Genomic DNA, 111154 nt, shown 5'->3' on the forward strand with positions numbered 1-111154 from the left:
TCATTGCTGGCCTTGGCCGTGCATCGGCCGGCCGTGTTCGATTTTGCCGAGGTTGGTCGTACTACCGATCGCCAGATTGCCGTGCTGCTCGAGGGGGAGCAGCTGGTTCCGCCGCCGCCCTTGCCGCCAGAGGCTTTTACGACCCGCGAAGTCGAAATGGTTCGGCCGGATGCGATTCATGCCAGTCGCAACTGGAGCTTGCTCGATGCGGAGTTCACGCAGCGTCTGCTGGTTGTTTACAAGTTGATGAAGGAGCGCCATGGCTACGAGATGGTTCTCATCGAGGGGTATCGGAGCCCGGAGCGCCAGGCCCGACTGTTTGACCAGGGGGCGCATGTGACGCAGGCCGGAGCGAACATGAGTTACCACCAGTACGGTCTGGCGGCCGATTCGGCTTTTTTCAAGGATGGAAAGGTCGTGATTTCCGAGCGAGACCCCTGGGCTATGCGGGGCTATCAGCTGTACGGCGAAATCGCCGCACAGGTGGGCCTGACCTGGGGGGGCAACTGGAAGATGCAGGATTACGGGCACGTCGAACTCCGACGGCCCGGGGTTCTTGGACGGGCAGCGGCGCACTGAGCGCGTTGCCGCGATGGGCATACACGTAAACCGAGAGGTATTTGATGGGCAGACCGTTTATTGTGCTGGGTGACAAGACCGATCATGGCGGCGTGGTCGTTTCGGCTTCCGAAACCAGCGATTGCGACGGCAAGGGGGTGGCGAGAGTTGGCGACAAGGTGACTTGTCCCAAGAAGGGGCACGGAAACGTGACCACCATCGTCACCGGCGATGCGACGGCGTTGATCGACGGCCGCCCGGCGGCCCGGCATGGCGACAAGACTGCCTGCGGGGCGACGCTGATTGCCAGCCAGTCGCTGACGACCGATTGATTCCGGCGGGCGGCAAGATGTGGCCTACGGCATTGAAGCTTCTCGGTGGCAGCCTGCTGACCCTGGCCTTGGTCTGGGCGCTGGTGCTTGGCTGGTGGCAGTCCAACGACCACGAGCCGAGCAAGCTCGATCTCGGCTTGTATCTTGTTGCCTTGCCCCTGGCGCTGGTTGGCGGCTATCTCCTGTTGCGGGGTTTCATCGATCATTTGAAGTCGCCTTCGGCGCCCGCGCAGCCGGCTGCACCCACCGCGCGCGACGACGACCCTTTGGCGCTGACGGCGGCGAAGTCCGAGGCGGCGGAGCGCGGCTTCACGATCGCCATGATTGATGGCTACATCGTCACTTCGGCAGGGGCTTCAGCTGACGAAACGCTGGCCGCCGTCGAGGAGGGCAAGCGCCCTGAACCCAGCTCGCGCTTGACCGACGACTCGGGTTTTCCGGTATTCCTGGCCGAGGTGCCGGATCTGGATGTCGATGCGATGCGCGAGCGCAGCTTGCGTCGCGCGGTCCAGTTGGGCGAGCTGTCGGAGCGCGAGCAGATCGTGCGTTCGTTGTCGCTGCTCGAACGACTGCTCGACATGGTGAACGACAGGTTGCCGGAAGTTCTTGGGCGAGAGGGTGTTTCGCCCACCCTGAGGGTGGTCTGGGTGGTGCCCGCTGCCTGGAAAGGCATCGACCTGACGGTCATGAAGGCCTGGTTGCAGGCCGGCTTGTCGGCATTGCCGGGAGAGAACCCGCCGGATATATCCATGGTGCCGGCGAGCGGCGAGCTTGAGGCCATGCAGGTATTGGATGACATCAACCTGCGCGTCAACCGCGATCCATCAAGCGGGGAATTGATCTTGCTGCTCGGTGTCGTGTCGGGGGTCGATGAACAGGGTGTTGCGCAAGGACTCGGCGGGGGACGGCTGTTTACAGCCGAACACCAGCAGCGGCAGATACCCGGCGAGGGCGGGGTGGCCCTGTTGCTTGCCGGCAAACCCCTGATCGACCGATGCCGGCTGGAAGCTTGCGCCATGATTTCCCGGGTCGGCATGGGTTTTCGCGACAAGGCGGTCGATGCGGGAGGGCGGGTGACCGGCAAGCTGATCGCTCAGCTGACGGCCGGTTTGCTCGACGTGACCGGGGTCGAGCATTCAGCCATCAAAACGGCGGTTCTCGACACCGACCACCGCGCAAACAATCTGACGGAAGCCCTCGAAGGGCTGGGGTCGGATTTCGACCATCTCGATCCGGTCAGGGATTGCCTGGCCGTCGGGGCGAGTACCGGCGACCTGGCGCCCATTGGCGGGCTGGTGGCCCTGGCCTGCGCCAGGGCCAGGGTTATCGCCACCGAGGCGCCGGCGTTGTGCATCAGCAATCAACATCATCTCGGGCGCGCTGTGCTTGTCGCGCTGCCTGTTCCGGCGGAAGCCGATATCAATCCCGGCAGCATTTGAGTAAAGCAAAATCACGATGTCCCAGCTCCGCAACGTACTGACCGACTCCCGGTTCCTTTCCTTCATCGGCGTGGCCGCCGTGGCTGCCTTCTTCTTTCTGGGGGCAACAACGCTCAAGGTGGCGATGATCTGGGCGGCAATCGCCAGCCTGGTGGTTTTGGCTCTGTGGGGCGGCGTCTGGCTCTACCGTCGTCGCAAGTCGCGCCAGGCCGGCGAGGCCATCGGCTCGATGCTCGAGCAGCAGGCCGATGCGGCGGCCAAGCGGGGAGGCGCCGCGGCGGCGGAGATTCAGGCGCTGAAGCAACGCATGCAGGAGGCGGTCAAGACGATCAAGACCTCCAAGCTCGGGCAGATGTCGGGAGCGGAGGCGCTATACGAACTTCCGTGGTACATGACCATTGGCAATCCGGCGGCCGGAAAGAGTACGGCGGTGGTCAATTCCGGTTTGAAGTTCCCCTTCGACGACGGTGGCGATGCCATCATCAAGGGGATCGGGGGGACGCGGAACTGCGACTGGTTTTTCACGACCGAGGGTATCCTGCTCGATACCGCCGGGCGTTATTCCGTGCACGAAGAGGATCGCGAGGAGTGGCTGGGCTTTCTGGGGCTGTTGAAAAAGCACCGGCCGCGGGCGCCGATCAACGGCATCATCGTGACGGTCAGCATCGGCGAACTGATGGGGAATGCGCCGAGCTTTGCGATCAACCTGGCCAAAAACCTGCGCCAGCGGGTTCAGGAGCTGACGGAAAAGCTGGAGGTGTTTGCGCCGGTCTATGTGCTTTTCACCAAGGTCGATCTGATCCCCGGCTTTCACGAGTTTTTCCTCGATCTCGACTGGAACGAGCGCGACCGCGTCTGGGGCGCGACGATTCCCTACGAGCAGGCCGGCGGCAACGAATTGATCGCGCTATTCGACCGGCACTTCGACGAGCTTTACGAGGGGCTGCGCGCCATGAGCGTGGCCCAGATGTCGCGCCTGCAAAGCGAAAACACACCGCCAGGACTGCTGACCTTTCCATCCGAATTCGCCTCGATCAAGCCGGCGCTCAAGGCCTTCATCGCCACGCTGTTCGAAGACAATCCCTTCCAGTTCAAGCCGATTTTCCGCGGCTTCTACATTACCTCGGCGACGCAGACCAACGACATCAAGCCGGTGGCCAACGACCGCATCCTGCGGAAATTCTCGCTGCAGGGCGCCGGCAACGGCCAGGTGCGTACCGCGCTGAGCCACGGGTATTTCCTCAAGGAGCTGTTTTCCAAGGTGATCTTCCCGGATCGCAACCTGGTTCGCCAGCACACCACCCGCAGCAAGGCCCGTCTGCGCCAGTTCGCCGTGCTTGGCGCTCTGTGCTGCCTGGGGCTGGCCCTGGGCGGCTGGAGCTGGTCATATGTCAATAACCGCAACCTGCTCGCCAACGTCGAGCAGGACGTCGCCAAGGCGATCAAGATTCAGGAGGGGCGGATCGACTTGCAATCCCGCCTCGAAGCCCTGGAAATCATCCAGGATCGCCTGGCGCAGCTCGAACAGTTCAACAGCGAACATCCCGTCTCCATCGGACTCGGCATTTACCAAGGAGAGCGGATGGCCGATCACCTGCGCCGCGAGTATTTCTCCGGGGTCGGCAACGTCATGCTGTTGCCGGTGAAGGAAAATCTCGAGGCCTTCCTCAACGAGGTCAATGCCCAGGGCGATCGTCTCAAGCCGCAGGCTGCCGGCGCCGCCAAGCCGGTGCGCAACAGGCAGTACAAGGATGCTTCGCCGGCCGATGTCGAGGATGGCTACAACGCCTTGAAGACCTATCTCATGCTCGCCAGTCGCGACCATGTCGATGTCGGGCATTTGTCCGACCAGGTCACCCGTTTCTGGCGCGGCTGGCTGGAAGCCAATCGCGGCACCATGACGCGCGAGCAGATGATCCGCTCGGCGGGCCGCATTCTGACCTTCCATCTCGAGCATGCAACGCATCCCGAGTGGCCGACCATCGCCAACAACCTGGTGCTCGTCGACGAGGTGCGCGACAAGTTGCGCCAGGTGGTGCGCGGGATGCCCGCCGCCGAACGCGTTTATGCCGAAATCAAGGCGCGTGCATCGACCCGCTTTGCCCCGTTGACGGTCGCCAACATCGTCGGCCCCGAGAATGCGGCATTGGTCGCGGGCGGCCACGTGGTTTCCGGCGCATTTACCGTCGAGGCGTGGCGCGAGTATGTGCAGAACGCGATCAAGGATGCGGCGACCAACGAGCAAAGCAATGCCGACTGGGTGCTGCAGACGTCCACGAAGGACGACCTCACGCTGGAGGGCAGCCCCGAGCAGATTCAGAAGTCCCTGATCGCCATGTACAAGCGCGACTACACCGAGGAGTGGAAGTCGTTCGTGCAAGGCATCAGCGTGGCGTCTTTCGAAACCTTTCCGGAGGCCGTCGCGGCGATGGATCGCCTGGGCGATCCCCAGATGTCGCCGGTAGGCACGTTGATCAAGGTGGTTTTCGAGCAGACGGCGTGGGACAACCCGGCCATGGCCAACCTCGGGCTGGCGCGTGCGCAGAAGGGCTTCGTCGAGTGGTTCAAGCGTTCCATCCTGCAAATGTCGCCGAGTCGCGTTCAACTGGACGTCAACGTCTCGGCCAAGCAGACCGAGATTCCGATGGGGCCGATCGGCAAGGAGTTCGCCGGTTTCGGGCGCCTGGTGATACCGCGCGACAAGGCGGATCCCCTGGTCGATACCTATCTCAAGCAGCTTTCCAGGGTGAGGACGCGCCTGAACCAGCTCAAGAACCAGGGCGACCCGGGGCCGGGGGCGCTGAAGCTGATGCGGGAAACCATCGAGGGCAGTGGATCTGAAATGGCCGAGACGCTGCGCTTTGTCGATGAGCAGATGCTGACCGGTCTTCCCGACAATCAGCGCGCCGTGCTGCGCCCGCTGCTGGTCAGGCCCTTGCTGCAGTCCTACGCAGCGATCGTCAAGCCCGCTTCGGAGGAACTGAACAAGACCTGGGAGGCACAGGTATTCGAGCCTTTCAACCGCAAGCTGGCGATCAAGTATCCCTTTGCCGCGAAATCGAATATCGAGGCGTCGCCGACCGAGATCGCCCAGATGTTCGGTCCGGAAGGGGCGATATCCAAGTATGTCGAATCCTCGATGGGCGCCCTGGTGGTTCGTCGCGGCAACACCATCACGCCGCGCACCTGGGGTGATCTGGGCATCACCCTGCAGCCCGAGTTCATGAACGATTTCGCGCGCTGGGTGTCGCCGCTGGATGGCGGCGCGGCGGCCGATTCCGGCGGAGGCGGCGGCGCAGCCCAGGCGCAGACGGTATTCATGCTCCGACCGCAAGCCGCGCCGGGAACGACCGGGTATGTCATCGAAATCGACGGCCAGAAGCTGAACTACCGCAACGGCGTGGCGCAATGGGCCAATTTCGTGTGGCCGAATGCGGCGGGGGTGCCCGGCGCCAAGATCGTTGCCACCACTTTCGAAGGGCGCATTGTCGAAGTCGTGAATATCCCGGGGCGCTTCGGCCTCGAGAAAATGATCAATTCGGCCAAGCGCACCCGCCTGCCGGACGGTTCGTTCCATCTGACCTGGCTTTCGGAAGGGGTCGAGGTCGGGATCGACCTCAAGGTGGTCAGCAGCGCCCAGGTCCAGTCCGCTGGCGGCGAGGGCGGTTCGGGACAACGCGGTTTGGCGGGCCTGGTGCTGCCGCGGATGGTGGCGGTCGGCAAGGTGGGCAGGCCGGCGGAGCCGGCAGCCGACCCGGCGGGACAGCCGGAAACGGAAAGCCAGCCGGCCCGGGGCGCCGGAGGTGCGCAATGAGCGGCATGGCGAATGCTTCGGCGACCTGCTTTGGCAAGATTCCCTCGCGTGGCGACTTCGTCAAGGGGGCAGGGCAGCACCAGCTGATTAGCGTGCTCGATCGCTGGGTCTCCCAGGGAATGGAGCGCCTGTCGGAAGATCCGCGCTGGAAGATAGCCTACGACCATGCCTGCGCCGTCGATTTCGCCTTTGTCGGCGCGCGCAGCAGGCTCTCGGTCGTCGGCCATTTGCGGCCGAGCATGGACTCGTCGGGGCGCCGCTTTCCGTTCATCGCGGCGGCGGCCATCGAGCGTGACGATGCCTTGATTTTCCGCTGTGCGCCGGTCGGACTGGCCCATTCGTTCGGGGCGCTGGCTGCGATTTCGGAGGCTGGCGTTCGTGGCGGCGAGGTCGCCGGCCTGCTCGGCGAGCTGGATGGCGTCAATTGCGCCGCCGACTTCGAAACGGCCATGCAAAGCGACCCGCTCGGCAATTTTGTCCGGAGAAACAGCCTGGAGTCGCTTGCCGCTCTGATCGGCGCGCCGGACGTTGATCCGGTGCGCCGGATCATCCTGGCCATCGGCTTGTTGATGCGTCCCGCGCTGGGGCAGGGCAATCTTGCCATCGACAAGGAAATCGTTCTTCCCTTGCCGGCGGACGAGCGCAACCGGAACCTGGTGGCCGGTCTGTGGCTTTACCTGCTGACGGCCTTTCTGCGCCGGACGATGGTCGAGTTGCAGGTCATCATCGAGCGGCGCGCCGACAAGCCGAGGCTGATCATCGGCTTCAACGGCTCCTCTCCCGCCACCCTGGTGGCGGCCTTGTCGCCCGATACCTCGGCTGACCGGATCATTGCCCTGTTCGATCCGGAGTGGATCGAGGATCAGGCCGAGGTCGTCAGCGATTACGGCGTTGCCAAGCTGTCCTCCTATCTGGCCCAGCCGCATGTTTCCCTGGAGCAGGCGATTTCCACCTTCCGCGAAGTCTTTCTGGGCGAATGACCATGAAACTCTCTTCTATCCTTATCGCCGGCTGCCTGTTTTGCCACGCGTCGGCCTATGCCCAGGCCACCCCGGCCACGACCAGGCCGACTGAGGAGTCAGGCAAGGTGGTCGCCAGCGGCAGCGTGCCCGACGAAGCGTCGCGGGCGGCGATCCTCGCCCGGCTGCGCGAGCTCTATGGCACGCAGAACGTCGTCGACCGGCTGGAAGTGGGGGGCGTGGTGCCGCCCCCCAACTGGTCGGAGAACATGACCAAGATATTGACGCCGAACCTGAAGCAGGTGCACAAGGGCCAGCTGCAGGTGAGCGGGACGCAGGTCGCGCTCAAGGGCAACGTAGCCAACGAAGCCTTGCGGCAGCAGGTGGTCAGCGAGATCGCTACTTCTCTCAATCCGACCTATGCCATCGATAATGGGCTGCTCGTGGCCGGCGGCGAAGCTCAGGGCGTGCTCGACAAGACCCTGTCGAATCGCGTTGTCGAGTTCGAGAGCGGTGCCGCCACCCTGACCCCCGCGGGGCGGGCCATTCTGGATGAGATGGGAGGCGCCATCAAGCAGATCGGGACGCCAAGGATTCAACTGATTGGTCACACCGACAGCCAGGGTAATCGCCAGGCCAATGTGGCGCTCAGCCTGGCGCGCGCCAACACGGTGCGCAGTTACCTGATCGACAAGGGCATCCCGGCCGACACGCTCAGCGCCTCCGGTTCCGGACCGGATCAGCCCGTTGCCTCGAACGATACCGTCGAAGGCCGGGCAAAAAACCGCCGAATCGAGTTCCGCCTGGCCGGGCGCTAAGGCTTTCCGGCCACAGGCGGTCGCAGCCGGAACGGCATCAGTTCGTTTCGTTCCGGTCGGGTTCGACGCCGAGCAGTTCTTCCATGCGGAGCAGGGCGCCGTCGTCCTTGACGACGGTGCGCAGCCACTCGTGCAGCGGCATCGTGCCCCATTTGGCGGCTTTTTCAGCCAGGTAGGCAACCGGGCTGTGCGGCTCGGTGCGTCGGAAAAAAGCGGCTATTTCCTGCAGTTGGCCAATCGCCTGGGTGCGGGATCGAATCGGCCCGGTATTCGGCTCGGTCGGTTCGCCGATGGTCGGTTCGCGCCGTTCCGTCTGGAAACCGCCGGCGCCGCTCGGTGCGCCCGGCACGGCCTCCGGTGTGGCTGGGGCGCTGCTGCCTGCGTGGCGGCGGTAGAAGTGGGCGAGGTCGTCGAGAACTTCGAAGGTTTGTCCGAAGGCCGGGGCGTATTCACCCATCCGCGTCTCGAGCAGGGCCTGCACATGCCTGACGGCTTCGCGAGTCCTTTCGGTGTTGCGCAAGCCGTCGGCAAACCACGCCTTGGGCGTTTCCTTGACTGCTGCTTCGAACTGTTCGAGCGACACCTGGGCGTTGCGCGCGATCTCGTCGGCCTGGCCCGGGTTGCGCTCCATCTGCTTGGCAGTGGCGCGCGCGGAGTCGTTGTCCAGCAGCGAGAAGCTGCCCTTCGCCGAGCTGGTCAATGCCGTTTCGCGCAAAAGGCGCGGCGTTTGATTGGCCAGCCAGTCGAGCACACCGGTCCTCTGTTCGAGGTCGCCATCTTCCGGTTGCGGGTGAATGTCGTTCCAGAATGCCTCGCAGAGCTGACCAAGCAAGGCATAGCCGCCAGCCAGGCCGCTCAGCCCGGCGATCTTGCAGCGAGCCTCGATCAACCAGCACGCGACGCGCAGATCCTTGGACTTGTTGCTCAGGACATCTTCGCAAACCCGGACAACCCCGGGCCAGTCGGCTTCCTTGACATCGGTAACCCACTCGCCCTGCGATAGCGAAGGGTCGTCGAAGCGACGGGCTTCCTGGATTTGATCGAAGTCGGACGAATAGATGAGGTCTTCTCCGCATGGGCCATGCTTTGACGTCAGGGGAGATGTAATAGATGAATGGTCCATGTTTCGACGATGTATTTGAAAACGGCATAGTTTAATGGCATATCGCTCGAAATACTTCGCCGCGCAGATGGGGCTTTGGATATCTCGCCGGAGCCGGCCGGCAAGCAATCAGAAAATCCAGTGTATTTAATGGGTTCGGCGTCGCTCAGACACGACGACGTGGCCGTCGGTGAATCTCGCCATCATCCTGATTGAATAAATATTCTTTCTGGAATGAATGGTCATCACGTAAAATTGCATGCCATTTGAATTGTTGGCGGCGGTTTTCCGCCCGTGCAACCGAACCGTACAGTCCGAGACCATGGATATCCCTTTCCTCTCCGCGACCCGCCTTTACGAACTCGTCTGGCGCGATGCTGCCGGGCCAGACATGCCGGTCGAAGCCTGGTGGGGCAGGGAAGCGCTATCGTCCGGTTTCGAACTCTGCATCGACCTGCTATCCACCGACGCGCACCTCGAACTCAAGCGTCTGCTCGGCCGTGCCGTCACCCTCAATACCCGTCTCTCCGACGGCAGCCAGGCCGCACGCAGCGGCCTTGTTCGCGCGGCACGGAAACTCGGTTCGGATGGTGGCTTCGCCCGCTACCGCCTCACCGTCGTCCCCTGGATCTGGCTACTCGGCCGCGGCCGGCACAACCGGGTATTTCAAGACAAGACCGTCATCCAGATCGTCGAAACGGTCTTCGCCGACTACGCCGACATTGCCGCCTGGCAATGGACCGACGACGTCGCCCCCTTCCTCGCCGACACCCGTCCGCGCAGCTACTGCGTGCAATACGGCGAAAGCGACTACGCCTTCGTCTCCCGCCTGCTCGCCGAAGAAGGCCTCGGCTGGTGCATCGAAGAAGACCCCGACGCCCCGGCCGGCCACCGCCTGCGCCTCTTCGCCGACAACCTGCGCTTCCCCGAAGATAGCCTTTCCCAGTCAGCCAATGGCGGCCGCGGCCTGCGCTACCACCGCGCCGATTCGCAGGAAGAGCAGGACGCCATCGTCGCCTTCGGCCAACACCGGCGCCTCACCAGCAACCAGATCACGGCGATCAGCTACGACTACAAAGCCAAGAAGAGCGTCGCACTCAGCATCCCCGGCGCCTCGCCAGCGGGCGGCCAGCATGCCCCGCAACTCGAAAGCTACGACGACCCCGGCCTCTACGCCTGGGCCAACGCCGCCGAAGCCGAACGCTACGGCCGGCTCGCCATGGAAGCCCGCGAAGCCCGACAAAGCGCCTGGCTCGCCCGGAGCACCGTGCGCAGCCTGCGTCCCGGCACCTGGTTCGAGCTTATCGGCCTGCCGCTCGACCTGGCGAAACCCAAAGCCGAACAGGCCTTCACGGCCACCGACATCACCCACCTCGGCATCAACAACCTCAACGGCGACACCATCGCCGCCATCGCCCAGCGCCTGGGCGAAGGCAAGCTGACCCGCGACGGCGAAGGGCTCGATACCGGCGACTCCCTCACCCCGCTCAGCGCCCCGACCGACCTCCCCACCGACCTCCTCAAACTCGCCGTCGAACGCGGCTATGGCAATACCTTCGAGGCTCACACCCACAACACCCCGTGGCGCCCCCAACTCGAAGACAGGACAGGCGCCCGTCTCAATCCCCGACCCACCGCCTCCGGCCCGATGAGCGCCCTCGTCGTCGGCCCCGACGGCCAGACCGCCCCCAACGGCCCCGACGAACTCTGGTGCGACGCCCTCGGCCGCGTCAAGATCCGCTTCCACTGGCAACAAGCCGAGACGCCAGATGATAAAGACAGCTGCTGGGTCCGCGTCATCAACCGCCAAGCCGGCCCGGGCATGGGCTGGCAATGGCTTCCCCGCATCGGGCAGGAAGTCCTCGTCGACTTCCTCGGCGGCGACATCGACCGCCCCGTCATCCTCGGCGCCCTCTACAACGGGCAAGGCGAGGGCGGTGTCACCGCCACACCCGGCGGTCAGGGCCAACAATCGGAAAGCGATCCGCTCTTCCAACCTGCCACCGACCACCGCCCCAGCGGCCAAGGCAACACCGCCGGCGGCCACAGCCCCGCCTGGCACGGCGCCGCTACCGACAACCACCGCCAGCCCGCCGCCCTCAGCGGCTTCAAGAGCAAGGAATTCGGCGGCCAGGGCCACACCCAGCTCCTCCTTGACGACACCGACCGGCAACAACGGCTGCAACTCAAGACCACCCAGCACGGCAGCGAACTCAACCTCGGCCACCTCATCCACCAGGCCGACAACTACCGCGGCAGCTTCCGCGGCGCCGGCATCGAACTGCGCACCGACGCCTGGGGGGCGCTACGTGCCGGACAAGGCCTGGTCATCAGCACCTGGCCCATCACCCCCGCCCAACCCGCCGGCGACATGGCGCCCGCCATGGCGCTCCTCAAACAAGCCGACACGCTCGCCAAAACACTCAACCAGGCCGCTGCCACCCACCGCACCGTCCAACTCGCCGCCAGTATCGGCACCCACGGGCAAAATCAATCCACGGCCGATGAACAAGCCACCCCCTTGAACGCCCTGCACAAAATCGCCAGCGGCATGGTCGACCCCAAGGACCAGGACACCGCCAAAGGCGACGCCCAACAAAAGAACGCCCAAACCGCCAACAAACTTCCGCACCTCACCGACCCGGCGATCATCCAAGCCGGCAAGGCCGGCATCACCACCGTCGCCGGGCAGAACCTGCAATTCGCCAACGGCGAAACGCTCACCCTCGAAAGCGGCGAAGACACCAACCTCGCCATCGCCGGCCAAGCCAGAATCCACGCCGGCCAAGCCATCGGACTACTGGCCGGGGCGATCGCGGCAGGCGATGGCAACACCGGCATCAAGCTCATCGCCGCCCAGGACGACATCGACCTGCAGGCGCAAAGCGATGAAATGAAGTTCCTGGCCAAGAAGGACGTCAAACTCGTCTCGGCTACCCAACACATTGATTTCGCGGCGGCGAAGAAGATTCACCTCGCCATCGAAGGTGGGGCGAGCATCACCATCGACGGCGGGATCACCGTGCAGTGCCCGGGGGTGATTACGGTGCATGCGAGCAAGAAGAGTTTTAGTGGGCCGGCGAGGGAAAACGCGAAACTGCCGACCTTTCCCGGAAATGTTTGCGTATCGTGCCTGCTTGCTGCAGCCAAGAGTGGGGCACCTTTCTCACCCAAGGCTTAGCAATGGCTTCATTCTGGTTCGATTTGCCGAGTCCACCTATCCTGCCTGTTGCAGGCACAAGCCATTATTACGCAATGATCGATGGTGCTCAGGTCGAGCGCTTCAGCCAAAGGATCAACGCAAGTGGCACTGCCATATCGGGGCGGGTGGCGCTATTTGGCGAACCGATTGCGCCTGATCGATTTGATGCAACTCCGCACATTTTTGAGATCAGAGACCCCGCTGATTATGCGGTGATCATCCGTCAGCTTTCGCGTGCAGAGACAGGTCACGGTGCTTTGAGCCTTCTGGTATCTCCCTTGGAGTTGCCGGAAATGGCTACCCGCCTGACGCGCCGAATGGATGTAAAACTTCAAGATGATGTCGATTGCGTCAATCGCTTCTTTGACGCTCGGATTACGCCGCACTTGCACGCCTGCCTGAGCGACGAGCAGCGCCCTCCGTTTTTTTCCGTTGCCGAGCAATGGCTGGTGGTTGGACATGACTACGAATGGCTGTCATTGCCCAGCCATTGCGCAGATGAAGATCTTTTTTCAGGGCCGTTGACCCTCAACGCCAAGCAGGAGGCCTACCTCATTGACCACTGTTACCCTTACGCGTTGATGGAACATTTCGAACGGACCGATCCTGAATTACTCGACAACGTCGAGCCGAAGCGGCATTACAAGTTCTTCCAGAAAGCGATTGAAGCCGCGGAACGTTACAACATCGAGGGGGCAAGCGATATTACGCTGTTCTGCACCATGAGCCTCACGCGTGGCGCGGGGTTTCATAAAGAAGCGCCATGGGCCGAGAAACTGGAAGCAGTTCAGGCCGGCACAGCTACGCTTCAACAAATCTTGAAATCAATCCACGACTAGCTGTTGAAAATGAAAGAATGTGAGTCAGAAATGATGACAAGGATCGATCCCATGAAACGCACGCTGCTGAAATTGTTCGGGTTGGCTGCCTTGGGCGGATGTGCTTCGGCCAGAGGCGAAGGGAGATCTGTCAGCGCAGTTGTTATTAACTACACGGATCGCTATATCGCGGATGTTTCCGTAAATGGCAGATGGGCAGGTGCTGCAAATGCCTATGGTGGAGAAGGAAATCGGGTAGAAGGCTTTTTGGCCCCACGAGAAACCGATAAAAAAGTTGTACTGAAGGTTAAGTGGACTGTTGGCTCTTACTACTCTGTTGAGAGCAATTCTTATACGCGTTCTCCTATCCAGGCGCGTTTCGCGGATGTTGAGTTGCCAATGCCATATCCGCCAGAGTCCACCTACCTAATCCTTCATTTTTTTCCGGATGGACACGTGGAAGCTGAATTATCAGCTGACCGTCCTGCTCGCAAAATACCAAAGCCTGCCGGCTATCACCGCTAAACGGGAAACTGTCAAATGAGCGTAAAAGATCCAACCTACGTTCCCAACCAAACTGACCCCGAAGCGGGGCAGATCGAGCCAGTGTCTGGCGCTGGAAATGCCCGCACTGCACGTCGTGCGCCGGGGCAAAGAGCCTTGACGGCCAAGGAAAGAGAACAACGGCAGATTGCCCTTGGAGCAACTGTGCCGTCGAAAAAAGAGGCGATGTGCCAGTGCACCAAGGTAATTCACTATTCCGTCTTTTTTGATGGGACCGGTAACAATCGCGATGTAGAGATGGCTAAGGGCATCGAAAAAAGAGCTTTGTCCAACATTGCAAAACTTTGGGATGCTCACAAGGAAGAGGCTGATGTTGTTCGCAGATACATCCCCGGTGTCGGCACCTCCTACCCAGACATCGGCGACCCCGGCACCTCAGCCGGTATGGCCTATGGCAAAGATGCAGACAAGCGCATCAAGAAAGCGCTCGAACTGCTCGACGAAGAAATTGCTAAGGTACCTGCCCAACAAAAGGTCAGGTTGATCAACGTCACTGTCTTCGGATTTTCACGCGGGGCTGCCGAGGCGCGGGCCTTTGTCCGCGATCTGGCCGCCAAATGCCAGGAGAAGGATGGTGCCTGGCTATACAAGGAACTGCCGTTGCGCGTGGCGTTCGCCGGCCTGTTCGACACGGTATGTTCGGCGTATGGCAACTATGGCAGCGCGGCATTGAGTTTAAACGGCGGTCACAACAACTGGGCGGAAGACATGAAGCTGCCGGCCATGGTCGAGCAAACCGTGCACATGATCGCCGCGCACGAGGCGCGGCGGCGCTTTCCGCTTGACTCGACACGCATTGATGCCGATTACCCGGAAAACACGGTCGAAATCTGGTACCCCGGCGTACACTCGGATGTGGGTGGTGGCTATGCACCGCAAGAGCAGGGCAGGGAAAACACTATTTCCCGCTTTGCCCTGAATCACATGTACGACGTGGCTTTCGCGGCGGGGGTCTTGTTTGAAAAGATGAAGGCACTACCGCCCGAAGTCCAAGACGAATTCAACAAGGACGATGCCAAGCTGCGCGAAGCATTCAACGCTTATCTCGACGCTGTTCCCAAGAAAACGGGGGCGATGGAGGAGGTGCTGGCTTCCCACATGCAGGTCATGCACCGCTGGCTGAAAGAGCGAGTTGCCGGTCAAGGCGAGTCGGCATCCAAGACCCGCCTGATGCAGATGCGTGACGAGGCCAGGAAAAAAGCCAAGACGGCGCGCCAGCAACAGGCGTCCATGTTGACAGCGAGTCAGCATACCTACGGAGGCGAGATGGCTCCTTGGTCAGCGGAACAAGAGGCGCAATTCGAGAGAGCCGCCAAAGAGCGCGAAGCTGCGGACAAGGAATACGACGAAGCAGACGATGCCCTGGGAGACCTGAAGCAAGAAGAGCGCAAGTATCTCTGGGATGTTCAGGACATCTATTTCCGGGAAAGCCAAGGTCAAAAGCTGTCGCTACGCGAACGAACGATCAAGGATGCATGGGAAGACACATCGCCCCTCCCCGATCCGGTGAAGCGCTTCTTTGATTTGTTTTCCCACGATTCGATAGCGCATTTCAACTTTGATACCAGCCGCTTGTCTGACTGGCGGACAGTCTACTTCGGCGCTAGCAAGTTCAAGCCGAACTGAGCGGTCATTCAGATGTGTTGAGAGGGACTCCGGATTAAGGCCCGGATTTCGGGAAAACTACTCAAATAGATTCAGCAGTGAGTCGAGACCGCCGAAATTAATCGCGACATCCGCCTTGGCGCGGGTGGCCGGCTTGGCGTGGAAGGCGACCGAGAGGCCGGATTGGGCCATCATCATCAGGTCGTTGGCGCCATCGCCGCAGGCGATGACCTGTTCTTTCCGGAGGCCGAGTTCGTCGGTCAGGCGGGCGATGTGATGGGCCTTGGCGGCGGCGTCGACGATGTCGCCGACGACCTTGCCGGTCAGCTTGCCGCCGGAAATTTCCAGTTCGTTGGAGGTGGCGAAGTCGAAGCCGAGTTCGATGCGCAGGCGTTCGGTGAAGTAGGTGAAGCCGCCGGACAGGATGGCGGTGCGCAGGCCGGCGTTCTGGCAGGCCTCGAGCAGTTCGCGGGCGCCATGGGAGAGGAGCAGGCGTTCGCCGAAAACACGGGCGAGGACGCGGGCGTCGAGCCCGGCGAGCAGGGCCAGGCGGCGGCGCAGGCTTTCGCGGTAGTCGATCTCGCCGCGCATGGCGGCTTCCGTCACTTCGGAAACCTCGGCTTTCTTGCCGGCGAAATCGGCGAGTTCGTCGATGCATTCGATGGTGATCAGCGTCGAATCCATGTCGAAGCAGATCAGGCCGAAGTCGGAAAGCTTCTTGCCGGGCTGGGCGAAGGCCCAGTCGAGCTTTTCGGCCTCGATGAGCGGGATCAGGGCATCGAATTCAGCGGTGCGGCTGGCGCCTTGCAGGCAGACGACCTGCGGCGGGCGCGGTTCGACGGCCGAGGCGCCGGTGGCGGAGACGATGCGTTCGAGCAGGAAGGTGGGCAGGGCGCCGCCCTGGATGATCAGGTTCATGCGAATGTCAGTGGTCGAGTCGTTGCTGCATGGCCGCCTTGCGTTCGGCGGTATAGGCCCACCAGGGGCGGGCTTCGCCGCCGGCCATGAAGCGGGTGATCGAAATGAAAGTGTCGAGAACGCAGGGGTCTTGCCGTTGCCCGGTGGCCAGGCCCAGTTCCTGGTACAGCACGTAGGGGTCGCGCCCCTTCAGCTGTTCCGGCTTGTCGATGCCGAGCAGCCGCAAGTCCTCGGCCATGGCCCGGCCGATGTTCGGCAAGTCGGTCAAGGCCTTGACGCGCTCGCGGACGACCTTGGCCGGGTTCATGGCTGTCCCGGCTTAGGCCAGGCGTTCCGGCAGCACGTCGCGGAGCAGCACGGCGGCGTCGCGGATCATCTTTTCGGTGGTCTCCCAGCCGACGCAGCCGTCGGTGACCGAGCAGCCGTACTTGAGCTGGCTCAGTTCGGCCGGAATCGGCTGATTGCCGGCTTCGATGTTCGATTCGATCATGGTGCCGACCAGCGATTTGTTGCCGAGGCGAATCTGGTTGACCACGTCGGCCATGACCAGCGGCTGCAGTTCCGGTTTCTTGGAACTGTTGGCGTGCGAGCAGTCGACGACGATGTTGGCCGGCAGCTTGGCCTTGACCATGGCCTGTTCGGCGATGGAGACCGAGACGGTGTCGTAGTTGGGGCGGCCGTCGCCGCCGCGCAGCACGACATGGCCGTAGGCGTTGCCCTTGGTGCGGACGATGGCGACCTTGCCGGTGCCGTTGATGCCGAGGAAGGAGTGCGGGCGCGACGCCGACAGGATGGCGTTGACCGCGACGCTGAGATCGCCGTTGGTGGCGTTCTTGAAACCGACCGGGGTGGACAGGCCGGAGGACATTTCGCGGTGGGTCTGCGATTCGGTGGTGCGGGCGCCGATGGCGGTCCAGGTGATCAGGTCGCCGTAGTATTGCGGCGAGATCGGGTCGAGCGCCTCGGTGCCGGTGGGCAGACCGAGCTCGTTGATCTGGAGCAGGAATTCGCGGGCCTTCTGCATGCCGATGTCGACACGGAAGCTGTCGTCCATGAACGGGTCGTTGATGTAGCCCTTCCAGCCGACGGTGGTGCGCGGTTTTTCGAAATAGACGCGCATGATGATCTGCAGCACGTCGCCGACTTCGTCGGACAAGGCCTTGAGGCGGCGGGCGTAATCCAGGCCGGCGACCGGGTCGTGGATGGAGCAGGGGCCGACCACGACGAAGATGCGCGGGTCCTTGCGCTCGAGAATCTTGCGCAGCAGGTTCCGGCCGTGGGTCACGGTGTGCGCCGCCTTTTCGGAAATCGGCAGGCGGGCGTGGATTTCCTCGGGGGTGGGCATGGCGTCGAAGGCGCCAACGTTCAGGTTCTCGGTATTCTTGGTCGTCATTTGCTCAGCTCGCGAATCATGTCTTTCACCGCCTGCACCTTGTCGTTCAAGGACGGGCAGTGGCGTAAAAGAGAAATTTTATCCTGTCCGGCTAATTTATAGTTCCGGTTGTTCTGGATCAAATGAATTATCTTGATTGGCTCGATAGGCGGGTTTTTGGCGAACTCCGGGCCGAACTGTAGCGTGATCTGGTCGGTCGAGGCATCGAGCTTCTGGATGCACAACGGTTTGGCGACCAGGCGCAGGCGGTGCGTGGCGAGCAGCGACTGGCCCTGCAGCGGCAGCTCGCCGAAGCGGTCGATCAGCTCTTCCTGCATGGCGTCGATGTCTTCGGCGGTTTCGCAGTTGGCCAGGCGCTTGTAGAGCGTCAGGCGCTCATGCACATCCGGGCAGTAGGCGTCGGGCAGCAGGGCGGGCGTGCGCAGGTTGATCTCGGTGCTGATGCCGAGCGGCTGGGTCAGGTCGATGTTGTCGAGGTTCTTGCCCTGCTTGAGGTGGGCGACGGCGCGATTGAGCATGTCGGCGAAGACGTTGAAGCCGACTTCCTGCATTTCGCCCGACTGGTTGTCGCCGAGCACTTCGCCGGCGCCGCGGATCTCCAGATCGTGCATGGCGAGGAAGAAGCCGGCGCCGAGTTCTTCCGACATCTGGATCGCTTCGAGCCGTTGCTTCGCCTGCTTGGTCATCGCCTTCTCGTCTTGGACCAGCAGGTAGGCGTAGGCCTGGTGGTGCGAACGGCCGACGCGGCCGCGCAGCTGGTGTAGCTGGGCGAGGCCGAACTTCTCCGAGCGGTTGATCAGGATGGTGTTGGCGTGCGGATTGTCGATGCCGGTCTCGATGATGGTCGTGCACAGCAGCAGGTTGGCGCGCTGCTGGGTGAAGTCGCGCATCACGCGTTCCAGCTCGCGCTCGTTCATCTGGCCGTGGCCGATGACGATGCGCGCCTCGGGCACCAGCTTTTCCAGCTTCTCCCGCATGTTGGCTATGGTGTCGACCTCGTTGTGCAGGAAATACACCTGGCCGCCGCGCTTCAGTTCGCGCAGCACGGCTTCGCGGATGATGCCGTCGGAGAATTTGGAGACGAAGGTCTTGATCGCCAGGCGTTTCTGCGGCGCCGTGGCGATCACCGAGAAATCGCGCAGGCCTTCCATCGACATGGCCAATGTGCGCGGGATCGGCGTCGCGGTCAGGGTCAGCACATCGACCTCGGCGCGCATGGCCTTCAGCGTTTCCTTCTGGCGCACGCCGAAGCGGTGTTCCTCGTCGATGATGACGAGGCCGAGGCGGTCGAACCTGACCTCCTTGCCGATCAGCTTGTGGGTGCCGATGATGATGTCGATCTTGCCTTCGGCCAGTTCCTTGAGCGCCTGCGCCGATTCCTTGGCGGTCTTGAAGCGCGATATTTCGGCGACCTTGACCGGCCAGTCGGCAAAGCGGTCGACGAAGGTCTGGTAGTGCTGTTCGCAGAGCAGGGTGGTCGGGCACAGCACGGCCACCTGCTTGCCGCCGGCGACGGCGCAGAAGGCGGCGCGCAACGCGACTTCGGTCTTGCCGAAGCCGACGTCGCCGCAGACCAGGCGGTCCATCGGCTTGCCCGACTTCATGTCCTCGATCACCGCGGCGATGGCTTGCGCCTGATCGGCTGTTTCCTCGAAACCGAAACCGTCGGCGAAAAGCTCGTAGTCGTTTTCCTGGAACTCGAAGGCATGGCCCTGGCGGGCGGCGCGGGCGGCGTACAGCGCCAGCAGTTCGGCGGCGGTGTCGCGCGCCTGCTCGGCCGCCTTGCGCTTGGCCTTTTCCCACTGCCCGGAGCCGAGCGTATGCAATGGCGCCGCTTCCGGCTCGGCGCCGGAGTAGCGGGAGATTACATGCAACTGCGCCACCGGCACGAACAGCTTGGCGGCGTTAGCATAGTGCAGTTCGAGGAATTCCTGCTCGCCGGTGCCGAGGTCCATGCGCACCAGCCCCTGGTAGCGGCCGATGCCGTGGCTTTCGTGCACCACCGGGTCGCCGACCTTGAGTTCGGTCAGGTCCTTCAGCCAGTTGTCGAAACTGGCCTTGCGCGCGGCTTCGCGGCGGGTGCGGCGGGGTGCGCCGGCATAGAGTTCGGTTTCCGTGACGAAGGCAAGGCCGGGCAATGCGAAGCCCGCGTGCAGCGGGGCGACGCCCAGGGCCAGCGGCGCATCGCCCGCGACAAAGGCGGCGAAATCGGCGCTCGCCTCGGGCTTGATGCCGTGTTCGCCGAGCATGGCGGCCAGGGTTTCGCGTCGGCCGGCCGATTCGGCGAGCAGCAGCACGCGGCCCGGGAAGCCGGCGAGGTGGTTCTTCAGCTTGTGCAGCGGATCTTCGGCGCGGCGGTCGACGGCGATGTCGGGCAGCGCGGTCGTCGCGGCATCGCCCTTGTTTTCCAGCGCCAGCCGGCCATAGCCCTTGGCGGCGGTGAAGAAGGCTTCATCCGAGAGAAACAGCTCGTCCGGCGGCAGCAGCGGGCGGGCCTTGTCGCCTTGCAGCAAGGCGTAGCGCGAGCGCGTTTCCTTCCAGAAGGCGTCGATCGCTCCCGGCGCGTCGCCATGGGTGACGAAAACGGCATCCTTCGGCAGATAGTCGAAGACGGTGGCCGTTTCCTCGAAGAAGAGCGGCAGGTAGTACTCGATGCCGGCGCTGGCGATGCCCTGCGAGACATCCTTGTAGATGCCCGACTTGGCCGGGTCGCCTTCGAAGGTTTCGCGGAATTTCTGGCGGAAGCGCGTGCGGCCGCGGTCGTCCATCGGGAATTCGCGCGCCGGCAGCAGGCGGACTTCGGGCACCGGGTAGATGGTGCGCTGGGTATCGACGTCGAAGGTCTTGATGCTCTCGATCTCGTCGTCGAACAGGTCGAGCCGGTAGGGCACCGCCGAGCCCATCGGGAAGAGGTCGATCAGCCCGCCGCGAATGGAGTATTCGCCGGGCGAAACCACTTGCGTGACGTTGGCGTAGCCGGCCAGCGTGACCTGGCTGCGGAACTTCTCGGCGTCGATGGTCTCGCCCTTCTGGAAGGCGAAGGTGTAGGCCGCCATGAATTCGGGCGGAACCAGGCGATAGACGGCGGTCGAGGCCGGCACGAGCAGGATGTCCAGCTCGCCCTGCATGGCCGCCCACAAGGTCGCCAGGCGTTCCGAGACAAGATCCTGGTGCGGCGAGAAGCTGTCGTAGGGCAGGGTTTCCCAGTCCGGCAGCAGGCGCACGCGCAGCTTGGGGCCGAACCACGGGATTTCGTCGAGCAGGCGCTGGGCATCGGCAGCGTTGGCGGTGACGACGGCGAGCAGCTTGCCGCTATTGCGGCCGGCGATTTCGGCGAGCGCCAGGGCATCGGACGAGCCGGCCTGCGCGGGCAGGTCGATACGTGCGCCGGGCTTGGGCAGGGCGGGAAAGGTGGGCAGGGAGGATGACGCGGACACTGCGGGGCGGATGGCGTTGCGGGGCTGGGATTATAGCCGCTTCGACAGGTCCGGCCGGATGATGTTCGGCGTTCGCGGCGATGGCTTCCATCGCGCGCCGCAGTCCGCCGGGAACCGCGCGCACGATGGTGGCGGGTGCGCCTCAGCGGGCCGGGGTGCTCCAGACTTCCTTGCAGGTGGCGATTTCCTCGTCGCTCATCACCGGCTTGATCTGGCAGCGAGCCTCCCAGGCCGCCTGGCGCTGCCGGCGCTCGAGCAGGGCGAGTTCGCGATTCTTGAGCGTCGCCGCGGCATCCTTGCGCTTTTGCTCTTCGTCGGCGCGGATCGCGGCCTGCTCCAGCAATTGGCGTCGCTTTTCCTCGTCGGCGGCGATTTGCGCGTTGCGGGCGGCGCTGTTTTCGGCATCCGCCTTGGCGCGGGCGGCATCGCGTTCCTGGCGAATGCGCCGCAGGTTGGCATCGTCCTCGGCGCCGGTCGATCCGCCGGACGCGGCGTTTGCCGTTGCGTTGCCCGATTGGCCCTCGTCGGAGCGGTGGCGGGAGATCGAACTCCTGACCGCGCCGCCGACATGGCTGTCACCGGTGTGGCTGTCGCTGGCATGAGGGTGCGACCCGGATGACGCGTGAGCGTGCGACGAATGCGAGCGCCCCCTGGCCTCGGCATCGAATGGCAGAGAAACCGCAACGGCAAGGATCGCCGGCAAAATCCCCAGTTTTTTCATGCTGCTCCCCTTGAGTCCTGCTTTTTTGAAATGCGGGGGATTTTATATGACGATGCGAAGCGCGGCAGCGGGAATATTTCACATCCGGGCCCGGCCAAGCAGCCCCGGCGGTGTGGCAAATTCGATATGCCATGGCTTGTGCAAGTGGAATAATCTGCGTTGAAGCCTTTCGTCAAATACGTCGATCGAGGGAGGAATCATGTCCGCATTGCACAGCAAGCTGTCGATTTCGCCGCAAGGCGAGTCGTTTTCCCTGCCCGAGCCATCCGAATACGCTGCCGAGTACGAGCGTGTCCGGAATCTCGCCGAAGCGGCGCGGGCGGCCGGCCAGGAAGTCGTTGTCGTCATGGGCGTCGGCTTCGTCGGCGCCGTGATGGCGGCCATCGTGGCCGATTGCGAGGGGGCGGACGGCCAGCCGAGCAAGTTCGTGATCGGCTGCCAACGCCCGTCGACGCGCTCCTACTGGAAGATTCCGCTGCTCAATCGAGGCGTTTCGCCGGTCAAGGCGGAAGACCCGCAGGTCGATGTCCTGATCGGCCGCTGCGTGCGCGACAAAAAGACGTTGAGCGCGACCTATAACAGCCAGGTGCTCGACCTGGCGGATTGTGTGGTCATCGATGTCCAATGCGATTTCCTGAAGCAGGAACTGGGCAACATGAGGACCGGCGAATGCGACATGGCGGCGCTGGAAGCCACCCTGAAAACGGTCGGCCAGCATATTCGGCCGGACTGCCTGGTGCTGATCGAGACGACCGTGGCGCCGGGAACGACGGAGTTCGTCGCCTGGCCCATCCTGAAGAAGGCCTTCGCCAATCGCGGCATCGCGTCGGTGCCGCTGCTGGCGCACTCCTACGAGCGGGTCATGCCCGGGCGCGATTACGTGGCGAGCATTCGCGATTTCTGGCGGGTCTGCGCCGGATGCGACACGGCGGCCAGGGGGCGGGTCGAGAAGTTCCTGCGCGAGGTGCTCAATACCGACCAGTTCCCGCTGACCGTGATGGACCGGCCGATCGAGTCGGAAACTGCCAAGATCGTCGAGAACAGCTACCGGGCGACGATCCTGGCCTATCTGCACGAATGGTCGCTGTTCGCCGAGCGCAACGGGGTCGATCTGATCAAGGTGGTCGATGCCATCAAGATGCGACCGACGCACAGCAACATGATCTTTCCCGGCCCGGGCATCGGCGGCTACTGCCTGCCCAAGGACGGCGGGCTGGGCTACTGGGCGTACAAGCACATCCTCGGCTTCGAGGATGGCGACAAGGTGTTCCGCATCACGCCGGTGGCCGTCGACATCAACGACACGCGGGCGCTGCATGTCGCCGAGCTGACCCGTGACGCGTTGCGCAACATGGATCGCTACATCGCCGCCTCGCGGGTGTTGATCGCCGGCGCGTCGTATCGCCAGGATGTCGGCGACACCCGCTACAGCGGTTCCGAACTGGTTGTCCGCAAGCTCACCGAAATGGGCGCCGAGATGCGGGCCCACGACCCCTATGTCGATCAATGGTGGGAGTTCGCGGAGCAGGACGCCTATCCGTCTTCCGGCTTGTCATGGAAGCGATTTTTCCGCAATCAGGACGAACTGTCGTCACTCGCCGTCGAGCGCGATCTCGAACGGGCATTGCAGGGGGTCGATGCGCTGATACTGGCGGTGCCGCATGACGCCTATCGCCGCTTGACGCCCGAACAGGTGGTGGCGTGGGCCGGCAAGCCGATTGCCGTTGTCGATTGCTTCGGCATGCTCGACGATGCGACGATTGCCCGTTATTTCGAGCTCGGCTGCGAGGTGAAAGGCTTGGGGCGCGGCCATATCCAGCGGATCAAGCAGGCCTGCCGGAGAACCTGAGCGAGCGTGCATGCCGAATGACGAAGCCCCCGGCGACGGGGGCTTGTTTCTGGCGAAACGAAAGATCGCTGCTGGCGCCTACAGGATGGCCAGCACGTTTTCCGGCGGCCGGCCGATGGCGGCCTTCGACCCGTTGATCACGATGGGGCGCTCGATCAGGCGCGGGTGGGCGGCCATCGCCGCAATCAGGGCATCCTGATCCAGCGCCGGGTCGTCGAGGCCCAGTTCGGCGTATTCGGCCTCGTTCCTGCGCATCAGCTGGCGAGCGTCGGCGAACCCCAGGCGGGTGAGCAGGGTTTTCAGCTCGGCCGGCGAGGGCGCTTGCTCAAGATAGGCGACGATGGTCGGCGCGATGCCTTTTTCCTGCAGCAGCGACAGGGTGTCGCGGCTTTTCGAGCAGCGCGGGTTGTGGAAGATGGTGACGGTCATTGCCTGCCTTACATGCCGAGCGACTTGAGAAGGTCGTCGTGGTCGTTGGAGTCCGGCGCGGCGGCAGCCGTTTTCGGCTGTCCATTGACCTGGGCGAGCAGTTCGTCCGGATCGGGGGCTTCGCCGGCTTCGAAATCGTTCATCTTGATGAACTCGGTGCGGTCCATCGCCAGCTCGAGATAGAAAATGTTGTTGCTGCCGGTGTAGAAGGTCACGCGCCGCGATTCGGGCTTGTCCAGGTTGGTGTCGACGCTGAGCATGACCTGCTTGTTCAGGGCGAGCATCTTGGGCTGGTTCTGGGTGATGTGCGTTTGCAGTTCGCGGGCAACCTTGCCGGTGAAGTCGCCGACGATCTGGTTCATCAGTTCGCCCATGACGTTGCCGACCTCATCGGAGGTGTGGGTGGTGGCCAGCCCTTCCTTGTCCATGCCCATGTGCAGCATGTAGCTCGAGTACAGCTCCATGGCCGCCGAAGCCGAAAAATTGATGACCACCAGGCCGGAGAAGCCGCCGTCGAAGAGCACGAAGCATCCGATATCCGGTTTCAGGCAGGTCTTGGAAATGCGCTGCACCATGCCGGAGTAATGAATCTGGCTTTGCGTGGCGATCGAAAGAACCTTGGTGACCGAATTGCACAGGCTTCTGAGAATATCTTCGGTGCCGTAGACGGTGGGGGTGTCGGATGAGTTCATGGTTCCGGATCAGGCCAGTAATTGGATAAATGGCATATATAGCACAGTTATCAGCTTCGATTGCAGGCAGCGCCTGGAAATCTTCGGGGCGGCGGCCTTGGTGTATGCCAATGGGTTTGCGTGCCTGCGCCTGTCCCCTGCTGGCGGGGAAATGAACGATGGATATTTGACGGTGGTAAAATCGTCCGCATCCCGCAGGAAGCGATCCCCGCGGCTTGGATTTGACCCCGCTGAGTGTTGGAAAAGGTAGAAAAATGGATACCAAATTGAACCAGGAGCGGCGCCAGAAGACGCAGCGGCGCCTCTCGGATTTCGGGCCGCCAGAAGGCTTGACGGAGCGCCGGATCAATATCGAGCGGCGTCTCTTCAATCTCGGTATCGACAGCGCAGGCAACTGGGGCGGCGCGGCGAATTCGGGCGGTTCGCGCGGAAACCCCGTTACCTGCTGATCGATCAGTGTTTTGCGGTGCAGGCCTGGACGGCATCGGCCGCGGCCGCATCGCTCAGCCCGCTCTGTTCGGCGAAGTAGCCGTCCAGCGGGCACTTGAAGCCGGGCGGACAGTTGTGTTCCCGGGCGCATTCGGCCTGAGTCTCGTCGGTCAGCACCAGTTCGCGAACTGCCTCGCAACGGGCGAGGGGTGAGTCGAAGTAGGACATTGCGCTTCCTCCCTTGTTGTGTCGTGCTTAATTCTCAGCATAGCCGCCCGCCGGCGAATGTCCATGCCGGGCATTGCGGCGGCCTATGCGGACAGATGTTCCGCGAACCAGGCGCTGACTTCGGCCAGCCCATGATCGCCGGCGGCGAGCGTGCGCAATTGGTGCTTGCCGTTTAGATGCGCTGCGGCGCGCTGGTAGGCGGCCGCTGCCGGCACATCGTCGGGGTCGACCCGCATCAGCAAGGGGGCCGCCAGCAGTTCGAGTGCCTGCAGCCCGGCACGGTCGACCAGTCCGCCGTGGCAGACCAGCGCCCTGACCTGGATGTCGCGTTGCGCGGCGCAGCGGATGGCCGCCGGCGCCGTATCGCTGCGGGCATGGATGCCCAGCGCGAGATCCTGCATGTCGCCGTCGTTGCGGATCAGGTCGAGCACGTCGAGCAATCGCTGGCTCAGGCGCGGGACGTTCTGCGTGGCGTCGGCAAACTGCAGTTCATGGGCAGTCAGCAGATCCATGGCCAGTACGGCGAATCCGCTTGCCGCCAGGGTGGCCAGCATGGCGTCGTCGTCGGGAACGCGGTGCGAGCGGATGAGCAGGATGAGGCCCCGGGGAGTCTCGGGGCGTTCGAACTGGCCGTGAAGCGAGCCGTGCGGGGTGTGCAGGACGATATGGCGGATCATGGGGACAGGCGGACGGGAATGCGCCGGGGGCCGAAGGCTTGGCCATCGCGCCCCAGCATTTTACCGAAGCGGCCGGCGATGGCGGTCTGGCAGTGCGGGCAGCGGCCTTCGGCAGTCAGCTCGTAGCGGCGGATGGCGTACCAGTCGCGGACAATCAGCGCGGCCTTGCATGCGGGGCAGAAGGTCGTGCCGCCCTCCGGGTCGTGCACGTTGCCGGTGAACACGTGGTGCAGGCCGGCATCGAGCGCGATGCGCCGGGCCTGGGTCAATGTTGCAGGAGGCGTGGGCGGCAGCTCGGTCATTTTCCAGTCGGGATGGAAGGCCGAAAAATGCAGCGGAACGTCCGGTCCCAGCTCCTTCGCCACCCAGGCGGCCAGTTCGTTGATTTCGCCGGGGCTGTCGTTTTGTCCGGGAATCAGCAGGGTGGTGATCTCCAGCCAGCAATCGGTTTCGTGATGGATGGTGGTCAGGGTGTCGAGGACCGGCTGCAGGTGGCCGACGCACAGCTTGTGGTAGAAGCTTTCCGTGAAGGCCTTGAGATCGACGTTGGCGGCATCCATCACGGCAAAGAATTCCCGCGCCGCTTGGCGATGGATGTAGCCCGCGGTGACGGCGACATTGCGGATGCCCTGCTCACGGCAGGCCAGCGCGGTGTCGATGGCGTACTCGGCGAAGATGACCGGGTCGTTGTAGGTGTAGGCGACGGCGTCGGCGCCATGGCGCTTGGCGGCGTTGGCGATGGCTTGCGGGCTGGCGCTGTCCATCAGGCGGTCCATGTCCTTCGACTTGGAGATATCCCAGTTCTGGCAGAACCGGCAGGCCAGGTTGCAGCCGGCGGTGCCGAAGGAGAGGATGCTGCTGCCCGGGTAGAAGTGATTCAGTGGTTTCTTCTCGATGGGGTCGATGCAGAAGCCGGACGAGCGCCCGTAGGTGGTCAGCTGCATCTGCCCGTCGACCATCTGGCGGACGAAGCAGGCGCCGCGCTGGCCTTCGTGCAGCTGGCAGTCGCGCGGACAGAGGTCGCACTGGACCCGGCCGTCGGGCAGGGCGTGCCACCAGCGGCCGGGATGCAGCGTGGGGGCTTTGTTCATGGTGCGGCCTCCTGCCATTTGGTCACGCCGTAGCGTTCGAGCCGGACCTCGGGGCTCCAGTAATCGGCGGGCAAGCCGGCCTTCTGCTTGAGATGGGCCATGAACGCGGCCGGTTCGGGGAGTTGCTCCCAGACCTGGGGCAGGAAGGTCGCCCGGCGCCTGCCGCAGGAGAAAACGATGCCGTCCTCGCCGGGCCGCAGTTGGGCCAGCGCATCGGCTTGGTCGGCGAAGGACAGCGCAACGGCCGGCGTCAGCAGGGAAACCTCGACGCGGGTCAGGGGCAGCTCGCCGGCTGCCAAAGGCGCAAAGCGGGGATCGCGGAAGGCGGCGGCCAGCGCGTTTTCCCGGACATCCTGGCCGAGGGGGCGCCAGGCCTCGAGGCTGCCGATGCAGCCGCGCAACTGGCCGCGCTGGGTCAGGGTGACGAAGGTGGCTGCCGGCTCGTGCAAGGCGGGCAGGTCGGCCGTCGGCTGTGTCGCCAGCCCCAACCGGGCGGCAATCGCGTTGCGGGCCAGGGCCAGCAGGGTGGTTCCGAGCTCAGGCATGGGGATCGGGCTCCTCGAACGCGAAGGCCGCGTAGCCGACCACGCGGTCGCGGTCCCCGGCGGTGTCGCCGGAATTGCACAGGCCGAGCAGGGTCGGCTTCAGGCCGCGGCGGGTCGCAGCCAGCAACAGGCCATTGACCGGGTAGGCGCCGCAGGCCTGCTCCGGGCGAATGTGGGTATCGAGTTGCAGGATGTGCCGGCAGGTGTTGCCATCGACCTGTCGGGCCGTGCCGTAGGGCAGGAAATGGGAAAGATCGGAACTGACGACGATCAGGGTTTCCGGCCCTCCCCACAGGATGTTCAGCACCTCGGCCACCGCCTCCGGGGAGGCATGGCCGACCGCCAGCGGGACCAGCGAGAAGCGCGGCAGGACCCGCTGCAAGAAGGGGAGGTGGACTTCGAGCGAATGTTCGAGGGCGTGCGCCTGCTCGCTGAACACCACCTGCGGCAGGTCGGCGATGCCGGCAATGGCCTGGCTGTCGAGTCGGATGCTGCCCAGGGGCGTGGAAAACGTCCCAGACTCGGGTAGCGCCATGCCATTGACGGCCACCCGGTGGGTCGGGCCGAGCAGGATGACGCGATGGATAGCATCGGCCCAGGGCGCCAGGGCGGCGTAGGCTGCGGCCGCCGTCGCGCCGGAATAGACGTAGCCGGCGTGCGGGGCGATCAGCGCCTTGGGCTGTATGGGCATGTCGTGGCGGGCGGCGGCGAGCAGCCGGTCCACGGTGAGCGCAAGCGTCGCCGGATCGCCGGGGTAGAAGGTGCCGGCAACGGCGGCGGGGCGGGTTCCGAGCATGGCGTAGGCCTCAGACGACGAGCAGTCCGGCGGCCATGCCGCCACCGATGGCGAACAGGCCGGGCAGGGCGTGGCGGGCCAGTTTTCTGCCGCCGATGCTGACGACCAGCCCGATCTTGAATGCCAGGTTGGCCAGCAGCGCCAGCGCAACGGCGATCACCGCCTCGGCGCTGGCCACCTTGTCGAGGTTGAACATGCGCAGCGTCGATAGCACGCTGGCGTCGGCATCGGTCAGGCCGGAAACCAGCGCGACGATGTAAAGGCCGCTGTTGCCGGCCCTGTCCTGCAGCCAGGCGGAGGCCAGCAGCACCACGGCGTAGAGCAGGCCGAAGGAAAAGGCGGTTTTCAGTTCGGTCGGGTTCTTCACTTCCGGCATCGGCAGGTTGTCCGCCGCGCTGAGGATCTTCCAGCCGTAGAGCGCCATGGCGACGCCGGGCACGATGCCGCAGGCAAAAACCACGGCAATCGGCTTGGCCAGGTGGGGGGCGACGACGCCGGCGACCAGCCACAGCCGGATCATGACCATGACGTTGGCGATCAGGATGACGATGGACGACATGCGGACGAGGTCGTCGTGTTCGCGGGCGTGGCGCGAAAACATCATGGTCGTCGCAGTCGACGAGGCCAGGCCGCCGAAGATGCCGAGCACGGCGGCGCCGTGGCGGGCGCCAATGATGCGCAGGGCGAGGTAGCCGGCCAGCGCGAGGCCGGAAATCAGTACCACCATCCACCAGATCTGGCGGGGGTTGATGGCGTTGTAGGGGCCGAAATCCTCGCTCGGCAGGATGGGCAGGATGACGAACGACAGGACCGCGAACTGGAGGATGGAATTGATGTCCTTCGGCGTCGTGCGCTGGCTGAGCTGTTTCAGTTCGGCCTTGAAGTAGAGCAGGATGGTGGTGGTGATGGCGAGCATGACGGCCAGCGTGGCGTAGCCCAGCCAGACGGCCGCGCCGAGGCCGTAGGTGATGACGATGGCGGCTTCCGACGTGAAGCCGCGATACTGCTCTTCCTGCTGCGAGGAAAAGTTGGAGGCGATCATCGCGCCGGCCACCACCAGCAGCCCGACCGCGAGCAGCCAGTGGCTGCCGGAGCGCTCGTCGAGCAAGGCGAACAGGCAGCCGAGCATGGCCACCAGCGAGAAGGTGCGCAGGCCGGCGGCGGAATCCGGGCGGCGCTCGCGCTCCATGCCGATCAGCAGGCCGATACCCAGCGCGGTGGCAAAGGCCTTGACCGGTTCGACCAGCTCGGGGACGACGAAACTCATGCCATTCCTCTTTTTCGGGTGTTCTTCAGTAAAATTAAGCCATGCCACGCCATTACGCAATCGTTCCCGCTGCCGGCAGCGGTTCCCGCTTCGGTGCCGAGAAGCCCAAGCAATACCTCGACCTTCTCGGTCGCCCGCTGATCTTTCACACCCTGGCGGCCCTGGTGGCCTGCCCGGACATCGAGCGGGTATGGGTCGTCCTGGCGCCGGACGACCCGTGGTGGCCGCGCTACGACTGGTCCGAACTGGGCGCCAAGCTGGAAACGGTGCGCTGCGGCGGAGAGACGCGCGCCGAAAGCGTGGCCAATGGCCTGCAGGCGGCATCCATGGTCGCCGCCGACGATGACTGGATCCTGGTGCACGATGCTGCGCGACCCTGTCTATCGGCGTCCATGCTCGATGCCCTGTTTGCCGACCTGGCCAGCGATCCCGTCGGCGGCATCCTCGCCGTGCCGGTCGCCGATACCGTGAAGCGGGCGGATGCCGACCAGCGCGTGGCGGCGACCGAGCCGCGCGACGGCCTGTGGCAGGCGCAGACGCCGCAGATGTTCCGCTACGGCTTGCTCGGCGAGGCGTTGGCGAAGTGCCGTGCGGTGACCGACGAGGCGGGCGCCGTCGAGGCGCTTGGCCTCAAGCCGAAACTGGTGCGTGGCGATGCCACCAACCTGAAAGTCACCTATCCGGCCGATCTCGCCTTGGCCGCCATGATCCTGAGGGCTCGCAAATGAATTTCCGCGTCGGACAGGGCTACGACGTCCATCAACTGGTCGAGGGCCGCAAATTGATCCTCGGCGGCGTCGACATTCCCCACGCCACCGGGCTGCTCGGCCATTCCGATGCCGACGCGCTGCTGCACGCGATTACCGACGCCTTGCTCGGCGCGGTGGCGTTGGGCGACATCGGCCGTCACTTTCCCGACACCGATCCGCGCTACAAGGGGGCCGACAGCCGCGTGCTGCTGCGCGGCGCCGTGGCCTTGCTGGCCGGGAAAGGGTGGCGGCCGGTGAACGTCGATGCGACGATCATCGCCCAGCAACCCAAGCTGGCACCGCACGCCGCGGCCATGGTCGCCAATGTCGCCGCCGACCTGGGCATCCCCGTCGATGCGGTGAATATCAAGGGCAAGACCAACGAACGCCTGGGTTACCTCGGGCGGGAGGAAGCCATCGAAGCCCAGGCCGTCGTCCTGGTCGAGCGTGTCGGCTGAGCCGCGACCGACTGATCATGAACGGCCGCTGACGGCCAGGGTCTTTTTTGCCTTGCAGCCGCCCGAGGCCTTGGCCAGGGTGCTGGCCGACGTGGCGCGGCAGGCGGCGGAGCAGCAAGGGGGGCGCCCCACGCGATGCGCCACGATTCACCTGACGCTGGCTTTCCTGGGCGATGTGCCCGTTGCCGATTTGCCCGTGCTTGAAGCCCTGGGCGAGGGGCTCCGCGGCTTGCGTTTTTCGCTGCGGATCGACCGCCTGGGCTATTGGCCAAACAAGCGCCTGCTTTGGGCCGGCCTGTCCGAGGTGCCGGACGGGCTGCGCTACGTGCAGCGGCAATTGCTGGCGGCGCTTGCCGCGGCGGGCTACCGGACCGATCCGGCGGGGCGCGGCTTTGCCCCGCATCTCACGCTGGTGCGCCGCCTGCCGCCGGACGGCGCCGCTGCGCTGGTGGCTGGCGGGCTGCGGCCGCTGGACTGGCCTTGTTCAAGCTTCGCCCTGTTCCGCTCGGACCCCGGGGCGTCCGGTCCGGAGCATATCGTGCTCCGGGAGTTTCCCCTGGCTTGAGCGAGCCGGCCGGGGCTTGCCGAAAAAAAATCGACATGGCTTTGTCCCTAAAGGCTAAAGTTTTTCAGCCACGTGTCGGTAATGCTTAGGTAGGCTGACAAAAGCTTCTATGGGCGGCTCCGGGAGGATCGGAGATGCCGCTCAAGCAAAGGGGGACTTTTTGGGGGTTGTCGGGCGTTCGGAAAATACCGCCGTATTGCGTGTCCTGATTGTCGAGTCGGCTGGCAGGGACGGGCAGCGTTTGCTGGATGCGATCCTGGGTGGCAGCACGTCCATCGAGGGCTGTCTCGTCGCCGATCCGGACACGCTGTCGTCCAGGCTGCAAGCCGGGCGCTGGGATGCCTTCGTGCTTTCCTGCACCATGCCGGAATTGCCCGCCGTCGACGCCATGGCGCTGTTTCGCGAACGGGCGCCCACGATTCCCGTCATTCTCAGTATCGAACGCGGCGCCATGGATTTCCCCTTCGAACTGCTCGAGAACGGCGCTTGCGACTTCGTGTTCAAGAGCAATCCCTCGCGCTTGCCGGCGGTGATCGAGCGCGAGTGCGCGAAGAGCAGCCTTTTGCGGACCGGGCGGGAGGAGGTGGCGGCGACCATCGACGCCCTGCCCGCGGGGGAGGGCATCGCCCGCTTTCAGCAGCTTTCCAGCAATCTTCCCGAATGTTACTGGCTGTCCAATGCCGAGACGCAGGCGATTACCTTCATCAGCGCCGGCTACGAACACATCTGGGGCCGGCATGTCGACGCGCTGTACGCCGATCACCGGGATTGGCTGAGCTATGTCCATGACGAGGATCGGGAGCGCGTTGCCGAAGCCATGAGCGTCCATCGCGCCGGCGGGCTGGATATCCGCTTCCGCGTGTTGCGCCCGGGCGACGGATTGCGCTGGCTGCATGCCCGCAATTTCCCGGTTGGCAACGAGGGCGGCGAGGTCGCGAGTGTCGGCGGGGTGGCGACGGATATCACCGGCCAGCTCGCCTCCAAGTTGAACCTGTCTTACTACACCCATTTCGATGCGCTGACGGCGCTGCCCAACGAGTGGATGTTCTACGACCAGGTGCAGCGCATGATCGCCTTGTCCAAGCGCAGCGGCTTGCCGTTAAGCGTGATGGTCGTGGACATCGACCGTTTCCATGAGGTGAACCAGGCCTTGGGCTACGCCGCCGGCAATGAACTGCTGCGCCAGATGGCGGGCCGGCTTTCGGGTTCCCTGCGCGAATCGGATTATCTGTGCCGCCTGGGGGGCGATGTCTTCGGGATTCTCCTGCCGGAACTGGTCGATGGCCAGCAGGCAGGCATTGTGGCCCGGCGCATCATCGAGACACTGATCATGCCGGTGCGGGTTGCCGGGCAGGATGTATTCGCGACGGCCAGCATCGGCATCGGCTTTTACCCTCAGGACGGCCAGGAAGTCCATGAGCTGCTGAGCAACGCCCAGCTGGCCGGGGAGAACGCCAAGCTGCAGGGGCGCAATAGCTACCAGGCTTATTCCTCGGGCATGCAGGACCAGGTGCGTGAGCGCATGTTCCTCGAAATCGACCTGCGCAATGCCACGCTGAGCAACGAGTTCGTTCTGCATTTCCAGCCCAAGGTCAGCTGTGCCGACGGCCGCATTACCGGGGTCGAGGCCTTGTTGCGCTGGCAGCATCCGCGACGCGGCATTGTTTCTCCCGACCAGTTCATCCCCCTGCTCGAAGAGACCGGCCTCATCGTCCAGGTCGGGCGCTGGGTGCTCGAGGAAGCCTGCCGGCATGCTGTCGAGTGGCAACGGGCGGGACTGAGCATGCCCAGTGTTTCGGTAAACCTTTCGGCGCGGCAGTTGCAGTCGGAAACCTTGCTAGCCGACGTGGCGACGACCCTGGAGGAAACGGGGCTGTCGCCGTCCTGCCTCGACCTGGAGATCACCGAGAGCATGCTGATGCACAATGCCGACACGGCCATTCGCACGCTGTCGGCGCTGAAGAAGATGGGGGTCACGATTTCGCTGGACGATTTCGGCACCGGCTATTCCAGTCTTGCCTACCTGAAGCGTTTTCCGCTCGATGCGGTCAAGGTGGACCGCTCCTTTGTCCAGGATATCGCCGCCGATTCGGACGATGCGTCGATTACCCGGGCGGTGATCACCATGGCCCACCACCTCAAGCTCAAGGTGGTCGCCGAGGGGGTGGAGACGCCCGAGCAGCTGGCCCTGCTGATATCGCACCAGTGCGACGTGATCCAGGGCTATTTTTTCTCGCGGCCCCTGCCGGTCGACGAAATGACCGGCTTGCTGCTGGCCGACCAAAGGCTGCCGAGCAATCACCTCAATACCGGCAGCCGCAAGCCGATGGCGCTGTTCGTCGCGGTCGCCGGGTTCGACGAGGTCGTTTCCCGGCTCGGCCGCGAAGGGCATCGCGTGTGCGTCGTGCCCGACGTGGCCGGCGCAACGCAGTGGCTATCCGGCAACCTCGTCGATGTGCTGGTGTGCGGGGCGCCGCGCAAGGGATTCGATTCGGCGGCGCTGATCCGCCTGGCCGGCGAATTGCAGCCGCGCTGCGAGCGGATACTGCTTGCCGACAGCCGCCAGTGGAGTCGCAAGTCGGTGGCCGAACTGAGCGGTGCCGGCCTGGTGCACCGCGTCATTCACCTGCCGGTCGAGGCGGAGGCTTTCCGCCGCGTTGTCGACGACGCCCTGAACCGGCGGCACATCTCGGAAGAGTACAGCCGCCTGTCGCACGAGGTGGAGGTGGTCGAACGGCAATTGCTGCGGGCTGAAGAGGATCGGCGCCGGCTGTTCGACGAGAACCGGGTTCTCCAGGCCCAGGAGCGGCAGGGTTACCTGATTCTGCAGGAGGTGTTGTCGGCGCTGCCGATCCCGGTGATCGGGGTCGATGCCAGCGGTTTGGTGGCGCTGGTCAACGAGGCTGCCATCCGCCGCTTTGCCGGGCGCGGTATCGCGCCAGGCATCGAGCTTGCAGCGATCATCCCGGAGCTTCTCGAGGTCCCCTCGGGGGGGCGCGTCGTCATCGACGGCGTCTCCTATGGCTGCACCGCTCAGCAGATGGGGGCGCCGGCTGAAGGCCGCCTCTTCCTGCTGAGCGACGCCGGGGGCGAGGCATGAAGGGGGTGATTCTGACCGAGGCGGCGCTTCCCGGCATGTGCCTGAGCGAAGCCGTGCTCGACGATTCCGGGCGTGTGCTGGTGCCGGAAGCCGCGGTGTTGACCGAAGCCCTGATCCACAGCCTGTTGCGTCGCGGCGTGGCGGAGTTGTGCGTGGATCAGGCGGCGGAGGAAGACCCGGCCGAGCGCGAAATCAGGCGCGCCCGGATTTCCAGCTCGGTCGCCGCCTGCTTTCGCCGGGCGGGCGACGGGGTGGGAAGCAAGGCCCTGCGCGAGGCGATACTCGCTTTTCGCATGGGGCGCGGGGAATGAACACGCTTTCCCGGGACGAGATCGTCAGCCGCCTACACCGATTGCCGGCGCTGCCTGTGGTGATCGGCGAGCTGCTCTCGTCGTTTGGCAACGACGAGACGGACATCGGCCTGATCTGCCGGCAGGTGGCCCGCGACCAGTCGCTGACCGCGCGCTTGCTGCGGGTGGCCAACTCCTCCTTCTATGGCTTGCAATGCCGCGTGGCGACGATCAATGAAGCCGTTGTCGTTCTCGGCTTCCGGGCGGTGCGCAGCATGCTGCTGACGCTGAGCGTCAGCAGCGCCTTCGGCAAGCAGGATTGCCCCGGCTTCGAGCCGCGAGCCTATATGCGGCATTGCGTCGGGGTTGGCCTGGCGGCCAGGGCCATTGCCGAAACGACGGGGCGCAACCCCGACCTGGCCTTTGCCGGCGGGGTGTTGCACGACATGGGCCAGTTGGCGCTGGCCAGCGTTTTCAGCGACGCTTACGCCAGGGCGCTGGCCTATCGCCGGGAACACGATTGTCCGCTCGTCGTCGCCGAGCGGGACATCCTCGGTACCGACCACGCCGTCGTTGGCGGGCTGTTGGCCGATACCTGGAATTTTCCCGCCTCCTTGCGTTCGGCCATTGCCGAGCATCATTCGCCTTCGGCGGCGACGGCTGATTCCCTGGCCGACCTGGTTCATGTCGCCGATGCCATCGCCCACGGCCTGGGGCTGGCGGGCGACGACGACCTGGTGATGCCGGTCGATGCCACGGCCTGGCAAAGACTCGGCCTGGATCAGGAGAAGCTGGCCAGGATACTGCCGCGTGTGGTCGACGGCCTGGACGAGGCCAGCCAGGCGTTCAGCGCCTGATCGGCAGCGACAGGCGGGCGAGCAGGCCGCCTCCGGGGTTGGGCAGGAGAGCCAGGCGCCCTTCGTGAAGGCGGGCAACGCGTTCGACGATGGCGAGGCCGAGCCCGGTTCCGGTGGCGTTGCTGCGCGCGGTTTCCAGCCGGGTGAAGGGGCGTTTCAGACGGTCCACTTCGCTCTCCGGCACGCCGGGGCCACGGTCGCCGACGTCGATATGGATTTCCCGCTCATCGGACGAAAGACGGAGGCTGATCTCGCCGCCGGCGTACTTGGCGGCATTGTCGACCAGGTTGGTCACGGCGCGGGCAATGGCTTTCGGGCGCACGCTGACCTCGTTCAGCGCCGGCAGGTCGGTACTGACGTGCCGGCCGACGTGGTTCTGGCGGGCCGCAATCGACGCCAGCAGCGCCGGCAGGTCGGTGGGCGAGGGCGGTTCGCCGGATTCGGCGCGGGCGTAATCCATGAATTGGGAGATCACGCCTTCCATCTGCTCGATGTCCGAGACCACCCCCTGGCGGGCGTTTTCGTCCGCCACGCTGAGTTCCGCTTCCAGGCGCAGGCGGGTCAGCGGGGTACGCAAATCGTGCGAAATGCCGGCGAGCACTTCGGAACGCTCGCGCTCGTTGCGCTGCAGGTCGGCGGCCATGGCGTTGAAGGCGGTAGCCAGGCGTTTCAGTTCGTCGGCGCCATCCTCAGGCAGCGGCTCGGGTATCTGGCCGCGACCGACCGTTTCGGCCGAACTGGCCATCGCCTTGAGCGGCTTGCTGATGCGGGAGGCGATCAGCCAGGCGACGCCGAGCGCCAGCCCGACGGCGAGCAGCCCCCAGGTCAGCCAGTGCCGCGCAAAGCTGCGGGTCGCCCGCTCGCGCGGCAGAACCAGCCAGTACTCCTCGTCGTCGGCATCGTCCAGCCGGAAGCTGACCCAGAAGCCCGGCACGCCATCGACGCTGGCGGCAATCCGGGTGTGATCGCCAAGGCGTTGATTGAGCTCTTTTTGCAGCAGGGTGAAGAAGCGCGAGTCGGGCATGGCCTCGATCTCGTCTCCGGGTTCGGCCGGCAGGAGGCGGATGCCTTCGCGGCTGGAGAACTCGGCAAACAGGCCAAAGCGGCGCTGGGGGGCGGCGGCGAACAGCGACGCCCGGATCAGGTTGACGGCGGAAGCGGCCAGCTGCGCCGTTTCGCGGGCGCGCGGCTCGGCATCCATGTAGCGGAACAGGCTGAGCCAGGCCGCCGTCGTCAGCAGGACCAGGGTGGCAAGCAGCAGAAAGGTACGCGCCAGCAGCGTACGGGGCATCGGGTCAGTCCCGGGGGGCGCCGTCCGGCACGAAGACGTAGCCGAAGCCCCAGACGGTCTGCAGGTAGCGCGGCTGCGCCGGATCGGTTTCGATCAGCTTGCGCAGGCGGGAAACCTGGACATCGATGGCGCGGTCGAAGGGGCCCTGCTCGCGGCCGCGGGCCAGCGTCATCAGCTTGTCGCGCGACAGCGGCTGGCGCGGGTGCTGGAGCAGCACCTTGAGTACCGCGAACTCGCCGGTGGTCAGCGATTGCAGTTCGTCGCCGCGCTTCAGGGTGCGCGCGGCGAGATCGACTTCGATATTGCTGAAGCGTATGGTTTCCGCTTCGCCTTCCGGGGCGCCCGGCGGCCGGCTGCCCTGGCGACGCATGACGGCATGGATGCGGGCGAGCAGCTCGCGCGGGTTGAACGGCTTGGGCAGGTAGTCGTCGGCGCCCATTTCGAGTCCGACGATGCGATCGACCTCGTCGCCCTTGGCGGTCAGCATGATGATCGGCGTCTGGTCGCCCTGGCCGCGCAAGCGGCGGCAGATCGACAGCCCGTCCTCGCCGGGCATCATCAGGTCGAGCACGATCAGGTGGTAGTGTTCCCGGGCGCGCAGCTTGTCCATCTGCTGCCCGTCGGCGGCGGCCTTGACCTCGAAACCCTGTTCGCCCAGATAGCGCGTCAGCAGGTCGCGCAATCGTGAATCGTCATCGACGACGAGAATGTGGTGGTGTTGTTCGCTCATGCTGGCAAGGATAAGGGCTGACGATGAATGAAGCGCATCAAATGGTAACAAGCTTTTGCACCGCCCGGCCGGGAAACATATTCTTACATCTGGACTGGCTTGCCGCGCTTGCACGGAGGGACAATGGTGCCGTCCCCACATCCGGCCGCTACAATTCGCGCCATGAAACGTCTTCTCGCCTGTTCCTTCCTCTTTCTGAGCCTGCTCGGCTCGGCGGGCGGCGTCTGGGCGCAGCAGGGCTACTGGCGCGACTTGCCGCCGGATGAAAGGCGGCAGATGCGCCAGCAGATGCGCGAGCACTGGCAGCAGGAACGGGACATTCGCCGCGACGAACCGCCTCCGCGCTGGCGCGACATCCCGGCGGAGGACAGGCGGCGCCTGCGCGACGACATGCGCGAGCAGCGCGGGCTTCAGGAACCTCACGATTTCCGCGGAGGCGGTGGCGGGCGGGGCTGGCGGCGAGAGTGAATCGCTGAACCCGCGAGGCTCCGGTAAAATGCCGGTCCATGCTGATCCTTGCCCTTGAAACCTCGACCGAACTCGGTTCCTGCGCGCTTTGGCGCGACGGGGCGGTGACCGAACGCCGCTGCCCGGAAAAACGGCCGCATTCCGAAACCCTGTTGCCGCTCGTTCGCGATTTGCTGGCGGAATCCGGCTTGCGGATCGACGCCCTCGATGCGATTGCCTTCGGTGTCGGTCCGGGCGCCTTCACGGGCCTGCGCGTCGCTTGCGGCGCCGCGCAGGGGCTGGCGGTCGTCGCCGGCTTGCCCTTGATCCCGGTGACCAGCCTCGAGACCCTGGCGACGGCGGCGGGTGCCGACCGCGTTCTGACGCTGCTCGATGCGCGCATGGGCGAGGTGTATTCCGCCTGTTACGAGCGGGTGGGGGCGGACTATATCCAGCGCGGGGAGATTCGCGTTTCGGCGCCAGGCGACGTCGCGCTGCCCGCCGGTGCCGGCTGGCTGGCCTGCGGCAACGGATTGACGGCCTATCCCGGGCTGCTCGATCGCGTCCGCGCGGCCGGTCTCGCCGTCGAACCGGGCGGCTTGCCAAGCGCCGCCACGGTGGCCACCATTGCCGCCGCCAAGGCCGCGCTCGGTGCAGGTATCGATGCCGCCGAAGCGGCTCCGCTGTACGTCCGCGACAAGGTGGCGAAGACGGTTGCCGAGCGCATGCGGGAAGGCGGAAAGGCGTGAGCGGCCTGAGCATCGCGGCGGAGTTCTTGCCGATGAACGACAGCGATCTCGCCGCGGTGGCGGCCCTGGAGGCCACGCTGCAGGCTTTTCCCTGGTCGCGCGGCAACTTCGCCGATTCCCTGGCCAGCGGCTACAGCGTCTGGGTGTTGCGCCTGGGCGGCGACCTGATCGGTTTTTCGGTCGTCATGTCGGTGATCGACGAGGCCCATCTGCTCAACATCGGCGTCTGCAAGCGCTATCACGGCCAGGGCTACGGCGCCCGGCTGCTGCGCCATGCCATGGAATGCGCGCGCCTGGGCGGGGCGGCCAGGCTCTTTCTCGAAGTCCGGCCCTCCAACGAGCGGGCCGTCGACTTGTACCGGCATTTCGGATTTCGCCAGATCGGCATGCGCAAGGGCTATTATCCGGCCATCGTCGGTCGCGAGGACGCGCTGATTTTTGACAAGGAACTGGTGGCATGAGCTTGAGCCGGGAACAGATGCTCGTCGAGATGGGCATTTCGCCGATCTGGGTGTTGCGCGATGCACCGGCGGCCGAGCGCGTCGAGGAAAGCCCGGTCCGCGAGGCGGCGCCGTCGGTGCCGATTGCCGAAGCGGCTCCACCTGCCGTTCGGCCGGTCCATCGGGCGAGCGAGCCGCCCGCGGCCGCTGCGCTCGATGTCGGCGCGCTCGACTGGCCGGAGCTGGCCCGCCGGGTGGCCGGGTGCCGGGCCTGTTCGCTGTGCGAGCAGCGCAAGCAGGCCGTGCTCGGCGTTGGCGATACCAGCCCGGATTACCTGTTCATCGGCGAAGGCCCGGGGGCCGAGGAAGACGCCAGGGGGGAACCCTTCGTCGGGCAGGCCGGAAAGTTGCTGGACAGCATGCTGGCCGCGCTCGATATCGCCCGGGGCAATCGTGTTTACATCGCCAATGCCGTCAAATGCCGCCCGCCCGGCAACCGGACGCCGGAAGTGGCCGAAATGGCGGCTTGCTGGCCTTACCTGGAGCGCCAGATCGCGCTGCTCAAGCCAAAGATCATCGTCCTGCTGGGCAAGGCGGCCGTGCATGCCGTCCTGCATGACGACAAGTCGCTGGGCAGCCTGCGCGGCAAGCGTTTCGAGCATGCCGGCATTCCCGTGGTGGTGACTTACCACCCGGCCTATCTGCTGCGCAATCTGCCGGACAAGGCCAAGGCCTGGGAGGATCTGCTGTTCGCCCGCCGTACCTTGCGCGAGCAGCAGGCGCCCGAGCTGCCGTTCTAGCGGCCTGCTTCGTAATTGGCGGAATTTGTTGATTGCGAAGCAGACCGCTAGCCCGCGCGGCGCAGTCCGGCAGCAGCCGGGCAGTCAGTGGTGCGTCGTGTCGTCGAGGTGCCGGACGTCGTCCTGGATCGCCTGGTTGGCGAGATGGCGCTGGCGGATCATGTACATCAGGCCGCTGACGCACAGCCCGAACAGGGTGACGACCCAGTAGATCGACATGTCCATCTTGATCATCAGGTAATACAGGCCGGTCATGACCAGGATGGAAATGTTCTCGTTGAAGTTCTGCACCGCGATCGAGTGCCCGGCACCCATCAGGATATGGCCGCGATGCTGGAGCAGGGCGTTCATCGGCACCACGAAGAAGCCGGACAGCCCGCCGATGAGGACGAGCAGGGGGACGGCCAGCCAGATGCTGTCGACGAAGTTCATGACCAGCACGATCAGGCCCATGGCGATGCCGAGGGGAATGACGCGGACGGATTTGCGCAGGGTGATGTACTTGGCGGCAATGATGGCGCCGGCCGCAACCCCGACGGCGACCACCCCCTGCAGCATGGATGCCTTGGACAGTCCCAGGTTGAGCGCGACTTCCGCCCATTTGATGACGATGAACTGCAGCGTGGCGCCGGCTCCCCAGAACAGCGTGGTGACCGCCAGCGAGATCTGGCCGAGCTTGTCGCGCCAGAGCAGGGCCAGGCAATGGTTGAATTCGTGGATCAGGAACCAGGGGTTCTTCTTGAGCTGCTTGTGGTCGACGCCCGTGTTCGGGACGTAGAGGTTGAACAGGGCGGCCACTATGTAAAGCAGCGCAACGACCGAGAGGGCCATTTCGCCGATGGTGTCGATGCCGGTTTCGAACAGCGGAAAGTCGAAGGACAGCAGGTGCTGGGCGATGTCCGGGCGAATCAGCATGCCGCCGATGAGAACGCCGAGGATGATGGCGCCGACGGTCAGGCCTTCGATCCAGCCGTTGGCGACGACGAGCAGGCGATGCGGCAGGTATTCGGTGAGGATGCCGTATTTGGCCGGCGAGTAGCACGCGGCGCCCAGGCCGACGATGGCGTAGGCGACCAGCGGATGGGCGCCGAAGAACATCATGCTGCAACCGAGGATCTTGATCGTGTTGCTGATGAACATGACGCGACCCTTGGGCATCGAGTCGGCAAAGGCGCCGACGAAGGCGGCGAGGACCACGTAGGAAACGGTGAAGAAGGTCTTGAGCAGCGGCTCGTATTCGGCGGGCGCCTGCATCTCGCGCAAGGCGGCGATGGCAGCGATAAGCAGGGCATTGTCGGCCAGCGCGGAAAAAAACTGCGCCGCCATGATGATGTAGAAGCCGAATGGCACGAAAGTCTTGTCTCTTATATAACTTTGGGCGAGGTTTATACCACGCTCAGGATTGGGCGCAAGGCTTGCGCGTTTATCGCTCTTATGCATGTCCTCGTCGCGCCGGAGAAAATACCCAGTCTGTGTCATGGCGATTACGCATTGATGACGTGCCGGGCTTTCCGCGACCCATCAATATTTTCTTCCGGGCCTCATCCGGTCGCCCGGAACCCCGTTGGAATGTGATGAAATAACGTCCGCACACTATTCGGGAGAATCAACATGGCTGATCGGCGTTTGCAGGTTTTTCATGCCGTAGCCAAGCACCTGAGTTTTACGCGGGCCGCCGATGCCTTGTTCATGACGCAGCCGGCCGTCACCTTCCAGATCAAGCAACTGGAGGAGCAGTACAGCACCCGCCTTTTCGAGCGCCGGCACGGCAGCATTGCGCTGACCCCGGCCGGGGAACTGGTGCTCTCGTACGCCGAGCGCATCCTGGCGCTGTCGGACGAGATGGATACCCGCCTTTCCGAAATGACCGGGGAGATGCGCGGTCCGCTGCTGGTCGGGGCCAGCACGACCATCGCCGAATTCATGCTGCCGCGCGTGCTGGGAGAGTTCAACGCGCTGTACCCGCAGGTCCGGGCGCGGCTCATCGTCGCCAATTCGGAAAGCATCGAGACCCGCGTCGCCGAGCATACGATCGATATCGGACTGATCGAAGCGCCGGCGAAAGTGACCGGGCTGACCAGCCATATTTGCTGCGAGGACGAACTGCGCGTCATCTGTGCGCCGGACTATCCCCTCGCCGACATGAAATCGGTGACCCCCAAGGTGCTGACCGAATACGAATTCATCTCGCGGGAGCCGGGTTCCGGCACGCGGGAAATCACCGATGCCTACTTCCGCAGCCACGGAGTCGCCCCCGACAGCCTCAAGATGCAGATGGAACTGGGCAGCCCCGAGGCGCTGAAGGGCGTGGTATCCACCGGGCTCGGCTATGCGATCGTGTCGCGGGCGGTGGTCGAGAAGGAACTGCAGTTGGGCGACCTGGTCGCGATACCGCTCAAGCCGTCGCTGACGCGCAGCCTTTACCTGGTTTTCCCGCAGGACCGCTTCCAGTCGCGCCTGAGCGCCACCTTTATCGATTTTGCCAAGAGCAAGCTGAAAGAACTGGCTTTATGAAGACCTCTCGCCCAATCCGGGCACGTATCACCCCCGACGCAATCCGCAACAATTACCGGCTGGCCAGGCAACAGGCTCCACACGCCCGGGCCTGGGCCGTCATCAAGGCCAATGCCTACGGCCACGGGCAGTGGCGGGCGGTCGAAGCCCTCCGCGGCGAGGCCGACGGCTTTGCCCTGCTCGAGTGCGAAAACGCCGTGGCCCTGCGCGAAGCCGGGGTCAGCCAGCCCATCCTCCTGCTCGAGGGGGTATTCAGCGCGCGCGATGTGCGCTCGGTGGTCGAGCATCGCCTCACCTGCGTCATCCATTGCCTCGAACAACTCGAGTTGCTGGTCGGCAGCGGACAGTTTGCGGCGCCCGTAGCGGTTTACCTGAAGCTGAATACCGGCATGAATCGTCTCGGCTTCACCGCGGCCACGCTGCCGCGGGCGCTGGAGGTGTTGCGGACGCTGCCGGTCGACATCACGCTGATGACCCATTTCGCCGAAGCCGACGGCGAACGCGGCGTGGCCTGGCAACTGGCCCGCTTCAAGGACATGGCCGGCGACTGGAAGGGCAAGGTCAGCCTCGGCAATTCGGCGGCGATCCTGGCGCACCCGCAGACCCATGGCGACTGGGTGCGCCCCGGCATCATGCTCTACGGCGCCAGCCCCTTTGCCGACCGCGATGCCGCAACGCTCGGCCTGCAGCCCGCGATGGCGCTGGAAAGCGCCATCATCGGCGTGCAGGAGTTGGCGGTCGGCGAGCGGGTCGGCTACGGCGGCACCTTTACCGCCGAGCGGCCGATGCGCATCGGCATCGTGGCTTGCGGCTATGCCGACGGCTACCCGCGCCACGCGCCGAGCGGCACGCCCATCGCCGTGATGGGGCAGCGGACCACGACCGTCGGGCGGGTCTCGATGGACATGCTGGCCTGCGACCTGACCGCCATACCTGAAGCGGGAATCGGTTCCCCGGTCACGCTGTGGGGGAACGGGCTCGCCGGGACGGTGCCGGCGGACGAGGTCGCCGCGGCGGCCGGCACGATCGCCTACGAACTCTTCTGCGCGCTCGCCGCGCGGGTCCCCGTGGTGCTGGCCGACCCGGCGGCAAGCGAAAGGCGCTGAATGGCCAAGCTGAAAACGGTTTATACCTGCACCGAGTGCGGCGCCACCAGCCCCAAGTGGCAGGGACAATGCCCGGGCTGCAACGACTGGAACACGCTGGTCGAGACGGTGGCGGAGAAAGCGCCGACCAACAGCCGCTTCGAGTCCCTGGCGCCGGCGGCCAGGCTGCAGAACCTGTCGGAAATCGAGGCGCGCGAGGCCGAGCGCATTCCGACCGGCATCGGCGAATTCGACCGGGCGCTCGGCGGCGGCCTGGTGGCCGGCGGCGTCGTGCTCATCGGCGGCGATCCGGGCATCGGCAAGAGCACCTTGCTGCTCCAGGCGCTGTCCCATCTGTCGGCGGAGCACAAGGTGCTCTACGTCAGCGGCGAGGAATCCGGCGAACAGGTGGCGCTGAGGGCGCGCCGGCTCGGGCTGGATACCCGGCGCCTGCCGCTGATGGCGGAAATCAACCTGGAGCGCATCCTGGCTACCTTGCAGGCCGAGAAGCCGGTGGTGGCGGTGATCGACTCGATCCAGACCCTGTGGTCGGACCAGCTGTCGAGCGCTCCCGGCTCGGTGGCCCAGGTGCGCGAATGCGCCGCCCAGCTGACGCGCCTGGCCAAGCAGGCCGGCATCACCGTCATCCTGGTCGGGCACGTGACCAAGGAGGGAGCGCTGGCCGGTCCGCGCGTGCTCGAACATATCGTCGATACCGTGCTCTATTTCGAGGGCGATACCCATTCCAGCTTCCGCCTGGTGCGCGCCTTCAAGAACCGTTTCGGGGCGGTGAACGAACTCGGTGTCTTCGCCATGACCGAGAGCGGACTGAAAGGGGTCAGCAACCCGTCGGCGCTGTTCCTGTCGCAGCATGCCCAGGACGTGCCGGGTTCCTGCGTGATGGTCACGCAGGAGGGCACGCGGCCGCTGCTGGTCGAAATCCAGGCCCTGGTCGATACCGCCCACGGCAATCCGCGTCGCCTGACGGTCGGCCTGGAGGCGCAGCGTCTCGCCATGCTGCTGGCCGTCCTGCATCGCCATGCCGGTATCGTCTGCTTCGATCAGGATGTCTTCGTCAATGCGGTGGGCGGCGTCAAGATCACCGAGCCGGCGGCCGACCTGGCGGTGCTGCTGTCGATCGCCTCGTCGCTCAAGAACAAGCCGCTGCCATCGAAACTCATCGTTTTCGGCGAGGTTGGCCTGGCCGGGGAAATCCGCCCGGCACCGCGCGGCCAGGAGCGTCTCAAGGAGGCGGCCAAGCTTGGTTTCAGCCGGGCCCTGATCCCGGAGGCCAATCGACCGAAACAGGGGATAGCCGGCATGGAGGTGATCGCGGTCAGGCGCGTGGAAGAGGCGGTGGCGCGAATACGCGAGATGGAATAAGCTTCCGGAATAATACTTTCGGCTGATATGTTCAACCTGTCACGCTATTTCTCGACGGTCAGCTTCATACTCATCGTGCTCGCCGCCGGTGTTTTGGGGCCGTTGTACCAGAAGCTGTCCCTGCAGCAGATGAAGGATCTGGCCCAGGGGCGGAACGTCGCCATGGCGCAGGTTTTCCAGAACTCGCTGCATGAACCGCTGCTCGGCTTGCTGGCCGAGTCGACCGGGCGCGATGCGAGCGCGCTGGCCGAGTCCGGCAGCCGCGCTCACATTCAGGACAACGCGCATATCCTGATGCACGGAACGTCGGTCATCAAGGTGAAGGTGTACAACCGGGTCGGCAACGTGATTTTCTCGACCGATGCCCGCCAGATCGGCGAAAACAGGCTGGCCAGCCCGGGGTTCAAGGCGGCGATCAACGGTCTGGTCCTCAGCGAGCTGACGCATCGAAACACCCCCGACAGCCTCGAGGGGACGCTCGCCGACATCGACGTGCTGGCCAGCTACATTCCGATCCGCGGCAAGGACAATTCGGTCGAAGGGGTGTTCGAGCTGTATCAGAACGTCACGCCCTTCGTCGAGGAACTGGAGCGCAATCTGTGGTGGGTGACGGCAGGCATCGTGCTGACCTTCGCCTTCCTGTACCTGATGCAGTTCCTGGTGGTCCGCCGGGCACAGGGCATCCTGGAGGACCAGGAAGGGCGGATCAAGGCGGCGCGCGACACCCTGGAAGTGCAGGTGGCGGCGCGCACCGAGGAGCTGAAGCGGACCAACGTGCAGCTCGAAGGCGAAATCTCCGAGCGGCGCCAGGCGCAGAGCAAGCTGAACTACCTGGCCTATCACGACCCGCTGACCGGGCTGGCCAACCGCCGCTGCTTCATCGAGCGCCTCGAGGAAAGCCTGCGCGAAACCGCCCAGCGCGACGAGCGGCTGGCGGTCCTGTTCATCGACCTCGACCAGTTCAAGCAGGTCAACGATTCGCTCGGCCACGGGGTCGGCGACGAATTGCTGGTGGCGGTGGCCTCCCGCCTGGCCGAGCATGTCCGCCTCATCGACATGCTCGCCCGCCTCGGCGGCGACGAGTTCATCTGCCTGATGGAGGCGGTACGCGACGAGCGCGAGGTCGAGGTGCTGGCCCAGGAGATCATCGACGCATTCGAGCAGCCGTTCCAGCTCGGGGACCATGAGCTCTTCCTCACCGCCTCGGTCGGCATCAGCCTTTTCCCGGGCGATGGCGACAGCGTCCTGGCGCTGATGCGCAATGCCGATACGGCCATGTATCGCGCCAAGTTCAGCGGGCGCGGCAACTACCATTTCTACACGCCCGACATGACCCTGCTGGCGCAGGAGCGCATCCAGATGGAAAACCTGCTGCGGCGCGCGCTCGAACACGGCGAATTCAGGGTGCACCTGCAGCCGCAGGTCGATACCCGGAGCACCAGGCTGGTCGGTGCCGAGGCGCTGGTGCGTTGGGAAAGCCCCGAGCTGGGCCTGGTCATGCCGAGCCGTTTCATTCCCATCGCCGAAGATTCGGGCCTGATCGTCGGCCTGGGCAACTGGGTGCTGCGCGAGACCTGCCGGCAATTCATGATCTGGCGGGAGAGCGGTTTCGAACTGCCCCAGGTGTCGGTGAACCTGTCCGTCAAGCAACTCGAGCGCCCCGAGTTCATCGATGTGCTGGACAGCATTCTGGCCGATACCGGCATGAACCCGAGCCATCTCAAGCTGGAGCTGACCGAATCGGTCGTCATGGCGGTCGGCGACTCTTTCGGCTTGCTGGAAAAACTGCGCAGCCTGGGCATCAGCCTGGCGCTCGACGATTTCGGCACCGGCTATTCGTCGCTCAGCTACCTGAAAATGCTGCCCATCCAGCAGCTCAAGATCGATCGCTCGTTTGTCGAAGGCATCGGCAGCAACGGCGGCGACGAGGCGATCATTCGCACCATCATGGAACTGGCCCGCAGCCTGTCCTTCGAAGTGGTGGCCGAGGGCGTCGAAACCGAGGAGCAGGCGGCATTCCTCGCCGAACTCGGCTGCCAGCAGCTGCAAGGCTACCTGCATGGCCGGGCGGTGGCGCCGGCCGAATTCCGCACGCGCTGGTCCAGGGCGACATGATTGCCGCGTTTTCCTGGCGGCTGCTCGGCCGGGAACTGCGCTCCGGCGAACTCAGGCTACTTTTTGCCGCCCTGGTCGTGGCCGTCGCCGCGGTAACCGCCGTCGGCTTCTTCGGCGACCGCGTGCGCCAGGGCTTGCAGCGCGAGGCGCAACAGATGATGGGGGGCGACCTGATCGTCACCTCCGATCATCCCTTGCCGGAACGCTATCGCGAGGAAGCCCGCCGCCATCGCCTGCGACTGGCGGAAACCCTGGTCTTCCCGAGCATGGTGATGGCCGGCGGACAGGCCCAGCTGGCCGATATCAAGGCGGTTTCCGGCAGCTATCCGCTGCGCGGCAGCCTGGGGCGCATTCCTCTCGGCGAAGAGAGCAGCCGCGAGGCGGGGCACGGTCCGGAAGCGGGGTCGGTATGGCTCGACGAACGCCTGGCGTCGGCGCTGACCGTCCATGCCGGCGAAGCGCTCAGGGTCGGCGGGGCGACGCTGCCGGTGGCGGCCATACTGACGCGCGAGCCGGACCGCGGGGTCAATTTCTTCAGCCTCGCGCCGCGCTTGATGATGCATCTGGACGACATCGCCGCCACCGGGCTGGTCCAGTTTGGGGCGCGAATTCGTTACACGCTGATGCTGGCGGGCGACGAGCGCGATGTCGCGGCTTACCGGAAATGGCTGGATGGCCAGCTGGCGCACGGGGAACGCGTCGAGGATGCCGGCAATGCCCGTCCCGAGATACGCAGCATTCTCGACCGTGCGGAGCGCTTTCTCGGCCTTGCCACCTTGCTCACGGTGATCCTCTCGGCCGTGGCGGTGGCCTTGGCAGCGCGTCGCTACATGCAGCGCCACCTCGATGCCTGCGCGGTGATGCGCTGCCTGGGCATGACGCAGGCCGGCCTGCTCGGATTGCACGCCACCCTGTTTCTTTGGCTGTCCCTGCTCGCCGGTTTGCTGGGCAGTGCGCTGGGCTATGCCGCGCATTTCATGCTGATGAAGTGGCTGCGCGACGTGCTCGCGCTCGACTTGCCCGCTGCCGGCGGCTTGCCCTTGGCGGCCGGCAGCGGGGTTTCCGGCGTGCTGTTGTTCGGTTTCGCCTTTCCGCCATTGTTGCAACTGGCGCGCGTGCCGACCTTGCGCGTGCTGCGACGCGAGCTTGGCGCACCGCAGGCATCGCTGCTTGGCGGCTACCTCTTCGGCCTGCTCCTGCTGGCGGCGCTGATCGTCTGGGTCGCCGGCGACCTTCGTCTCGGGCTTGTCGCCGTGGCCGGGTTTGCCGGGGCGCTGGCGACCTTCTGGGCGATTGCCCGGCTGTTCATCGCCGTCGTTTCGCGCTGGCGAGGCGGCGCCGGTTTCGGCTGGCGGCAGGGATTGGCCAGCCTGGGCCGGCATGCCCCGTCGGCGGCGATCCAGGTCGTCGCCTTGGCGGTCGGCTTGATGGCCATGCTCCTGCTCACCGTCATCCGGGGCGATCTGCTGGCGACCTGGCAGGGCTCGATGCCCGCCGATGCGCCGAATCGCTTCATCATCAACATCCAGCCCGAGCAGCGGGAAGCGCTGGCCAGCGAACTGCGTAAACTCGGCATCGGGTCCGAGCTGTTGCCGATGGTGCGCGCGCGGCTCGTGCGCATCGGCGGGCAAACGGTCAGCCCGGCCAGCTACCCGGAGGATGAACGCGCCCAGCGCTTGATCGAGCGCGAGTTCAATCTTTCGTGGCGAGCCGACCTGCCGGACGGCAACCGGCTCGTTGCCGGGCAATGGTTCCGGCCCGAGGAGAGCGGCCAGGGGCTGGCCTCGGTGGAGGAGGGGCTGGCCAAGACCCTCGGCATCCGGATGGGCGACGAACTGGCCTTTGTCGTCGCCGGCGTGGAGAAAACGCTGCGGGTCAGCAGCCTGCGCAAGCTCTCCTGGGATTCGATGCGCGTCAATTTCTTCGTCCTGGCGCCACCGGGAGTCATTGAAGACGCCCCGGCCAGCTACATCACCAGCTTTTACCTGCCGCCGGAGCGGGCTGCGGCCACGGCGGATCTGGTCAGGCGTTTTCCCAACCTGACGCTGATCGATGTCGATGCGGTGCTTCGCCAGTTGCAATCGGTGATCGGGCAAGTCGCCCGGGCCATCCAGTTCGTTTTCGTCTTCACGCTGCTGGCTGGCGGCATCGTGCTGTATTCGGCCATGCTCACGGCCTTCGACGAGCGTCGCTACGAACTGGCCGTGATGCGCGCCCTGGGGGCGCAACGGCAGCAGCTGGTGCGGGCGATGCATGTCGAACTGGCCATCGTCGGCGCGCTCGCCGGGCTGTTTGCCGCAGCGGGCGCCATGGTGCTGGGGGATGTTGTCAGCCGCCAGGCTTTCCAGCTCGAGTTGGCGCCCAATCTCTGGCTTCCCCTGGTTTCGGCGGCGGGCGGGGCCGTATTGACCGTCGCGATCGGCTGGCAGGGATTTCGCCGGCTGTTGCGCGCGCCGCCGCTTCTGGCCCTGCGCAATGGTGCGTAAAGCGCGCTCAGACCAGGATTTCGTAGACGTTCAGGCCGTCCTGCCAGGCGTAATGCACCTCTTGGCTGAGGCCGCGAATCAGCGCGATGCCGAGGCCGCCGATCACGGCTTCGGAGGCCGTTTGCTCCGGCGCGCGGGTGATGTCGTAGGCGGGCGCGGCATCGGTGTAGCACAGCAGGATGCCGGAGGGATGTTGTGCCATCCGGCAGGTCACGGCGGCCTCGCCTTCGCCGCCATGGCCGTGAAGGACGGTGTTGGTGAAGAGCTCCTCGACGATCAGCTGCAGCCGAAGCGCGATTTCCTCCGGAAAGCCGAATTGCCGCGTGCCTTCGGCGAGCGCCAGCATGAGCCTGGGCAGCTCGGACATGCGCGCGCAAACTGAAATATCCGTAGAATTGGCAGCCATCGAATTAACCGGGGAGTAGGGCATGATTAGATCACATTGGGCGCTTGCCGGTGCGGCGGCCGTATCGATCCTTGCTTCTTCACCGTTGTGGGCGGAACAGGCCGGGATGGTCAAGGTCAGCAAGGGGGCCGTCAGTATCGAACGCGAGGGCCGGAAGCTGGCTGCCGGAGTGGGAACGCCGGTGCAGGTGGCGGACCGTGTCCGGACCGGACCGGATGGCTCGGTCGGCGTTACCCTGCGCGACAATACCTTGCTGTCCGCGGGGCCCAATTCGCTGATCGTCATCGACCGCTTCGCTTACGACAGCGTCACGCAGGAAGGAAAGATTTCGGTCGGCGTTCGCAAGGGGACGCTGGCCGTCGCCTCCGGGCGGATCGCCAAGCGCACGCCGGAATCGGTCGATTTCCACACGCCGACTTCCATCCTCGGTGTCCGGGGTACGGAGTTCGTCATCGAAGTGGAGGGCGACGGCGATGAATAAGGCGCTTCTGCTCGGCGTCGCCGCCGTTTTCCTGGGTGCTTGCGCCAGCGAGCGGGTGGTGCTGCTGCCGTCGGGCGACGGCGCGCCCGGGGCGGTGGTCGTTCGCGACCAGGCCGGCGAGATTCGCCTCGACCAGCCCTATGCCGCGCTCAAGCGGACGCTGGACAGCAACCGGGTTTATCAATCCTCGCCCCAGGAAGTGTCGGAGCGCTATGGCCAGGCCCTGGCCGTGCAACCGCCGCGTCCGAGCGCCTACATCCTTCACTTCGAGAGTGGAGGCAACGTGCTGACGGCCGAATCCCAGGCCGCGCTGGAAGTCATCCGCAAGGAAGTGGCCGAACGGCCGGCCTCGGAAGTCCTGGTCATCGGGCATACCGATCGCGTTGGCAGCGCGGATGGCAACGCCAGGCTGTCGCTCAAGCGTGCCGAGTTGATTCGTGACGTATTGGTCGACAGCGGCGTGGATGCGGGCAAGCTGGAAACGGTTGGCCGCGGCGAAAGCGACCCGCTGGTGCCGACCGCCGACGAGGTGGACGAGCCCCGCAACCGGCGCGTCGAGATCAACGTCCGCTAGTCTTGGCCACCTGCCGCGCCGTGCCAGCGTAAAAACAGCAAGGTCAGGTCGTCCGCCGGCGGGTGGCCGGCCTCGAAGCGCCTGACCGCGTCGCGCAGCGACGACGCGCAGTCGTGCACGGGTGTCGCGCCGAAGGCCACGATTGCCGCCCGCAGGCGCACGACGCCGAACATTTCCTGCCCATGCATGGCTTCGGTTACGCCATCCGTAAACAGGCAGAGCAGGTCGCCGGCTTGCAACTGCATGCCGGCCGATTCGAAAGGGTAGCTGCCGGCGGCACAGAGCGGCGGGCCGGCGATGGCCCGGGTGTCGACGGACAGCAATCGTCCGTTGCGAACGATCAACGGGGCATCGTGGCCGGCGCAGACATAGTCGAGGTGTCCGCTCTCGACATCGAGAATGCCGATGAAGGCCGTCACGAAGAGGTATTCCGGATTCTCGCGGTTCAGTTCCGCTTCGATGTCGCGGAAGGCAGAGCCGAGCTCGGCGTGGCGCCGGGTCAGCGTTGCGGTCAGGGTTTTCGAGATGGCCATGAACAGGCTGGCCGGAACGCCCTTGCCGGACACGTCGCCGATCGCAACGCAGAGCCGGCGTTCGTCCAGCATGAAGCAGTCGTAGTAATCGCCGCCGACGGCGCGTGCCGGTTCGAGCAGGGCAGCTACCGAAAAACGCCGTTCATCGGGGAAAAGCCTGGCGGTGTCCGGCAGCAGGCCCATCTGGATGCGCCTGGCCGCATCGAGTTCGCCGTTCATGTGGGCCGCTTCCTCCCGGCTTTGTTGCAACTGGGCCTCGGCGCTGTGTCGCAGGCTGTCCGCGGCGATCAGGGTGTTGCCGAGCAGCGAGATGAATGGCGGGCAGAGCAGGAGCAGCAGGGATGCGCCGTCGAACAGGTAGCGCGCAGAGAAAAAGGCCAGGTAGCCCCCGGCCAGGATGGCGGTGGCGGCCAGCGCGAAGCCCAGAACGGCGTAGCGTGCCCGCAAGCGCGGGATGAAGGCGATGAGCGCCAGGCCGACCCCGAGCAGCGTGGCCATTTCGGCCCATTGCATCCAGTACGGGCGTTGCAGGGCATGGCCGGCGAGCACGCTTTCGATCACCTGGGCGTGAATGTCGACGCCGGGGAGGCTCTCGCCCAGCGGGGTGACGATGCGATCCTGCAGCCCGGTGCTGTTGAAGCCGATGATCACGAAGCGCGAGCGGAAAAGCGCCGGGTCGTGCATTCCCGCCAGGACGTCGGCCGCCGACAGGTAGTAGTGGGAGCTGGAAGCCCCGAAGTGCAGCAGCAGTTCGCCGTTGCGCTGGACCGGCAGGCGGTAGTCGCCGATGCGGATGGCCTGCATCCCGTGCGCTCCGTCTTCCGTCTGCACGCTGCCTGCCTCGCCGAGCGCCACGCGGACCATTTCAAGCGGCAGGGACAGGAAGGGAAGCTCGTTGACGAAGGCCAGTGTCGGCACCCGTCGCAACACGCCGCGCTGGTTGTCGGCTTGACCCAGTTCCGGCGTGGCGTTGATCAGGCCTTCGCCGGCGGCTGCGGCGGCGATGACGGGGCGGCTGGCGAGGGCGCTGACGAAGTGGGGTAGAAAGCGGTCGCGCGATGCGTCCTGGTCGAAGACGGGCAGGGGCTTGGCGGGTTGCCGCCCGCCCGGCAGGGGCTTGCTCAGGCCGACCAGGGCGAGGACGGCAGGCGTCCCTTCCAGGGCGGCTGCCAGCTTCCGGTCGGGGTCCGGCAGCGCGGCCAGGGTGTCGGCTGTCATGCCGGGGATGTGCCGGGCCAGCACTTCCGGGCTGTAGCGGTCGCGTTCGGCGAACACCACGTCGATGCCCAGGGCGAGCGGCCGGCCGGCCTGGATTTTGTCGACCAGGGCGGCGATCAGGTCGCGCGACCAGGGCCATTGCCCCAACTGGACGAGGCTCTGGCTGTCGATGCCGACAATGACCACCGGTTCGCTCTCCCGTTGTCGGGGCAGCACCCGCTGGTAGTGGTCGAATTGCGCCTCGCGGATGCCGAGCAGCGGCTGCGTCTCGGGTTGCGTGAGCAGGCCGGCGGCCAGGAGCAGCAACAGCAACGGAAAGGCCCGCCCGCGTCCGGCACGGATCACGGTGAGGAGCATTGCCGGCAGTCGACTCACAACGTGACGCTGAGTCCGTCGTAGGCGGAAATGATTTCGAGCGGCTGGCGGTTGCCCCGGGTGATCTGCTCGAGGCGGCGGGTTTCGGCGACCAGCCGGGAGAGTTGCTTGTCGTCGTGCATCGGCTCGTGATGAAAGAGCGCCAGGCGCCTGGCAGCGGCGGCCTGGCAGAGCTCGACGCCGACCACGTTGCTGGAATGCCCCCAGTCGGCCTTGACCGAAACGGCTTCGGCAAGGGAGTACATGGCGTCGAAGATGACGAGGTCCGCCTTGGCGAAAAAGCGCACGAAGGCTTCGTATTCGGCCGGGTTGTCGAGCTTGTGTTCGGAGTCGGTCGAATACACGACGGTGCGGTCCAGGCTTTCGAAACGGTAACCGTACGAGTCGCCGGCATGATGCTGCAGCTTCGGGGTGACGTTGAGGCCCGAAATGTAGTGCGGCTTGCCCGGGGTCATCAGGTCGAACTCGATGCGCGCACCGGCCTGGGCGTAATCCACCGGGAAGTTGGGGGCATGCATCTGCTGGCGAAACGACGCTTCCAGGTGCGGGTGGCAGCCGTGGATCACGATCCGGTTGCCGGGGTAGTACATCGGCGCGAAATACGGGAACCCCATCAGGTGGTCCCAGTGCAGGTGGGAAATGAAGATGTGGTAGGTCTGCGGGTTGGGAACGCCGTACTTGGCGATCTTGGCCTGGCCGAGCGCCCGGGCGCCGCTGCCCATGTCGCAGATGAAGTGCGCCGGGCCGTCGCCGACGATTTCGACGCAGGATGAGTTGCCGCCAAAGGTGCCGTTGATCGCGAAAGGCAGCTGGTCGACAAACTCGTCGAGCATGGCGCGGGTCTTGAAGCTCTTGCCGTTGGCGGCCATCAGGGCGCCGGTGATCTTTTCTCGGATGTCGCGGTGGGTCAGGGATACCGGCAGCGAGCCGCGCGTCCCCCAGAAAACGACCTCGTTCATGCGCCGACGACCTTGCAGGCGGCGTCGACCGATGCGTAGCAGGGGACGATCAGGTTGAAGCGGCTGATCGCGAAGACTTCCTGAACCAGCGGCTGCAGGGCGGCGATCGCGAAGATGCCCTGCTGCGCCTTGGCGCGGCGCGAAGCCATCATCAATACGCGCAGCCCGGCGCTGCTGATGTAGTCCACCGCCGAAAAATCGAGGAGCAGCGCTGCCTGGCCTTTTGCGCAGCGTGTCAGCAAGGGTTCCAGTGCCTGCGCGAACTCTTCGCTGGCAATGTGGTCTATGCGGCCGCTGACGGAAACAATCAGGACGCCGGCCTGTTCGCGTGTGGGTAGATTCATGATCGCGCAAGGGTTCGGATACTGCGGAACGGCGAGTATGCCATGCCCGTCGGCTCACTCAGGTAAAATAGTGTATGAATTCGAATCAGCTTTCCTCTTCAATATCGCGTCCGCTTTTCGGTTATCGCAAATTCTGGGCGCATCGCTTCGGGCCGGCGCCATTCCTGCCCATGTCGCGTGGCGAGATGGATGCGCTGGGCTGGGACTCCTGCGACATCATCCTGATTACCGGCGACGCCTACATCGACCATCCCAGTTTCGGCATGGCGCTGATCGGCCGCCTGCTTGAAGCGCAGGGCTTCCGCGTCGGCATCATCAGCCAGCCGGAATGGAACTCGGCCGATGCCTTCCGCCGGTTGGGCAAGCCCAACCTGTTCTATGGCGTCACCGCCGGCAACATGGATTCCATGGTCAATCGCTACACCTCCGACCGCAAGATCCGCTCCGACGACGCCTACACGCCGAACGCCGAGCCGAACAAGCGTCCGGACCGCGCCGTCACCGTGTATGCCCAGCGTTGCCGCGAGGCTTTTCCCGGCACGCCGGTGATCATCGGCTCCATCGAGGCCAGCCTGCGCCGCATCGCGCACTACGACTACTGGTCGGACAAGGTGCGCCGCTCCGTGCTGCCCGACTCCAAGGCCGACCTGCTGGTGTTCGGCAATGCCGAGCGCGCCATCGTTGAAATCGCCCATCGCCTGGCCAAGGGCGAGAAGATTGCCGATATCCGCGACCTGCGCGGCACCGCCTTCATGGTGCCGCCCGGCTGGCTGCCCGGCGAGGACTGGGCGGTCATGGATTCGAGCGAGGTCGATACCCCGGGGCCGCTGGTGCAGCACAAGGACCCGTACGCAATGGACGACAGCGCGTCGAAATCCGACTGCGCGACGGCCGGTAAACCCGGCGAGCAGGCCATCCGCCTGCTGCCGCGCGCCGAACGCCTGGCCGCGCGGCGCGCGGTGCGCGCCCACACCGTCGTCCGCCTGCCGTCCTACGAGCAGGTGCAGGACGACGCGGTGCTATACGCCCACGCCTCGCGGACCTTCCACCTCGAGTCGAATCCGGGCAATGCGAGGGCGCTCGTCCAGGCCCACGGCGAGCGAGACGTGTGGCTGAATCCGCCGCCCTTTCCGCTGTCCACCGAGGAGCTGGACGGCGTCTACGAATCCCCGTACGCCCGCCGCCCGCATCCGAGCTACGGCGATGCCAAGATCCCGGCCTGGGAAATGATCCGCTTCTCGGTCAACATCATGCGCGGCTGCTTTGGCGGCTGCACCTTCTGCTCGATCACCGAGCACGAGGGGCGCATCATGCAGAGCCGTTCGGAGGACTCGGTGATCCGCGAAATCGAGGAAATGCGCGACAAGACGCCGGGCTTCACCGGCGTGGTGTCCGACCTCGGCGGCCCGACCGCCAACATGTACCACCTGAAGTGCAAGGACGAGAAGATCGAATCGGCCTGCCGCCGCCTGTCCTGCGTCTATCCGGACATCTGCGAGAACATGAACACCGATCATGCGCCGCTGATCTCGCTCTACCGCCGGGCGCGCGCCGTCAAGGGCGTCAAGCGCATCACCATCGGCTCCGGCCTGCGCTACGACCTGGCCGTGCGTTCGCCGGAATACATCAAGGAACTGGTCCAGCACCACGTCGGCGGCTACCTGAAGATCGCGCCGGAACACACCGAGGAGGGCGTGCTCTCCAAGATGATGAAGCCGGGCATCGGCACCTACGACCGCTTCAAGCAGCTCTTCGACCGCTTCTCGCGCGAGGCCGGCAAGGAGCAATACCTCATTCCGTACTTCATCGCGGCGCACCCCGGCACGCAGGACGAGGACATGCTCAACCTGGCGCTCTGGCTGAAGAAGAACAACTTCCGCCTCGACCAGGTGCAGACCTTCCTGCCGACGCCGATGGCCCTCGCCACGACCATGTACCACACGGAAAAGAACCCGCTGAGAAAGCTGCAGCGCGAAGGCGGCGAAGTCGTCGGGGCGGTGCGCAACGGCGCCCAGCGCAAGCTGCACAAGGCCTTCCTGCGCTACCACGATCCGGAAAACTGGCCGCTCCTGCGCGAAGCGCTGAAGAAAATGGGCCGCAACGACCTGATCGGCAACGGCAAGAAGCAGCTGATTCCCGCCTGGCAGCCGGCCGGCACCGGCCTCAAGGCGGCCGCCATGGTCGCTCGCCAGGCCAAGGAGGGGCAGCGCTCCCCGGCCGGTGCGTCGGCGCGGCCGGGCAAGAGCGGTACGTCGCCCCATCGTGGCGCCAACCGACCGGCGGCGCGCGGCGCGGCGGGTTGCGGCAAGAGCGGCGGTGCGCCACGCAAGAAACGGACGCCGTGACAATCTCGGAGAGCAAGATGGAAGAACAAACCACAACCACCTACGAAAAGATCGGCGGCGAAATGGCCGTCGGGAAGCTGTGCGACCGTTTTTACGAATTGATGGCGACCGTTCCGCAATTCAAGGAACTGCGCGCCATGCATCCCGACGACCTGCAGGGTTCCCGCGACAAGTTGTTCATGTTTTTGTCCGGCTGGATGGGCGGCCCCGACCTGTTCGTCGAAAAGTTCGGTCACCCCCGCCTGCGCGGTCGCCACATGCCTTTCGCCATCGGCATCCAGGAGCGCGATCAGTGGGTGGCCTGCATGGCGCTGGCCATGGAGGATATCGGCCTGAACGAGGATATCCGCAAGGTTCTGCTCGGCAACTTTTTCCATACCGCCGACTTCATGCGGAATCGAGAAGGCTGACCGCGCGATGGCCGCCCCACTGTTTCGTCCGCATGGCTGTTTCGAGCTGAGGCAGGAGCGGGGCGTTTTCGTGCTGGATGCGGAAGGGCCGTGGAACCGCGAGACCTTCGACGCCTATGTGGCCAGCCTGCAGACAAGAACGGGCAGCAGGCCGGAGCGCTGGGGCGCTTACTGTACGGTGCGCGGCGAAGCCTTGGTGGCGCCGGATCTTGTTCCGCAATGGCGGGACAGCAACGCCATGCTGGCCCGGTCCGGCCTGGTTGCCGTGGCGTATCATTTTGCCGATCCCCGGTTCGCCCGGTTCTACGAGATCGTTTTCCGCGAGGCCATTGGCGAGGCGCCGTTCGAGGTCGTTTTCGTCGATGGCGAGGCACAGGCGATGGCCTGGCTGGCGGAGCGCAAGCTGGTCAGCGATTGACTGGCGCAATCGCGCAGCAGGCAGTTTTTTCGCAGTGCAGCAAAATGGCCGGGCAACGTGGTAGAATCATCGCCTTTTTCAAAGGCTTAGGGTTCCCCCGACATGTCCGCTCGTCCGATTCGCAACATCGCCATCATCGCTCACGTTGACCATGGTAAAACCACCCTGGTCGACCAGCTTCTCCGCCAGTCCGGCACCTTCGCGGCTCACCAGCAACTGGTCGAGTGCGTCATGGACTCCAACGATCTGGAAAAGGAACGTGGCATCACGATTCTGTCCAAGAACACGGCAGTCGAGTACGAAGGCATCCACATCAACATCGTCGACACCCCGGGCCACGCGGACTTCGGCGGTGAAGTCGAACGCGTGCTGGGCATGGTCGATGGCGTGGTCCTGCTGGTCGACGCGGCCGAAGGCCCGATGCCGCAGACCCGTTTCGTGACCAAGAAGGCGCTGGCCCAGGGCCTGCGTCCGATCGTTCTGGTCAACAAGGTCGACCGCGACGGCGCCGATCCCGACAATGCCGTCAACCTGACTTTCGACCTCTTCGACAAGCTGGGCGCCACCGATGAGCAGCTCGACTTCCCCATCGTCTACGCCTCCGGCCTGAACGGCTGGTCGGCCATGGAACTCGATCAGCCGCGCGAGAACATGAAGCCGCTGTTCGATACCATCCTGCGCCACGTGCCGGCTCCGGACGCCGATGTCGACGCGCCGCTGCAACTGCAGATCAGCGCACTCGATTATTCGTCCTACGTCGGCCGCATCGGCGTCGGCAAGATCATCCGCGGCCGCGTCAAGACCGGCCAGAACGTCATGGTCATGTTCGGTACCGAAGAAGAGGCCGCCGAGCACGACCGTTCCCCGATCAAGGCCAAGATCGGCCAGGTGTTCGGCTACAAGGGCCTGAACAAGGTCGAGATGGATGAAGGCCAGGCCGGCGACATCGTCCAGATCACCGGTATCGAGGACCTCGTGCTGGGTTGCACGGTGACCGATCCGGACCAGCCGGAAGCCCTGCCGCTGCTGAAGATCGACGAACCGACCCTGTCCATGCAGTTCATGGTCAACACCAGCCCGCTGGCCGGCACCGAAGGCAAGTTCGTCACCAGCCGCCAGATCCGCGACCGTCTGCACAAAGAGCTGCTGACCAACATGGCGCTGCGCGTGCATGACACCCCGAACGGCGACGTCTTCGACGTGGCTGGCCGTGGCGAGCTGCACCTCGGCATCCTGCTCGAGAACATGCGTCGAGAAGGCTACGAACTGGCCGTCGGCCGTCCGCGCGTCGTCAAGAAGGTCATCGACGGCGTCGAGTGCGAGCCGTACGAGCAGCTGACCGTCGACGTCGAGGAAGACACCCAGGGCGGCGTCATGGAAAGCCTCGGCCTGCGCAAGGGCGAGCTGCAGGACATGGTGCCGGACGGCCGCGGTCGCGTCCGTATCGAGTACCGCATCCCGGCGCGCGGCCTGATCGGCTTCCAGGGCGAATTCATGAACCTGACGCGCGGCAACGGCTTGATGAGCCACGTCTTCGACGACTACGCCCCGGTCAAGGAAGGCAATGTCGCCGAGCGTCGCAACGGCGTGCTGATCTCCCAGGACAACGGCGAAGCCGTGGCCTACGCGCTGTGGAAGCTGCAGGATCGCGGCCGCATGTTCGTCAGCCCGGGCGAGAAGCTGTACGAAGGCATGATCATCGGCATCCACAGCCGCGAGAACGACCTCGTCGTGAACCCGATCAAGGGCAAGCAGCTGACCAACGTGCGCGCTTCCGGTACCGACGAAGCCGTCCGCCTGGTGCCGCCGGTCCAGCTCAGCCTGGAGTCCGCCGTCGAGTTCATCGACGAGGACGAACTGGTCGAACTGACGCCGAAGTCGATTCGCCTGCGCAAGCGCTTCCTGACGGAAATCGAACGCAAGCGCGCCCAGCGCGGCCTGTAATTCGCACATGCATCCCCTTGCGCGTCAGCGTTCGGGGATTAAAAAAGGCGGCCCATCGGGTCGCCTTTTTTTTGCGGCAAACCGGCCGTAGCCCCGCCTATTGCTTGCCGGTCAGGAATTTTTCGGCGAATTCATTCGCTGGCAAAGGCCGGCTGATCAGGTAGCCCTGGATCACGTCGCATCCCAGTTTCTCGAGTTCGCGGTGCTGCAACTGCGTTTCGACGCCTTCGGCGACGACTTCCAGCGACAGGCTCTTGGCCATGGCGATGATCGCCCTGACCATGGGTTCGCTGCCGGGCGTGCCGTCGTCGAGTACCAGGTTGTTGATGAAGGATTTGTCTATCTTCAGCGTGCCGATGGGGAGTCGCTGAAGATAGGAGAGGGAGGAGTAGCCGGTTCCGAAATCGTCGAGGGCGATCATGACGCCGGCGGCATGAAGATGCTGCAGTTCCTCGATGCTGATGTTTTCCGCATCGAGCAGCACCGACTCGGTCACTTCCGCCTTGAAGGCCGAGGTGGGCAGCCCGGCGAGTTCCATCTTTTCCAGCATGAAGTCGGAGACCGAGGATCGCCAGAATTGCCGGGGCGACAGATTGATCGCGACCGGCGGAACGTGCAGGCCGCGGGCACGCCATGCGATGACCTGGGCAATGGCTTGTTCGATCACCCATTCGCCGATCTGGATGATCAGGCCGCTGTCCTCGGCGACCGGGATGAAGTGGTCCGGAGGAATGTAGCGATCGCCGTCATGCCAGCGGAGCAGGGCCTCGGCCCCCGTCAGGCGACCGCTGGCGCAGTCCGTCTGGGGTTGGTAGAAGAGCTCCAGGCGGTTTTCCGCCAGCGCATGGCGCAGTTTCGTTTCAAGGGCCATGCGGAAGGTGATGCGTTCGTTCATCACCGGGGTGTGCGAGCGGATCGTATTGCCGCCCGCCGCCTTGGCCTCGTACATGGCGGTGTCGGCGTGGCGCAGCAAGGTTTCCCCGTCGGCGGCATCTTCCGGGAACAGGCTGATGCCGATGCTGACGGTGGTGAAGAAATCGTTTTCGCCGCCGCTGATCGGCGTGGCGATCAGCTCCTTGAGCAGCATCGCGGTCAGGAAGGCTGCATTGGCGTCGTCGACGGGGTTGAGCAGGACGATGAATTCATCCCCGCCCTGGCGGAATAGGCTGCAGTTCGCGGGCAGTCCCTTGGTCAGGCGCTGGGTGACCAGTTGCAGCAGCTGGTCTCCGGCGCGATGCCCCAGCGTGTCGTTGATGTTCTTGAAGCGGTCGAGATCGATGAACATGACCGCAAGGCGCCGGCTCCTTTCGCGGGCGGACTCGATGGCCATCTGCAGCTTTTCCGCGAACATCAGGCGGTTGGGCAGGCCGGTCAGGCTGTCGTGCTGGGCGAGGAACTCGAGTTCCTCCTGGTGGAGCTTGCGGTCGGTGATATCGGTGACCGAACCGACCATCTGGTAGGCCCAGCCCTTGTGGTCGCGAACCGCCAGTCCGCGGGAGGCTATCCAGCGATAAGCGCCATCGCTGGCCAGCACGCGGTACTCGCAGTAGAAGAATTCGCTTTCTCCCTTGAGGTGGGAGGCAACCGCGCGGTTGTAGGCATCGATGTCCTCGGGGTGGACCAGCTTGAGCCAGGCGTGGGTGTCGGACAGGAAATCTTCCTGGTAACCCAGGATTTCCAGCAGGCGGGTGCCGACGTGCAGCGCCTTGGTGGTCGGGTCCCATTCCCAGAAGCCATCGTGGGCCGCCAGCATCGCCATGTCGTAGGCACGGCGAACGGACTGGAAGGCATGCCAGTCCACGTAGGCTCGCGTGGCGACGCCGGCGAGGGCGGCAGTCATCAGCAGTGCCGTCAAAAAGCCCGGGAAAAGGAGGTAGCTCGCAAAGCTGGCGAACAGGAAGACGACCAGCGTTGTGCTCAGGGGGGATGAATCGAAGCGGCGATGTTGCAGCGAGGAAGATCGGGATAGCTTGGCGAGTCCGAGCCGCTGCACGCTGACCTAGCCCCCGGTCATCGACATGAAGCGAACGACGTGGGGAGCGTCCATCTGCTGCGTGAAGTCGTGGCCGAACGGCTTGATGCCCATGCTGTCGACGATCATCTGGCGCACCGCGTCGTCGTCGCCGGCACGCAGCACGGGGAGGAGGTTGCTGGCGTCGTTCTGGCCGAGGCAGGGGTAGAGTTCGCCCTTGGCGGTGATCCGGACCCGATTGCAGGTGTCGCAGAAATTGTGGCTGTGCGGCGAGATAAAACCGATGCGGGATTCGCTGCCGGGAATGCGCCAGTAGCGCGCCGGGCCGCCGGAGCTCTCGGTCGAGGGAATCAGGTCGAAGTGCCTGGCCAGCAGGGCGCGCGTTTCCTCGGAGGAAATGAAGGTGTTGTTTCGTCCGTTGATGGCCCCGAGCGGCATTTCCTCGATGAAGGACAGGTCCAGCTCGTTGTCGACGGCAAAGCGGACGAGGTCGACGAATTCGTCATCGTTCACGCCGCGCATCATCACGGTGTTCAGTTTTGTGCGGGTGAAACCGGCCTGGCGCGCCGCCTCGATGCCGCTCAGCACCTTGCCCAGGTCGCCAATGCGGGTGATCGATTTGAAGCGGTCCGGACGCAGGGTGTCGAGGCTGATATTGATGCGCTTCACCTTGGCTGCGCGCAGCGGGGCGGCAAACCGGTCGAGTTGCGAACCGTTCGTCGTCAGGACCAGGTTTTCCAGCCCGGGGAGCGCCCCCAGGCGTTCGATCAGCCACATGACTTCCTTGCGAACCAGCGGCTCGCCGCCGGTAATGCGCAGTTTGCTGACGCCAAGCCCGACGAACACCGAGGCAACGCGCAGGCACTCTTCGAGGCTCATGACTTCGTGGCGCGGGAGGAATGTCATTTCCTCGGCCATGCAGTAGGTGCAGCGGAAGTCGCAGCGATCGGTGATCGACAGGCGGACGTAGGTGATACGCCGGCCGTATTTGTCGAGGAGCGTGCCAGCCTGGTGCGTCGTTGCCGACGGTGCGATCACCGGCGAGAAATCGGCCAGTCCGGCTGGGGTGCTTTCTGGTCTGAGTGTTTCGTTGTGCATGGCGGACGTCGGCTTGGCTTGGTTGCCCCGAACAGCGGGGAGTGTCTGGACGCCGATTATCGGTGTGAGACATCTACGAAACAAGTAGAGAGATCAAAATCCGAAAAGTTCGGATGTCTTCCCGATACCCGGCAAAGATGACCTGCGGGTGGCCGGGTTTGGTTGCTCACGCCGACAGCTTTTGCAGCAGGGCGCTCAGTTGCGGGTAGTAAATGCGCCGGCCGATTTCCAGGCGATGGGAGATCTTGAGCGATTCGTAGATATCGCGGGCAGCGGCGGATTGCTCGATCAGCGCGGGAAATGCGTCCTTGGCATCGATCATCGAGAAAATATGAAAAAGCAGCGTTCCGCAGATCTGGTAGTGGGCGGGGTCCAGGCGGGTGTGCCATGCGCCTGTGTCGCAGGCATCCACGTATCCGGCGGCGGTGCTGGCGGTTGCGGCTAGCGATGTCAGGGCTGATCGGCCAAACTTGTAAGTCATTTTGCACTCCCGGAGTGCCATCTCGATTGACGATTCACAAGCTATCGCCGTCGGGGCGACTTGTCAGCCAACTATTTCACGCCCTGGGTGATTGAGATTCGTCGTGAGGGGAGGGTATGCCGCGCTCGCGGGGCCTGAAATGCAAAAAGCCACCCGAATGGATGGCTTTCTACATTTTTCTGTGGCTCCTCGACCTGGGCTCGAACCAGGGACCTACGGATTAACAGTCCGGCGCTCTACCGACTGAGCTATCGAGGAACAGAGGTGCGCATTATAGGAGTAGAATCCCCTTCAGTCAAGCCGTTTGTGCCTTTTTGAACAACAATAATATACGGATATGAACACCAATCTGATCTACGCAAAAACCCCGACCGGCGACGAAGCGGTACGGCAAAGTACGCGCGTTGTCCAAAGAAACCTGCGCATGGTTCTGGTGCAGGTCGATGGAAAGATGAGTGTTCAGGAGCTGTCGGCCAAGATCGGCAACCCCCGCCTTGTCGAAGCCGCGTTGCGCGAGTTGGCGGAGGGGGGCTACATCGTTCCGTTGCAACCGGAAGATCAGGTCTGGATCGAGCGCGCCAGGGCCGTGGAGGGGGCTGGGTACCAGGAGCCGCAGCAGCCGATGTCTCAATTCTCCGTTTTTGGCGCAAAAACCACCACGCCGGCGACGTCGCCAGAGTCGTCAGGCGCGACCAGCAATTTTTCGTCCTTTGGCAAACCGCTTTTGCCGACAGGGGGAACCGGGGCGAGCGGCGGTTTCAAGCCGTCCATGATGCCACCCCCGTTTCAGGCCGAGCGCGAGCCTGTGCCGGATGTCCGGAGATCATCGCCCCTGAATCTCCGCCACCTCGGGCTCGCATTTTTGGCCGTAGGCTTGCTGGGGGCAGGCACGCTTCTGTTTTATCCGTATGAGCGCTTCACGCCCGAGCTTGAGGCGGCGGCAAGCCGGTTTGTCGGCGCGCCGGTAACGGTGGGGCGCGTCGGTCTGGCGGTCTATCCCACGCCGCATCTCAAGCTGGCGGGTGTCAAGGTGGGCCGCGACGGCGAGGGGCGGGTCGATGAAATCCGGATTTCATCGCCGTTGGCGCTGCTCGGGGGGGCTCCGGTGCAGATTTCGCGCATCGATGTGAGCGGCGCGCACCTGTCGCCAAAACAGCTGGCTGCCTTGCCATTCTTCCAGCCTGGCGAGGGGAAGGGGCAGGGGATGCTGGTCCGCAAATTGCGCGTCGAGCATTCCGAGGTCGTTGTGGCGGAGGGGCTCTCGTTTTCCGACCTTTACGGGGACATCAGTTTCCGTGCCGACGGAAGCATGGAGAAGGCGACATTTGAAAGCAACGACCGCAGTTTGCTGATTGAAGCGAAACCCGTGTCGCTCGGAATAGGCTTGAATATCGAAGGTCGTGCCTGGAAGCCGGCGGGTACGTCGGCCGTTTTTGCCTCTCTGCAGGCCAGTGGGGTGCTGCAGGGCGACAAACTGCTCGTTCAGAACATTGATACCACCTTCCTGGGAGGGATACTTCGCGGCAACTGGCTGGTGGACTGGAGCAAGGGTCTGGCCATGGCCGGGGATGGCACGCTGAGCAGAATAGACGTACGCAAGCTGGGTGCGGCGTTTGTTCCATCCTTGAAGATGGAGGGCGAGTTGAGCGGGTCGTTCAGGTTGCGTGCCAATGGTCCCAACTGGGAGGCCCTGTGGCGCAATGTGGAGGCTTCCCTGAGCACCGAAATATCCCGGGGTACGCTGTACGGGGTCGATCTCGGCGAGGCGGCGCGGCGTAACGGCACTTCGGATGTCCGTGGCGGGGCGACCAAGTTTGATTGGTTGCGTTCGACGCTGTCGGTAACGCCGAAGCAGATTGTCTCGAGGGATGTGCGGATGGATGCCGGGGTGGTGACCGCCAGCGGGCAGTTCGTGGCGGAGCGCGACGGACGGCTGGAGGGAAGCATGGCGGTTGTCCTGCAGTCGTCGGTCGCGAGGACGAATGTTCCGCTGCGGGTCTATGGAAGCTTGCCCGATTTGACGGCTGTCGGGCACAAGTAAAAAAGGCGGAACCGAGGTTCCGCCTTTTTCAATCAAGCCGCGTTTTCGCTTCAGGCCTTGGTGACCGCCGCGATCGCCTTGGCGACATAGTCGAGGTTCTTCGTGTTCAGCGCAGCCAGGCAGATACGACCGGTCGACACGGCGTAGATGCCGAATTCCTCGCGCATGACGTCGACCTGGGCAGCCGTCAGGCCGGTATAGGAGAACATGCCGCGCTGCTGGGCAACGAAGGAGAAGTCCTGGGCGCAGCCGGTTGCCTTGATGGCGTCGACCAGGCCGGTGCGCATGGCGCGGATGCGGTCACGCATGCCGGCCAGTTCGGCTTCCCACTGGGCGCGCAGTTCGGCCGAGGCGAGGACGCCGGCAACCAGGGCGCCGCCATGGGTCGGCGGGTTGGAGTAGTTGGTGCGGATGACGCGCTTGACCTGCGACATGACGCGGGCCGATTCGTCCTTGCCGGCGGTGACGATGGACAGGGCGCCGACGCGCTCGCCGTACAGCGAGAAGTTCTTGGAGAACGAGCTGGAGGCGAAGAATTGCAGGCCGGACTTGGAGAAGGCGCGAACCGCAACAGCGTCGGCGTCGATGCCGTCGGCAAAACCCTGGTAGGCCATGTCGAGGAAGGGCACGAGGCCGCGTTCCTGGCAGATGGCGACGACTTCGCCCCACTGGGCGTCGCTCAGGTCGGCGCCGGTCGGGTTGTGGCAGCAGGCGTGCAGGATGATGACGGAACCTGCATCCAGGCCCTTCAGGCAGGCCTTCATGCCGTCGAAGTTGACGCCGCGGGTGGCGGCATCGTAGTACGGGTAGTTTTCGACGACGAAACCGGCGGATTCGAACAGCGCGCGGTGGTTTTCCCAGGACGGGTCGCTGATGTAGACCTTGGCGTTCGGGTTCAGGCGCTTCAGGTAGTCGGCGCCGATCTTCAGGGCGCCGGTGCCGCCGAGAGCCTGGGCGGTGATGACCTGGCCGTTGGCGATGAGTTCGGAGTCCTTGCCGAGCAGCAGGTTCTGCACGGCGGAATTGTAGGCCGGGTTGCCTTCGATCGGCTGGTAGCCGCGCGGCAGGCCGGCCTTGACGCGGGTTTCCTCGGCGGCCTTGACGGCGGCCAGCAGCGGAATCTTGCCGTTGTCGTCGAAATACACGCCAACGCCCAGGTTGACCTTGGTGGTACGGGTATCGGCGTTAAAGGCTTCGTTCAGACCGAGGATAGGATCGCGCGGGGCCATTTCCACCGCAGCGAAGATCGAAGAGGACATAAGAACTCCGTGGAATAATACGAATGATGATCACGTAGCTTGCTTGCCACGCGAGAGAAAACCGAAGAATTTTAGCATGACCGAAACCAACACCTCCACGCCGGTTGTCACGTTCGATAACAGTCCCTACCGGTTGCATCAGCCATTTCCGCCAGCCGGCGATCAGCCGGCGGCAATTTGCCAATTGGTCGAAGGGATTGAGGACGGCCTGTCGTTCCAGACCCTGCTGGGCGTGACCGGCTCCGGGAAAACCTATTCCATGGCCAACGTCATCGCCCGTACGGGGCGGCCGGCGCTGGTCCTGGCGCCCAACAAGACGCTGGCGGCGCAGCTGTATTCGGAGTTCAAGGAGTTTTTCCCCGAAAATGCGGTCGAGTATTTCGTCTCCTACTACGATTACTACCAGCCGGAAGCCTATGTGCCATCGCGTGATCTGTTCATCGAAAAAGACAGTTCGATCAACGATCATATCGAGCAGATGCGCCTGTCGGCCACCAAGAGCCTGATCGAGCGCCGCGACGTGGTGATCGTTGCGACCGTGTCATGCATTTACGGCATCGGCGACCGCGACGAATACCACAACATGATCCTGACCATGCGCGTCGGCGATCGGCTCGACCAGCGGGCCATCGTCAAGCGTCTGACGGATATGCAGTACGAGCGCAACGAGATGGATTTCCATCGCGGGACATTCCGCGTGCGCGGCGACATCATCGACGTATTTCCGGCCGAGCATGCCGAGCACGCCATCCGCATCTCGCTGTTTGACGACGAGGTTGAGGGGCTGCAGTTCTTCGATCCGCTGACCGGCCATCTGCTGCACAAGGCCCTCCGCTTCACGGTCTTCCCCGCGTCGCACTACGTGACGCCGAGGGCGACGGTATTGCGCGCCATCGATGCCATCAAGGAGGAGCTCAGGGAGCGGGTCGGCTGGTTTACGGTCAACAACAAGCTGGTCGAAGCGCAGCGCATTGAGCAACGGACCAAGTTCGATCTCGAGATGCTCGACCAGATCGGATTCTGCAAGGGCATCGAGAACTACTCGCGGCATTTTTCCGGACGCAAGGCAGGCGAGGCGCCGCCCACGCTGATCGACTATCTGCCGTCCGACGCCCTGATGTTCATCGACGAGTCTCATGTTTCCATCGGCCAGGTCGGCGGGATGTACAAGGGCGACCGTTCGCGCAAGGAAAACCTGGTCGACTACGGCTTCCGACTGCCTTCCGCGCTGGATAACCGGCCGTTGCAGTTCAACGAGTTTGAAGCGCACATGCGGCAGACCGTCTTCGTTTCCGCGACGCCGGCCGATTACGAGCAGCAGCACGCGGGGCAGGTCGTCGAGCAGGTGGTCCGGCCGACCGGGCTGATCGATCCCGAGGTCATGGTCAGGCCGGCATCGACCCAGGTCGACGACCTGCTGGTCGAGATCGGCAAACGGGTGGCGGTCGGCGAGCGCGTTCTGGTGACCACGCTGACCAAGCGCATGGCCGAGGACTTGACGGATTTCCTGGGCGACAACGGCATCAAGGTCCGCTACCTGCACTCGGACATCGATACCGTCGAGCGGGTCGAGATCATTCGCGACCTTCGTCTCGGCGAGTTCGACGTCCTGGTCGGCATCAACTTGTTGCGCGAGGGGCTGGATATTCCCGAGGTGTCGCTGGTCGCCATCCTGGATGCCGACAAGGAAGGCTTCCTGCGTTCGGAGCGTTCGCTGATTCAGACCGTTGGGCGTGCCGCGCGTCACATCCATGGCACAGCCATCCTCTATGCTGATAAAGTAACGCAATCCATGCAGCGTGCCATTGCCGAAACGGAACGCCGGCGCGAAAAGCAGATCGGCTTTAATCTGGAACACGGCATCACGCCGCGTGGTGTGTCGAAGAAGATCAAGGACATCATCGACGGTGTCTACGATACGGCCTCGGTCCAGAGCGAGTTGAAGGCTGCTCAGCAGCAAGCGGCCTACGAGGCCATGGATGAAAAAACGGTAGCCAGGGAGATCAAGCGTCTCGAAAAGCAGATGATGGAGTGCGCCAAGAACCTGGAATTCGAAAAGGCGGCGGCGGCCCGCGACGAATTGTTCCTGCTCAAGGAGCGCGTATTCGGTGCGGCACGACACGACGCGGACGGAGATAAATAAAATGACTTACCGCGTGCTTCTGGTGTGCATGGGTAACATATGTCGCTCCCCAACCGCGGAGGGAGTGCTTCGTTATTTCATTAAAATCAATAGCCTTGGCGATAAAGTTGAGGTTGATTCTGCGGGTACGCACGGCTATCACGTCGGCGAGGCGCCGGATTCGCGGACCCAGCGCGCCGCATCGGCAAGGGGTTACAACCTTTCCCAGTTGCGGGCTCGCAAGGTTGCCCGCCAGGATCTTGATTACTTCGACCTGATCCTCGCCATGGACAAGAGCAACCTCGACAATCTCAGGCGCATGGCCTCGCCGGAGCAGCAGGAACGGATCAAGCTGTTCATGGATTACGCCAGGAATTTCGACGACGACGAGGTGCCCGATCCCTACTACGGGTTGGGGCACGGCTTCGACCTGGTGCTGGATATGGTCGAGGATGCATCGCTTGGCTTGATCGAGGATATCCGGAAGCGGCTCGGGCGCTCCTGAACCTCCGCTTGCGACAGACAAAAAAATGGCACCCTCGGGTGCCATTTTCATTGAGGTGAAGGGCGGCTTACTTGGCCGTTTCCACCATGACCATCGGTTCGTCTGCGGCTTGGGCCGCCGATTTCTGCTTGCGCGGACGCCCCAGCTTGATCGGTGCCTCCGCCTGCGCGACGATGATCGGCGTAGCGGTCGTCTGCACCATGACAAGGCCGCTGTCAGCCAGGACGGCATCGAGGTTGGCCGGTGCTGCTGCGGCGACGATAGGCTTTTCCTCGGGGGCAGCTTCGACGACGATAGCGGCGGGGGCCGGCTCGGGAGCTTGCAGTTCCTCTGCGGGCGCCACCACTTCCGGTGCCGCTGCGGGCTGGGCAGCTTCCGGGGCGACAACCGTTTCCACAACGGGTTCAGCGACGGATTCAGCGACAGCTTCCACGGTAGCCGCGGGTTCAATCGCCGGGATCACCACGACAACCGGTTCCTGGCTTGCGGGAGCGGGTTCGGAAACTTCCGGCGCGGAAAGGGTGTCGGCAACAACAGGCGTTGCAGCAGACTCTGCCTCGTTGCGACGCTCGCCACGACCGCGTCCGCCACGACGACCACGACGGCGGCCGCCTTGCTCTTCGCCGTTGTTGGCATCCGGCGTTTCATTGGCATTGACCGGGGCGACAACGGCCGAAGCCTCGGTTGCGACCGCGGCGAGTTTGGTTTCCACGGCCTCCGGCTGCTGGCGTTCGCGGCGCTCCTTGCGCTCGCCGCGCGGACGACGCTCCTGGCGCTCACCGGCATTGCCTGCCGATTCTTCCTGGGCCGGCTTTTCCGCATTGCGTTCGTTGCGGTTGCCGCGATCCTTGTTGCGTTCGCCACGTTCACCGCGTTCTTCATCGCGGCGATTGCCGTTGCGGCCACCGCGACGGCCATCGCGGTCGCGACGGTTTTCCGAACGTCCTTCACGCGGCTTCTTGGCCGGCTCCGGTGCGGCGACGGGTTCTGCCGGCTGCGGCTCCGAGCGGAACCAGGAGAAGATCTTCGAGAACAGGCCGGCTTCCGGCTTCGCGGCAACCGGTGCGGGGGCCGGTGCCTCGGTCTTTTCGGGAACGATGGGCGCCGGCTGTTCCGGCGAGACGCCCTTGATGGCGGCTTCCTGGCGCGGCTTGGCGGCTTCCTGCTGGGTGGCCTGCTTGATCGCATCCTCGAGCGGCATATCGACCATCTTGTAGGACGGTTCGCGCGAATCGTCGTGGTTCAGGTCGTCGTGGCGCAGGCGGGTGATGGTGTGCTGCGGCGTTTCGAGATGAACGTTCGGGATGAGCAGGATGGTGACCTTGTGGCGCAGCTCGATGGCCTGGATGTCCGGGCGCTTCTCGTTGAGCAGGAAGGTGGCGACATCGACCGGGACCTGGACATGCACGGCGCCGGTGTTTTCCTTCATCGCTTCCTCTTCCAGGATGCGCAGGATGTGCAGTGCGGCGGATTCGGTGGAGCGGATGTGGCCGGTTCCGGTACAGCGCGGGCAGGGGATGTAGCTGGTCTCGGCGAGGGCCGGGCGCAGGCGCTGGCGCGACAGTTCCATCAGGCCGAAGCGGCTGATCTTGCCCATCTGCACACGGGCGCGATCGAAACGCAGCGCATCGCGCAGGCGGTTTTCGACTTCGCGCTGGTTCTTGCTGTTTTCCATGTCGATGAAGTCGATCACGATCAGGCCGCCCAGGTCGCGCAGGCGCAACTGGCGGGCCAGTTCTTCCGCGGCTTCGAGGTTGGTCTTGAACGCGGTTTCCTCGATGTCGGAACCCTTGGTGGCACGGCCGGAGTTGACGTCGACGGCGACCAGCGCTTCGGTGTGGTCGATGACGATGGCGCCGCCGGACGGCAGGTTGACCTGGCGGGCGAAGGCGGTCTCGATCTGGTGTTCGATCTGGAAGCGCGAGAACAGCGGCACGTCGTCGCGGTAGCGCTTGACGCGATTGACGTTGCCCGGCATGACGGTGCCCATGAAGGCGCGGGCCTGCTCGTAGACCTCGTCGGTGTCGATGAGGATTTCACCGATGTCCGGCTGGAAGTAGTCGCGGATGGCGCGAATGACCAGGCTGCCTTCGAGGTAGATCAGGAAGGCGCCGGACTGCTGCTGGGCGGCGCCTTCGATGGCGGTCCACAGTTGCAGCAGGTAGTTCAGGTCCCACTGCAGCTCTTCGGCCTGGCGGCCGATGGCGGCGGTGCGGGCGATCAGGCTCATGCCGTTGGGCACTTCGAGCTGATCCATGACTTCGCGCAGTTCGGCGCGCTCGTCACCGTCGACGCGACGGGAAACGCCGCCGCCGCGCGGATTGTTCGGCATCAGGACCAGGTAGCGGCCGGCCAGCGAGACGTAGGTGGTCAGGGCGGCGCCCTTGTTGCCGCGCTCGTCCTTGTCGACCTGGACGATCAGTTCCTGACCTTCCTTGAGCGCCTCGTTGATCTTGGCGCGGCCGACTTCGGTACCCGGCTGGAAATAGGCGCGGGAGACTTCCTTGAACGGCAGGAAGCCGTGGCGATCGGCACCGTAATCGACGAAGCAGGCTTCGAGGGACGGTTCGATCCGGGTGATGACACCCTTGTAGATGTTGCTTTTGCGTTGTTCCTTGGCGGCGGACTCAATGTCGAGGTCAATCAGTTTCTGACCATCGACAATGGCGACACGGAGTTCTTCCGCCTGTGTCGCATTGAAGAGCATGCGTTTCATTATTTTCGGGCTCCGGCGCACAGTGGCACGCGGCAACGAAACGCCTTGGCAGGCAGCGACTATTCTTTATCGGGTTGCGTTCATGTTGGTGATGAGGGCAAAGGCGATTGGAAGGTGCTGATCAACAAACGGCCGCGTGTTTTTTATTGAAATGCGCGACCTGAAAATTCCTGCCACAGGCAATCGTGCGTGCTTACCGTGGGCTTATCCATTAACATCACTACTTTTGGTGAGTGAACTTAACCAGTCGTTTTACGTTGGTCTGGCCTGAGCAATTGGCGCAGGTGAGACTTCGAAGCCTGCCGCTTGGCGGTCGCGCCAGTGGCGCGAGGGCGAACGGTCTGACGGTTCGGCATCTCTTGCAAACCGAGGCGTAAAACGTGGGCAGTATATTAGAAAAATGAATGGCGTAGGTAACAATTCAGTCGCATACGTCGTGATCGGCGACGAAGAGCAGGGCCAGCGCCTCGACAACTTCCTGATCCGCTGCTGCAAGGGGGTTCCCAAAAGCCACATCTACCGGATTTTGCGTAGCGGCGAAGTGCGCGTGAACAGCAAGCGGGTCGATGCCACCTATCGCTTGCGTGCCGGCGACAATCTGCGCATCCCGCCGATCCGCATCGCCGAAAGGCCGCAGAACGAGGTGGATGAGGCGGCGAAGCAACGGGTCGATTTGCCCATCATCTATGAAGACGAGGCCATGCTGGTCATCGACAAGCCCGAGGGCGTGGCGGTGCACGGCGGGAGCGGCGTCAGCTTCGGCGTCATCGAGGCGCTGCGGCGCCAGCGGCCGCAGGCCAAGTTTCTCGAACTGGCGCACCGGCTGGATCGCGAAACCTCGGGCGTGTTGCTGGTCGGCAAGAAGCGCCTGGCCTTGACCGCCCTGCACGACATGTTCCGCGAGCACGGCGCCGGGGCGGACAAGCGCTATCTCGTCCTGGTCAAGGGGCGGTGGATGAACAACACGCAGCACGTGAAGCTGCCGCTGCACAAATACCTGACCGAGGGTGGCGAGCGCCGCGTATCGGTCGATCCGCAGGGCAAGGCGTCGCATACGGTGTTCCGCCTGCTGGCGCGCTGGCCGGAAATGAGCCTGCTCGAGGCGCAGCTGAAAACCGGGCGTACCCACCAGATTCGCGTTCATCTGGCGCATCTGGGCTTTCCGATCCTGGGCGACGAGAAATATGGCGATTTCGCCCACAACAGGCAATTGAAGCGCGACGGGCTGAAACGCATGGCGCTGCACGCCTGGCGCATGGCTTTCCGCCACCCGCTGACCGCGTTGCCGCTGGAATGCCTGGCGCCCCTGCCGAACGGCATTGGCGGCTATATTGCCGCGGTCGATGCGAAACAGGGTCGCGAGTTCACCGCCGAAAACTACGAACAGGTCTTTACTGCATCATGAAATACGAACTGGTTGTCTTCGATTGGGATGGAACCCTGCTCGATTCGGCTGGCGCCATCGTGCGCGCCATTCAGGCGGCTTGCCTGGATCTCGGATTGCCGGTGCCCGACGACAGGCGTGCCCGGCACGTCATCGGCCTCGGTCTTGTCGACGCGATGCGTCACGCCGTTCCGGAACTGCCGGCGGAGCGCTACCAGGCGATGGTCGAGCGCTATCGCTTTCATTACCTTTCCGGCGATCACGAGCTGGCTTTGTTCGACGGTGTTCCCGACATGCTGGCGCGGCTCAAGCGCGACGGCCACATCCTGGCTGTCGCCACGGGCAAGAGCAGGGCGGGGCTGGAGCGTGCCCTCGACCATTCGGGCTTGCGTCCGCTGTTCCAGTCCTCGCGTTGCGCCGATGAATGTCACTCGAAACCGCATCCGCAGATGCTCGAGGAGTTGATGGCGGAGTTCGGCGTGGCGCAGGCGGCGACGGTCATGATCGGCGATACGTCGCACGACCTGCTGATGGCCAGCAATGCCGGCGTCGATGGCCTGGCGGTCACCTACGGCGCGCACCCGCACGATCATCTGCTCGAGCACAAGCCCGTGGCCTGTCTGCATGACGTGGGCGAACTGGATCGATGGCTGAAGCGTTTCGCCTGATCTGCGCCAGTGGCGATGTCGTCGAGGCCGGCAAGGGGTTCCGCTTCACGGTGGCGCGCTATGGCCGAGAGGTTCCGGCGTTCGTCATCCGCTTTCACGGCGTGGTTTACGGCTATTTCAACGAATGCGGCCATGTTCCGGCCGAATTGGACTGGATGCCAGGCGAATTCTTCGACGATTCCAAGCTATACTTGATTTGCTCGATCCATGGCGCGCTTTATGCTCCGGAGTCGGGCCGATGTCTCGGCGGGCGTTGCCAGGGTAAAGGCCTGAGGGCGCTGAAGGTCCGAGAGGTCGATGGAAAGATTTTGCTGGAGCAGGAAGAAAGATAACTATGGAAACCCCACAATCCCCGAACAACGATGCTCACTGGGAGCGAAAAACCCTGGAGAAGCTGGTTTTCGCCGCCCTTGACGAACAGCGGGCGCGGCGGCGCTGGGGGATCGCCTTCAAGATCCTCGGGTTCGGTTACCTGCTGGCGGTGCTGGTTGCGGTCGTCGATTGGGGTACCGGCACCGAGCACCAGGAGCGGCATACGGCCATGGTCAGCCTGATGGGCGTGATCGAAGCCAAGGGGGATGCCAGCGCCGAGAATCTGGTCGCCGCGCTCAACAGCGCATTCGAGGAAAAGAACGCCGTCGGCGTCATCCTGCGTATCAACAGTCCGGGCGGCAGTCCGGTTCAGGCAGGGATCGTCAATGACGAAATCCGCCGCCTGCGCGGCAAATTCCCGGACAAGCCGCTTTATGCGGTGGTCGAGGATATGTGCGCGTCGGGCGGTTACTACGTTGCTGCCGCGGCCGACAATATTTACGTTAACAAGGCCAGTATCGTCGGGTCGATCGGTGTGCTGATGGATGGCTTTGGATTCACCGGGACGATGGACAAGTTCGGCGTCGAGCGCCGCTTGCTGACGGCTGGCGAAAACAAGGGTTTCCTAGACCCCTTCTCGCCGCAGGCACCGCAGCACAAGGCGCATGCCCAGCTTCTGCTCAACGACATTCACAAGCAGTTCATCGACGTCGTCAAGGCGGGGCGCGGCCAGCGCCTGAAGGAAACGCCGGACATGTTCTCCGGCTTGATGTGGACCGGCGCCCAGAGCGTCCAGCTGGGATTGGCCGATGGCTACGGCAGTGTCGATTCGGTCGCCCGGGATGTCATCAAGGCCGAGAAAATCTTCGATTATTCGGTCAAGGACAATATCGCCGAGCGCTTTGCCAAGCGCCTGGGGGCCGGGACGGCGGCGAGCTTCTGGAAGGGCGTGTCGGAAAGCGCACAGGGCGTGCGCTTTTTCTGACTCAGGCCAGCAGCAGGAAGACCGTCGGACGCCGCTCGATATCGGGCGGCGTTTGTTTTTTCCACTGCTGGATGCTCAGGGTGCGCACCATTTCGCTTGGCAGGGTCAGGTCGGTGGCAACGGTCAGCCGCGTCCCGGGTTGGCAAGCGCCGAGAATGGCATCGAACATCGCCCGGTTGCGATAGGGGGTTTCGATGAACAGCTGCGTCTGGTGGCGCTTGCGGGATTCGCTTTCGAGGTCGCGCAGGGTTTTGGCGCGCTCCCCCTCCTTGGCAGGCAGGTAACCCTGAAACGCGAAGCGTTGTCCGTTCAGGCCGGATGCCATCAGTGCGAGCAGCAGCGAGGACGGCCCGATCAAGGGCGCGACACGAATGTTTTTCTGTTGCGCCAGGGCGACCAGGTTGGCGCCCGGGTCGGCGACGGCGGGGCAACCGGCTTCCGACAGCAGGCCGACATCGTTGCCGGCGAGCAGCGGGGCGAGTAGTTCGTCGAGCGCGTCGCTCCTAGTGTGTTCGTTCAACTCCGAGAGTTGCAGCTCCTGCAGCGGTTTGTCGGTGCCGGCGGCTTTCAGGAAGGCGCGTGCCGTCTTGGCCTGCTCGACGACGAAGTGGCTCAGCGGGCGTATCGTCGCCAATACGGCGGGCGTCAGCGATTCCTGCGGCGGCGTGGGGCCCAGCGGAACCGGTATGAGGTAAAGCGTTCCGGTCATCAGAGTACCGCCATGCCCTGGCGGCGGAGCATGTCGCAGAGCGCGATCAGCGGCAGGCCGACGAGGGCGTTCGGGTCGTCGCCGCGCATGCTGCTGAGCAGCGCGATGCCCAGTCCTTCCGATTTGGCCGATCCGGCGCAGTTGTAGGCAGGTTCGCGATGGAGATAGTTTTCGATTTCGCTGCGGGCAAGTTCGCGAAAAGTCACCAGCGTGGGAATGCCGCGCACATCCGCCTGGCCGGTCCGGGCGTTGAACAGGCACAGGCCGGTAAAGAAATTGACGGTTTTCCCGGATAGCTGTAGCAACTGTTCGACGGCCCGTTCGTGGTTGCCGGGCTTGCCGTAGATTTTTCCGTCCACCGTGGCGACCTGGTCGCTGCCGATGATCAGCGCGTCGGGGTAGGCGTCGGCGACAGCCCGGGCCTTGGCCTCCGACAGGCGAAGCGACAGGGCTTCAGGGGATTCGGAGGGGAGGGGGGTTTCATCCGTCTGCGGATTGGCAACCTCGAAGGGCAGCCCAAGACGGTTCAACAATTCGCGACGATAAGGCGACGTCGAGGCCAGAATCAGTTTTTGTGACATGAAAGGCTCAATACAACAAAGTCTTGCATCGAACTCTTGAGGCGACACTTTGTTTTGACTTGGAAAGCCAAAAATAATATCATCCAATGTTTAAGTCGCAACAGCTCAAGATTGAAAAGAATTACGGACGCATTCCGCTTTGCCAAAGATGGGCGTGTTCTCGAGGGAACGCTGCCTGTTTCGGCTCTTGAACGCCTGCATGACCTGCTGGCCGTTGTGGAGGGAGAGGTCTCCTTCCGCATCGAAGGGTTCAAGGGCGGGCGAGGCGAGTGCCTGCTGCAACTGGTGGTGACGGGGACTCTCCCGTTGGCTTGCCAGCGTTGCCTGAAGGCCGTGCCTTACGATCTCGATGTCGACAACTTGCTGGAACTTGTTCCTGAAGGTGCCGAGCTATCGCAAGATGAGTTGGAAGACGACACCCGGGATTTCCTGCCGGTGGCGAAGGAACTGGATGTGGCCGAATTCGTGGAGGACGAAATCCTCCTGGCCCTGCCAGTGGCGCCGCGGCACGAAAAATGTGGTTTGCCTGGCGCGGCCGATGCGGGCGAGCGGATCAATCCGTTTGCAGCGTTGTCCGGGCTTAAAGGCAAGCCGAACTGATTTTTTTGGAGTAACAACATGGCCGTTCAACAGAACAAAAAGTCCCCGTCCAAGCGTGGCATGCATCGCGCTCACGATTTCCTGACCAACCCGCCGCTGGCCGTCGAATCGACCACGGGCGAGGTTCACCTGCGTCACCACATCTCCCCGACCGGTTTCTACCGCGGCAAGAAAGTCCTGAAGGCCAAGGGCGAGTAATCGTTCAATGAAAGGCAGGCGGTTCTTGAAGAGCCGCCTGCCTTTTCTTTTGCCTATATGACAACCCGCATTGCCATCGATTGCATGGGGGGTGACCACGGTCCGTCAGTGACGGTGCCGGCGGCCATCCAGTTTCTTGCGGAGCATCCGTCTGCCAATCTCGTCCTGGTCGGTCAGGAGGAGGTTTTGCGTCCGTTGCTCGGCAATCATGCCTCTGATTCCCGCATCCGCATCGTTCACGCCTCAGAAGTCGTCGGCATGGACGAATCGCCGGCCCTCGCGCTGCGCAACAAGAAGGATTCGTCGATGCGGGTCGCCATCAACCAGGTCAAGGCCGGCGAGGCCGACGCCTGCGTGTCGGCCGGCAACACCGGCGCCCTGATGGCGATTTCCCGCTTCGTGCTGAAAATGCTGCCCGGCATCGACCGGCCGGCGATCTGCGCGCCGCTGCCCACCGTCAATGGCCACACCCACATGCTCGATCTCGGGGCCAATGTCGATTGCGGCCCGGATCACCTGCTGCAGTTCGGCATCATGGGTGCCATGCTGGTCGCCGCGATGGAGCACAAGGAGCAGCCGACCGTCGGCATCCTGAATATCGGCGAGGAAGAGATCAAGGGCAACGAAGTGGTCAAGGCGGCTGCCGAATTGCTGCGCGCGTCCGGCCTCAACTTCGTCGGCAACGTCGAGGGCGACGGCATCTACAAGGGCGACGCCGATGTCATCGTGTGCGACGGCTTTGTCGGTAATGTCGCGCTGAAGACTTCCGAAGGCCTGGCCCAGATGCTGGCTTCGTCGCTGCGCGAGGAGTTCAAGCGCAACTGGCTGACCAAGCTGGCGGCGCTGATTGCCATTTCCGTGCTCAATAACTTCAAGCGCCGCTTCGATCATCGCCGCTACAACGGGGCGATCCTCCTCGGCCTGAAGGGCATTTCGGTCAAGAGCCACGGCTCGGCCGACGTGCTGGCCTTCGGCAATGCCATTTCCCGTGCCTACGATGCGGCCGAAAACCGCGTCCTGGAGCGCATTTCCAGCCGGATCGTCGAAATGATGCCGGTTCCTGCTGCAGTGGAGAGTGTCTGAAAATGTATGCACGCCTGATCGGTACAGGCAGTTATCTTCCGGGCAAGCCCGTCAGCAATGGCGATCTGGCTGCGCGCGGCATCGACACCAACGATGAGTGGATCGTTACCCGTACCGGGATTCGCAGCCGCTATCTTGCCGAACCGGGCACGACCTCGAGCGAACTGGGCCTGATCGCCGCGCAACGGGCGCTGGAAATGGCCGGCGTCGCCGCAGCCGATATCGACCTGATCATCGTCGCCACCTCGACGCCGGACTTCATCTTCCCGAGCACGGCCTGCCTGATCCAGGGCAAGCTGGGCAACAAGGGGGGCACGGCCTTCGATGTGCAGGCCGTTTGCGCCGGATTTGCCTATGCCTTGGGGATCGCCGAGAAGTTCATTCGCTCCGGCAGCCACAAGAGGGCGCTGGTCATCGGCGCCGAGGTCTTTTCCCGCATTCTCGACTGGAACGACCGCGGCACTTGCGTGCTGTTCGGCGATGGCGCCGGCGCCGTGGTGCTCGAAGCATCGGAAAAGCCGGGCATCCTGGCCAGCGCAATGCATGCCGACGGCAGCTACGCGGGCATTCTCAACGTGCCGGGTCAGGTCTGCAGCGGCCAGGTGACCGGCGATCCCTTCCTGCGCATGGATGGCCAGGCTGTCTTCAAGTTCGCCGTGCGCGTGCTGGCCGAAATTGCCGAAGAGGTCTGCGCCTGTGCGGGTATGCAGACAGCCGACGTCGACTGGCTGATTCCGCACCAGGCCAATATCCGCATCATCGAGGCAACCGGCAAGAAGCTCGGCATTGACCGCGAAAAGGTCATCGTCACCGTTGATCGCCATGGCAACACCTCGGCTGCTTCCGTACCGTTGGCGCTTGACGCGGCGGTACGCGACGGGCGGATCCGGCCTGGCCAGAAGGTATTGCTCGAGGGTATCGGCGGCGGTTTCGCCTGGGGCGCCGCCCTGCTCGAATTTTGATATCAGGAGACCGAACGATGTCTTTTGCTTTCGTATTTCCCGGCCAGGGCTCGCAGAGCGTTGGCATGATGGCCGCCTACGGCGACGCCGCCGTGGTTCGCGCCACTTTCGATGAAGCTTCCGCCGCGCTGGGCGACGACCTGTGGCAGATGGTTGCCGAAGGTCCGGCCGAAGCGCTGACCCAGACCGTGAATACCCAGCCGGTCATGCTGACCGCCGGCATCGCCGCCTGGCGCCTGTGGTGCGACAGGGGCGGCCGCATGCCGGCCGTCGTCGCTGGCCACAGCCTGGGCGAATATTCGGCGCTGGTCGCCGCCGGCGTCATCGGTTTCAAGGATGCGGTGCCGCTGGTTCGTCTGCGCGCCGCCGCCATGCAGGAAGCCGTGCCGCTCGGCACCGGGGCGATGGCCGCCGTGCTCGGCCTGGACAACGCCGGCATCGCTGCCGCCTGTGCCGAGGCGGCGCAGGGCGAGGTCGTCGAGCCGGTCAATTTCAACGCCAACGGACAAACCGTCATCGCCGGCCACAAGGGGGCCGTCGAGCGGGCCATGGAAGCCTGCAAGGCGCGCGGCGCCAAGATGGCCAAGGCGCTGCCGGTGTCGGCCCCGTTTCATTCGTCGCTGATTCGTCCGGCCGCCGACAAGCTGGCCGCCCGCCTGGCCGAATTGAGCTTCAACGCGCCGGCCATCCCGGTGATCAACAACGTCGATGTCGCCATCGAGAACGATCCGGCCCGCATCAAGGATGCGCTGATCCGCCAGGCCTACAATCCGGTGCGCTGGGTGGAAACCATCCAGTTCATGGCGACCTTGGGCGTCACCACGGTTGCCGAATGCGGCCCGGGCAAGGTCTTGGCGGGTTTGACCAAGCGCTGCGCCGACGGCGTTTCCGGCGTGGCCCTGGCCGATGCCGCGGCCATCGAAGCCAACCTCGGCCTGGAGTAAGGCATGCTGAACGACAAGATCGCGCTGGTCACCGGCGCCACCCGCGGCATCGGCCGCGCCATCGCGCTGGAATTGGGCAGGCAGGGCGCTACCGTGATCGGTACGGCGACCAGCGAAGACGGCGCCGGGAAGATTTCCGCCTATCTGGCCGAAGCCGGTGTCAAGGGGCAGGGCATCGTCCTGAACGTCACCGACACGGCACAGACCGATGCCGTGCTGACCGACGTCGCCAAGCAGTTCGGCGCCATCACCATCCTCGTCAATAACGCGGGGATTACCCGCGACAACCTGAGCATGCGCATGGGCGACGACGAGTGGGATGCCGTCATCGACACCAACCTGAAAGCCGTTTTCCGCCTGTCGCGCGGCGTCATGCGCGGCATGATGAAGGCCCGTTTCGGTCGTATCGTCAATATTTCTTCGGTGGTGGGCTATTCCGGCAATGCCGGGCAGGCCAACTACTGCGCGGCCAAGGCCGGCGTCGCCGGGCTGAGCCGTTCCCTGGCCCGCGAGCTGGGCAGCCGCAACATCACGGTCAACTGCGTCGCGCCCGGCTTTATCGCCACCGACATGACGCACGCCTTGACCGAAGAGCAGAAGGCCGCCATGCTGGCGTCCATTCCGCTGGCTCGTGCCGGTACGCCGGAGGATGTTGCCGGTGCCGTCGGTTTCCTGGTTTCTCCCGCCGCCTCGTATGTCACGGGTACTACCGTGCATGTGAATGGCGGCATGTTTATGGATTGATTTCCCGAAGCCTCGGCTTTTGGTAAAATCTCATTGTTTTTTTTCGTACCCCTGAGGGGAAGGAGTTTTTCGAATGGATAACATCGTAGAGCGCGTCAAGAAGATCGTCGCCGAACAACTGGGCGTGAACGAAGCGGACATCAAGAACGAGTCCTCCTTTGTGGACGATCTGGGCGCTGACTCCCTGGACACCGTTGAGCTGGTCATGGCTCTGGAAGAGGAATTCGAGTGCGAAATTCCGGACGACCAGGCCGAGAAGATCACCACGGTCCAACAGGCTGTCGATTACATCCTCGCAAACAAGAAGTAAGCCAATTCCGGTTTGAACCAGGCAAGGCCGGCCCCCAAGGCCGGCCTTGCTACATTTGCTTTCGGAGTGCATATCTTGGCACGTCGCAGAGTCGTCATCACTGGCCTGGGTCTGATTTCCCCGGTCGGCAACAGCGTTGAAGAAGGCTGGCAGAACATCATTGCCGGCGTTTCGGGTATCGCTCCCGTCACCCGTTTCGACACCTCCACCTTTCCGGTTCAGTTCGCCGGCGAGGTCAAGAATTTCGATATTACCCAGTACATTTCGGCCAAGGACGCCCGCCGCATGGATAAGTTCATCCATTACGGCCTGGCTGCCGGTATCCAGGCAGTGCGTGACGCCGGCCTGGACAAGGAAGGTGCCGCCGATCCCGAGCGCGTCGGCGTGGCCATCGGTTCCGGCATCGGCGGCTTGCCGCTGATCGAGGAAACCAAGGACGAATACAACGCTGCCGGCGTGCGCAAGGTATCGCCGTTCTTCGTTCCCGGTTCGATCATCAACATGATTTCCGGCAACCTGTCGATCGAGTTCGGCTTCAAGGGCCCGAATCTCTCCATCGTCACCGCCTGCACGACCGGTACGCACTCGATCGGCGAGGCTTCCCGCATCATCGAGTACGGCGATGCCGACGTGATGGTGGCCGGCGGTGCCGAGTCGACCGTCTCCCCGCTGGGCATGGGCGGCTTCTGTGCGGCTCGCGCGCTGTCCACCCGCAACGACGATCCGGCAACGGCCAGCCGTCCGTGGGACAAGGACCGCGACGGTTTCGTCCTGGGCGAGGGCGCCGGCGTCCTGGTCCTGGAAGAATATGAGCACGCCAAGGCCCGCGGTGCCAAGATTTACGCCGAGGTCTCCGGTTATGGCAGGAGCGCCGATGCGTATCACATTACGGCCCCCAATATGGACGGTCCGCGTCGTTCGATGGTCAATGCGCTGAATAACGCCGGCATTTCCCCGTCTGACGTTCAGTACGTCAATGCCCACGGCACCTCGACGCCGCTGGGCGACAAGAACGAATCGGATGCCATCAAGGCAGCCTTCGGCGACGCCGCCTACAAGATCGTCGTCAATTCGACCAAGTCGATGACCGGCCACTTGCTGGGCGGTGCCGGCGGCGTCGAGTCGTTGTTCACGGTCCTGGCCATTCACCACCAGATATCGCCACCGACCATCAACATCTTCAACCAGGATCCGGAGTGCGATCTGGATTACTGTGCCAACAAGGCACGCCCGATGAAGATCGACGTGGCGTTGAAGAACAACTTCGGTTTTGGCGGTACCAACGGCTCGCTGGTCTTCAAGCGCGTCTAGGTCACCCTTTCCGCAAGGAAACGAACGGTGCAGCTTCCGATAACCATCGGACTGCACCGTTCCCGTATTGGGGACGGCATTTTGCTGCTGACCGGCATGCTGGCCATCCTTGCGTGGTGTTTCTGGCCGCAGTCCGTTGGTCTGCGGCTGGCGGGCGTGGCGCTGATAGTCGCTGGATGCTGGTTTATCCGGCGGCAGCTGGAGCCGGTATTGCGCGTTATCAGGCTGGATGGCGCCGGGGGGATTGCCGGCGGTTCAGGCGGCGGCGACGGGCTGGAGCCCCTGCACCTCTTGCCCGGTGCGATCGTGCATCCGTGGTTGACCGTTGTGCGCTTTCAGGGTGCCCGCGGTCGCCGCCATGTCGTCGTGGCCACGGTCGACTCCATGAACCCGGCTGACTTCAGGCGTTTGCGGGTATTTCTGCGCTGGCGCGTCAGGCCGGGCGAGCCGGCAGGCGGCGCCTGATGACGGTGCTTTTTGCCTTGCTGGCCATTTCCGGATAGTCGCGGGAGAAGTGAAGGCCACGGCTTTCCTTGCGCTGCATGGCGCAGCGAACGATGAGGTCGGCCGTGAAGACAAGGTTGCGCAATTCGATCAGGTCATGGCTGACCCGGAAATTGGCGTAGAACTCGTCAATCTCGCGCATCAGCAGCCGAATGCGGTGCCTGGCCCGCTTCAGTCGCTTGGTGGTGCGCACGATGCCGACATAGTCCCACATGAAGCGGCGCAGTTCGTCCCAGTTGTGCGATATCACCACTTCCTCGTCGGCATCGGTAACCCGGCTTTCGTCCCACAGGGGCAGTTCCGGAATTTCCGTCGTCTTGCGGCCCAGGATGTCGGAAACGGCTGCCTCCGCAAATACCAGGCATTCGAGCAACGAATTGGAGGCCAGCCGGTTGGCGCCGTGCAGGCCGGTGCAGGATGCTTCGCCGGCGACATAGAGTCCTTCCACGTCGGTTCGCCCCTTGAGGTCACTGACGATGCCACCGCAGGTGTAGTGTGCCGCCGGGACGACCGGGATCGGGTCGCGGGTGATGTCGATGCCCAACTCCAGGCAGCGTGCGTGGATGTTGGGGAAATGGCCGCGGATGAAGTCCTCTCCCTTGTGGGAAATATCCAGGAAGACGCAATCCAGGCCACGCTTCTTCATTTCGAAATCGATGGCGCGGGCGACGATGTCGCGCGGTGCCAGTTCGGCGCGTTCGTCATGCTCCGGCATGAAGCGGGTGCCGTCGGCAAGGCGCAATAGGCCGCCTTCGCCGCGAACGGCCTCGGAAATCAGGAAGGACTTGGCTTGCGGGTGATACAGGCAGGTCGGATGGAACTGGATGAATTCCATGTTGGCGACCCGGCAACCGGCCCGATAGGCCATCGCAATGCCGTCGCCGGTCGAGGTGTCGGGATTGGTCGTGTACAGGTAGACTTTTCCGGCGCCTCCGGTCGCGATCAGCGTATTGGGCGAGCCAATCGTGATGACTTCGCCGGTCCGGTTGTTCAGCACGTAGGCGCCATGGCAGCGCTTGTCGGCCTGGCCCAGCTTGTCGCCGGTAATCAGGTCGATCGCGATATGGTGTTCGAGAACGGTGATGTTCGGATTGTTGCGGACCTTTTGGGTCAGCGTGTCCTGAACGGCGAGGCCGGTGGCATCGGCCACGTGAATGACGCGCCGCGCGCTGTGGCCGCCTTCGCGAGTCAGGTGGTAACCCGCGGCATCCTTGGTGAAGGGCACGCCCTGTTCGATCAGCCATTCGATGACACGCCGGCCGTTTTCGACGACAAAGCGGGTGGCTTCTTCGTCGTTGAGCCAGGCGCCGGCGACCAGGGTGTCGCGAATGTGCGCCTCGATGGAGTCCTGGCTGTCCAGGACGGCGGCGATGCCGCCCTGGGCCCAGCCCGAGGCGGAGTCTTCCAGGTTGCGTTTGCTGATCAGGGCCACCCGGCAATGGGGGGCCAGTCTCAAGGCTGCCGATTGTCCGGCGAGTCCACTACCAATGATCAGTACATCGAATTTCTGCACGGCTGTTCTCTAGGGGAATAGTTTTGCGCGAAATATAGCACGCACGGCGACCCGGATTTCGTTACACATGGTCACAAATAAGGATAAATACGTCTCCTCAGTCGGAAAATCGCTGCGCTATACTGCGCTTAATAAACATATAAATCATTACCCTCAGGGAAATCAGAGCCATGACTGAGCGCGAAATCGATCAAGTGCTGGTCGAAAGGGCGCAAGGCGGAGATCAGCACGCCTTCGACCAATTGGTGAGCAAATACCAGAGAAAACTGGGACGTTTGCTGTCGCGCTTCATTCGCGATCAGGCCGAGGTCGAGGATGTGTCGCAGGAGGCCTTTATCAAGGCCTACCGTGCCTTGCCGTCGTTTCGGGGGGAAAGCGCCTTCTATACCTGGCTTTATCGCATTGGTATCAACACGGCTAAAAACTACCTGGTTTCCCAGGGGCGCCGGGCGCCAACGACGACCGAGTTCGATTCCGAAGAGGCGGAAAGCTTCGAGGATGCCACCCAGTTGAGGGACATCAATACGCCCGAGAGCCTGTTGTTGTCCAAGCAGATCGGTCATACGGTCAATGCCGCCATGGATTCGCTTCCCGAGGAGTTGAGAACGGCGATTGTCCTGCGCGAACTCGAAGGCCTTTCCTACGAGGAGATTGCCGAGATCATGCATTGTCCGATCGGCACGGTGCGTTCGCGAATCTTCCGCGCCCGCGAGGCGGTTGCCGCCAAGCTCAGGCCGCTGCTCGACACGGCGCCGGACAGGCGTTGGTAATTCCTGATGAATGATGAATTGATCACTGTTCGCGGCGTGGTTCGCGCACTCGAGGGTGGCGACGCCTTGGTCGAAGTGGAGCAGGGAGGCTGCGGCCGATGCCACGAGGAAGGGGGCTGCGGCGGGCAGCAGCTGACACAGATGTTTTGTAGCGGCCCCAAGTCCTATCGCGCCGAAAACACCATCGGTGCCGGCATCGGAGACCGTGTAGTGGTTGCCACGCCGGCGGGCAGCGTTCGCCGTACGGCCAATCTCGCTTACGGCGCACCCTTGCTCGGAGCCATCGGCGGCGCGCTTGTGGGGATGCCGATCGGCGGCGATCCCGGGGCCATGCTGGGCGCGGTTTGTGGCCTGCTTGCCGCGCTTGCTTATGTGCGCCTTCGTTCGCGTCTCGGCGCGGGAGGCGTCCAGGGTCGGCCCCGTCTTGTTTCCCATTCCTAGTCGAACCAGGAGGTCATGTTGGCCATGAAGCGTTTTGCAGCCCTCATCGTTCTGTGGTTTCTGTCTGTCGGCGTCTTTGCGCAGACGCGTGGCTTGCCCGACTTTTCCGACCTGGCGGAAAAGCAGGGGCCGGCCGTGGTGAATATCAGTACGACGCATGTCGTGCGCGGCCAGGCGCAGATGATGCCGTTCCCGTTCGACGAAAACGATCCGGCTTTCGAATTCTTCAAGCGTTTCATTCCGCGTTCGCCGGGTGGCGGCCTGCCGCGCGACTTCGAGAACAAGTCGCTGGGGTCGGGGTTCGTCGTCAGTGGCGATGGCTATATTCTGACCAATGCCCACGTTGTCGATGGCGCCGACGAGGTGACGGTTCGTTTGACCGACAAGCGCGAGTTCAAGGCCAAGATCGTCGGTGCGGACAAGCGGACCGATGTGGCGCTGATCAAGATCGAGGCCTCGGGCTTGCCGGTCGTGAAACTCGGCGATCCGGGGCAGTTGAAGGTTGGCGAATGGGTGGTGGCCATCGGTTCGCCGTTCGGTTTCGATAACTCGGTGACGGCGGGTATCGTTTCCGCGAAGGGGCGTTCGCTGCCGCAGGAAAACTACGTGCCCTTCATCCAGACCGACGTTGCGATCAACCCGGGCAATTCGGGCGGGCCGTTGTTCAACATGCGCGGCGAGGTTGTCGGCATAAATTCCCAGATTTACAGCCGCAGCGGTGGCTATATGGGGGTCTCCTTTGCCATCCCGATCGATGTGGCAATGGATATCCAGAGCCAGTTGCGCGCCTCCGGCAAGGTCAGTCGCGGTCGTCTGGGCGTGGTTATTCAGGAAGTGAGCAAGGAGTTGGCTGATTCGCTGGGCCTGGCGCGTCCCATGGGTGCGGTGGTCAATTCCGTCGAAAAGGGCGGTCCGGCCGAGAAGGCCGGCGTGGAGGCGGGCGACGTCATCCTCAAGTTCGACGGCAAGGCCATCAATAGCTCCGGGGATCTGCCGCGTCTCGTTGCCGCCACCCGTCCGGGGGCTCGTTCCACGATACAGTTGTGGCGCAAGGGCACGACCCGCGACATTCAGGTGACGGTTGGCGAAATGCCCGACGAGAAGCAGGCCAGCGGCAAACCTGCCAAGAGTGCGAAGCCCGCGGAGCAGGCGCCCAATCGGCTCGGCCTGGTGCTTGGCGAACTGAGCGCCGAGCAAAAGCGCGAACTGAAAATGAATTCCGGTCTTCTGGTCGAGGATGTACGCGGTATCGGCGCCCGCTCCGACCTGCGGGCCGGCGACGTGATCGTTGCGCTGATCAGCAAGGGGGCAACGACGGAGGTCAAGTCGGTCGATCAGTTCAACAAGCTGTTGGCCCAGTTCGACAAGGGCAGCAATGTGACCCTGCTCGTCCGGCGTGGCGAAATGCAGACTTTCATCACCATCAGGGGCTTGAACGGTGGAAATTGAGCTGACCTTGATGAGCCGTGGTTATTGTCATCTCTGTCACGACATGGAGGTGGCATTGGCACCGCTGGCAGAGGAATTCGGGGCCTCGGTCGTGGTTGTCGATGTCGATGCCGATCCGGTCTTGGAGGCCAGATACGACGAGCTGGTGCCGGTCTTGCTGCATGGCGACACGGAGCTCTGCCATTACTTTCTGGACGAAGCCAAAACCCGTGAATATTTGGCCGGAATCCGCTAGAATTCAGGGTCTTCTGAAAAGGGAAGGGCGCCGGATAGCGCCCTTTTTTACTGGCAGCAATGGATCACATTAGAAACTTCTCCATCATCGCGCACATCGACCACGGCAAATCGACCCTGGCCGACCGCATCATCCACCTCTGCGGCGGCTTGTCCGATCGCGAAATGGAGGCGCAGGTGCTCGATTCGATGGATATCGAACGCGAACGCGGCATCACCATCAAGGCGCAGACCGCTGCCCTGAGCTACAAGGCACGGGATGGCAAGGTCTACAACCTGAACCTGATCGATACCCCGGGGCACGTAGACTTCTCCTACGAAGTCTCCCGTTCGCTGTCGGCCTGCGAGGGCGCGCTGCTGGTGGTCGATGCGTCGCAGGGCGTCGAAGCGCAGACCGTGGCCAACTGCTATACCGCCATCGAGCTCGATGTCGAGGTCGTGCCGGTACTGAACAAGATCGATTTGCCGTCCGCCGACCCGGACAATGCCCGCCAGGAAATCGAGGACGTCATCGGCATCGATGCCACGGAGGCCGTCCTGGCTTCGGCCAAGACCGGGCTGGGCGTGCAGGACATCCTGGAAGCGGTCGTCGCTCGCGTGCCGCCGCCCAAGGGCGATCCGGAAGCGCCGCTCAAGGCCTTGATCATCGACTCGTGGTTCGACAACTACGTCGGCGTCGTCATGCTGGTGCGGGTCGTCGATGGCGTGATGCGGCCGAAGGACAAGCTGTATTTCATGGCCACCGAGGCGCAGCAGCTCTGCGAACAGGTCGGTGTCTTCTCGCCGAAGTCCGTGCAGCGTAGCGAGTTGCGCGCCGGCGAGGTAGGTTTCGTCATTTCCGGCATCAAGGAACTGAAGGCCGCCAAGGTTGGCGACACCATCACTACGGTCGACCGCAAGGCGGCAGAGCCGCTGCCCGGCTTCAAGGAAATCAAGCCGCAGGTTTTTGCCGGCCTCTACCCGGTCGAATCCAACCAGTACGACTCGCTGCGCGAATCGCTGGAAAAGCTCAAGCTCAACGACGCTTCCCTGCAATACGAGCCGGAAGTCTCGCAGGCGCTGGGTTTCGGCTTCCGCTGCGGCTTCCTGGGCCTGTTGCACATGGAGATCGTGCAGGAGCGCCTGGAGCGCGAATTCGATCAGGACCTGATCACCACCGCGCCGACCGTTGTCTACGAAGTCGTGCAGCGCGACGGCAGCGTCATCCAGGTGGAAAATCCGGCCAAGCTGCCTGAGGTTTCGAAGGTCGAGGAAGTCCGCGAGCCGATCATCACGGCGACGATTTTCGTGCCGCAGGATTACCTCGGCAACGTCATCACGCTGTGCAACCAGAAGCGCGGCAACCAGGTCGACATGCACTACCACGGCCGCCAGGTAAAGCTGGTCTATGAAATGCCGATGGCCGAAGTGGTGATGGATTTCTTCGACAAGCTGAAATCCTGCTCCAAGGGCTACGCTTCCCTCGACTACGATTTCAAGGAATACCGCGCGGCCGATGTCGTCAAGCTCGACATCCTGATCAACAGCGAAAAGGTCGACGCCCTGTCGCTGATCGTGCACCGCTCCAATTCGCAATACCGCGGCCGCGAGCTGGCCTCCAAGATGCGCGAATTGATTCCGCGGCAAATGTACGATGTGGCCATCCAGGCCGCCATCGGGTCGCACATCATCGCTCGCGAAAACGTCAAGGCCATGCGCAAGGACGTGCTGGCCAAGTGTTACGGTGGCGACATTTCACGGAAGAAGAAGCTGCTCGAAAAGCAGAAAGCCGGCAAGAAGCGCATGAAGCAGGTTGGTTCCGTGGAAATTCCGCAGGAGGCCTTCCTGGCCGTGCTGCGCGTGGATAACTGACGAGAAATTGACGATGAACTTTGCCCTGATCCTGTTCGTCCTGCTGGTGCTTACCGGCGTGCTCTATGCACTGGATATCCTGAAGTTCCGCAAACTGCGCGCGAAGGATGCCAGGGAGCCGCTTTGGGTGGAGTGGGGCGCCAGTTTCTTCCCGGTCATTCTGATCGTTTTCGTACTTCGTTCCTTTCTTTTCGAGCCCTTCAAAATTCCCTCCGGCTCGATGATCCCGACCCTGCTGGTCGGCGACTTCATTCTCGTCAATAAATTTACCTACGGCATCCGCCTGCCGGTCATCAACAAGAAGATCATCACCATCAATTCGCCGCAGCGCGGTGACGTGATGGTCTTTCGCTACCCCGAGGACCCTTCGCTCGATTACATCAAGCGCGTCGTCGGCCTGCCGGGTGACACGGTGTCCTATCAGAACAAGAAGCTGGCGATCAATGGCGTCATGGTTCCGACGCAGCGGGTTGGCGACTATCTGCATCCCGAGCGTTTGTATTACTCGGAGCAGTTTCAGGAAAAACTGGGCGATGTCGAACATCGGGCGCTGAACGATGCCGATGCGCCGGCCTTCATACCCGATGCCGCACGCTTTCCGCACCGGGAGAATTGCACATACAATGCAGCAGGTGTCGTTTGCAAGGTGCCGGACGGTCACTATTTCATGATGGGTGACAACCGTGACAATAGCCGTGACAGCCGTGCCTGGGGCTTTGTCCCCGAGGAGAACATTGTCGGCAAGGCATTTTTCATCTGGCTGAACTTCAGCGATATCAGCCGGGTTGGTTCCTTCAGGTAAGGGGAAAACGATGGAAAATCAACGTGGTGTTGCGCTCTCCGGCTTGCTGTTCTGGAGCATTGTTCTGGTCTTGGTGGCCGTGCTTGGGATGAAGGTGGCGCCTACCTATATCGAATACGGCAAGATTCTCAAGGATGCGAAGGCAACCGTTGCCAAGGCCGGTCCCGATTCGACGGTGGCCGATGTGCGTCGTACCTTTGACAAGTTTGCCGAAATCGACATGCTGGACTTTCCTTCGTCCCAATTGGATGTCACCAAGGACGGCGGGCGGATTGTCATCGAGTTTGGCTACGAAAAGCGCATCCACCTGTTCTGGAATGTCAGCCTGCTGATCGACTACAAGGGTTCGACCGCTGGGTCATAAGGCATGACTGCGCAGTCTGTCGCCAGGAAACTTGGCCATGTTTTTTCCGATGAGGCGCTGCTGGTAACGGCGCTGACGCACCGGAGCTACGGCACCCCCAACAATGAGCGCCTGGAATTCCTGGGTGACGGCATTCTGGATTTCGTGATCGCCGCATCCTTGTTCCACCGCTTTCCCGGTTTGCCCGAGGGAGATTTGTCGCGTTTGCGGGCGAACATGGTTCGTCAGGAATCGCTGCATCGGCTGGCGCAGGAATTGAAGATCGGTGAGGTCCTGCGTCTCGGCGAGGGCGAGTTGAAAAGCGGCGGGGCGCAACGTCCGTCGATACTGGCCGACGCGCTCGAGGCGGTGTTCGGGGCGATTTTTCTCGATGCCGGTTTTCCCGCGGCGCAACAGGTCATCGAGAAGCTCTACGCTCCCCTGCTCGACGAGCTGAAACCGGGCCAGTTCCAGAAAGATGCCAAGACCCGCCTGCAGGAGTGGCTGCAAGGGCGGAAGAAACCCCTGCCGCGCTACCAGTTGCTGGAAACGACCGGTGCGGCACACATACAGCGTTTCGAGGTGGCTTGCGAGATCGACAACCCCGCCTTGCGTACCATCGGACATGGTACCAGCCGGCGTATTGCCGAGCAGGTCGCTGCCGAACAGGCCCTGAAAGAACTCCAAGCATGAAAAAAATCCGTTCCGGCTATATCGCCATCGTTGGTCGTCCCAACGTCGGGAAGTCGACCCTGCTCAATCGCCTGGTCGGCGAGAAGATCAGCATCGTATCGCGCAAGGCGCAGACGACGCGGCACCGCATCACCGGCATCCTGACCAACGACGATGCGCAGTTCGTCTTTGTCGATACACCGGGCTTCCAGACCAAGTTTTCCAATGCGCTGAACCGCGCCATGAACCGGGGCGTGACGCAGACGCTGAACGATGTCGATGTCGTGTTGTTCGTGGTCGAAGCCGGGCGCTACGACGCCAAGGACAAATCGGTCGTCCGCCTTCTGCCCAAGGATCGCCCGGTTATCTTGGTCGTCAACAAGACCGATCAGCTGAAGGAGCGCAATGCCCTGTTGCCGTTCTTGGCAACCGTGTCGGCCGATTTCGACTACGCGGCAGTGGTGCCCATCAGCGCCGCCAAGGGCAAACAGACCGACGAACTGCTCGCCGAAGCGAGGAAGCATCTGCCCAACGAAGGCCTGATGTTCCCGGAGGACGACCTGACCGACAAGAGCGAACGCTTCCTGGCTTCCGAGTACATTCGCGAGAAAGTCTTCCGCCTGCTGGGCGACGAACTGCCTTATGCGACGGCCGTCGAAATCGAGCGCTTCGAGGTCGAAGGCGCGTTGCGCCGGATCTATGCCGCGATTGTCGTCGACCGCGAAGGCCACAAGGCCATCGTCATCGGCAAGGGTGGCGAATCGCTCAAGCGCATCGCCAGCGAGGCGCGGCAGGATATGGAGCGGCTTTTCGACGGCAAGGTTTACCTTGAAATCTGGGTCAAGGTGAAATCCGGCTGGAACGACGACGAGCGTTTGCTGAAGAGCCTCGGCTACGAATGAACCTGCGCAGCAAGGTCGACGGCCAGCCGGCCTACGTTCTGCACACCCATCCCTTTCGGGAAACCAGCCTCATCGTCGAAGTGTTTTCCCGCGATTTCGGGCGCATGGCCTTGCTCGCCCGCGGTGCCCGCCGTCCGCGGGCAGCCATTCGCGGCCTGCTCATGGCCTTTCAGCCCCTTGAGATCGCCTGGGCGGGCAAGGGCGAGGTGCTCACCCTGATGAAGGCCGAATGGCAGGGCGGACAACCGCTGCTGGCCGGTGAGGCGCTGTTCTGTGGCTATTACCTGAACGAACTGCTGATGCATCTGCTGCCCCGGGAAGATCCGCATGAGCGGCTTTTCGAGCGTTATGCCGAGATGCTGGCGCATCTGGCGGCCGATCCCCTCGGCAAGGTTCGCGAGGCAGATTTGCGTCGATTCGAGAAGGCTTTGTTGCAGGAACTGGGCTATGGTCTGACCTTGAACCATGACAGCGACGGCGCGCCTCTCCTTGCTGATGCCCATTACACTTACCGCATGGAACAAGGCCCGGTTCGGCTGGAGCATGAAGCCGGCGCGGCGCAGGTGGTGAGCGGGAAAACCTTGCTGGATCTGGAAGCCGACGATTTTTCCGACCCGCGGTCGCGCCAGGAGTCAAAGGCGCTGATGCGCACATTGATGGCCTATTACCTGGCGGGCAAGGAACTCGAAACACGTAAGATATTCAAGGAGTTGCAAGAATTATGATCGAACTTGGCGTCAATATTGATCACATTGCCACCATCCGCCAGGCGCGCCGCACCTACGAGCCGGACCCGGTCTGGGGTGCCGTCGAGGCTCACCTCGGCGGTGCCGACGGGATCACTGTTCATTTGCGCGAGGATCGCCGGCATATCCAGGATGCCGACGTGCGCCGCCTGCGCGAAACGACACAGGTCAAGCTGAACCTGGAAATGGCGGCAACCGACGAAATGGTCGCCATCGCCTGCGCGCTCAAACCCGAAATGGCCATGCTGGTTCCGGAAGGGCGTCACGAAGTCACCACCGAAGGCGGCCTCGACATCCTGGCTCAGGAAAGCAGCCTCAAGGCGGTTATTTCCCGGCTTGCCGATGCCGGTATCACGACCAGCGTATTCATCGATGCCGACGTGGCGCAGATCGAAGCCGCGGCCCGCATCGGCGCCCGTGTCTGCGAGGTGCATACCGGACCTTACGCCCATGCCTTCCATGACCGGGGACGCGATGCCGAAGCACCGGCCGTCTTGGCCGAGCTCGACAGGATCCGCCGGGCTGGCGCGGCCATTCGCCAGCTCGGCATGCGCTTCAACGCCGGCCATGCGCTGAATTACTACAACGTGCAGCCGGTCGCCAGGCTGGCTGGCATTCGCGAACTCCATATCGGCCATGCGATCGTCAGCCGTGCCGTTTTCGTCGGCCTGCGTGAAGCGGTGCGCGAAATGAAAGCCCTGATGCGCGAAGCCGCGCAGGATGGCGAATGATCTACGGCATCGGCACCGATATCGTTGCCGTCGCCCGTTTGCGCGGCATGTGGGAGCGGCATGGCGACAAGCTCCTGGACAAGCTTCTGGCGCCGCAGGAAATGCCGGAGTTTGCCAGGGCGGCCGACAAGGGGCGTTTCCTGGCCAAGCGCTTTGCCGCCAAGGAGGCGTTCAGCAAGGCGTTGGGCACGGGAGTGCGCCCGCCGGCGACCCTGCCGGCCATTGCCGTTGCCCATGACGACCTGGGCAAGCCGGTGCTCGATTTCGCGCCCAGGTTGAGCGCGCTGCTTCAGGAAAAAAACCTGCGGGCCCATCTCTCGATCAGCGACGAAGCCGACTATGCCGTCGCCCATGTCATTCTGGAGCAAGCATGAAGCACCTTCCCCTCGGGCCCTTGATGATCGATATCGCCGGCGCCGAACTGAGCGATCTCGACCGCGAACGCCTGTGCCACCCGCTGGTCGGCGGCATCATCCTGTTTTCCCGCAACTATGCGGACCCGTGCCAGCTGTCGGCGCTGACAGAAGCCATTCACGCCTTGCGCTCTCCCGCCTTGTTGATCGCGGTCGATCATGAAGGGGGCAGGGTGCAGCGTTTCCGCGACGGTTTCACCCGTCTGCCGCCGATGGCGGCCTTGGGCAAGCTCTGGGATCGGGATGCGGCGGCTGCCCGCGCAGCTGCGCGGCAGGTCGGCTATGTGCTGGCGGCGGAGCTTCGGGCGCGGGGTGTCGATTACTCGTTCACGCCGGTCCTGGATCTTGATTACGGCCCCTCGCGCGTCATCGGTGACCGTGCTTTTCATCGCAAACCCGAGGCTGTGATCGAACTGGCCGAGGCGCTCGGCCAGGGCTTGCGGCTGGCCGGCATGGGCAGTTGCGGCAAACACTTTCCGGGCCATGGCTACGTCATTCCGGATTCGCATGTTGAATTGCCGGTCGATGATCGGGCGTTCGAAGCCATGCAGGAGGACATCGAACCCTATCGCCGCTTGCCTCTTGGCGGGGTGATGGCGGCACATGTGATTTACAACTGCATGGATTGCAATACGGCTGTATTTTCAAATAAATGGATCGATTATTTGAGAAATGACATTAAGTTTGACGGTGTTGTTTTTACCGATGATCTGTCGATGGCCGGCGCCGGTGTGGTCGGCGACATGCTGGCGCGTGTCGAAACGGCCTATGCAGCGGGCTGCGACATGCTGCTGGTGTGCAATGCGCCGGATGTCGTGGGCGGGGTGCTGAACGCCTGGCAACCCCGGGTCGATCTGCGTCGCGGTCGGCGCGTTGAGGCCTTGCTCCCTGTCGAGCCGGCGAAGACCTGGGAGCAGTTGCAGGGCGATCCGGTTTATCTGTCTGCCTTGCAGGTCATTCGCGAACTGATGGCCTGAAATGCAATCGGGCAGCCGAAGCTGCCCGATTTTTGAATCAGCAAGAACGGCGTATTACTTGACGCGGTTCTTGTATTCGTCGGTGCGGGTGTCGATTTCGATCTTGTCGCCGATGCTGACGAAGGCCGGAACCGGCAGTTCGAAGCCGGTAGCCAGCTTGGCCGGCTTCATGACCTTGCCCGAGGTGTCGCCCTTGACGGCGGGTTCGGTGTAGACAACTTCGCGCACGACGCTGTTCGGCAGTTCGACGGAAATGGCCTTGCCGTTGTAGAAAACGACTTCGCAAGCCAGGCCGTCTTCCAGGTACTTCAGCGCGTCGACCATGTTCTCAGCTTCGACTTCGAACTGCTCGTAGTCGGCATCCATGAACACGTACATCGGATCGGCGAAGTAGGAGTAGGTGACTTCCTTCTTGTCGAGGACGACAACTTCAAACTTGTCGTCAGCCTTGTAAACGGCTTCCGAAGCGGCAGCCGTCAGCAGGTTCTTGAGCTTCATCTTGACGACGGCGGCGTTGCGGCCGGACTTGTTGTACTCGGTCTTCTGGACGACGAGCGGGTCGGCACCAACCATAATGACGTTGCCGGAGCGGAGTTCCTGTGCGGTCTTCATTCGGGATTCTCTAATTCAGAATAAGAAAAACGTTAGATTATACCTTGGATGCGCAGAAATTGATGAGCGCGCTCGCCAAGTCGTCGCGCGAGGCCAGGTCACCGCACCAGGCGCGGTTGGCATCGGCGATGGCCCGGCGATTTTCGGCAAAGCGCTGGAACGCGGAGGCGAGATCCGGCTCGCCGCCGTTCCAGGCAGTGAACATTTCCTTGGTGGCCTGTGCCGAGCTCTCGTCCATCGCCGCGCAGTAGCGCTCGAGAAAGGCCGAAAGCTTGACCAGGTGGGCATCTTCGTCCTGCTGGTAGATTTGCCAGACAAAAGGCTTGCCAGCCCACTGGGCCCGGACAAAAGAGTCTTCTCCGCGAACGAAATTGATGTCGGAGCGCCAGAGCAGGCGGTCGTACTCATCCAGGGGCATGAACGGAATCGGCTCGATTTTCGTGTGGCCGTGCTGCCAGGGGCCGGTGCCGGGCAAGTGCCGCATGACCGCGGCCAGCGGCTTGCCGGGCGGTACATGAACGATGGAAGGCTGCGCCGTTTTTAATGCCGCCAGGAGCTCGCCTACCGGCGCAGTGTCGTAGCAGAAAAGGCTGATTTCGAGGTGGTCGCGCGCCGGAAGTTGCGCTTGATAACGATCCCTCTCGGTCAGGAGATTCGTTTCCCGCAGCAATCCGCCGGTGTTCGCGGCAAATCCCGGGAAAAAGAAATATTTGGTCAGCGGCAGGGTCGGGTGGGGCGAGGCCATGCCGTGGCAATCTGCAGCCCATGACTCGGCGGTCAGGTATTCCAGGTTGATCCAGCAGGGTTTGGGCTTGGCTTCCGCCATTGCTGCCAGGTAAGACGCCGGCAAGTCGCAGGCGAAAGACTCGATCACCACGTCTGCCGAACGTTCGACGGAGATGTCGCCGGCCCAGTGCCTGACTTCGACCCCCTGCACCGATTGCCGGGCAAGCGCAGGCTCGATCGCCGGGCAGAGCGGGCGCAGGCTGCTCAGGTCGTCCACCCATAGGCGGACCTGTCGTCCGTGCTCGGCAACCAGTTGCCGGGCGAGGCGCCAGCAAATCCCGATGTCGCCGTAGTTGTCGATAACCCGGCAAAAGATGTCCCAATGAAGCTGCATGGCCGCCATGCTAACATCCCCGCCATGTCCATATTTGCAGATCCCATCGCGTGCACGGCCTGTCCGCGCCTGGCTGAGCACCTGGCCGGGATTCGCCGGCGCGATCCGACATGGCATGCCTTGCCGGTTCCCGCTTTTGGTTCGCTCGATGCGCAGTTGCTTGTCGTCGGGCTTGGTCCGGGAGAGAAGGGCGCCAATCGGACCGGGCGCCCGTTTACCGGCGACGTGGCGGGGGAACTGCTCTATCCGGCGCTGCATCGTTTCGGATACGCCAGCAGTCCGGAACCGCTGGGTGCGGACGCCTGGGCCAATCCGGCCATGTCGCTCAGCGATTGCCGCATCACCAACGCCGTGCGTTGCCTGCCACCGGCGAACAAGCCGACGACCCAGGAAATCCGCCAATGCAATCGCCACCTGGGTGCCGAACTGGCGGCCATGCCTCGATTGAAGGTCATCGTCGCGCTGGGTGCCATCGCTCATCAGGCGCTGCTCTGGTCCTACGGTTTGAAGCTCAAGGATCATCCGTTTGGCCACAACGTCCGCCATGCGCTACCTGACGGCCGCACGCTGATCGACAGCTACCATTGCAGCGGCTACAACTGGCGCACGGGGCGCCTGACGCGCGAAAGTTTCGAGGCGGTGTTTGCCGGCGTCGGCGCGCTGCTTGCCTGATTCGCGATGAGTTTCGATGCCAAGGCCTTTCTGGCCTCACTGACCGAATTGCCGGGTGTCTATCGCATGCTCGGCGACGATGGCGCGGTTCTTTATGTCGGCAAGGCGAAGAACCTGAAGAAACGGGTTTCGTCGTATTTCCGCGAAAACCTTTCCAGCCCGCGCATTGCGCACATGGTCAGCCAGATTGCGCGCATCGAGACGACCCCGACGCGCACCGAGGCCGAAGCGCTGCTGCTCGAGAACAACCTGATCAAGTCGCTCTCGCCGCGCTACAACATCCTGTTCAGGGACGACAAATCCTATCCCTACATTGTCCTGAGCAAGGGGAAGTATCCAAGGCTGGGCTTCTTTCGCGGCAATCCGGATCGCAAGGCCGATTACTTCGGTCCCTATCCGTCCTCCTGGGCCGTGCGCGACAGCATCCAGTTGCTGCAGAAAATGTTCCGTCTGCGAACCTGCGAGGACAGCGTGTTCGCCAACCGCTCGCGGCCGTGCCTGCTCTACCAGATCAAGCGCTGCAGCGCCCCATGCGTCGGCTACATCGCCCAGGACGACTACGCGGCGGATGTCCAGGTGGCGGCCATGTTCCTGCTCGGCAAGCAGCAGGAGGTTACGCGCCGCCTGACCAAGGCCATGGAAGAGGCTTCCAGCCGCCTGGCTTTCGAACAGGCGGCCGTTTTTCGCGACCAGATTCAATCCTTGCACCAGGTCCAGGAGAAGCAGTTCGTTTCCAGCAGCAAGGGGGAGGATGTGGATATCCTGGTCGCGCTGAAGGAAGCTGGACAGTTGTGCGTCAACCTGGCCATGATCCGCGGCGGGCGTCACCTGGGAGATCGCCCTTTTTTCCCCAGCAACGCGGGAGACTCGGATGCGGCAGAGGCCTCCGCAGCCTTCATCCGTCAGCACTACGCGGTGCATCCCGCCCCGGGGCGCATCCTGGCCTTTCCGTTGCCGGCGGGTGAGGAGGAGGGGAGCAGCGAAGCCGCATTGGCGGAATTGGCCGGTCGTGCCGTCCCTATCCAGGAGCCACGAACCATCGCCCAGAAAACCTGGGTCGAAATGGCGAGTCAAAACGCGCGCCTGGCCATTCTCGCCCGAAACCAGGCCAGCGCCCAGCAAGAGGCCCGCCTAGTCGCGCTCCAGGAGGCGCTGCAGCTTGCGGAGCCCGTCTCGCGGATCGAGTGCTTCGATATCAGCCATACCATGGGCGAGGCAACCGTTGCCTCCTGCGTAGTCTATGAAGGCAATCGCATGAAAAAAAGCGATTATCGCCGTTTCAATATCCGGGACATCCAGCCCGGCGACGATTACGCCGCCATGCGTCAGGCTGTCAGTCGACGCTACGACAATCTCGCCTCCGGCGAGGGCAGGGCCCCTGACCTGATCCTTATCGACGGCGGCAAGGGGCAGGTTGCCTCGGCTTTTTCGGCGCTTGCCGATCTTGGGCTGTCGCACCTGCCGATGGTGGGAGTCGCGAAGGGCGAGGAGCGCAAGGCCGGTCTGGAAACACTGATTTTTCCGGAGGGGCGCGAGCCGCTACAATTGTCGCCCGATCATCCTGCGCTGCACCTGATTCAGGAGGTCCGCGACGAGGCACACCGTTTCGCGATTACGGGGCACAGGGCGCAGCGCGGCAAGGCCAGAAAAACCTCCCGGCTGGAATCCCTGCCAGGCGTAGGCCCGGCCCGACGCAAAGCGCTGATTGCCCGGTTTGGCGGTTTGCCTGGGGTGCTTGCCGCAACTGCCGATCAACTGGCCGAGGTTCCCGGAATCAGCAGGGAATTGGCCGAGAACATATATTCCGCATTACACTGAAGCATGCCTTTCAATCTGCCCATCCTGCTTACCTGGCTACGTATCGTTGCGATTCCGCTATTGATCGCGGTCTATTACCTGCCCGCCGCATGGGCTACGCCTTACGAACGCGACCTGGCGGCAACCATCCTGTTTTGTGCAGCGGCACTGACCGATTGGGCTGACGGCTATCTGGCGCGCAAACTGAACCAGACCTCAGCCTTCGGCGCATTTCTGGACCCGGTGGCCGACAAGCTGATGGTGGCCGCCGCGCTCATCGTGCTGGTGCAACTGGGCAGAACCGATGCCATTGTCGCCATGATCATCATCGGCCGCGAAATCACCATCTCTGCCTTGCGCGAATGGATGGCCAAGATCGGGGCATCGAAAAGCGTCGCCGTTTCCATGCTCGGCAAGATCAAGACCACAGCCCAAATGCTCGCGCTTCCCATGCTCCTTTACTACGCACCCCTGGCCGGGTTCGACATGAAGGTCGTCGGTAACTGGTTGATCTGGATAGCAGCTTTGCTGACGCTGTGGTCCATGGGCTATTACCTGCGCATGGCCTGGCCCGAAATTGCCAAGCGGAGTGCAGAAAAATAGAGAAGTAATGTTGACATTTCCCATGGGTGGCCTATAATGCGCGCTCTGTTTGACGCGGCAGTAGCTCAGTTGGTAGAGCGCAACCTTGCCAAGGTTGAGGTCGAGAGTTCGAGACTCTTCTGCCGCTCCAAGTTTCCAGGAAAAAGCCAAGGCTTTTTCTGTACGTAGTAAGTAGTAACGCAAAGTTTGTTTGTAGGCGGCGCGGTAGCAAAGCGGTTATGCACCGGATTGCAAATCCGTGTAGGTCGGTTCGACTCCGGCCCGCGCCTCCAAGAAATACGCGGCAGTAGCTCAGTTGGTAGAGCGCAACCTTGCCAAGGTTGAGGTCGAGAGTTCGAGACTCTTCTGCCGCTCCAAATTAAAAAAGGGAAAGCGCCGGTCGCTTTCCCTTTTTCGTATCGGGGCGAAAAAACAATCGTCGCACCGGCCCGGGTGGTGAAATTGGTAGACACAAGAGACTTAAAATCTCTCGGCCTCTGGCTGTACGGGTTCGACCCCCGTCCCGGGCACCATCCATCCAGTTTTTAACCGATAGTGATTTCCTGCAGGCAAGCCCTAAGGGCCGATTGCGACAATCGGACGATCTGGCCGTTCATTCTGGAATTGCTCCGAGCGCACTTGCTGACACCGAGATGATTATTTACGACCTTAGCTGCGATAACGAGCACAAATTCGAGGGTTGGTTTCGTAGCGCAGACGATTTTGAACGCCAGCTTCAAGCGCGCCAGATCGTTTGTCCGCAATGCGATAGTGAAGTGGTTCGGCGCATACCGTCCGCTGTGGCAATCTCATCCAACGCAGGCAATCGCAGCGAAGTTGCGGCCAGTTCGGCAAGCGCATCGGTAAGTACCGCGCTTATGCCTGTCGGTGTCCAGGCGATGGCACTGTATCGCCAATTGGTTCAGACAATTGTTGCCAGTAGTGAAGATGTCGGCCGATCCTTCGCCGACGAGGCCAGAAAGATTCATTACAACGAAGCCCCGGAAAGACCCATTCGTGGCCAAGCGAGTGCGGACGAGTGCGAAGCACTTAGAGATGAGGGGATACAGATTCTGAATCTGCCAGCGGTGAAGGAAGAGGATCTGAATTGATCCTTTTTTTTATGCTCAATATTTTACATAATGCGAATTATGCGCGTATTGAAATAGCCAAAGTTTCACAAATAGTCGATTTTTTCATTCCCCATGAAAAACGCCCCGTTCTACAACGTTTGCCCGTTTATGCCAAACGGGTTTTACGATAAAGGGAGTTAATTTGTGAATAAAAATATTTGTGAAAAATCGGCTTACCAAATCGCTTTCCAGCGCTGGTTTTCTCGTTACGAGGTAGAACGCCGGCGACAAAAGAAGGCAAAGCACGCACGCTTGATCGGGTTTCCGGAAGCGCCTACTCATCCCGCAGAGATCGCACACGTGGTCGACCAGCTGGGCGCCAGTACCGTTATTCGCGTCCTGGAGGTGCACCGCAGTACCCTGGCTCGATGGCTGGCCGGCACATGCGTTATTCCACGTTCGGCATGGCTTGTCCTGGTGATGTTGGCCGAGGGGCGTTTGCCTGGTATGTCCGAGGATTGGCAAGACTGGCGTTTCGTTGGGGACCGATTACACCTGATCGGGACGCGACTCAGTTATTCAGCGCGAGAAATTGCGGGTTGGCAATATCAGGTTGCTTACGCGGAGGCTTTGGGGCGACGTGTTAAGGAACTGGAACAACATCGCGATTATTTGCTTCGAATCGGGGTTTTCGAGGCAGCGAATGATGCTATCGCTGTTTAGCGAACCCCCTTCGGGGCCAGGCTATGCCAGCCAAAACGCGTCAAGCGCGTTTTTCTCGAACGATAGTGCCGTTCGAGACAGGGGCTTCTGATCCTTTTCGCCTGCGCGCTGCGCTTGCCCTCGCACGCGAGTGAAGGCGTTACCCCTCATTTTGCCGGGCCTTTGGCCCGATGTTTTCGGGTAACCCGTTCGGCTGCAGCCGCCATCCCGGGCGATCCGCCCTAAGCCGAATGCGCTCTTGCGCCGACCTGTAACCCGGCCAAGCCCAAAGTAAAGAACCGGCTACGCCTATCAATCCTCACCCGTTCGTTTTTTTGGCCTAAGGCACGCCAAAAAAGCCGCTGCGGCTTCCGGTTGATTTCTTGACTTCGGGCAAGCCTGGCCGGGTTCCTGGACGGCACGCGCATACGACTCAGGACGGATCACCTTAACCAGGATGCTCAACATGACTACTTCGAACAAACCCGAAAACCTCAACACCAACGAGGCGCACGATCTAGGCCAGATCAGCATTAAACCCTTACGTCTCGAACCGATTTACATCGCCAACGCGAACGGCAGCAGCACCCGAGTAGCCGTAAGTTATTACGGGACAGCACACAACACCATCCCAGATGAAACCGCTCAGGTCGTATTCAGCTGCGGATCATTTGACGCCGCCATCCACGCGAAGGCACAGGAACTGCGCCGTATCGCCTCGCAGCTTTGCGAAGCTGCCGCCGCCATCGAGGCCGGGCAACAAGCCTACGACGAAGCCACTAAATACAATCGTTACGAGGAATAACATCATGACCGAAAAGCAATCCGCCACCGCAGCCGCGGCCGCCAAAGTCGCCAAGCCCAAGAAGGCGAAAACGGTTTCGCATGCGAAACCACAGGAGCAGACCGCCCTGCCCTTGCCTACCGCTGATAAGTCGCCGGAATTCGGCAACCTGGCACTGAACAAGATCATTGTGCACGACCAGGTGCGCACCGAGTTTGACGAAGAAAGTCTGCGCGAGCTGGCTGCCGATATTGCCGACCGCGGGATTCTGCAGCCGCTTACCGTACGCAAGACGGCAGACGGGTTTGTCCTGGTTGCTGGCGAGCGCCGGCTACGGGCCGCGAAGCTGGCGCAGCTGGAGAGCGTTCCGGTTTTGATTTCGACCATGAGCGAGGACGAGCATCACGCGGCGCAGCTGGCCGAGAACATCCAGCGCGAGGAGCTAACGACGTTTGAAACGGCGAAGGCGATACGTAACCTGTACGACCTAGGCAATTCGCTGACCGAAATCAGCGACATGGTGCACAAGTCAAAAAGCTGGGTTTCGAAACGGTTTGCGGCATCGCATCCCAATTTAGCCTGGCAGGCAACACAGTTGCTTGAGAAAGGGATAAGCGAGGATCTCGAACTTGTCCTGGCGGTCGACCAGATCGCCAAGCTGGATTACTACGAAGCACAGCTGATCGCGCAACAGGTTGCCCAGGGAAAGGCCGGCCGCGAAACGGTACGCCAGAAGCTGACCGACGTTCGCGAGAAGGAGGCAGCACGCGCAAAGCAGCGCGAGGCCATCGAGGCGGAACGTAATGATCCGGAATACCAGGCAAAGGCAAAGGCCGAGCTAGAAGCCCGCGAGGCGTCATGGCGAGCACGGCAAGAAGCAGAGCGGCAACGGAATCATATTGACCCGATGCGACTCATGAATGAATTTTGGGATTGGTGCGGAGACAACCTGGAGGAAGGTGGTAGCGCCTGGATGGCCACTCTCGATGGAGAACAGGCCGGCAGCATGACCCGCGAACTGGATCTATGGTACGCAGCCGGAACCGGCATGACGCCTGTAACGCTAGTCGAACGACTGACCAGGGAGTACATTCACGCCGACGCCAGCTATAACGGCGGAACCCCAATATGGGCTATTGCCATGCTGACCTTTGCCGCAACCAGCACCATGAAACCAATCGACCTAACCGGCGCATTCCTGGACTGGTATGCCGGAAATTACATTCGACCAGAACAACGCGAACTGGCAAACGACGAGTAATGGAAATCACTGATACCCGACATCAACAAGCCCTTTCCGTTGAGCTGGCCACACTGGCACAGTTCGACGGGAAGGAATACCCGGCTACCTATTGGCTTGCGCTGGCTTGCTGCATGCTGACCTCACCCGTCAAAGCAGAACGGGAATACGCCAAAGAGATTGTTCGGAAATGGAAACGGAACAACCCGGCCTAGGCCGGGTTTTTTAATGGCTGATCGTGACGCGCCTAAATGCTGCGCCGGATAGAGGCGTTCCGGCTTGTCCCTTCGGGATAATTTCCCCGATGGGAAATTACGCGCTCTGAACCGTCCCGGTTGAATCGCCCTGCCCTTACCCGAACATCTAGCGAGTTCTGGTTGTCGTGGTCGGGCATGAACCCCCATTACCACAGCCACGAATGGTTATACCAGAGGACGAGACAACCGTTTCAGGCACCTGAGGATACATCTTATCGACCTCATCGGCGTGACGCTGAAACGCCCGCCTGTCTTCCCTTTGTTCGCTAGAACGCTGAACCAGGTAACCGCGTTGTCGTTCCAAATCCGACTGGGCCTGATACACCGACTCTGCCGGAGGATGATCCGAACGACTTACCCTGGACGTTTCACACGGCGTATTCGTTATGACGACCTTGCCACCCTCATTACATCGATAGGCATCGGCCATCGATGCCAGGGAAAACAACGCCAATACACACAATCCAATAATCTTAAACATCAATCCACCCCGACGCATGATGAAGGCATTTTAACGCCACGCCGTTTTGTTTCGCATGCGAAAACGTTTTATCCGCTGGTTATTGTTTTGGCCGACTCGACCAGGGACGGCGGCTCTGCAGTCGATTTCTTCGTTAGCTGGCCACCGGATTCCGGCGATCCAGCCGGAACCACAGCGATTTGTGGCGCATCACAAATTGCCCACTTGGACCACTGACCATACGTTACCTTGACGACGCACGGCGCGGTGACATCAAGCTTATATCCCGCCAACTCCAAGTCAACGCTCGTCGTATCGCTGACCCGCTGACCGTTCTGACTAATGGCAAAAAGCGCCTTCTTGGTTTTGCCGATTATCCACGTGCCAACAACATGAATACCGCGCCCGGCGTAGGGATGGCTATTTTCATCAGCCTGGCGCTGGGCCTTATCGGCTTCTTCTTGCGCCGTATCCTTGGATACCTGTTTGACGATCTTGCCGTTTATTTCGACAGTTTCGACAACCGATACCGGCTTGACACCGGCTTCAAGCTTGGAATCTTTCTTGATCCCATTGGACAACGGATTGACCTTGGCCGGCCCGAAGGCAAACATGCCGACGACGAAGAGCAGACAAGCGGCAGCACCCATGAATGACCAATGTTTCCACCATGGCCGAACATCGTCGGCGCTGGCTTCATTACCGCTACCACCTTGAGTATGCGATTTGTAGAGACCGAAATATTTGGATTCATATTTACGCTCCCCTTCGTTCATCACCTCACCGCGAAGACCATCCTGAACTTTGCGAATGTACTTATCCGGCTGACCCCATGCCACCTTTTTACGGCAGCGATAGACCATCTGGACATTCTCACGGATCGCTTGCGACAACTTGCCATAGCTTTGCGTGAGATAGAGAACATCGACCGTCCAATGACGATGCAGCGCAACCCACTCCTCAACAGCCGTTTCAGTCTTTTTGGATGGTATGCAGTTCTGAGCTTCATCCACAACGAATAACGGACCCTGCCCCGTTTCCGGATGTTTCCATTCGGTGTAATAGTCCCAGACCCCAGCAAACGGCCTAGCGACCACATCCGGGTAAGTCCATTCATCCTCCGGGCGGACATTAAAAGCACCTTGCTCCCGCGTCGGTTCCCACGATCCACGCACGGGTTGCGCCCGCTTGCGCAGATCAATGAGGTCAGGATAGCCGGGATCAAGCTTGGCCCAGGCTTCCATATTCAAGGGCATGTTCGTAATGACCTTACGGCCACGCTGAACCGCCGTCAGAATATGGAAAGCGACCGCTTCGTAGCTTTTGCCTGAACCGGAAGCGCCCAGGAGCAGGTTTATCACGAACCGAGTCTCACAAACGGAATGAGCTGCAGACCAAGCCGGATGGCGATGGCCGCCGCAATGATGCCCATGCACTGACCGAAACCGAGCAGGCCGAGGATGTTCAAGATTTCGCTAGGAAGCGTTCCCCATGCGCCAACCTGGGAAACACCGGAGGTATCAACACCACCGATCAGGCTGACCGCAGCCGACAGCAGCTTATCGAAGGCCCAACAAATGCCGTCCTGAACGAAGTCCCAAACGGCCTCAAAAACCTTCTTGACCAGCCCAAGCAGCCAATCGCCAAACGCAACAATGGTATCAATGATGGCTTGCATGTATCAGCCCCCGAAGATCAGACGACGCGCCAGCAGAAGCGCAGTTACAAGGAACACGGCACGAAGCGCCGTCCAGAGCCAGCAGGGCGGCGCATAGCTGCCACTACCAAAGTTCATCTTGGGACCAATATTGGCGTTAAATGTCCAGGCAGGACAGGTGCCACCATTCCCGATGCCTTGTGGCGCGAGGTCATTGGCCAATCGGAAAATCGCCGTATTCTTCATTTCGGCAACTTTGTCCTTTACGACCTTTTCCAGACCATCGGGATATTTACGATCCCACAGCTTGCCATACTCACCGAATTTGCCCGCCTTAGCGTTGTCGGTACATTCATCACCGGTACACGAACCATCTTTGCCACCCGTCCCGGTATTACCGCTATCACTCGTGTTGGTCTGAGTCGTCCCCGCCGAGCCCGATGAACCACCGGTGGTCGTAGTATTAGTTACGGTCTCTTTGGCGTTAGTCTGGGGGTCTGTTGTCGTCGTAGATTCAGTGGTTTTTGTAGTGTTATCAGGATATTTCTCTACCTGAGTTTTCTTCTGAACATCGGGCTTGCGTGCATCCGGCGTACCTTCAGGAACACAAAGCACCTTACCTGAAGACGACGTCATGACACCCTGCCCGGCATCACAATTCGGCTTCTTTGCTTGCTTGTTATTTTGATCAGGCTGACCCTGATCAGCCGTTCCGGCGCTGCAGGCTGTACCGAGTCCGGTTTGCGACACGGGCCCCCAAACTCGACCATCTTTGCCGATGCGTTCATCTTGAGGATTGGAAAGATCCATTGAAGCCACCTGTTGCCAGTTGCAACCGTCAATACAGACAGTACCGCCATATCCACCAGAACCACGAACTACCCACCCCGAGTTTTCTTTACCTTTAGATGCAGCGCACTTGTCATCGGGGACGCATGTATTCGTTGCCGAATCAAGATGCCGCCCCGCACCGCAGGAACAGCTTCCATCGGCCTGTAACGACAGAGGGGGGGTACAAGCCTTTGTACATGTATTAACACCATTCACAACACTCAGAGCACCACCATTTGGACACCCCCAAACCCCATTTACGCCGGGAGCTGATCCATTACGAACGTTAAAAGTATTGTTCCACCAATAACACACCGCCGTATCATTCTCAGGATATGCCACATTGGACTTTGAAAACTGGTCCGCACCTCTTGATACGCTATCCTTGTAAACATTAAGCGCCTGCAATCGAGATAATTCAGCCGAACACGCCACTTCCGCCGATGCCTTACCATATGTCGCACTCGCATTCCAGCTGACAACGGATGCATTATATGTGCCCGCAAACGCTAAAACAGATGAAGCGCCCAAGCAAAGCCCAAGCGCAAGATAGACGAGCAGCCTCATGCCCTGCCCCCCCACCCTTTGAGAAATGCACCAGCGGAGAGCGCCCCAAGCAAAGCCACGGCAACCCAGAACAATGCGAGAAGCGCCCCCGTAGCCATGGTTAGGCCGCCTTCACACCACGCTTGCCCAGGGAGATGCCCTTGAAGGCCATCGCGATACCGATGATCGCGACACCAGCAGTACCCACCCAGGTTGCAACGGTAGAGAAGTCGACAGCGGCGAAGATTGCAGCCATTTTTTTACCCCTTTCAAGGATAAGTTTCACTGGATAGCGCCAGCACGCTTGCCCAGTTCGGGCCTTACATTTGCCGGATGGCTTGTTTTGCCACACCGACGCAGTAACCAAGGAAGTGAAACGACACCACCGAGCCAAAGCCCCAAGACCACACATACAAAATGCTTTGCGCATCAATCCCCAACAGGGCGTAATCTGCCGGCGTCATCGCTTCACCTTTCTGTTTCGCATGCGAAACAATTTGTTCTAAATAACCGGGCCAGCCTGGAGTTCGACCACGAACCGACCCGCCTTAACACTCAACCGGGTGCGCAACTCATACAGCCCAGGTTGCGTTACGGAACGATCCAGCCAGACTTCACCGTAGCGTTCCCCTACTTTTCCGTACCCAATGGGATACCCATGGGGGCTTTTTCGGATGTTCAAAATTTCAATTTGCATTTCAATCAACTGAGGCCAAGCCCCGGCGAAGAGGTTATTTAAATTGGATTAACGAGCAAAAAATGCGACTGATTTCTTGATGCGGATGGTTCCACTACGAACTTGCGTGAGGCGAATAAGGCCGATATCAAACCGAAAAATCACGTAAGTCACAGGAACCTGATACAGCTTTGCCAACCGGCGCGCTTTCATCCACCCACGGAGAACAGCCGCTGTATAGAAAGCTGATTTCGATTCCCAGACCGGCTCATCGTCAGGTTCATCCATGCCTTCATAGTCAAACGCAATGCCATAACGAACAGGCCGGTTAACTTGAAATTCAAAGCCGAACAGATTAAATTTAGATTTCATTTGTGTTCCTTTCGTGCCGGGGCTTGCCTCAGCTGACTGGAAACCTTTACAAACCCGGCCCAACATGGCGCCGGGTTTTTTTTGCTTATTTATTCGACTTCGGAGAACAGATCGAGGACATCCCCGAGCACGTCACCGAACCACCGATCCAGTTTTTCAAGCATTTCCGTCTCCTTTGTTTCGCATGCGAAACTCAATTCACTTCTTCGTAGAACATATGGACTTCGTACCCGTCAGGACAGGAGAGAAGGCCATCCAGAATTGCGCAGTTCATCGACTCATGAGCCACCGTTCGATTTGCCGACCTGGCCGCGTGACGCAGGCTGGAGACAAAGGTCATATTGATGTCGATAAACGCCCCACTCTCGCGATCCTGGACAACGAACACCGGGACAACATCGAGCAGGGCCATCGCCTTACACGCCCGCCGGTTTGGCCGACTGAGGCAGAGCACGGAAGCCGTTGACTTCGTAACCCTTGGTGGTCAGGTTCAAGCCCAGCTCAGCCTTGAGGGGGAACGGCAAGCCTTTGAGCTTGTTGAATTCGTCCGAGGTACCGAACTTCATTTCGACCACGTTTTGCCCGACGGAATTACCACCGCGTTCGGAAACATCCATGACCACGAACAGCGTGGTGGAATCGTATGCCTTGCCTTCAACATCGCCCTTGAAGGACTTGGCACCGAGAATCAGCAGTTCTGCCTTGACTTGCATTTGTATTACTCCTTTGTTTTCGGCTCTTACCAGGCGGTCGCAGCCGCGCTAAGGTTGACCGGTGGTGGTTGATAACGGACTTGATGAATCGAAGCCGGCGCTAGCCCGTGATGCGGCAGCTTCATAAACTTGGGTTCCTTGTCATCGCGTGAGACTTTGGTAATGAAGTCATCAACGCCGAGCAGCTGGACGAGGTGGTGAACGTATGCGCCACACTGGTGACGCATCCATTTGATGGCCTGAGAAACGCCGGCCTGGGTTTCCTTTTGCGTTGTCAGAATGCGTTCCTGATGTTCGGCAATCCAGCCGAAGGCCGGATAGGCAGCCGCGAGGTATTCACCTGGACGGATCAGGGCATCGAAGGGAATTACGCGATCGACGGATTTGAATTCAACCTCGACGCGCACCCAGTCTGAGGATGGAGAGCCTAGTTCCCTGCCCTTTTCATAGACGCGACAGAATTTGCCGTTCTTACGATTGCCGACATAGAAGGAACGACCTTTACCGTCCGGGTTTTTCCAGTCACCGCGATATTCGCAACGCGGGTTGCGACCACCACAGTTGTAAAGACCATCGGTATGGTCCTGGTCGGCTTTATCGACGGAGTACATCGCACCGATGTAGTCATCATGCGCAAGGTCAAGGCGCGTTATCCGCGCACGCTGGGATTGTTCGAGAAAGGTTTTTAGGCGCAGTTCCCAGCCGTCTTTGGCCGCAGCAATGCCCTTGCCGGAAAGACTGACCAGAACGGTTTGGTTCTGACCGCCAACGGAGACTGTTCCCCAACCATCGCCGAGCGTATAGCTCTGATCGTAGAAATGTTGGCCGTATCCGAGCATCGAGGACACACCGTAGCCAATAATTCCCTGAAGACGACGGGAAATACAGATCATGATTTCGTCAGGCGTGACCGGAACGAGCTTTTCCGACTCGTGAAGAATCGTATCGGGGGAAATGGTGCAATCGTCGTTTTCGAAGGTTTCCACACCGACCGTGAAATTGATCCAATCTACCAAGGCGGAGGAACCACCGTAACCACGACGCTTAAGGACTTCTTTGATTTTCCCGTCCTCAAGGACCAACTTAACCAGGTCAGAGCCTTCCGGGTACTTTCCCCCCCTGTTAGCTGGGGGGGGAAGGCATCCGCGGTGCCCCCCCGCAAGCGGGGACCCCCCCGCGGCCTGCCCTTCCGCCTTCCGCTTTTCTGCTTCAACGAGGCGAGCGGCAATATCAGAGCAGGGATCAAAAACGGATGTGATTTGTTCGGAGGTGCAACGGCCAAATGCGCCGAATTGCTCAGGCGTCATTTCAAGACCGTGTGACTTGCGTGCCATTTGCTACCCCCGTTAGACCCGGAAACGCCGGGTGACGGGCGGATTAAATACCTAGCTAGCAAGGTATGCAACTAGCTACATAGGACATCTTGTAACTAGCTAACTATATGTCTACCCTCAAAGTGAAGAATTCATTGGGGAATGAAAATGTCACTTTCCACGGACTTGATAGACGCCTTCAAAGAGGCACAGGGCGGTATTTCTGACTATAGAGTGGCGCAGCTACTCGAGGTCAAAACACCGACAATGACGAAATACCGAAAAGAAATGCTGCCTTTATCACCTGAAAAGGTGCTTTTTCTATGCGAATTAGCCGGGTTTGATTCCGTTGACTGGCTGCTTGCCCTTTATCGCGAACGCGCGAAATGCGACAAGGAGAGAAGCATCATTGATGCCCTTAGAAACCGCACCGCTGCTTGATCTGATGAAAAAAACGGCTACTAGCTAGCTGTTTAGGTAGTGCGAATTATGCGCTTATCAAAGTAATCAAAGCTTCACAAATAGTCGATTTTTTCATTCCCCCTGAAAACGCCCCGTTTTACAAATTTTTCCCGTTCCTTCATTTGATGATCCGTTTTTTGTTGCAATCGACTACGAGGGGCTTGTCGTGCAGGTCCGGTTCGCCGCAAGGCAAGACAAGACCT

General features: G+C 62.6%; 111 protein-coding genes and 5 tRNA genes. 75 read left to right on the plus strand and 41 right to left on the minus strand.

The window, feature by feature from the left end; all coding sequences use genetic code 11:
• The 6 genes from Q0P59_RS03415 to Q0P59_RS03440 form a co-directional block, all read left to right on the plus strand.
• Positions 1-579, plus strand: a 579-nt coding sequence (locus tag Q0P59_RS03415) for a M15 family metallopeptidase (RefSeq protein WP_295003590.1), incomplete at its 5' end; no start/stop codon positions are given.
• A 44-nt stretch (positions 580-623) separates the two neighbouring features.
• Complete coding sequence (locus Q0P59_RS03420) at positions 624-890, plus strand: PAAR domain-containing protein (RefSeq protein WP_295003593.1); 267 nt, start codon at positions 624-626, stop codon at positions 888-890.
• 32 nt (positions 891-922) lie between these two features.
• Entirely contained in the window at positions 923-2329 is a 1407-nt protein-coding gene (locus tag Q0P59_RS03425) for a hypothetical protein (RefSeq protein WP_295003595.1), read from the plus strand.
• A 16-nt stretch (positions 2330-2345) separates the two neighbouring features.
• Complete coding sequence (gene tssM / locus Q0P59_RS03430) at positions 2346-6143, plus strand: type VI secretion system membrane subunit TssM (protein ID WP_295003597.1); 3798 nt, start codon at positions 2346-2348, stop codon at positions 6141-6143.
• The gene (gene tagF / locus Q0P59_RS03435; protein WP_295003600.1) at positions 6140-7123 is read left to right on the plus strand and encodes a type VI secretion system-associated protein TagF; all 984 of its coding nucleotides are present in this window, start codon (positions 6140-6142) and stop codon (positions 7121-7123) included. Before tssM ends, tagF begins: the two co-directional genes overlap by 4 nt.
• Before the next feature lie 2 nt (positions 7124-7125).
• Complete coding sequence (locus Q0P59_RS03440) at positions 7126-7920, plus strand: OmpA family protein (protein WP_295003602.1); 795 nt, start codon at positions 7126-7128, stop codon at positions 7918-7920.
• Between the two features lie 37 nt (positions 7921-7957).
• On the opposite strand, the gene tssA is transcribed toward Q0P59_RS03440, so the two are convergent.
• Positions 7958-9043 carry a type VI secretion system protein TssA gene (gene tssA / locus Q0P59_RS03445; RefSeq protein ID WP_295003605.1) on the minus strand — a complete coding sequence of 362 codons (1086 nt, stop codon included), beginning with the start codon at positions 9041-9043 and terminating at the stop codon, positions 7958-7960.
• A 301-nt stretch (positions 9044-9344) separates the two neighbouring features.
• On the opposite strand from tssA, the gene Q0P59_RS03450 reads away from it, so the two are divergent.
• Genes Q0P59_RS03450 through Q0P59_RS03465 form a run of 4 tightly spaced genes read left to right on the plus strand, consistent with a single transcriptional unit; the run spans position 9345 to position 15232 of the window.
• Positions 9345-12203 (plus strand): type VI secretion system Vgr family protein, encoded by a 2859-nt coding sequence (locus Q0P59_RS03450; RefSeq protein WP_295003607.1) that lies wholly within the window; start codon positions 9345-9347, stop codon positions 12201-12203.
• A gap of 2 nt (positions 12204-12205) precedes the next feature.
• Positions 12206-13063 carry a DUF4123 domain-containing protein gene (locus Q0P59_RS03455; protein ID WP_295003608.1) on the plus strand — a complete coding sequence of 286 codons (858 nt, stop codon included), beginning with the start codon at positions 12206-12208 and terminating at the stop codon, positions 13061-13063.
• Between the two features lie 51 nt (positions 13064-13114).
• Positions 13115-13567 carry a DUF3304 domain-containing protein gene (locus tag Q0P59_RS03460; RefSeq protein WP_295003610.1) on the plus strand — a complete coding sequence of 151 codons (453 nt, stop codon included), beginning with the start codon at positions 13115-13117 and terminating at the stop codon, positions 13565-13567.
• 15 nt (positions 13568-13582) lie between these two features.
• Entirely contained in the window at positions 13583-15232 is a 1650-nt protein-coding gene (locus tag Q0P59_RS03465; protein WP_295003612.1) for a DUF2235 domain-containing protein, read from the plus strand.
• A gap of 57 nt (positions 15233-15289) precedes the next feature.
• Here Q0P59_RS03465 and serB read toward each other — a convergent pair whose 3' ends face one another.
• The 5 genes from serB to Q0P59_RS03490 form a co-directional block, all read right to left on the minus strand.
• Complete coding sequence (gene serB, locus Q0P59_RS03470; RefSeq protein WP_295003614.1) at positions 15290-16129, minus strand: phosphoserine phosphatase SerB; 840 nt, start codon at positions 16127-16129, stop codon at positions 15290-15292.
• A gap of 7 nt (positions 16130-16136) precedes the next feature.
• Positions 16137-16436: a helix-hairpin-helix domain-containing protein gene (locus tag Q0P59_RS03475; RefSeq protein WP_295003616.1), complete on the minus strand. Its 300-nt coding sequence runs from the start codon at positions 16434-16436 to the stop codon at positions 16137-16139.
• A 12-nt stretch (positions 16437-16448) separates the two neighbouring features.
• Entirely contained in the window at positions 16449-17522 is a 1074-nt protein-coding gene (locus Q0P59_RS03480; protein WP_295003617.1) for a 3-deoxy-7-phosphoheptulonate synthase, read from the minus strand.
• Entirely contained in the window at positions 17519-20959 is a 3441-nt protein-coding gene (gene mfd / locus Q0P59_RS03485; RefSeq protein WP_295003619.1) for a transcription-repair coupling factor, read from the minus strand. The genes Q0P59_RS03480 and mfd overlap by 4 nt, the downstream gene beginning before the upstream one ends.
• 142 nt (positions 20960-21101) lie before the next feature.
• A complete protein-coding gene (locus tag Q0P59_RS03490; RefSeq protein WP_295003621.1) occupies positions 21102-21680 on the minus strand; it encodes a hypothetical protein in 579 nt (192 codons plus the stop codon).
• Positions 21681-21879: 199 nt separating this feature from the next.
• Here Q0P59_RS03490 and Q0P59_RS03495 point away from each other — a divergent pair, with 199 nt between their 5' ends.
• Entirely contained in the window at positions 21880-23529 is a 1650-nt protein-coding gene (locus Q0P59_RS03495) for a UDP binding domain-containing protein (RefSeq protein WP_295003623.1), read from the plus strand.
• Positions 23530-23607: 78 nt separating this feature from the next.
• Here Q0P59_RS03495 and arsC read toward each other — a convergent pair whose 3' ends face one another.
• Both arsC and Q0P59_RS03505 read right to left on the minus strand, forming a co-directional pair.
• Positions 23608-23958, minus strand: coding sequence for an arsenate reductase (glutaredoxin) (gene arsC, locus Q0P59_RS03500; protein WP_295003625.1), 351 nt, complete (start codon positions 23956-23958; stop codon positions 23608-23610).
• Between the two features lie 8 nt (positions 23959-23966).
• Positions 23967-24650: a DUF3334 family protein gene (locus Q0P59_RS03505; RefSeq protein ID WP_295003627.1), complete on the minus strand. Its 684-nt coding sequence runs from the start codon at positions 24648-24650 to the stop codon at positions 23967-23969.
• A gap of 254 nt (positions 24651-24904) precedes the next feature.
• Here Q0P59_RS03505 and Q0P59_RS03510 point away from each other — a divergent pair, with 254 nt between their 5' ends.
• On the plus strand, positions 24905-25099 hold the full coding sequence (locus tag Q0P59_RS03510) for a hypothetical protein (RefSeq protein WP_295003629.1): 195 nt from the start codon (positions 24905-24907) through the stop codon (positions 25097-25099).
• 4 nt (positions 25100-25103) lie between these two features.
• Here Q0P59_RS03510 and Q0P59_RS03515 read toward each other — a convergent pair whose 3' ends face one another.
• The 6 genes from Q0P59_RS03515 to Q0P59_RS03540 all read right to left on the minus strand — a co-directional run bounded on the left by Q0P59_RS03515 (position 25104) and on the right by Q0P59_RS03540 (position 29683).
• Positions 25104-25307 carry a hypothetical protein gene (locus Q0P59_RS03515; protein WP_295003631.1) on the minus strand — a complete coding sequence of 68 codons (204 nt, stop codon included), beginning with the start codon at positions 25305-25307 and terminating at the stop codon, positions 25104-25106.
• Between the two features lie 83 nt (positions 25308-25390).
• Positions 25391-25984, minus strand: a complete 594-nt coding sequence (locus Q0P59_RS03520) for a hypothetical protein (RefSeq protein WP_295003633.1) — start codon at positions 25982-25984, stop codon at positions 25391-25393.
• Entirely contained in the window at positions 25981-27075 is a 1095-nt protein-coding gene (amrS, locus tag Q0P59_RS03525; RefSeq protein ID WP_295003635.1) for an AmmeMemoRadiSam system radical SAM enzyme, read from the minus strand. Before amrS ends, Q0P59_RS03520 begins: the two co-directional genes overlap by 4 nt.
• A complete protein-coding gene (amrA, locus tag Q0P59_RS03530) occupies positions 27072-27620 on the minus strand; it encodes an AmmeMemoRadiSam system protein A (protein ID WP_295003637.1) in 549 nt (182 codons plus the stop codon). The genes amrS and amrA overlap by 4 nt, the downstream gene beginning before the upstream one ends.
• Positions 27613-28416, minus strand: coding sequence for an AmmeMemoRadiSam system protein B (gene amrB / locus Q0P59_RS03535; protein WP_295003639.1), 804 nt, complete (start codon positions 28414-28416; stop codon positions 27613-27615). The genes amrA and amrB overlap by 8 nt, the downstream gene beginning before the upstream one ends.
• A 10-nt stretch (positions 28417-28426) precedes the next feature.
• Entirely contained in the window at positions 28427-29683 is a 1257-nt protein-coding gene (locus Q0P59_RS03540; RefSeq protein ID WP_295003641.1) for an MgtC/SapB family protein, read from the minus strand.
• A 41-nt stretch (positions 29684-29724) separates the two neighbouring features.
• Here Q0P59_RS03540 and ispD point away from each other — a divergent pair, with 41 nt between their 5' ends.
• From ispD to Q0P59_RS03570, 6 genes are all read left to right on the plus strand, one after another.
• Positions 29725-30411 (plus strand): 2-C-methyl-D-erythritol 4-phosphate cytidylyltransferase, encoded by a 687-nt coding sequence (gene ispD, locus Q0P59_RS03545; protein WP_295003643.1) that lies wholly within the window; start codon positions 29725-29727, stop codon positions 30409-30411.
• Entirely contained in the window at positions 30408-30890 is a 483-nt protein-coding gene (ispF, locus tag Q0P59_RS03550) for a 2-C-methyl-D-erythritol 2,4-cyclodiphosphate synthase (protein WP_295003645.1), read from the plus strand. The genes ispD and ispF overlap by 4 nt, the downstream gene beginning before the upstream one ends.
• Positions 30880-31455 (plus strand): RNA 2',3'-cyclic phosphodiesterase, encoded by a 576-nt coding sequence (gene thpR / locus Q0P59_RS03555; protein WP_295003647.1) that lies wholly within the window; start codon positions 30880-30882, stop codon positions 31453-31455. The genes ispF and thpR overlap by 11 nt, the downstream gene beginning before the upstream one ends.
• 196 nt (positions 31456-31651) lie before the next feature.
• A complete protein-coding gene (locus tag Q0P59_RS03560; protein ID WP_295003649.1) occupies positions 31652-34555 on the plus strand; it encodes an EAL domain-containing protein in 2904 nt (967 codons plus the stop codon).
• The gene (locus tag Q0P59_RS03565) at positions 34552-34866 is read left to right on the plus strand and encodes a hypothetical protein (protein ID WP_295003651.1); all 315 of its coding nucleotides are present in this window, start codon (positions 34552-34554) and stop codon (positions 34864-34866) included. The genes Q0P59_RS03560 and Q0P59_RS03565 overlap by 4 nt, the downstream gene beginning before the upstream one ends.
• On the plus strand, positions 34863-35702 hold the full coding sequence (locus Q0P59_RS03570; protein ID WP_295003653.1) for an HDOD domain-containing protein: 840 nt from the start codon (positions 34863-34865) through the stop codon (positions 35700-35702). Before Q0P59_RS03565 ends, Q0P59_RS03570 begins: the two co-directional genes overlap by 4 nt.
• Here the strand turns inward: Q0P59_RS03570 and Q0P59_RS03575 are convergent.
• Both Q0P59_RS03575 and ompR read right to left on the minus strand, forming a co-directional pair.
• On the minus strand, positions 35692-36993 hold the full coding sequence (locus tag Q0P59_RS03575; RefSeq protein ID WP_295003655.1) for an ATP-binding protein: 1302 nt from the start codon (positions 36991-36993) through the stop codon (positions 35692-35694). The genes Q0P59_RS03570 and Q0P59_RS03575 overlap by 11 nt on opposite strands.
• Positions 36994-36997: 4 nt before the next feature.
• Positions 36998-37723: a two-component system response regulator OmpR gene (ompR, locus tag Q0P59_RS03580; protein ID WP_295003657.1), complete on the minus strand. Its 726-nt coding sequence runs from the start codon at positions 37721-37723 to the stop codon at positions 36998-37000.
• A 162-nt stretch (positions 37724-37885) separates the two neighbouring features.
• On the opposite strand from ompR, the gene Q0P59_RS03585 reads away from it, so the two are divergent.
• From Q0P59_RS03585 to Q0P59_RS03600, 4 genes are read left to right on the plus strand one after another with little or no spacing between them, the layout of a single operon-like run.
• The gene (locus tag Q0P59_RS03585; RefSeq protein WP_295003659.1) at positions 37886-38191 is read left to right on the plus strand and encodes a hypothetical protein; all 306 of its coding nucleotides are present in this window, start codon (positions 37886-37888) and stop codon (positions 38189-38191) included.
• 38 nt (positions 38192-38229) lie between these two features.
• On the plus strand, positions 38230-38919 hold the full coding sequence (gene tsaB / locus Q0P59_RS03590) for a tRNA (adenosine(37)-N6)-threonylcarbamoyltransferase complex dimerization subunit type 1 TsaB (protein WP_295003661.1): 690 nt from the start codon (positions 38230-38232) through the stop codon (positions 38917-38919).
• Positions 38916-39380, plus strand: a complete 465-nt coding sequence (rimI, locus tag Q0P59_RS03595; protein ID WP_295003663.1) for a ribosomal protein S18-alanine N-acetyltransferase — start codon at positions 38916-38918, stop codon at positions 39378-39380. Before tsaB ends, rimI begins: the two co-directional genes overlap by 4 nt.
• A complete protein-coding gene (locus Q0P59_RS03600) occupies positions 39377-40159 on the plus strand; it encodes a uracil-DNA glycosylase (protein ID WP_295003665.1) in 783 nt (260 codons plus the stop codon). The genes rimI and Q0P59_RS03600 overlap by 4 nt, the downstream gene beginning before the upstream one ends.
• An 84-nt stretch (positions 40160-40243) precedes the next feature.
• Here Q0P59_RS03600 and lplT read toward each other — a convergent pair whose 3' ends face one another.
• Positions 40244-41509 carry a lysophospholipid transporter LplT gene (lplT, locus tag Q0P59_RS03605; protein WP_295003667.1) on the minus strand — a complete coding sequence of 422 codons (1266 nt, stop codon included), beginning with the start codon at positions 41507-41509 and terminating at the stop codon, positions 40244-40246.
• Positions 41510-41770: 261 nt separating this feature from the next.
• Here lplT and Q0P59_RS03610 point away from each other — a divergent pair, with 261 nt between their 5' ends.
• From Q0P59_RS03610 to Q0P59_RS03630, 5 genes are read left to right on the plus strand one after another with little or no spacing between them, the layout of a single operon-like run.
• Positions 41771-42673: a LysR family transcriptional regulator gene (locus Q0P59_RS03610; protein WP_295003669.1), complete on the plus strand. Its 903-nt coding sequence runs from the start codon at positions 41771-41773 to the stop codon at positions 42671-42673.
• A complete protein-coding gene (gene alr, locus Q0P59_RS03615) occupies positions 42670-43779 on the plus strand; it encodes an alanine racemase (protein ID WP_295003671.1) in 1110 nt (369 codons plus the stop codon). Before Q0P59_RS03610 ends, alr begins: the two co-directional genes overlap by 4 nt.
• The gene (radA, locus tag Q0P59_RS03620; RefSeq protein ID WP_295003673.1) at positions 43780-45141 is read left to right on the plus strand and encodes a DNA repair protein RadA; all 1362 of its coding nucleotides are present in this window, start codon (positions 43780-43782) and stop codon (positions 45139-45141) included.
• 27 nt (positions 45142-45168) lie between these two features.
• Positions 45169-47256: an EAL domain-containing protein gene (locus Q0P59_RS03625; protein WP_295003675.1), complete on the plus strand. Its 2088-nt coding sequence runs from the start codon at positions 45169-45171 to the stop codon at positions 47254-47256.
• A complete protein-coding gene (locus tag Q0P59_RS03630) occupies positions 47253-49742 on the plus strand; it encodes an FtsX-like permease family protein (RefSeq protein WP_295003677.1) in 2490 nt (829 codons plus the stop codon). Before Q0P59_RS03625 ends, Q0P59_RS03630 begins: the two co-directional genes overlap by 4 nt.
• Positions 49743-49749: 7 nt before the next feature.
• Here the strand turns inward: Q0P59_RS03630 and Q0P59_RS03635 are convergent, their stop codons facing one another.
• Positions 49750-50109, minus strand: a complete 360-nt coding sequence (locus Q0P59_RS03635; protein WP_295003679.1) for an ATP-binding protein — start codon at positions 50107-50109, stop codon at positions 49750-49752.
• A gap of 61 nt (positions 50110-50170) precedes the next feature.
• Between Q0P59_RS03635 and Q0P59_RS03640 the strand changes: the two genes are divergently transcribed.
• Both Q0P59_RS03640 and Q0P59_RS03645 read left to right on the plus strand, forming a co-directional pair.
• Entirely contained in the window at positions 50171-50629 is a 459-nt protein-coding gene (locus tag Q0P59_RS03640) for a FecR domain-containing protein (RefSeq protein WP_295003681.1), read from the plus strand.
• Entirely contained in the window at positions 50622-51203 is a 582-nt protein-coding gene (locus Q0P59_RS03645; RefSeq protein ID WP_295003683.1) for an OmpA family protein, read from the plus strand. Before Q0P59_RS03640 ends, Q0P59_RS03645 begins: the two co-directional genes overlap by 8 nt.
• Here the strand turns inward: Q0P59_RS03645 and Q0P59_RS03650 are convergent.
• From Q0P59_RS03650 to Q0P59_RS03660, 3 genes are read right to left on the minus strand one after another with little or no spacing between them, the layout of a single operon-like run.
• Positions 51200-53311 carry a CHASE2 domain-containing protein gene (locus tag Q0P59_RS03650; RefSeq protein WP_295003685.1) on the minus strand — a complete coding sequence of 704 codons (2112 nt, stop codon included), beginning with the start codon at positions 53309-53311 and terminating at the stop codon, positions 51200-51202. The genes Q0P59_RS03645 and Q0P59_RS03650 overlap by 4 nt on opposite strands.
• A 14-nt stretch (positions 53312-53325) precedes the next feature.
• Positions 53326-54288, minus strand: coding sequence for an MBL fold metallo-hydrolase (locus Q0P59_RS03655; protein ID WP_295003687.1), 963 nt, complete (start codon positions 54286-54288; stop codon positions 53326-53328).
• Positions 54285-54632, minus strand: coding sequence for an STAS domain-containing protein (locus Q0P59_RS03660; protein WP_295003689.1), 348 nt, complete (start codon positions 54630-54632; stop codon positions 54285-54287). Before Q0P59_RS03660 ends, Q0P59_RS03655 begins: the two co-directional genes overlap by 4 nt.
• Before the next feature lie 74 nt (positions 54633-54706).
• Here Q0P59_RS03660 and Q0P59_RS03665 point away from each other — a divergent pair, with 74 nt between their 5' ends.
• The 4 genes from Q0P59_RS03665 to typA all read left to right on the plus strand — a co-directional run bounded on the left by Q0P59_RS03665 (position 54707) and on the right by typA (position 59749).
• Positions 54707-56977: a YgiQ family radical SAM protein gene (locus tag Q0P59_RS03665; protein WP_366090208.1), complete on the plus strand. Its 2271-nt coding sequence runs from the start codon at positions 54707-54709 to the stop codon at positions 56975-56977.
• Positions 56978-56994: 17 nt separating this feature from the next.
• Positions 56995-57387: a group II truncated hemoglobin gene (locus Q0P59_RS03670; RefSeq protein ID WP_295003691.1), complete on the plus strand. Its 393-nt coding sequence runs from the start codon at positions 56995-56997 to the stop codon at positions 57385-57387.
• Between the two features lie 7 nt (positions 57388-57394).
• Positions 57395-57805, plus strand: coding sequence for a hypothetical protein (locus tag Q0P59_RS03675; RefSeq protein WP_295003693.1), 411 nt, complete (start codon positions 57395-57397; stop codon positions 57803-57805).
• Positions 57806-57907: 102 nt separating this feature from the next.
• The gene (typA, locus tag Q0P59_RS03680) at positions 57908-59749 is read left to right on the plus strand and encodes a translational GTPase TypA (RefSeq protein WP_295003695.1); all 1842 of its coding nucleotides are present in this window, start codon (positions 57908-57910) and stop codon (positions 59747-59749) included.
• 97 nt (positions 59750-59846) lie between these two features.
• On the opposite strand, the gene Q0P59_RS03685 is transcribed toward typA, so the two are convergent.
• The 4 genes from Q0P59_RS03685 to Q0P59_RS03700 all read right to left on the minus strand — a co-directional run bounded on the left by Q0P59_RS03685 (position 59847) and on the right by Q0P59_RS03700 (position 63558).
• Positions 59847-61742, minus strand: a complete 1896-nt coding sequence (locus Q0P59_RS03685) for a GGDEF domain-containing phosphodiesterase (protein WP_295003697.1) — start codon at positions 61740-61742, stop codon at positions 59847-59849.
• 6 nt (positions 61743-61748) lie between these two features.
• Entirely contained in the window at positions 61749-62819 is a 1071-nt protein-coding gene (gene moaA / locus Q0P59_RS03690; protein ID WP_295003699.1) for a GTP 3',8-cyclase MoaA, read from the minus strand.
• 166 nt (positions 62820-62985) lie between these two features.
• Positions 62986-63300, minus strand: a complete 315-nt coding sequence (locus Q0P59_RS03695) for a hypothetical protein (RefSeq protein WP_295003701.1) — start codon at positions 63298-63300, stop codon at positions 62986-62988.
• A gap of 182 nt (positions 63301-63482) precedes the next feature.
• Positions 63483-63558, minus strand: a tRNA-Asn gene (locus Q0P59_RS03700).
• A gap of 79 nt (positions 63559-63637) precedes the next feature.
• Here Q0P59_RS03700 and Q0P59_RS03705 point away from each other — a divergent pair.
• On the plus strand, positions 63638-65341 hold the full coding sequence (locus Q0P59_RS03705; RefSeq protein WP_295003703.1) for an AsmA-like C-terminal region-containing protein: 1704 nt from the start codon (positions 63638-63640) through the stop codon (positions 65339-65341).
• 50 nt (positions 65342-65391) lie between these two features.
• On the opposite strand, the gene Q0P59_RS03710 is transcribed toward Q0P59_RS03705, so the two are convergent.
• Positions 65392-66600 (minus strand): amino acid aminotransferase, encoded by a 1209-nt coding sequence (locus Q0P59_RS03710; protein WP_295003705.1) that lies wholly within the window; start codon positions 66598-66600, stop codon positions 65392-65394.
• Between the two features lie 76 nt (positions 66601-66676).
• Here Q0P59_RS03710 and uvrB point away from each other — a divergent pair, with 76 nt between their 5' ends.
• Both uvrB and Q0P59_RS03720 read left to right on the plus strand, forming a co-directional pair.
• Positions 66677-68743: an excinuclease ABC subunit UvrB gene (gene uvrB, locus Q0P59_RS03715; protein ID WP_295003707.1), complete on the plus strand. Its 2067-nt coding sequence runs from the start codon at positions 66677-66679 to the stop codon at positions 68741-68743.
• Position 68744: 1 nt separating this feature from the next.
• On the plus strand, positions 68745-69227 hold the full coding sequence (locus Q0P59_RS03720) for a low molecular weight protein-tyrosine-phosphatase (RefSeq protein ID WP_295003710.1): 483 nt from the start codon (positions 68745-68747) through the stop codon (positions 69225-69227).
• A 67-nt stretch (positions 69228-69294) separates the two neighbouring features.
• On the opposite strand, the gene Q0P59_RS03725 is transcribed toward Q0P59_RS03720, so the two are convergent.
• Positions 69295-71943, minus strand: a complete 2649-nt coding sequence (locus Q0P59_RS03725) for an Rne/Rng family ribonuclease (protein WP_295003712.1) — start codon at positions 71941-71943, stop codon at positions 69295-69297.
• Positions 71944-72343: 400 nt separating this feature from the next.
• On the opposite strand from Q0P59_RS03725, the gene Q0P59_RS03730 reads away from it, so the two are divergent.
• The 4 genes from Q0P59_RS03730 to Q0P59_RS03745 are packed head-to-tail and all read left to right on the plus strand — an operon-like array spanning position 72344 to position 75292.
• Positions 72344-73348, plus strand: coding sequence for an RluA family pseudouridine synthase (locus Q0P59_RS03730; protein ID WP_295003714.1), 1005 nt, complete (start codon positions 72344-72346; stop codon positions 73346-73348).
• Positions 73345-73995 carry an HAD-IA family hydrolase gene (locus Q0P59_RS03735; RefSeq protein WP_295003716.1) on the plus strand — a complete coding sequence of 217 codons (651 nt, stop codon included), beginning with the start codon at positions 73345-73347 and terminating at the stop codon, positions 73993-73995. Before Q0P59_RS03730 ends, Q0P59_RS03735 begins: the two co-directional genes overlap by 4 nt.
• A complete protein-coding gene (locus Q0P59_RS03740; protein WP_295003718.1) occupies positions 73974-74327 on the plus strand; it encodes a Rieske 2Fe-2S domain-containing protein in 354 nt (117 codons plus the stop codon). Before Q0P59_RS03735 ends, Q0P59_RS03740 begins: the two co-directional genes overlap by 22 nt.
• Before the next feature lie 2 nt (positions 74328-74329).
• Positions 74330-75292 carry a S49 family peptidase gene (locus Q0P59_RS03745; protein ID WP_295003720.1) on the plus strand — a complete coding sequence of 321 codons (963 nt, stop codon included), beginning with the start codon at positions 74330-74332 and terminating at the stop codon, positions 75290-75292.
• A gap of 1 nt (position 75293) precedes the next feature.
• On the opposite strand, the gene Q0P59_RS03750 is transcribed toward Q0P59_RS03745, so the two are convergent.
• The gene (locus Q0P59_RS03750; RefSeq protein ID WP_295003722.1) at positions 75294-76001 is read right to left on the minus strand and encodes an SAM-dependent methyltransferase; all 708 of its coding nucleotides are present in this window, start codon (positions 75999-76001) and stop codon (positions 75294-75296) included.
• Positions 76001-76582, minus strand: coding sequence for a Maf family nucleotide pyrophosphatase (locus tag Q0P59_RS03755; protein WP_295003724.1), 582 nt, complete (start codon positions 76580-76582; stop codon positions 76001-76003). Before Q0P59_RS03755 ends, Q0P59_RS03750 begins: the two co-directional genes overlap by 1 nt.
• Before the next feature lie 54 nt (positions 76583-76636).
• On the opposite strand from Q0P59_RS03755, the gene Q0P59_RS03760 reads away from it, so the two are divergent.
• The 9 genes from Q0P59_RS03760 (at position 76637) to Q0P59_RS03800 (ending at position 83199) form a co-directional block, all read left to right on the plus strand.
• Complete coding sequence (locus tag Q0P59_RS03760; RefSeq protein WP_295003726.1) at positions 76637-77182, plus strand: YceD family protein; 546 nt, start codon at positions 76637-76639, stop codon at positions 77180-77182.
• A gap of 18 nt (positions 77183-77200) precedes the next feature.
• The gene (gene rpmF / locus Q0P59_RS03765; RefSeq protein WP_275710783.1) at positions 77201-77380 is read left to right on the plus strand and encodes a 50S ribosomal protein L32; all 180 of its coding nucleotides are present in this window, start codon (positions 77201-77203) and stop codon (positions 77378-77380) included.
• Between the two features lie 57 nt (positions 77381-77437).
• Positions 77438-78463 (plus strand): phosphate acyltransferase PlsX, encoded by a 1026-nt coding sequence (plsX, locus tag Q0P59_RS03770; protein ID WP_295003729.1) that lies wholly within the window; start codon positions 77438-77440, stop codon positions 78461-78463.
• 2 nt (positions 78464-78465) lie between these two features.
• Positions 78466-79425 (plus strand): beta-ketoacyl-ACP synthase III, encoded by a 960-nt coding sequence (locus Q0P59_RS03775; RefSeq protein WP_295003731.1) that lies wholly within the window; start codon positions 78466-78468, stop codon positions 79423-79425.
• Between the two features lie 17 nt (positions 79426-79442).
• Entirely contained in the window at positions 79443-80369 is a 927-nt protein-coding gene (gene fabD / locus Q0P59_RS03780) for an ACP S-malonyltransferase (RefSeq protein ID WP_295003733.1), read from the plus strand.
• A gap of 3 nt (positions 80370-80372) precedes the next feature.
• Positions 80373-81113 carry a 3-oxoacyl-ACP reductase FabG gene (gene fabG, locus Q0P59_RS03785; protein WP_295003735.1) on the plus strand — a complete coding sequence of 247 codons (741 nt, stop codon included), beginning with the start codon at positions 80373-80375 and terminating at the stop codon, positions 81111-81113.
• Positions 81114-81186: 73 nt separating this feature from the next.
• Positions 81187-81423 carry an acyl carrier protein gene (gene acpP, locus Q0P59_RS03790; protein WP_027458475.1) on the plus strand — a complete coding sequence of 79 codons (237 nt, stop codon included), beginning with the start codon at positions 81187-81189 and terminating at the stop codon, positions 81421-81423.
• A gap of 75 nt (positions 81424-81498) precedes the next feature.
• Complete coding sequence (gene fabF, locus Q0P59_RS03795) at positions 81499-82734, plus strand: beta-ketoacyl-ACP synthase II (RefSeq protein ID WP_295003738.1); 1236 nt, start codon at positions 81499-81501, stop codon at positions 82732-82734.
• A 27-nt stretch (positions 82735-82761) separates the two neighbouring features.
• Positions 82762-83199, plus strand: a complete 438-nt coding sequence (locus Q0P59_RS03800; RefSeq protein ID WP_295003740.1) for a protein YgfX — start codon at positions 82762-82764, stop codon at positions 83197-83199.
• On the opposite strand, the gene nadB is transcribed toward Q0P59_RS03800, so the two are convergent.
• Positions 83168-84751, minus strand: coding sequence for an L-aspartate oxidase (nadB, locus tag Q0P59_RS03805; RefSeq protein ID WP_295003742.1), 1584 nt, complete (start codon positions 84749-84751; stop codon positions 83168-83170). The genes Q0P59_RS03800 and nadB overlap by 32 nt on opposite strands.
• Before the next feature lie 170 nt (positions 84752-84921).
• Between nadB and rpoE the strand changes: the two genes are divergently transcribed.
• The 13 genes from rpoE to nagZ are packed head-to-tail and all read left to right on the plus strand — an operon-like array spanning position 84922 to position 95082.
• Positions 84922-85521, plus strand: a complete 600-nt coding sequence (gene rpoE / locus Q0P59_RS03810) for an RNA polymerase sigma factor RpoE (RefSeq protein ID WP_295003744.1) — start codon at positions 84922-84924, stop codon at positions 85519-85521.
• A 6-nt stretch (positions 85522-85527) separates the two neighbouring features.
• On the plus strand, positions 85528-85962 hold the full coding sequence (locus Q0P59_RS03815; RefSeq protein WP_295003746.1) for a SoxR reducing system RseC family protein: 435 nt from the start codon (positions 85528-85530) through the stop codon (positions 85960-85962).
• A gap of 24 nt (positions 85963-85986) precedes the next feature.
• Positions 85987-87411 (plus strand): DegQ family serine endoprotease, encoded by a 1425-nt coding sequence (locus Q0P59_RS03820; RefSeq protein ID WP_295003748.1) that lies wholly within the window; start codon positions 85987-85989, stop codon positions 87409-87411.
• A 10-nt stretch (positions 87412-87421) separates the two neighbouring features.
• Positions 87422-87646, plus strand: coding sequence for a glutaredoxin family protein (locus Q0P59_RS03825; RefSeq protein WP_295003879.1), 225 nt, complete (start codon positions 87422-87424; stop codon positions 87644-87646).
• 59 nt (positions 87647-87705) lie between these two features.
• Positions 87706-89496: a translation elongation factor 4 gene (lepA, locus tag Q0P59_RS03830; RefSeq protein WP_295003750.1), complete on the plus strand. Its 1791-nt coding sequence runs from the start codon at positions 87706-87708 to the stop codon at positions 89494-89496.
• A gap of 13 nt (positions 89497-89509) precedes the next feature.
• Positions 89510-90298: a signal peptidase I gene (lepB, locus tag Q0P59_RS03835; protein ID WP_295003752.1), complete on the plus strand. Its 789-nt coding sequence runs from the start codon at positions 89510-89512 to the stop codon at positions 90296-90298.
• Positions 90299-90308: 10 nt separating this feature from the next.
• Entirely contained in the window at positions 90309-90662 is a 354-nt protein-coding gene (locus Q0P59_RS03840; protein ID WP_295003754.1) for a DUF4845 domain-containing protein, read from the plus strand.
• 3 nt (positions 90663-90665) lie between these two features.
• Positions 90666-91334, plus strand: a complete 669-nt coding sequence (rnc, locus tag Q0P59_RS03845) for a ribonuclease III (protein ID WP_295003756.1) — start codon at positions 90666-90668, stop codon at positions 91332-91334.
• Positions 91331-92215 carry a GTPase Era gene (era, locus tag Q0P59_RS03850; RefSeq protein WP_295003758.1) on the plus strand — a complete coding sequence of 295 codons (885 nt, stop codon included), beginning with the start codon at positions 91331-91333 and terminating at the stop codon, positions 92213-92215. The genes rnc and era overlap by 4 nt, the downstream gene beginning before the upstream one ends.
• Positions 92212-92940: a DNA repair protein RecO gene (gene recO / locus Q0P59_RS03855; RefSeq protein WP_295003760.1), complete on the plus strand. Its 729-nt coding sequence runs from the start codon at positions 92212-92214 to the stop codon at positions 92938-92940. The genes era and recO overlap by 4 nt, the downstream gene beginning before the upstream one ends.
• The gene (locus tag Q0P59_RS03860) at positions 92937-93692 is read left to right on the plus strand and encodes a pyridoxine 5'-phosphate synthase (protein WP_295003762.1); all 756 of its coding nucleotides are present in this window, start codon (positions 92937-92939) and stop codon (positions 93690-93692) included. Before recO ends, Q0P59_RS03860 begins: the two co-directional genes overlap by 4 nt.
• Positions 93689-94066: a holo-ACP synthase gene (acpS, locus tag Q0P59_RS03865; protein ID WP_295003764.1), complete on the plus strand. Its 378-nt coding sequence runs from the start codon at positions 93689-93691 to the stop codon at positions 94064-94066. The genes Q0P59_RS03860 and acpS overlap by 4 nt, the downstream gene beginning before the upstream one ends.
• A complete protein-coding gene (nagZ, locus tag Q0P59_RS03870; RefSeq protein WP_295003766.1) occupies positions 94063-95082 on the plus strand; it encodes a beta-N-acetylhexosaminidase in 1020 nt (339 codons plus the stop codon). Before acpS ends, nagZ begins: the two co-directional genes overlap by 4 nt.
• A gap of 54 nt (positions 95083-95136) precedes the next feature.
• On the opposite strand, the gene efp is transcribed toward nagZ, so the two are convergent.
• Together efp and earP are read right to left on the minus strand one after the other, a co-directional pair.
• Positions 95137-95694, minus strand: a complete 558-nt coding sequence (gene efp, locus Q0P59_RS03875; protein ID WP_295003768.1) for an elongation factor P — start codon at positions 95692-95694, stop codon at positions 95137-95139.
• 37 nt (positions 95695-95731) lie between these two features.
• Positions 95732-97072 carry an elongation factor P maturation arginine rhamnosyltransferase EarP gene (gene earP / locus Q0P59_RS03880; protein WP_295003770.1) on the minus strand — a complete coding sequence of 447 codons (1341 nt, stop codon included), beginning with the start codon at positions 97070-97072 and terminating at the stop codon, positions 95732-95734.
• Between earP and Q0P59_RS03885 the strand changes: the two genes are divergently transcribed.
• From Q0P59_RS03885 to Q0P59_RS03940, 12 genes are all read left to right on the plus strand, one after another.
• A complete protein-coding gene (locus Q0P59_RS03885; RefSeq protein WP_295003772.1) occupies positions 96971-97486 on the plus strand; it encodes a uracil-DNA glycosylase in 516 nt (171 codons plus the stop codon). The two genes, earP and Q0P59_RS03885, sit on opposite strands and share 102 nt — an antisense overlap.
• Before the next feature lie 6 nt (positions 97487-97492).
• A complete protein-coding gene (gene uvrC / locus Q0P59_RS03890; RefSeq protein WP_295003774.1) occupies positions 97493-99304 on the plus strand; it encodes an excinuclease ABC subunit UvrC in 1812 nt (603 codons plus the stop codon).
• A gap of 3 nt (positions 99305-99307) precedes the next feature.
• A complete protein-coding gene (gene pgsA, locus Q0P59_RS03895) occupies positions 99308-99886 on the plus strand; it encodes a CDP-diacylglycerol--glycerol-3-phosphate 3-phosphatidyltransferase (protein WP_295003776.1) in 579 nt (192 codons plus the stop codon).
• Between the two features lie 54 nt (positions 99887-99940).
• Positions 99941-100016, plus strand: a tRNA-Gly gene (locus Q0P59_RS03900).
• A 68-nt stretch (positions 100017-100084) separates the two neighbouring features.
• Positions 100085-100158 (plus strand) — tRNA-Cys (locus Q0P59_RS03905).
• Positions 100159-100166: 8 nt separating this feature from the next.
• A tRNA-Gly gene (locus Q0P59_RS03910) sits at positions 100167-100242 on the plus strand.
• A gap of 70 nt (positions 100243-100312) precedes the next feature.
• Positions 100313-100398 (plus strand) — tRNA-Leu (locus Q0P59_RS03915).
• Positions 100399-100518: 120 nt separating this feature from the next.
• A complete protein-coding gene (locus tag Q0P59_RS03920; protein WP_295003778.1) occupies positions 100519-100977 on the plus strand; it encodes a DUF1178 family protein in 459 nt (152 codons plus the stop codon).
• Positions 100978-101142: 165 nt separating this feature from the next.
• A complete protein-coding gene (locus tag Q0P59_RS03925; protein ID WP_295003780.1) occupies positions 101143-101661 on the plus strand; it encodes a hypothetical protein in 519 nt (172 codons plus the stop codon).
• A 445-nt stretch (positions 101662-102106) separates the two neighbouring features.
• A complete protein-coding gene (locus Q0P59_RS03930) occupies positions 102107-102445 on the plus strand; it encodes a hypothetical protein (RefSeq protein WP_295003782.1) in 339 nt (112 codons plus the stop codon).
• 4 nt (positions 102446-102449) lie between these two features.
• Positions 102450-103685, plus strand: a complete 1236-nt coding sequence (locus Q0P59_RS03935; RefSeq protein ID WP_295003784.1) for a ParB/RepB/Spo0J family partition protein — start codon at positions 102450-102452, stop codon at positions 103683-103685.
• Positions 103685-103879, plus strand: a complete 195-nt coding sequence (locus tag Q0P59_RS03940) for a hypothetical protein (protein ID WP_295003786.1) — start codon at positions 103685-103687, stop codon at positions 103877-103879. The genes Q0P59_RS03935 and Q0P59_RS03940 overlap by 1 nt, the downstream gene beginning before the upstream one ends.
• Before the next feature lie 591 nt (positions 103880-104470).
• Here Q0P59_RS03940 and Q0P59_RS03945 read toward each other — a convergent pair.
• From Q0P59_RS03945 to Q0P59_RS03985, 9 genes are all read right to left on the minus strand, one after another.
• Positions 104471-105742 carry a zonular occludens toxin domain-containing protein gene (locus Q0P59_RS03945; RefSeq protein WP_295003788.1) on the minus strand — a complete coding sequence of 424 codons (1272 nt, stop codon included), beginning with the start codon at positions 105740-105742 and terminating at the stop codon, positions 104471-104473.
• Positions 105739-106059, minus strand: coding sequence for a DUF2523 family protein (locus tag Q0P59_RS03950; protein WP_295003790.1), 321 nt, complete (start codon positions 106057-106059; stop codon positions 105739-105741). Before Q0P59_RS03950 ends, Q0P59_RS03945 begins: the two co-directional genes overlap by 4 nt.
• Positions 106060-106062: 3 nt before the next feature.
• The gene (locus Q0P59_RS03955; protein WP_295003792.1) at positions 106063-107436 is read right to left on the minus strand and encodes a hypothetical protein; all 1374 of its coding nucleotides are present in this window, start codon (positions 107434-107436) and stop codon (positions 106063-106065) included.
• A gap of 100 nt (positions 107437-107536) precedes the next feature.
• Positions 107537-107671, minus strand: coding sequence for a hypothetical protein (locus Q0P59_RS03960; RefSeq protein ID WP_295003794.1), 135 nt, complete (start codon positions 107669-107671; stop codon positions 107537-107539).
• Positions 107672-107735: 64 nt separating this feature from the next.
• Positions 107736-107879: a hypothetical protein gene (locus tag Q0P59_RS03965; RefSeq protein WP_295003796.1), complete on the minus strand. Its 144-nt coding sequence runs from the start codon at positions 107877-107879 to the stop codon at positions 107736-107738.
• A gap of 281 nt (positions 107880-108160) precedes the next feature.
• Positions 108161-108463: a hypothetical protein gene (locus Q0P59_RS03970; protein ID WP_295003798.1), complete on the minus strand. Its 303-nt coding sequence runs from the start codon at positions 108461-108463 to the stop codon at positions 108161-108163.
• Positions 108464-108656: 193 nt separating this feature from the next.
• Positions 108657-108875: a hypothetical protein gene (locus tag Q0P59_RS03975; protein ID WP_295003800.1), complete on the minus strand. Its 219-nt coding sequence runs from the start codon at positions 108873-108875 to the stop codon at positions 108657-108659.
• A 4-nt stretch (positions 108876-108879) separates the two neighbouring features.
• Positions 108880-109176, minus strand: coding sequence for a hypothetical protein (locus Q0P59_RS03980; RefSeq protein WP_295003802.1), 297 nt, complete (start codon positions 109174-109176; stop codon positions 108880-108882).
• Between the two features lie 26 nt (positions 109177-109202).
• The gene (locus Q0P59_RS03985) at positions 109203-110510 is read right to left on the minus strand and encodes a replication initiation factor domain-containing protein (RefSeq protein WP_295003804.1); all 1308 of its coding nucleotides are present in this window, start codon (positions 110508-110510) and stop codon (positions 109203-109205) included.
• A 147-nt stretch (positions 110511-110657) separates the two neighbouring features.
• Between Q0P59_RS03985 and Q0P59_RS03990 the strand changes: the two genes are divergently transcribed.
• Entirely contained in the window at positions 110658-110930 is a 273-nt protein-coding gene (locus tag Q0P59_RS03990; RefSeq protein ID WP_295003806.1) for a hypothetical protein, read from the plus strand.
• Positions 110931-111154 lie beyond the last annotated feature (224 nt).

The organism is uncultured Dechloromonas sp. (assembly GCF_945957265.1).
Taxonomy (GTDB): domain Bacteria; phylum Pseudomonadota; class Gammaproteobacteria; order Burkholderiales; family Rhodocyclaceae; genus Azonexus.

What these genes read in the sequence shown, in the direction of transcription:
- Q0P59_RS03980 (WP_295003802.1), bottom strand. Translation starts at nt 109,176, where the DNA reads ATGCAAGTCAAGGCAGAACTGCTGATTCTCGGTGCCAAGTCCTTCAAG.
- Q0P59_RS03970 (WP_295003798.1), bottom strand. Translation starts at nt 108,463, where the DNA reads ATGAAATCTAAATTTAATCTGTTCGGCTTTGAATTTCAAGTTAACCGG.
- amrB (WP_295003639.1), bottom strand. Translation starts at nt 28,416, where the DNA reads ATGCTCGGAACCCGCCCCGCCGCCGTTGCCGGCACCTTCTACCCCGGC.
- Q0P59_RS03645 (WP_295003683.1), top strand. Translation starts at nt 50,622, where the DNA reads ATGAATAAGGCGCTTCTGCTCGGCGTCGCCGCCGTTTTCCTGGGTGCT.
- Q0P59_RS03540 (WP_295003641.1), bottom strand. Translation starts at nt 29,683, where the DNA reads ATGAGTTTCGTCGTCCCCGAGCTGGTCGAACCGGTCAAGGCCTTTGCC.
- rpmF (WP_275710783.1), top strand. Translation starts at nt 77,201, where the DNA reads ATGGCCGTTCAACAGAACAAAAAGTCCCCGTCCAAGCGTGGCATGCAT.
- efp (WP_295003768.1), bottom strand. Translation starts at nt 95,694, where the DNA reads ATGAAGACCGCACAGGAACTCCGCTCCGGCAACGTCATTATGGTTGGT.
- earP (WP_295003770.1), bottom strand. Translation starts at nt 97,072, where the DNA reads ATGCAGCGCCGGATAGAGCAGTTCCCCCGCCACGTCGCCGGTAAACGG.
- fabD (WP_295003733.1), top strand. Translation starts at nt 79,443, where the DNA reads ATGTCTTTTGCTTTCGTATTTCCCGGCCAGGGCTCGCAGAGCGTTGGC.
- ispD (WP_295003643.1), top strand. Translation starts at nt 29,725, where the DNA reads ATGCCACGCCATTACGCAATCGTTCCCGCTGCCGGCAGCGGTTCCCGC.
- tsaB (WP_295003661.1), top strand. Translation starts at nt 38,230, where the DNA reads ATGCTGATCCTTGCCCTTGAAACCTCGACCGAACTCGGTTCCTGCGCG.
- radA (WP_295003673.1), top strand. Translation starts at nt 43,780, where the DNA reads ATGGCCAAGCTGAAAACGGTTTATACCTGCACCGAGTGCGGCGCCACC.
- Q0P59_RS03565 (WP_295003651.1), top strand. Translation starts at nt 34,552, where the DNA reads ATGAAGGGGGTGATTCTGACCGAGGCGGCGCTTCCCGGCATGTGCCTG.
- Q0P59_RS03490 (WP_295003621.1), bottom strand. Translation starts at nt 21,680, where the DNA reads ATGAAAAAACTGGGGATTTTGCCGGCGATCCTTGCCGTTGCGGTTTCT.
- Q0P59_RS03650 (WP_295003685.1), bottom strand. Translation starts at nt 53,311, where the DNA reads ATGCTCCTCACCGTGATCCGTGCCGGACGCGGGCGGGCCTTTCCGTTG.
- Q0P59_RS03955 (WP_295003792.1), bottom strand. Translation starts at nt 107,436, where the DNA reads ATGAGGCTGCTCGTCTATCTTGCGCTTGGGCTTTGCTTGGGCGCTTCA.
- Q0P59_RS03475 (WP_295003616.1), bottom strand. Translation starts at nt 16,436, where the DNA reads ATGAACCCGGCCAAGGTCGTCCGCGAGCGCGTCAAGGCCTTGACCGAC.
- Q0P59_RS03755 (WP_295003724.1), bottom strand. Translation starts at nt 76,582, where the DNA reads ATGTCACAAAAACTGATTCTGGCCTCGACGTCGCCTTATCGTCGCGAA.
- Q0P59_RS03975 (WP_295003800.1), bottom strand. Translation starts at nt 108,875, where the DNA reads ATGGCCCTGCTCGATGTTGTCCCGGTGTTCGTTGTCCAGGATCGCGAG.
- acpP (WP_027458475.1), top strand. Translation starts at nt 81,187, where the DNA reads ATGGATAACATCGTAGAGCGCGTCAAGAAGATCGTCGCCGAACAACTG.
- Q0P59_RS03745 (WP_295003720.1), top strand. Translation starts at nt 74,330, where the DNA reads ATGGAAACCCCACAATCCCCGAACAACGATGCTCACTGGGAGCGAAAA.
- alr (WP_295003671.1), top strand. Translation starts at nt 42,670, where the DNA reads ATGAAGACCTCTCGCCCAATCCGGGCACGTATCACCCCCGACGCAATC.
- Q0P59_RS03665 (WP_366090208.1), top strand. Translation starts at nt 54,707, where the DNA reads ATGAATTCGAATCAGCTTTCCTCTTCAATATCGCGTCCGCTTTTCGGT.
- Q0P59_RS03495 (WP_295003623.1), top strand. Translation starts at nt 21,880, where the DNA reads ATGTCCGCATTGCACAGCAAGCTGTCGATTTCGCCGCAAGGCGAGTCG.
- fabG (WP_295003735.1), top strand. Translation starts at nt 80,373, where the DNA reads ATGCTGAACGACAAGATCGCGCTGGTCACCGGCGCCACCCGCGGCATC.
- lepB (WP_295003752.1), top strand. Translation starts at nt 89,510, where the DNA reads ATGAACTTTGCCCTGATCCTGTTCGTCCTGCTGGTGCTTACCGGCGTG.
- uvrB (WP_295003707.1), top strand. Translation starts at nt 66,677, where the DNA reads ATGACCGAAACCAACACCTCCACGCCGGTTGTCACGTTCGATAACAGT.
- Q0P59_RS03710 (WP_295003705.1), bottom strand. Translation starts at nt 66,600, where the DNA reads ATGTCCTCTTCGATCTTCGCTGCGGTGGAAATGGCCCCGCGCGATCCT.
- amrA (WP_295003637.1), bottom strand. Translation starts at nt 27,620, where the DNA reads ATGCCTGAGCTCGGAACCACCCTGCTGGCCCTGGCCCGCAACGCGATT.
- Q0P59_RS03505 (WP_295003627.1), bottom strand. Translation starts at nt 24,650, where the DNA reads ATGAACTCATCCGACACCCCCACCGTCTACGGCACCGAAGATATTCTC.
- Q0P59_RS03820 (WP_295003748.1), top strand. Translation starts at nt 85,987, where the DNA reads ATGAAGCGTTTTGCAGCCCTCATCGTTCTGTGGTTTCTGTCTGTCGGC.
- Q0P59_RS03960 (WP_295003794.1), bottom strand. Translation starts at nt 107,671, where the DNA reads ATGGCTGCAATCTTCGCCGCTGTCGACTTCTCTACCGTTGCAACCTGG.
- Q0P59_RS03465 (WP_295003612.1), top strand. Translation starts at nt 13,583, where the DNA reads ATGAGCGTAAAAGATCCAACCTACGTTCCCAACCAAACTGACCCCGAA.
- era (WP_295003758.1), top strand. Translation starts at nt 91,331, where the DNA reads ATGAAAAAAATCCGTTCCGGCTATATCGCCATCGTTGGTCGTCCCAAC.
- uvrC (WP_295003774.1), top strand. Translation starts at nt 97,493, where the DNA reads ATGAGTTTCGATGCCAAGGCCTTTCTGGCCTCACTGACCGAATTGCCG.
- Q0P59_RS03860 (WP_295003762.1), top strand. Translation starts at nt 92,937, where the DNA reads ATGATCGAACTTGGCGTCAATATTGATCACATTGCCACCATCCGCCAG.
- rnc (WP_295003756.1), top strand. Translation starts at nt 90,666, where the DNA reads ATGACTGCGCAGTCTGTCGCCAGGAAACTTGGCCATGTTTTTTCCGAT.
- Q0P59_RS03985 (WP_295003804.1), bottom strand. Translation starts at nt 110,510, where the DNA reads ATGGCACGCAAGTCACACGGTCTTGAAATGACGCCTGAGCAATTCGGC.
- moaA (WP_295003699.1), bottom strand. Translation starts at nt 62,819, where the DNA reads ATGCACAACGAAACACTCAGACCAGAAAGCACCCCAGCCGGACTGGCC.
- typA (WP_295003695.1), top strand. Translation starts at nt 57,908, where the DNA reads ATGTCCGCTCGTCCGATTCGCAACATCGCCATCATCGCTCACGTTGAC.
- amrS (WP_295003635.1), bottom strand. Translation starts at nt 27,075, where the DNA reads ATGAACAAAGCCCCCACGCTGCATCCCGGCCGCTGGTGGCACGCCCTG.
- Q0P59_RS03455 (WP_295003608.1), top strand. Translation starts at nt 12,206, where the DNA reads ATGGCTTCATTCTGGTTCGATTTGCCGAGTCCACCTATCCTGCCTGTT.
- Q0P59_RS03825 (WP_295003879.1), top strand. Translation starts at nt 87,422, where the DNA reads ATGAGCCGTGGTTATTGTCATCTCTGTCACGACATGGAGGTGGCATTG.
- Q0P59_RS03815 (WP_295003746.1), top strand. Translation starts at nt 85,528, where the DNA reads ATGAATGATGAATTGATCACTGTTCGCGGCGTGGTTCGCGCACTCGAG.
- Q0P59_RS03520 (WP_295003633.1), bottom strand. Translation starts at nt 25,984, where the DNA reads ATGATCCGCCATATCGTCCTGCACACCCCGCACGGCTCGCTTCACGGC.
- Q0P59_RS03450 (WP_295003607.1), top strand. Translation starts at nt 9,345, where the DNA reads ATGGATATCCCTTTCCTCTCCGCGACCCGCCTTTACGAACTCGTCTGG.
- Q0P59_RS03735 (WP_295003716.1), top strand. Translation starts at nt 73,345, where the DNA reads ATGAAATACGAACTGGTTGTCTTCGATTGGGATGGAACCCTGCTCGAT.
- Q0P59_RS03950 (WP_295003790.1), bottom strand. Translation starts at nt 106,059, where the DNA reads ATGCAAGCCATCATTGATACCATTGTTGCGTTTGGCGATTGGCTGCTT.
- Q0P59_RS03965 (WP_295003796.1), bottom strand. Translation starts at nt 107,879, where the DNA reads ATGACGCCGGCAGATTACGCCCTGTTGGGGATTGATGCGCAAAGCATT.
- tagF (WP_295003600.1), top strand. Translation starts at nt 6,140, where the DNA reads ATGAGCGGCATGGCGAATGCTTCGGCGACCTGCTTTGGCAAGATTCCC.
- Q0P59_RS03510 (WP_295003629.1), top strand. Translation starts at nt 24,905, where the DNA reads ATGGATACCAAATTGAACCAGGAGCGGCGCCAGAAGACGCAGCGGCGC.
- lepA (WP_295003750.1), top strand. Translation starts at nt 87,706, where the DNA reads ATGGATCACATTAGAAACTTCTCCATCATCGCGCACATCGACCACGGC.
- tssA (WP_295003605.1), bottom strand. Translation starts at nt 9,043, where the DNA reads ATGGACCATTCATCTATTACATCTCCCCTGACGTCAAAGCATGGCCCA.
- Q0P59_RS03725 (WP_295003712.1), bottom strand. Translation starts at nt 71,943, where the DNA reads ATGAAACGCATGCTCTTCAATGCGACACAGGCGGAAGAACTCCGTGTC.
- Q0P59_RS03600 (WP_295003665.1), top strand. Translation starts at nt 39,377, where the DNA reads ATGAGCTTGAGCCGGGAACAGATGCTCGTCGAGATGGGCATTTCGCCG.
- tssM (WP_295003597.1), top strand. Translation starts at nt 2,346, where the DNA reads ATGTCCCAGCTCCGCAACGTACTGACCGACTCCCGGTTCCTTTCCTTC.
- Q0P59_RS03740 (WP_295003718.1), top strand. Translation starts at nt 73,974, where the DNA reads ATGGCTGAAGCGTTTCGCCTGATCTGCGCCAGTGGCGATGTCGTCGAG.
- nagZ (WP_295003766.1), top strand. Translation starts at nt 94,063, where the DNA reads ATGAAGCACCTTCCCCTCGGGCCCTTGATGATCGATATCGCCGGCGCC.
- acpS (WP_295003764.1), top strand. Translation starts at nt 93,689, where the DNA reads ATGATCTACGGCATCGGCACCGATATCGTTGCCGTCGCCCGTTTGCGC.
- Q0P59_RS03480 (WP_295003617.1), bottom strand. Translation starts at nt 17,522, where the DNA reads ATGACGACCAAGAATACCGAGAACCTGAACGTTGGCGCCTTCGACGCC.
- Q0P59_RS03695 (WP_295003701.1), bottom strand. Translation starts at nt 63,300, where the DNA reads ATGACTTACAAGTTTGGCCGATCAGCCCTGACATCGCTAGCCGCAACC.
- Q0P59_RS03630 (WP_295003677.1), top strand. Translation starts at nt 47,253, where the DNA reads ATGATTGCCGCGTTTTCCTGGCGGCTGCTCGGCCGGGAACTGCGCTCC.
- Q0P59_RS03730 (WP_295003714.1), top strand. Translation starts at nt 72,344, where the DNA reads ATGAATGGCGTAGGTAACAATTCAGTCGCATACGTCGTGATCGGCGAC.
- Q0P59_RS03585 (WP_295003659.1), top strand. Translation starts at nt 37,886, where the DNA reads ATGAAACGTCTTCTCGCCTGTTCCTTCCTCTTTCTGAGCCTGCTCGGC.
- Q0P59_RS03920 (WP_295003778.1), top strand. Translation starts at nt 100,519, where the DNA reads ATGATTATTTACGACCTTAGCTGCGATAACGAGCACAAATTCGAGGGT.
- Q0P59_RS03570 (WP_295003653.1), top strand. Translation starts at nt 34,863, where the DNA reads ATGAACACGCTTTCCCGGGACGAGATCGTCAGCCGCCTACACCGATTG.
- Q0P59_RS03990 (WP_295003806.1), top strand. Translation starts at nt 110,658, where the DNA reads ATGTCACTTTCCACGGACTTGATAGACGCCTTCAAAGAGGCACAGGGC.
- Q0P59_RS03720 (WP_295003710.1), top strand. Translation starts at nt 68,745, where the DNA reads ATGACTTACCGCGTGCTTCTGGTGTGCATGGGTAACATATGTCGCTCC.
- Q0P59_RS03640 (WP_295003681.1), top strand. Translation starts at nt 50,171, where the DNA reads ATGATTAGATCACATTGGGCGCTTGCCGGTGCGGCGGCCGTATCGATC.
- Q0P59_RS03610 (WP_295003669.1), top strand. Translation starts at nt 41,771, where the DNA reads ATGGCTGATCGGCGTTTGCAGGTTTTTCATGCCGTAGCCAAGCACCTG.
- Q0P59_RS03440 (WP_295003602.1), top strand. Translation starts at nt 7,126, where the DNA reads ATGAAACTCTCTTCTATCCTTATCGCCGGCTGCCTGTTTTGCCACGCG.
- recO (WP_295003760.1), top strand. Translation starts at nt 92,212, where the DNA reads ATGAACCTGCGCAGCAAGGTCGACGGCCAGCCGGCCTACGTTCTGCAC.
- serB (WP_295003614.1), bottom strand. Translation starts at nt 16,129, where the DNA reads ATGAACCTGATCATCCAGGGCGGCGCCCTGCCCACCTTCCTGCTCGAA.
- ispF (WP_295003645.1), top strand. Translation starts at nt 30,408, where the DNA reads ATGAATTTCCGCGTCGGACAGGGCTACGACGTCCATCAACTGGTCGAG.
- Q0P59_RS03635 (WP_295003679.1), bottom strand. Translation starts at nt 50,109, where the DNA reads ATGTCCGAGCTGCCCAGGCTCATGCTGGCGCTCGCCGAAGGCACGCGG.
- arsC (WP_295003625.1), bottom strand. Translation starts at nt 23,958, where the DNA reads ATGACCGTCACCATCTTCCACAACCCGCGCTGCTCGAAAAGCCGCGAC.
- Q0P59_RS03930 (WP_295003782.1), top strand. Translation starts at nt 102,107, where the DNA reads ATGACTACTTCGAACAAACCCGAAAACCTCAACACCAACGAGGCGCAC.
- Q0P59_RS03670 (WP_295003691.1), top strand. Translation starts at nt 56,995, where the DNA reads ATGGAAGAACAAACCACAACCACCTACGAAAAGATCGGCGGCGAAATG.
- Q0P59_RS03935 (WP_295003784.1), top strand. Translation starts at nt 102,450, where the DNA reads ATGACCGAAAAGCAATCCGCCACCGCAGCCGCGGCCGCCAAAGTCGCC.
- Q0P59_RS03840 (WP_295003754.1), top strand. Translation starts at nt 90,309, where the DNA reads ATGGAAAATCAACGTGGTGTTGCGCTCTCCGGCTTGCTGTTCTGGAGC.
- Q0P59_RS03705 (WP_295003703.1), top strand. Translation starts at nt 63,638, where the DNA reads ATGAACACCAATCTGATCTACGCAAAAACCCCGACCGGCGACGAAGCG.
- Q0P59_RS03940 (WP_295003786.1), top strand. Translation starts at nt 103,685, where the DNA reads ATGGAAATCACTGATACCCGACATCAACAAGCCCTTTCCGTTGAGCTG.
- Q0P59_RS03460 (WP_295003610.1), top strand. Translation starts at nt 13,115, where the DNA reads ATGAAACGCACGCTGCTGAAATTGTTCGGGTTGGCTGCCTTGGGCGGA.
- Q0P59_RS03675 (WP_295003693.1), top strand. Translation starts at nt 57,395, where the DNA reads ATGGCCGCCCCACTGTTTCGTCCGCATGGCTGTTTCGAGCTGAGGCAG.
- Q0P59_RS03775 (WP_295003731.1), top strand. Translation starts at nt 78,466, where the DNA reads ATGTATGCACGCCTGATCGGTACAGGCAGTTATCTTCCGGGCAAGCCC.
- Q0P59_RS03660 (WP_295003689.1), bottom strand. Translation starts at nt 54,632, where the DNA reads ATGAATCTACCCACACGCGAACAGGCCGGCGTCCTGATTGTTTCCGTC.
- Q0P59_RS03655 (WP_295003687.1), bottom strand. Translation starts at nt 54,288, where the DNA reads ATGAACGAGGTCGTTTTCTGGGGGACGCGCGGCTCGCTGCCGGTATCC.
- pgsA (WP_295003776.1), top strand. Translation starts at nt 99,308, where the DNA reads ATGCCTTTCAATCTGCCCATCCTGCTTACCTGGCTACGTATCGTTGCG.
- ompR (WP_295003657.1), bottom strand. Translation starts at nt 37,723, where the DNA reads ATGAGCGAACAACACCACCACATTCTCGTCGTCGATGACGATTCACGA.
- plsX (WP_295003729.1), top strand. Translation starts at nt 77,438, where the DNA reads ATGACAACCCGCATTGCCATCGATTGCATGGGGGGTGACCACGGTCCG.
- Q0P59_RS03575 (WP_295003655.1), bottom strand. Translation starts at nt 36,993, where the DNA reads ATGCCCCGTACGCTGCTGGCGCGTACCTTTCTGCTGCTTGCCACCCTG.
- rpoE (WP_295003744.1), top strand. Translation starts at nt 84,922, where the DNA reads ATGACTGAGCGCGAAATCGATCAAGTGCTGGTCGAAAGGGCGCAAGGC.
- Q0P59_RS03420 (WP_295003593.1), top strand. Translation starts at nt 624, where the DNA reads ATGGGCAGACCGTTTATTGTGCTGGGTGACAAGACCGATCATGGCGGC.
- Q0P59_RS03515 (WP_295003631.1), bottom strand. Translation starts at nt 25,307, where the DNA reads ATGTCCTACTTCGACTCACCCCTCGCCCGTTGCGAGGCAGTTCGCGAA.
- Q0P59_RS03750 (WP_295003722.1), bottom strand. Translation starts at nt 76,001, where the DNA reads ATGACCGGAACGCTTTACCTCATACCGGTTCCGCTGGGCCCCACGCCG.
- Q0P59_RS03625 (WP_295003675.1), top strand. Translation starts at nt 45,169, where the DNA reads ATGTTCAACCTGTCACGCTATTTCTCGACGGTCAGCTTCATACTCATC.